Here is a 115343-nt window from a genome sequence, read left to right on the forward strand (position 1 = left end):
ACCGTCTCCTGCTCACCTTCCCAACCGGCGCTGATGGCATCGAACGCCTCAAGGCGCAGGGCACGCACCGGACTGGAGAGCAGATTGCTCGCCTCGGCCAGCCCCATCTCGCGGCCATCAATGGTCAAGCGGATCTTGCCCACCAGATCGTTGTAGAGGTTGCCCCAGGCGTGCAGGCCATCGGTACCCAGACCGATCACCAGTTGCTCCGCCTCCACCGGCAAGCGCTGATCCTGCAAACGACGCTCGTGGCGCAGGCGGTACGCCTCTTCACCGAGCATCGGATCCGCCATCAGCGCGGCGAATTCCTCCTCCGGCAACGCCAGCATCAGATCTTCCACCGGCGCGAGCGTCTTGAACAGATCGGCATTAAGGGCGCGGGCACGGGACGCCAGCTGTTTGGCCTGCGGATCCCGCGCATCCTGACTACCTCGGCACGCCGCCAGAATGGCGACGTTCCAGCCGACATGGCGGATATCGCGGGCGCGCAGCCGCACTTCCCGCAAGAAATCCTGCAGCGCTGCGTCATCGCCGCGCACCCCGTCCAGACCTGCCATATAGCTGGCCAGCTCTTCCAGCGCGTGGCGGGCAGCGTTCATGTCCGCTTCCAGCTCGGGGCTGTCGAGGCCCGAGTAGATATGGTCGTTATTCCACTGTTGTTGATACATAGCTTCTCGCAAAGGCCTTTATCGGGAGGCGCAACAGACCTGCGGGCAGCAAGTCCGAAACCGGGCAACCCGACGGCCAAAAAATGAAGGGAGGAAAAAAGAGAACATGGCCCGCAAGCTCGCTTATCCCTTGGCCGGGGCAAGACGGCTCACCAGCGTCATCACGGCAACCAGCAGCAGACCCGCCACCACACCGGCCACGGCGTTGAGCAGGGTCGGCGTCACCGCCGCCAGTACGGCCCCTACAGTGGGCAGGGTGGCAACGACAGCGGCTGCGCCTTCAATCAGGTGATGGGCAAAGGGCCAGCCATGCACCAGAATGCCGCCGCCCACCATAAACATGGCGATGGTGCCGACCAGTGCCAGCAGGTGCATCAGACGGGGCGCCGTCACCAACAGTCCCTGCCCCACCGCGCGGCGCAGGGCGCTGCCATCGGGCTTTTGCAGCAGATGCAGACCGATGTCATCGAGCTTGACGATCAGCCCCACCAACCCGTAGACCCCGATGGTCATCAGCAGGGCGATGCCCGCCACTACCGAGAGCTGCAGCGCGAGGCTTGCACCCTGTACCGTGCCAAGGGCGATGACGATGATCTCGGCAGAGAGAATAAAATCGGTGCGGATCGCTCCCTTCACCTTCTGCTGCTCGAAGGCCACCAGATCATCGGGAATAGGAGCAGTGTGTGCCTCACCCTCGCTCACTTCATGAGGCAGGAACTTGTGGGCCAGCTTCTCGGCCCCCTCAAAGCAGAGGTAGGCACCTCCCAACATCAAGAGCGGCGTGATAAGCCAGGGCACCAGCGCACTGATGGCGATGGCGGCGGGCACCAGAATCAGCTTGTTGCGAAATGAGCCCTTGGCCACCGCCCACACCACCGGCAACTCCCGCTCGGCGCGCACCCCGGAAACCTGCTCCGCGTTGAGGGCCAGATCATCCCCCAACACCCCGGCAGTCTTCTTCGCCGCCATCTTGGTCATCAGTGCCACGTCATCAAGCACGCTGGCGATATCATCGAGCAGGGCCAACAAACTGGTTCCAGCCATATCAAAGATCCCTTATATCAGTGAGAAACGTCTTCCCGAAAAATATCTCGCGCTTGTTCACCACGACCTTGGTCATCAGCGCCACGTCATCAAGCACGCTGACGATATCATCGAGCAGGGCCAACAAACTGGTTCCGGCCATATCAAAGATTCCTTATATCAATGAGAACAACCCCGGGAGGGTGGCGTACGTCCCGATAACCACCAGGGTCAACAGGACCACCTCATGGCGATCGCAGGCCATCATCGGCCGAGCCAAGAATTCGGCGCTCACCATCGGGGGGTTACGTCTTTCGGGCAAAAGATGGCACAGTGTAACGAGAAGCCGCCGTTTCGGCAGCACCCCTGAGCCATTTGTTCCTGGTTCCCTCTGAATCACCTCAAGGAGTTCCCATGCAACCCTGGCAACCTCTGCTCGATCTCTGGTTTGGCGACGAAGCCGATGACGTCCTGCGGGCCACACGGCAAGCCCCCCTCTGGTGGGGGAAAAGCAGCGAAACGGATGCCCTGCTGGCCAAGCAATTTGGCGCGCAAGCAGAGGCGGCCGCCAACGGGGAGCTGGCCGACTGGGCCGATCTACACCACGGCAGGCTGGCGCTGATCCTGCTGCTCGACCAGCTGCCCCGCAATATCCATCGCGGCACGCCTGCGGCCTTTGCCCAGGATCCGCAGGCAAGGGATCTCTGCCTGAAAGGGCTATCCATCGGGGCGGACAAATCCCTCTCGCCACTGGAGCGGGTCTTCTTCTATCTGCCGCTGGAGCATGCCGAATCCCGCGAACAACAGGCCAGAAGTGTGGCGCTGTTCGAGGCACTCGCTGCCGAGCAGGCTGGCACACCGGTGCAGGCGACCTTTGCCGGATTTGCCGACTTTGCCCGTCGTCATCAGGTGATCATCGAACGCTTTGGCCGCTTCCCCCACCGCAACGACATACTCGGTCGCACCAGCACACCGGAAGAGGCGGTATTTTTGCAGCAACCGGGCTCAGGCTTCTAAGCAAGCCATACAAAAAATCCCCGCCAGCTGGCGGGGATTGCGGATGGATAACAACTCTAGGCGTTACTGAATACGATAGCGGGATATCTGCTGGTGGATGCTCTCGGTGGTGACATTAAGCTCCTCGGCGGCGGCTGAGGTCTCTTCCGCTGTGCTGCTGGTTTGCTGCACGACCTGAGCAATCTGCTCTACCTGATGAGCGATCGACTCGGCGGCCGAACTCTGCTCGCGGATGGCATTGGTGATCTCGCCCACCTGATCCATCACCCGGTGCGACGCACTGCGGATCTCGGCAATAATGGCACCACTCTCTGTCGCCATGGTGACCCCCTGGCTCACCTTCTCCTCCACCAGATGCATGCGGGAGACCGTATTGTTCGACTCCTGCTGGATCGCCTCTACCGTGGCGGAGATCTCCTGGGTGGATTGGGCTGTGCGCTCAGCCAGTTTGCGCACTTCATCTGCCACCACCGCAAAGCCACGGCCGGACTCTCCGGCCCTCGCCGCCTCAATGGCCGCGTTCAAGGCCAGCAAGTTGGTCTGCCCCGCCACATCACGGATCACGTTGACCACACCGCCAATGCGCGAAATGCCCTCACCCAGCGCAATGACCTCGGCCGAGGCCTGCCGAATGGAGTCGGCGATCTCGTTGATGGCATGAACGGTGCGCTCGATGGTCCGGCCTCCCTCGGTCGCCAGCTGCCCCGACTCATTGGTGATGCGGCTCGTCTCCTGAGTACGCTGGGAGATATCGGTGATGCTGACCGTCATCTCTTCCACACCGGCGGCGATCAGACTGGTGGCATCATTGGCCTGATTAGCCGAGCTGGCCAGGTGCTGCGCTGCCTGAGAGAGGGATTCGGCGGTGCTCTTGATCTGCAAGCTGCCGACGGAAAATTCGGTAAATGTCTGTTGCAGCGTATCGAGCAGCCGGTTGACCGCATTGAGGGTCAGGCCAATCTCATCCTGCTGTTTCACATCAGCTCTCAGGGTAAAGTTGAGGTCACGCTGGATCCGGGTCAGGGTATCCATGGCGGTGCGAAGGGGATTGGCCACCTGATTGAACAACCAGACAAACAGCCCCATCGTCAGCACGGTGGCACCACCGGCGATCAACAACAGGGTTTGCAGGCTGTTGTCGTAGTTCTCCTGACCCTGCTTCTTGAGCGCCAGTCCCAAATCCATATTGAAGTTGACGTGAAGCTCGATTGCCTTGGCAAATTGCTTGAACAGTCCGTATGCCTCTCCCGCCAGCATGTCTCTGGCTTCATCATTCTTATTTTGGCGGGAGAGCTGCAGAACCTTGTCTATCTCCTGATAATATTGCGCGACAATGCGTTGATCATCGTCAGTCAGGCGCCGATCTTCATCATTGGAGAGCATCTCTGCCTTATATTTGTCGAGCAGCGAATTGATTTGTCCCCGTATCTCGGTGATACCCGTTTCAATCTGCTGCATCTTGCTTGAGTCGGTATTGAGCACATGTGTTTGTACCAGCGAGTGCAATTCATAGAAATCGGCCTGCACTTCCTTAATCAGCGAAATACTGGGCACCGTATTGTCCGTCACATAGCTCAAATCACGGTTGCCTGCCCCAAGGCGATTGATACTGAACCAGCTGAGAAAAATGAGCGTCAGCATCACCAACAGCGCTATCAGTTGCAGTCGACGAGCAATATTCATAACCGTACACTCCAGATGGAAACTATCTAGCAGTGTAGACGAGCCATAAACAACAACGGCCCGCATTGGCGGGCCGTTGTTGTTTATTTTTCATGGCGTTGTGATCAGGCCTTGGCTGGCTCACTCTCACCCAGCGCGACGGTTTCACCCAGACTGTCTTCGGTCTTGGCGACCACGCTGGCGGCGATGGCGTTACCCAGCACGTTGGTGGCAGAGCGCCCCATGTCGAGGAAGTGGTCGATCCCCAGCAGCAGCAGGATGCCCGCTTCCGGAATATGGAACTGGTTCAGGGTAGCGGCAATCACCACCAGAGAGGCGCGCGGCACACCGGCCATCCCCTTGGAGGTGACCATCAACAGCAGCAGCATGGTGATCTGCTGGGCCATGGAGAGCTCGATGCCATACGCCTGGGCGATGAACATCACCGCGAAGGTGCAGTACATCATGGAGCCGTCGAGGTTGAAGGAGTACCCCATCGGCAGCACGAAGCTGGCGATGCGCTTGTCACAACCGAACTTCTCCAGACGATCCAGGGTCTTCGGATAGGCCGCTTCGGAGCTGGCGGTCGAGAAAGCCAGCAGGATAGGCTCGCGGATCATCGCCAACAGCTTGATGACGCGACCACGCAGGAAGACGCTGCCCATGGCGATCAGCAGCAGCCAGAGACAGGCCAGCGCAATATAGAACTGGGCCATAAAGCTGCCGTAGGTAACCAGAATACCCAGCCCCTCTTTGGCCACCATGGCGGCGATGGCGCCAAACACCGCGAACGGCGCAAAGTTCATCACATAACCGGTCACTTTCAGCATGATCTCGGCAGCGCTGGCCATCAGCACCACTACCGGCTTGGCCAGATCGCCGAGCGCGGCGGCAGCCAGACCGAAGAAGAGGGAGAAGACCACGATCTGCAGGATCTCGTTGGTGGCCATCGCCTCGACCACGCTCTTGGGGATGGCGTGGGTCACAAAATCTTTCAGGGTAATGGCACCGGCAGCAATGCCCGAGCTGGCGGTGTCATTGGGCAGGGAGAGCGAGAGACCCACACCCGGCTGCATCAGGGTCACCATCACCAGACCCAGGCTCAGGGACATCAGGGAGGCCAGCATGAACCAGCCGAGGGTCTTGGCACCGATACGACCCACGGTGCGGGTGTCGCCCATCTTGGCGATACCGACCACCAGGGTGGTGAAGACCAGGGGAGCGATGATCATCTTGATCAGGCGCAGGAAGATATCGGTCAGGATCGTGATATTATTGGCGAAATCCGCAGCCTGATCTGCGGCAAACATCCGATAGCCCTGGCCGGTGAGGATGCCAAACATCATGGAGATGAGGATGGCGACCGTCAGTTTATTCATTTTCATGGGGGAGTCCCGGTTTTGATTGGTGCAAGCCGTAAACAGTGGCGTGGGAGCCACTACAGTCCGTTTTTGTGATCCGAGCCGTTGATTCCTGGCGGCTGGTATGCTGGGAGAATGCCTAAAAGCAGGGGGTAAATCTAGAGGCTTTCTCCAGAATTTTATCCTGCCATTAGGTGTATGTGATATAGATCTTGCAATCAACCAATATTAATCACTGTTTATTTTGATTTCGGCGAGATATTTCGCATCCAGAGTTCGCTCATCGAGTGCCCGTGGCAACAGGCGAAAAGTGAGCAGCGCCGAGATGGTATGCTGCACCTGCATCTGGGCCATAAAGAGATCCGGCTCATCCTCGTCAAAGCCGAAGATCGGCCGTGATGGGGTCACCCTGACGGCATCGCGGTTAATGGTCAGCTCATCGACCTTGAGCCAGGAGTAACCCTCTGCCAATGCCAGCTCCCCTGCCCGCTTGAGCACATATTTGCGGGCGGTCTCCCTGTCCACCAGATCGTTGCCGACAAACTCCAACTGCCACTTGTCCGGGCCAAGCCGGGTCTGGGAAAAACCGGTCTGGCCATTCCAGAACGACTTTTCACTCTCGTAAGGGGTGGCGCAGCCCACCAGCAGCAGGGTGAGCATCAGCAGACAACAGGGTTTAGATACGGATGCAGACACGAGAGGCCTCGCCAGGCAAATGAGCAACAGAGTCGTTACTACACCATAAAGCGCGGTGGCTCCACAATCTGCTCACGCAAGCCATCACCACAGGCTTCGCGCCTGTGCGGCAAATCGCAGGCAAAAGAAAAGGCCTTGTCGTTTGACAAGGCCTTTACCGGGGAATTTGGTCGGTGTGAGAGGATTCGAACCTCCGACCCTCTACACCCCATGCAGATGCGCTACCTGGCTGCGCTACACACCGACGGAGTCAGCTCGGCTGACGGGGGCAGAGTTTATGGAGATGACCCTGCCCTGTCAACAGGGAAACGCCGCCAATTCCTCGGCCACGGTGCGTTCGCCTGCTTTGCGAACAATCAGCGGTTAAAGGTCAGCCGCTTACCCAGGATCTGGTCAGTCACCTGCCCGTTTTGCCAGGCGATCTGGCCGTTCACCAGCGTCATCTCCACCGTGCTGTGGAAGCGGTAGCCGTTGAAGGGCGACCAGCCACAGTGGTAGAGGATGTTGTCATCGTTGACCACATAGGGCTTGCCCAGATCCAGCAGCACCAGATCGGCGAAGTAGCCCTCGCGGATATAACCGCGATCCTGCACCTGGAAGCGCTCGGCCACCGCATGGGAGGTCTTCTTGACGATAGTCTCCAGGGTAAACACGCCGTTGTGGTAGAGCTCCAGCAGCGCCTGCAAAGAGTGCTGCACCAACGGTACGCCAGACGGCGCCTTGAAGTAGCTGTTCTGCTTCTCTTCCCAGGTGTGGGGCGCGTGGTCGGTGGCGATGATGTCGAGTACATCGTTGCGTACCGCATCCAGCAGCGCCTGCTGGTCGGCGGCACTCTTCACCGCAGGGTTGCACTTGATCAGGCTGCCCTGGGTCTCGTAATCGGCATCATTGAAGAAGAGGTGGTGCACACACACCTCGGCGGTGATGTTCTTGTCCTTCAGCTCGCTCAGGTCATGGCTGGCGGTAAACAGCGACAGCTCCTTGGCCGAGGTCAGATGCAGCACGTGCAGCTTGGCACCGTATTTTTTCGCCAGCGCCACCGCCATGCTGGAGGATTTGTAGCACGCCTCGTCACTGCGAATGCGGCCGTGCTCGCCCATCGGCACATTCTCGCCCCACTTGGCCCGCGCCGCCTCTTCCGCCTTGGCGATGGTCGGGGTGTCTTCGCAGTGGGTCACGATCATCACCGGACTTTCGCGGAAGATGGCCGCCAGGGTCTCCTGATTGTCCACCAGCATGTTGCCGGTCGAGGAGCCCATAAACACCTTGACCCCGCAGGACTGCTTGGGGTCGAGACGCTTGATCTCTTCAAGGTTGTCGTTGGTGGCGCCGAGATAGAAGCTGTAGTTGGCGACGGAGGAGTTGGCGGCGATCTGGTATTTGGCTTCGAGGGCGTCGAGGGTGGTGGTCTGGGGATTGACGTTGGGCATTTCCATGAAACTGGTGGTGCCACCGGCGACGGCGGCGCGGGATTCGCTGGCGATAGTCCCCTTGTGGGTCAATCCCGGCTCCCGGAAGTGGACCTGATCATCGATCATTCCGGGGATGAGATGGCGACCTGCGGCATCGATCACCAGCGCATCGGGCGCCTCGATATCCGGGGCGATGCGGGCAATCCGTTCCCCCTCGATCAACACATCGGAGGCATAGATACGGCCTTCGTTGACCAGGGTGGCATTCTTGATAAGCAGTTTGTTCATGGGGGGTTCCAGTTCCTTTGCCGATAATCGCGGGTCATAATAGCGCAAAACTGCCCTTTCTCTGTAGCAAGGCCTGACTGATGAAGTTATTTGTAAGAGATTTGACCGTGATCGACTCCAGCTACCTGTGCGAACGCCGCGGCATGGTGGGTGAGAGCTGGCTGGTAGATATCGAAATGAGCGGTGAGCTCAACGAAATGAGCATGCTGCTGGACTTTGGCCGGGTAAAGAAGCTGATCAAATCGATCATCGATGAAGAGGTGGACCACAAGCTGCTGGTGCCGACCGAGTGCCCGCTGATCCACGTCGAGACACTGGATGGTGACGAAAGCACAGTGGATCTGCTGCGCCCGGGTCGCTCTATCCATCTGCGCTGCCCATCCCAGGGCTTCGCCTTTATCCCGGCCCCACAAGTTGATAAAGAGTCGGTGACCCGCTACCTGCTGGCGGTGCTGACCAAACGGCTGCCGGGCAATATCAAGGATCTCTCTCTGACTCTGCGTCAGGAGGCGATCACCGGCGCCTTCTACCACTACAGCCACGGTCTGAAAAAGCACGATGGCAACTGCCAGCGTATCGCCCACGGCCACCGCTCTCCCATCGAGATCCACGTCGATGGCGAGCGCGACCAGGAGCTTGAGCTCAACTGGGCCGAACGCTGGGGCGATATCTACCTCGGCACCGAGGAGGACAAGGTGGCGCTGACCGAGCTCGCTTTGAGCCCCCGCGCCAATGCCCAGCTTGGCGAGCATCACTGCGGCTTCAAATATGTGGCGCCGCAAGGGCTGTTCCAGCTGGCCATTCCCAGCGCCGAGGTGGAGATGATCGACACTGACACCACGGTTGAGCTGCTGGCCTGCTACATCGCTCGCGAAGTAAAGAAGATGGTGGGCGACAAGTTCGTCAAGATTGTCGCCTATGAAGGGGTCGGCAAGGGCGCGATTGCCTACGCCTGATCCCCTTGTCACTGCCGCAATAAAGAGAAGGCCCCGCATCTGCGGGGCCTTCTCTATTATTTTTACATACAACCATCAGGCACTGAGGCGGAAGCGCTTGACCAGGCTCTCCTGCTGCTCGGCAAGGGAGTCCAGCTGCTGGCTGGTCTCGGCTACCCGCTCGATCCCCTGATAGTTGAGATCCGAGATATCGGAGATGCGGTTGAGGTTGGTGGCGATATCGGCGCTGGTGGCTTGCTGCTGCTCGGCGGCAGAAGCGATCTGACTCGACATGTCGCTGATCAGCACCACAATTCCCTGCACCTCCTCCATGGCGTTGTTGGCGTGAGAGCTCTGATCCACGCAGCTGTCCATCTCGCGAGAGCACTCCTGCATCACGGTCACCGCCTTGGCGACCCCCTGCTGCAGGTTCTCGATCATGGTCTGGATCTCGCTGGTGGACTGGGCGGTACGGCCCGCCAGACTGCGCACCTCATCCGCCACCACCGCAAATCCGCGCCCCTGCTCGCCGGCCCGCGCCGCTTCGATGGCGGCGTTGAGGGCCAGCAGGTTGGTCTGCTCGGCAATGCCGCGAATGACATCGAGGATGTTGCCAATCTGGCTGCTCATGGCACTCACATCACCAATCACCTTGCCGGTCTGTTGCAGCTTGCCCGCCAGTTGATGAGTGGTGGTGATATTGCCTGCCATCACCTTGCGCCCCATCTCGGAGGCCTTCTCCACATCCTGCACCCGTTCCAGGGTCTGGTTGGCAGCCTGCGCCACCTCCCGCACCGAGGCCTCCATCTGGGTCATGGCAGCGGCGACCGAGGCGGTCTCCTGTCGCTGTTTTTCCAGATCCGCCCGCACCGATTCGGTGGTGTGGCGATTGCCGTGGGCAGCATCGTTAAGCTGGGCCGACGCTTGTGAAAGCTGCGCCAGCACCTCCCCCATCTGGGCAATCAGCAGGTTGATCTGGCTGCCCAGCAGACCAAATTCGTTCTTGCTCTGAAAACCGATGCGCTGAGTCATGTCGCCCTGGGTCACTTCGGTCAGCACCCGCAGCAACTCCCTGAGCGGACGGCGAATGGCCTTGCCCAGGGTATAAGCCACCAGCATGGCGATCAGGATGGCGACGACGATGCTGGTTCCCTGGGTCAGAGTGCTCTGGCTCTGAGTGGCTTTGGCGTGCGCAATGCTTTGACTCATCAGCTGCTGACTCTGGCCGGTGATCCGCTCAAGCCGGTTCTGGATCTCGACGATGAGAGCGCTAGCCTGCTTGCTCTTCTCCCGCATCTGTTCCTGCTGCTTCATCAGCGCCAGATACTGGGAGAGCACGCCTTCGCTTGCAGTGGTGTCGCGCACGAAGCCGTGAACATAGTGGCCCATGTCGTTCTCGAAGTTCTTCAGCTCCCCCTGCAGATCCTTGATGGTGCTGTTGAACCCCTCGATCTGCATCTTGTTGCGCTTGAGCGCCCCTTCGATGGGAGCCGGAATGGTCTGATTGAGGGCGTCCATGGTGGAGAGTTCGATGGCGGAGAGCTTGGTGGTCAGGGTCTCGGAGAGCATCTTGATAAAGCTGTCGTCGATGGTGACCATCATGTCACCCAGACTCTTCTTGAACTGGGGCAGACTGACCTGAAACTGCCCCTTGGCCAGATTGACCTTGTGCAGTCGGGTGAGCAGCGCCTCGTGTTCGCCGGGCAGGGTATCGGTCAGTTGCAGGTAGCTGTCGACCTGCTGGCTGAGGCTGCTCATCTCCCCTTGCAGTTCGGGGTGGTGGGCCACCTGCTGGCGCAAGACGTCGAGGCTCTTGCCCACCGCAGCCTTGGCCTGTTTCAGTTCGGCCACTTCGGCCGGCAGCTGTTTGGGATCCTGCTCGGTGAGCACATCCCCCAGCCACTTGTTGGCGCTGAGTAGGGTGATCTGGGTCTGACTGCTGGCAATCACCAGCGGCATAGACTGCTGGGTAACCTGCTCCAGTGCGTTCCCCAGGGTCTCCTGACTACGAAATGTGAGCAGTGAACTGGCCACCATCACGGCCACCAGGATCGCGAAGCCAAGGTAGACTCGCTGCAAGATGGAGAGATCCGACATTGTTTGTTTCATTATTGTCCCGCTGTATATGCAAAAGTCCCTTGCCTGAGTACCCCGTCCTTTTGATACCCTGCAGACCACCCTGAACAGGCGCTGCAGATGACGTCCCTCTGGCTATCGGTATTTTTAACAATAACTGAAGGGAATGGGACATCAGCTGTGTCAAATGTCGGCTTGTGTCACACTTGGCGTGCTGCTCGCCCCCCTTTCGGGAGCCGCTTGGGGTTCTAGTTCAATTTTCTGTTTCATATAAGGGAGTTAGCCATGGCGCAAGAAACCATTTTCAGCAAAATCATCCGTAAAGAGATCCCCGCCGACATCCTTTATCAAGACGATCTGGTCACCGCATTCCGGGATATCCAGCCCAAGGCCAAGACCCATATTCTGATCATCCCCAATGTGCTGATCCCCACCGTCAATGACGTGGAAGCCGAACATGAACTGGCCCTTGGCCGGATGTTCACCGTGGCCCGCAAGCTGGCCAGCGATGCGGGCATCGCCGAAGATGGCTACCGCCTCATCATGAACTGCAACCGCCACGGCGGGCAGGAGGTCTACCACATCCACATGCATCTGGTCGGTGGCCAGCCGCTGGGACCGCTGCTCAGCCTGTAATGAATCGCAACGCCTCAACCTGCCGCAGCGCCCTGCTGCTCTGCGGCGCCCTGCTGTTGCTGGGAGGCTGCGCCTCCCGCTGGCAGGATATGTTCGTCTCCTACTCCGATCAGATGGTGCCACTGCGCAACCAGCTGCTGCTGGGCCATGCCGCCGAGGCGCTGCCCGAGGTGCGCGACTCCACCCTTGGGGATGACACCTTTGTGCTGGATCGGCTCGAACAGGGGCGCATTGCCTGGCTCGCCGGTCAGGATGCGGGCAGCAAGCAGGCGTTCGCTGCCGCCGACAGCCGCCTTCAGTGGGAAGACAATCAGGCCGAATACCGGCTGAGCCACGGTCTGGATCAGGTGGGCAGTCTGCTCACCAACGATCAGTCGATGGCCTATCGTACTCCCGATTACGAACGCACCATGCTGCACCACTATCTGGCCCTCAACTATCTGCAACGGGGTGATGCCGATGGCGCCCTGGTGGAGGTGCGCCGGGCCAATCAGGTGCAGGAGCAGGCCCTGAAACGGCGAGCCGATGAGATGCGCAAGGCGAAGGATGAGAGCGAAGAGGCCGAAGCAGAAGACGAGATGCGCCAGCTGATGTCGCGCGGCGCACCGGATCTCGACCGGTTGATCGGCAAGGTCAAGAACGGTTTTCAGAACGCCTACACCTTCTATTTTTCCGCCGTGCTCTATGAGGCGGCCGGGGATCTCAACGACGCCTGGGTCGACTATCAGCGCGGCTACCAGATAGCGCCGGACAACCGCAGCCTGCAAGATGCCTTGCTGCGTCTGGCGCGGCTGCGTGGCTCGCCGGACGAGATCCGCGAGACCGAGAAAAAGATAGGCCGCAAAGCGCCGCCGCTTGCGAAAGATCAGGGCCAACTGGTGGTGCTGTTTGAAGATGGTTTGATCCCGGCACGGCGCGAACTCTTCCTGCCGCTGCCCATCTCCACCTCTCGCGGCGATTTTCGTACCTTTACCGTCGCCATCCCCTATTACGATAATCGGGCCAGCGATACGGGGCCGCTGACGGTGGAAGTCGGCAAACGGGTCGAGCAGACCAGCGAGCTGGTCAGGCTGGAAGCGCTGGCAGCCAAAGATCTGCAGGAGCGGCTGCCCGGCATGCTGACCCGCCAGGCGCTGCGACTGGTGGCCAAGGAGCAGATGCGCCGCACCGCCGCCAAAGAGGGAGGGGATGTGGGCAATATTTTGGTGGGGATCTTCAACACCCTCTCGGAGCGGGCCGATACCCGCAGCTGGCTGACGCTGCCAGCTCAGGCATCGAGCTGGCAGGGGATGGTGCCGGCAGGTGACATCAATCTCACCCTGGGCGCGGGGGCAGCGCAGCGGCAATTGCCGCTCACCATCCACAAGGGCCGCACCACCCTGGTCTGGGTACAGCGCCTCGGCGCCGGTCTGACCACCCGGGTGATGCCCCTTTGAACACACGGCCAATTCAGATGAACGAGACGATTAACGGGCAGGCTCACGCGCTGCCCCACTCACCCCGATTAAGGAGAGCAAGATGAAAGCATACGGGTTGGCCCTCGGGCTCGCGCTACTGCTCAACGGCTGCGCCACCAATACCTCCGGCATTGCGCTCTATGGCCCGGCGGGCGGTGCCCCCACGCTGGAGCAGCATCAAAACGTCAACGTCACCCTGACCGAGCTGAGCCGCCGCCAGCAAAACGGCCTGCTGCAGGTCAATGTGGCTGCCGCCAGCACCCAGCGCGGCGATAACAAGCTGCAATATATGTTCTATTGGTATGATGAGGCCGGTCAGGAGGTCGCCAGCGATGGCCGCGGCTGGACCCCCATCAAGCTGCATGGCTATCAGACCCGCACCCTCTCGGCCCTGGCGCCCAGCCCGGCGGCGCAGGGCTACCGGATTTACGTACGCGAAGTGATTGAGGAATCCAACTGATGAAAATGAATCATGCCCTGCTGATATTGACCTCTGCCTTGCTGCTGGGCGGCTGCTCCAGCACCACCGTCAGCTATGGCGATCCCACTGAAACCGAAACCGTCACAGTCGATTACGGCTCAAGCGATCTGCAGGCCATCGCCGACAAGATGGCGGACTCCATGCTCGCCTCCCCCGCCACCAGCGAGATCACCGCAGGCGGTCGTCCGGTGATGTTTATGGACTCCATCCGCAACAAAACCTCCGAGCACATCGATACCGAAGCCATCACCGATACCATCCGCACCAAGCTGCTGCGGGCCGGCAAATTCCGCTTCGTCGACATGAGCAAGGTCGCCGCCGTCAAACAGCAGCTCGAATACCAGCAGAGCAGCGGCATGGTAGACCCGGCCTCCATGGTCCGTCTGGGCAAGCAGACCGGCGCCCGCTACATGGTCTATGGCAACCTCAGCAGCATCGTCAAGGACAATGGCAAGGTGAAGGATGTCTATTACCAGATGACCATGAACCTGATGGATCTGCAAAACGGCGAACTGCTGTGGGCCGACCAAAAAGAGATCCGCAAACAGGCGAAGAAATCCACCTTTGGCTGGTAACCGGCTCTCGGTGGCGGGCAGCAGTGATGCGCTGCTGGCCAGACTGCCCGCACCCTGGCGGGAGGGGCAGCTGGAACCACTCGGGTTAGGTCTGACCAACTGCAACTATCGACTGCGCCTCCCCTCGGGGCGCAGTTACTTTTTGCGTCAGGGCCACCCCGACCCAGTGCGCTTGGGTATCGACCGTCCCACCGAGTGGCTGCTTTATCAGGGGGCGATGGCCGAAGGGCTGGCGCTGCCTTGCTACTATGGCGATCCCGCCAGCGGTCTGATGCTGCTCGAATGGTGCGATGAGCCAAACTGGGTGGTCGCGGCGCCACCGGAAGCCGAGCAGCCCCGTCTGCTGGCAGAGGTGCTGCGCAAGCTCCATCGCCTGCCGCTGCCTGCGGTGGTGATGGCGGTGCGGGCCCATGCGGCAGGCTATCGCGCCCGGCTGGCCCGCATTCCCTCCTGGCTGCCCGCACTGGAGCGGAGCTTGCTCGCCAGCAGTGAGCCAAATGATTGCTGGCGCCCTTGCCACCATGATCTCAATCCGGCTAACTTGTTGGGAAGCAAACCCTGGGTCATCGACTGGGAGTATGGCGCGGCAGGTCACCCCGGCTTTGAGCTCGCCAGCATCCAGCGCACCCATGAGTGGCCCGCCGAGCGGCGCGACGAGCTGGAAGCGCACTATCTGCAGGCCCTGCCGCGCCACCAGTGGCCCGATTTTCAGAGCGAGGCATTTTTACCCTGGGTCGACTATATCGGCCTGCTCTGGGCCCTGCTGATGGCAGAGCAACAGCCCTCACTCGACTATGACACCCTGATCGCCATCAACCGGCAACGACTGGAGTAACAGATGATAAACAAGGTGCGCTGGCACAAGCCGAAAACCTGGGGTCTGCTGCTGATCGGCCTGCTGCTGACCGGCTGCTCCACCCGGGTGATCTATTACTGGCTCGATACCGCCATCATCTGGCAGCTGGATGACTACTTTGCCCTCTCCTATTCGCAGAAGGATCTGCTCAGCCGCGAAGTGAAGGGGCTGATGGCCTGGCACCGCCAGCACGAGCTGCCTCGCTACGCCAGGGATCTCGATGCACTGGCCAAGGCGGTGGCCAGCCCCATGACACCGGAGCAGATCTCGACCAACCTAGATGCGGTGCAGCAGAGCCTGACCCGCACGCTGGAAAACACTATCCCCCGCGCGGTCAGGCTGGCGCGCACCCTGACCGATGAGCAGGTGGCCCGCTTTATGACCGATCGGGTCAAGCGGCAACAGGAGCGGCAAAAGGACTTTGCCACTGAGCCCAAAGAGCAGATGCTGGCGGAGTTTCGCGACAAGATGAACAAGCGGCTCGAGTTCTGGATTGGCGAGGTGAAACCGGCACAGGCGCCACTGGTGGCCCAGTGGGCCGAATGGCAATACGAGCTGATGCCCCCCTGGCTCGAGTTTCAGGAGTCCTGGACCCAGGAGCTGGACAGGCTGATGAAGCAGCGCCAGAGTCCCGACTTTACCCGCGAGCTGACTGACCTGCTGGCCGAGGGGGATGGGCTGATGGATGGCCGCTTTACCGGCTATACCGAACAGTCGCGCCAGCGTACCGTCAACTGGCTGAGCGCCATGAGCCAGTCGCTGGATATCTCCCAGCGGGCCCATCTCTACTCCCTGCTCAAGGGTTATGCCCGCGACTTCAAGCAGATGAGTGGCAGCTGACAAGCAGAACCGAATGGAGCCACTCACCCGGGACAACCTTGTTCAAACAGGGCGCTTATGGTAGTTTGCCCTTTCTATTTATCGGGAATTAACTTTTTGCGCCTTATCGACAAAGTAAAACTGGTGCTGGTAACTCTGGTTATCGCCCTCACCCTGCTTTGTTCCATCGCCCGAATGGAAGGCCCGCTGATACCCGCATCTCCCCAGAGTGAACAGCAGCAGACTCAGGTGTTCAATCAGCTTAGCGACAGCGATGATGGCATCATCAAGTTTGTCGGCAGCCATCAGAATCACCTGCTGCGTCTCGAACAATCCCTGCGCAGTGACAACCAGCCCAAGAGTGTGGTCTACGAGCTGATCCAGAGCTGGTCGGCCCAAGCCATCCTGCTGTTGCTGCTCGGCTGGCTGATGCTGGCACCCGAGCTCTATCACAAACAGAGTTTTCGCGATCGCTTCGGTGCGATCCATCGGCGCCATCTACAGCGCCAACATCTGCAATACCGCTTCACCCAGAGCTATCTGAGCGCCTGACCCCGGAGGGGCTGGCACATCCACTGTTTGCTCATCTCCTCTTCCTGACGGATCCGGCGGCTGCCTGATCCTCATCTGATGCATCCCATTTTTTGCGCCTTGCCGAGCCTTGTTGCTATCGGCCTAGGCACCATTCTCCTGACAGAGGCTTGTTTGCCATGAGAAAGAGCAATCGCACCGTTCTCAACCGCATGAGCAAGTGGCAGTACGCACTGCTGCTGTTGATGCTGTTGACCTTTACCTTTTACTCCCTGCCCACCTTTTTCGGTGAGCAGCCCTCCCTTGGTCTGCACGGACAGCAGCGCCTGACCACCCAGCAACAGATGCTGCTGAACGACAAACACCTGACCCCGATCAAGGTAATTGAGCAACCTGAGCGGGTCGAGCTGGTCTTTGCCAGCCAGGGCGAACAGCAGCGCGCCAAGCAGTTGCTGGAGCAGCAAGGGGTCGACAGTGCCGCCCTGACCCTGGAGTTTCACTCCAACGCGCCGGCCTGGATCACCCGCCTCGGCGCCGACCCCATCAGGCTGGGGCTCGATCTGCGTGGCGGCTCCCAACTGCTGATCGGGGTGGACGTAGACTTTGTCATCGACAATCAGACCAAGAATCTGGTGGATACCCTGCGCACCCGTTTCCGTGAAGCCAACCTGCGCGGCGCCAGCGTCGTGCGCACGGCACAGGGCGCCGTAGCCGTCACCCTGCCGGAGGTCGCCGAACAGGAGAGCTGGCTCTCTATCATCAAGGAGAGTGCCGGTACCCGTCAGGATCAGTGGAAGCTGACCCGCTCCGGCAATGATCTGAAACTGGTGCTGAGCGAGGCGGAGCGTACCCTGCTGGTCAACAACGCCGTGACCCAGAACCTGTCGATCCTGAAAAAACGGATCAACGAGCTCGGCATCGTCGAAGCCTCGGTGGTGCGTCAGGGGCAGGATGGCATCCGTATCGAACTGCCCGGGGTACACAACCCCAAGCAGGCGAAAGAGGTGATCGGGGCCACCGCCTCGCTGGCCTTCTACGAGGCCAAAGCCGACAGCCACTTCTATATCGCCGATCGCAACGGTCAGGCCGTCGGCATGGCACGCAAGCCGGTACTGACCGGCGAGCACATCGTCGATGCCCGCGCCAATATGGGCGAGATGGGTCAACCCCAGGTCAATATCGTGCTCGACACCCTGGGTGGCAGCAAGATGAACCAGTTCAGCCGCCAGCATGTGGGCAAGCCGATGGCGACCGTCTTCACCGAGTACAAGACCAACGCTCAGGGCAAACTGCGCGCCCAGAGCGAGGTGATCAACGTCGCCACCATCCAGACCGCCCTTGGCAACCAGTTCCGCATCACCGGTATTGGCAGTCTGCCGGAGGCGCAAGAGCTGGCCATGCTGTTGCGTGCCGGCGCCCTCACCGCCCCTCTCAAGATCCTGGAAGAACGCAGTATTGGCCCGACGCTGGGGATGCAGAATATCGAGGCGGGCTTCACCGCGCTGGCCTTCGGCATGGCAGGCATGATGCTGTTCATGATGGCCTGGTACCGCAAATTCGGCTGGGTTGCCATCACGGCGCTGGTCGCCAACCTGTTGATGCAGGTCGGCATGCTGGCAGTGCTGCCGGGCGCCGTGCTGACCCTGCCGGGGATCGCCGGTCTGGTGCTGACGGTGGGCATGGCTGTGGATACCCATGTGCTGATCTTCGAGCGGATCAGGGACCGGCTGCGAGAAGGGGGCTCACTGGCCAACGCCATCGACTTTGGCTATCGCTCGGCCTTCCACACCATTTTCGATGCCAACATCACTACGCTCATCTGCGCTGTGGTGCTCTACTCCATCGGCTCCGGGCCGCTGCAGGGCTTCTCCATCACCCTCATTCTGGGTCTGCTCTCCAGCATGATCACCGGGATCTGGGGGACGCGCGCCATCATCAACCCCCTCTGGGGACGCAGCAGCGAGCGCACGCTGAAGGTGTAACGAGACAGCAGTCCTTCTGATGAGCGGCTTTGGCTGCGCCATCGGCCATGGATATGGCCGGAGCGGCCAAAGCAGAACACTATTTCCCGGCGTGTCGCGACACGTCGTGATGGGCCAACAGCCTGGTGCTGGCTGGCCAAGGAGAGAATTATGTTGAGAATGATCGTTGCCATGGGGCTGACCCGTTGGCGTTATATTGGCCTGTGGGCTTCCATCCTGCTGACCGTGGCCAGCGTTGCCATCTTGCTGGTGAACGGCCTGACACTGGGGCTCGATTTTACCGGCGGGATCCTGCTGGAGTTTCATATCCAGACCCTGAAAGAGGCCCATGAGCTCAATGCCATGCTGGTCTCCCCGCTGGCGGGAGCCGTTGAGCTGAGCTCGGCCGGTATTCCCGGCGAGTGGCTGATCAAGCTGCCCCCCCACGAACTTCCCTGGCCCGCGGCAGATCTCGCCACCATGCTGACCCAACAGCTGGGGATGCCGGTCGAGTTGCTGCGCACCACCATCGTCGGCCCTCAGGTGGGTGCAGAACTGTTCCAGCAGGGGATGCTGGCGGTACTGGTCGCTTCGCTGGCGATGTCGGCCTATCTGGCGTTTCGTTTCGAGTGGCGTCAGGCCATCGGCATCCTGCTCTCGGTGGTCCATGACGCCATCGTGGCGCTGGGGCTGCTGTCACTCTTTCAGATTGAATTCGATCTGAACATCATCGCCGGTTTGATGGCGGTGATCGGCTACTCCCTCAACGACAGCATCGTCATCTCGGACAGGCTGCGGGATCTGCTGAGCTCGCGTACCCAGATGGGCATCCACGAGTGCTCCGATGTGGCCATCAAGGCGACCTTCAGTCGCACCATGATCACCTCGGGCACCACCCTGTTTACCGTGGGCGCTCTGTTGTTGTTTGGCGGTGACGCTCTCTACGGCTTCTCCTTCACCCTGTTTGCCGGGATCCTGGTGGGCACCGTCTCTTCCATTACCGTCGCCTCGACCGTGCAGGAGCTGCTTGGGCTCACCCCGCAGGCCTACCAGAAGAAGAGCGAGGAGCCACTGGCCAACGCAGCCTGAACCTTGTTAATCAGACCCGGCTCAGGGTCTCAACAAACCGGGCCCCTGCCAACCATTGGCAGGGGCTTTTTCATCCCTCCTCTCTCGCCGCCCATTTTGTCGTTCGGCTCGCCTCAATTGACAACTGACCATATTGAAAGCAATGACGGATCAACCCGTCATTTTTAATAACAAAAAGGTCATTTTATTACGTCAGAAACCATAAAATGTGACTGAAAGCACTTTCTTGAGGGCTCAAAGGAGGCAACATTGTAGTGATTTATCTACAAAGGGATATGAGATGTTGTTACAACCTGCCAATACAGCAAAATCCAGACAGTTGCTGAACGAGACCATGGCTTTGGTACTCGCAGGAGGGCGGGGTAGTCGCCTCAAACAGTTAACCGACAACCGTGCAAAACCTGCCGTTCATTTCGGCGGCAAATTCCGCATCATCGATTTCGTGCTCTCCAACTGCATCAACTCCGGCATCCGTCGGGTCGGTGTCGTGACCCAGTACAAATCCCACAGCCTGTTGCGCCATCTCCAATCGGGCTGGTCTTTCCTGCGCTACCAGATGAACGAGTTTATCGATCTGCTCCCTGCCCAGCAGCGGGTGGATGAGGTGAACTGGTATCGGGGTACCGCCGATGCGGTCTACCAGAATCTGGATATCATCCGCGATCACGCCCCCAAATATGTGGTGGTGCTGGCAGGCGACCACATCTACAAGATGGATTACGCCGCCATGCTGCTCGATCACGTCAATATGGGCGCCAAGGTGACCGTTGCCTGCATCGAGGTGCCACGCAGTGAAGCAAGCGCCTTCGGGGTAATGGCGGTGGATGATGATCGCAAGATCAATGCCTTCGTCGAAAAGCCCGCCAACCCGCCAGCCATGCCGGGCAAGGCCGACACCGCGCTGGCCTCCATGGGCGTCTATATCTTCGATGCGGAGTATCTCTATCAGCTGCTGGAAGAGGACATTGCCAACGAGCAGTCCCATCACGATTTCGGCATGGACGTGATCCCCCGCGTGGTGAAAGAGGGCACCGCATTCGCTCACCCGTTTGGCATGTCCTGTGTCGGCTGCTGTCCGGATCGCCGCCCCTACTGGCGCGATGTGGGCACCGTGGACTCCTTCTGGGAGGCCAATATGGATCTCGCTTCCGTCACGCCTGAGCTGGATATCTACGATCAGGACTGGCCCATCTGGACCAGTCAGAACATGACTCCTCCCGCCAAGTTCGTGCAGGACCGAAACGGCCAGCACGGCATGACCATCAACTCCATGTTTGCCGGGGGCACCATCGTCAGTGGCTCTTTCATCCTGAGTTCGGTGCTCTTTACCAATGTGCGGGTCGACTCCTTCTGCACCCTGGATCAGGCCGTTATCTTCCCGGGAGTGGAGATAGGTGCCGGTTGCCGACTGCGCCGGGTGGTGATCGACAAGGGGTGCAAACTGCCGGAAGGCACGGTGATCGGTGAAAACGCCGATGAAGATGCACGTCGCTTCCACCGCTCCGAGCAGGGCATAGTGCTGGTCACTCAGGGGATGCTCACTCGCCTGAACAAAGAGCTGCAGGGAAAACAGAAGTGCTGATCCGCAGCCAGACGGGATCCCCCTTCCTACCGCAAAGGGAGCCATAATGGCTCCCTCTTTCTATGGCTGACCTAGCCACCTCACACCATCATTGCCATCGCGTTGCAGTCTCCCAGAGATACCATTTACTGTGGGTAAACAGCTGGGCAACGCAGCCTTCACGCCCTCAAGTCGTAAACATTAAATTACACAAAAACCATTAACCCTCCGAAAAATCCTCTGTATTATTCCTGTTCGCGCTATATAGCAGCTCCTTTATCTGACTTTTTAGCGGTAAACCCACTAGTTTCACTTGATTGTTTGTTTTTCCTTGGTAAGGTGATGGCGGTTGCGTAACAAAGCAGGTACCAGTGTAAATATATAGGTACAACCGCTTTTGGCTTAATACAGTAGAGAGAATGAAATCATGCAAAGAGACCCCCTGAACAACATCCATATCCAGTCCGAACAAGTGATGATCACGCCTGCCCAGCTCAAGGAGAAGTTACCCATCTCCGACAAGGCGCTGGCATTCGTGCAAGGGGCCCGTAATACCATCGCCGATATCATTCACCGCCGCGATCACCGGCTGCTGGTGATCTGTGGTCCCTGCTCCATCCACGACATGGACGCCGCCAAAGAGTACGCAACCAGACTCAAAGCGCTGCATGATGCCTATCAGGACTCTCTCTACATTGTCATGCGGGTCTACTTTGAGAAGCCGCGCACCACGGTCGGCTGGAAAGGCTTTATCAACGACCCCAATCTGGATGGCACCTTCGATGTGGAGCTGGGGCTGCACCGTGCCCGCGAGCTGCTCTGCTGGCTGGCGGAGCTGGAGTTGCCGCTGGCCACCGAAGCGCTCGACCCCATCAGCCCGCAATACCTGGCCGAGCTCTTCTCCTGGTCAGCCATCGGCGCCCGCACAACCGAATCCCAGACCCACAGGGAGATGGCGTCCGGCCTCTCCATGCCGGTCGGCTTCAAGAACGGCACCGACGGCAACCTGGGGACCGCCATCAATGCGCTGCAGGCGGCCTCCTCCCCTCACGCCTTTATGGGGATCAACCAGCAGGGTCAGGTTGCGCTGCTGCAGACCCAGGGCAACCCGGATGGCCACGTGATCCTGCGCGGCGGCAAGCACCCGAACTACGACTCGGTCAATGTGTCGCTGGCGGAAGAGGCACTGGAAAAGGCGGGCCTGCTGCCCGGTCTGGTGGTAGATTGCAGCCACGGCAACTCCAGCAAGGATCACCGTTTGCAGCCCAAGGTGGCCGACAACGTCATCCACCAGATCCAGGAGGGCAACCGCTCCATCATCGGGGTGATGCTCGAATCCAACCTGTTCGAGGGAAACCAGTCCAGCGAGCAGCCCAAGGAGCAGATGCGCTACGGGGTCTCCATCACAGATGCCTGCATCGACTGGGACACCACCGCCACCCTGCTGGCCCGCTGCCACAACCAGCTGGCTGACCCCCTCAAGGGCAGAACTGCACGGTAAGCCGTGGTATCTTGTCGTAACCTATTGAACAATCTGGGTATCACCGCTGGTGGCATCAAACCGCTCATGCCGTGATACCTTGTTGCATCTTGATTTTCAGGGCGCCGCCGCTCGCGGCGCCAGCAGGGACTGGATATGGCTGAAGAGTTGAATGTACTCAGGGACAAGATAGATGCGGTGGACAAGCAGCTGATCGATCTGCTGGCCGCCCGTCTGGCCCTGGTGGGAGAAGTGGGTGAGGTAAAGAGCCGCCACGGCCTGCCCATCTATGCACCGGATCGGGAAGCGAGCATGCTGGCCCGCCGCCGCGCCGAGGCCGAGCAGTTGGGAGTGCCCGGCGATCTCATCGAAGACGTACTGCGCCGGGTGATGCGCGAATCTTACGCCAGCGAGAAAGATACCGGCTTCAAATGCATAAAGCCGGATCTTGGCAAAGTGGTCATCATCGGTGGTCAGGGCCAGCTTGGCCGCTTGTTCGGCCATATGTTCAGCCTCTCAGGCTATCGGGTCGAGACGCTGGAACAAGCCGACTGGCCGCGCGCTGACGAGATCCTCGCCGGAGCCGGTCTGGTGATGGTGGCGGTGCCCATCGATATCACCTGCCAGATCATCGACCGCCTCGGCAACCTGCCCGCCCACTGCCTGCTGGTCGATGTCACCAGCGTGAAAGCGGCGCCGCTCGAACATATGCTGACGGTGCACCAAGGGCCGGTACTGGGACTGCACCCCATGTTCGGGCCGGATGTGGCGAGTCTCGCCAAGCAGGTGATCGTCTGCTGTCAGGGTCGTGATCCCGCCGCCAGCCAATGGCTGCTGGATCAGATGACCATCTGGGGCGCCCGCTTGCAACAGGTAGAAGCCAAGGCCCACGATGAGGCGATGACCCTCATTCAGGCACTGCGTCACTTCGCCACCTTTGCCTATGGCTGGCACCTCTCCCGGGAGCAGGCCAATCTGGATCGCCTGCTGAGTTTGAGCTCCCCCATCTACCGGCTGGAGCTGGCCATGGTGGGGCGGCTGTTTGCCCAAGATCCCCACCTCTATGCCGACATCATTTTGTCGTCACCGCAGAATCTGGCGATGATCCGCCGCTACTACCAAAACTTCGGCGAAGCGCTGGGGCTGCTGGAGCGGGGGGACAGGGACGGTTTCATCGATGCCTTCTCGCAAGTCTCCGGTTTCTTCGGCGAGCATGCCGACCAGTTCCTGCGTGAAAGCCGCATGTTGCTCGCCCAGGCCAACGACCGCCGCCAACACGGCTGATCCTGCAAAAGTAGTAACAACTCATGCCACTCGGAAGGAGCCGCCACCGTTCATAACTGGATGCGAGCCAAAGATCTCCATTGGAAGGGGCGATTAAGCGTGCGGGTTGTCATTAACAATGGCAACCCGCTTTGCAACTAGTCTCGAAGCAAACCCAGTCCTACCTAATCGTCGCCATCTGCCGCACACATCGCTGTTCTCTGTCATCCACCCGCTTGGCAAACCAGGCGGTGGTGAGGTTGCGGGTAATTTTCGGGCTCTTTAGCTGAATGCCGGGCAGGATGGCGCGGGGCAGTCGCTTGCCCGCTTGCTTGTCGGCCAGGGTAAAGATGCGATGGTAGAGATCGGTCTCGGCAAATTCGGCGGTATCCCCTTTGCGAAGGCTCTGGTGAATAGCCTGCTTGCTCATATTGACCCGGTTGGCGAGGGTGTAGACGGCAAGCTCGGTATTGCCCGGCAGATCCGAGTCATAGCGGATCAGATCCCCGTCCAGCGCCAGAGTTTTGCCACTCAAACGGCTGACGGCTGCCTGAAAGGCGGCATTGCGACTGGCGTACCAGCCGGCGTTGAAATCGGCAAAGCGGTAGAGGGTATCCGGGTAGTCGGCGGGATAACCGAAGATATGTTTGGTGCCAAACCAGATGCCGCCGCGACGGGTAAAGACTTCGTGGCGGATGGAATCCTTGATTGGATAGGGGTAGCCACGGGCGTTGGCCTCGGCAAAGGCGATGCTCACCTGCATCGGGCCGCCGGTATGCACCGGGTTGAGGTTGCCAAACAGCGTCTTGCCCATCGGCAGCATGCTGATCATATCTTCGAAGATTTCACTCATCTCCCGTTCGGTACGCAACTTGTCGATGCGCTCGGCATAGCTCTTGCCGGTGGGCGAGTTGATGGAGAGCGCGGCCCGCACCATAAATTCGGGGATCAGCAGCTTGGCTGCCCGTGAGTTGATCTCTTTCCAGGCGATCTTGCCAAGGCCCGGCACCACGGGGTCGGCCTGATAAGTGGCTTCCTGCTCCGCCACCGCCAGCACGCTACAGACATTGTGATCATTCACCGTCACCCCCTGGGTGGTGAGCGCCGTCACCACGTCGTTGGCCCACCCTTGTTTGTCAGGCACCTGACGGGGCAAGAAGCGCACGATGCGGCTCTTCATATCCGCCGGTTTGCGCGGCTGCATGGCAGGCGGCGTTTTGGGGTTGCTCACGCTCACCTCTTTGGCAGGCGCGGAGGCGGGATCACTGGCACAACCAGCCAGCAGCAAGGCGGAGCAGAAGGCAAGAAGACGACAGGAAGGCAAAGCGGTCATAAGCATGTCCATTTTTTGTTGGCCAGACAGGCAGCGCCGCTGGCACTGCACTGACAAGCAAAGTGGGGCCATTGTAGAGGATTGCCTGCTGCAGTTGAAACCCGCGCTCGCAGCGTCCCCTCCCCTTGCCAGCTTTTGCCACCCCACGCGCCATCCGTTGTCTCCGATGCGTAACTCATGACCTTCCTCAATGACTCACCCGGCCCGAACCGAACGCTTAGCGACAGATAAAAAGAAACCCCCGCCATCGCTGGCGGGGGTTGGGCGTCTGGCAAGTCGGGCTGATGCCCGCTGCAAACTCTTAGCGGTTTTTCACCTTCTGGTGCAGCTCCTGCACCGAGTTGACATTGGCGGTGGCATCCACGCTGATGGCCATGCAGGTGGCAAATGCCTCATTCATGGTGGTGGTATACGCCACCTTGTTCTGCAAGGCTGCGCGACGCAGCTGCTTGGAGTCCTGGATCGCCACCCGCCCTTCGGCGGTGTTGACGATGTAGGTGTACTCGCCATTTTTGATGCGGTCGAGAATGTGCGGGCGACCTTCGTGCACCTTGTTGACCAGGCGCGGGTTGATGCTCGCTTCACCCAGCGCGACCGCGGTGCCGTGAGTGGCATCCAGCTCGTAGCCCAGCTCCAGCAGCTTGGCGGCCAAGTCGACCACCTGCGCCTTGTCGCTGTGACGCACTGACAAGAGGGCACGACCCTCTTTCGGTACGGCGTGGTTGGCACCCAGCTGCGCCTTGGCATAGGCCTCGGCAAAGCTGCTGCCCACACCCATTACCTCACCTGTGGAGCGCATCTCCGGCCCCAGCAGCGGGTCAACTCCCGGGAACTTGGCGAACGGCAGTACCACCTCTTTCACCGAGTAGTAGGGTGGGATGATCTCTTTGGTGAAGCCCTGTTCTTGCAGCGACTGACCGGCCATCACACGGGCGGCAATCTTGGCCAGCGGGGCGCCGGTCGCCTTGGAGACGAACGGCACGGTACGGGCGGCACGCGGGTTCACCTCGATGAGGTAGATGTCATCGCCCTTGACCGCGAACTGCACGTTCATCAGGCCGATAACGCCGAGCTCCAGCGCCAGCTTGCGCACCTGCTCGCGGATCTCGTCCTGAATCTTCTTGGACAAGGTATAGGGAGGCAGGGAGCAACCGGAGTCACCGGAGTGGATACCGGCCTGTTCGATGTGCTCCATGATGCCGCCGATGACCACATCGGTGCCGTCGCAGATGGCATCCACGTCCAGCTCGGTGGCATCGTCCAGGAAGCGGTCCAGCAGTACCGGCGATTCGTTGGAGACGCTCACCGCCTCGGCGAAGTAGCGACGCAGGTCGGTCTCGTCATAGACGATTTCCATGGCGCGGCCACCCAGCACGTAGGAGGGGCGAACCACCAGCGGGTAGGTGATCCGCTCTGCCAGCAGCACGGCCTGCTCCAGCGCGGTGACGGTGCCGTTTTCCGGCTGCTTGAGGCCGAGGCGCTCGACGGCAGACTGGAAGCGCTCGCGGTCTTCGGCGCGGTCGATGGCATCCGGGCTGGTACCGATAATCGGCACGCCGTTGGCTTCCAGTGCTCGGGCCAGTTTCAGCGGGGTCTGGCCACCGTACTGAACGATGACGCCCTTGGGTTTTTCGATGCGCACGATTTCCAGCACATCTTCCAGGGTCACCGGCTCGAAGTAGAGACGATCCGAGGTGTCGTAATCGGTAGAGACGGTCTCCGGGTTGCAGTTGACCATGATGGTCTCGTAACCGTCTTCGCGCAGGGCCAGCGCCGCGTGCACGCAGCAGTAGTCGAACTCGATACCCTGACCGATACGGTTCGGGCCGCCGCCGATGATCATGATCTTGTCGCGGTTGCTCGGGGCCGCTTCGCACTCCTCGTCATAGCTGGAGTACATGTAGGCGGTGTTGGTGGCGAACTCGGCGGCGCAGGTATCGACCCGCTTGTAGACTGGGAAGATGTTGTGGCGGGCACGCAGTTTGCGCACTTCCCCTTCGGCCACACCGAGGATCTTGGCCAGACGGGCATCGGCAAAGCCTTTGCGCTTGAGGGCACGCAGGAAGTCGGCATCGAGACCGGCCATGCCGCGCTCTTTCACCTCTTCTTCCAGTTTCACCAGGTCTTCAATCTGCACCAGGAACCAGGGGTCAATCTTGGTCAGCTTGAAGATGCCATCCATGGAGAGACCGGCGCGGAATGCATCGGCGATGTAAAAGATACGGTCGCTACCTGCATCCTGCAGCTCGTGACGGATGCGGGTCAGGGAGTCCGGGGCATTGAGGTCAACCATGGGGTCGAAGCCGGTTTTGCCGGTTTCGAGGCTGCGCAGCGCCTTGTGCAGGGACTCCTGGAAGTTGCGGCCGATGGCCATCACTTCGCCGACCGACTTCATCTGGGTCGTCAGACGGTCGTTGGCACCGGCGAATTTTTCGAAGTTGAAGCGCGGCACCTTGGTGACCACGTAGTCGATGGCCGGCTCGAAGGAGGCCGGAGTGCGACCACCGGTGATGTCGTTCATCAGCTCGTCGAGGGTGTAACCGATGGCGAGCTTGGCGGCGATCTTGGCGATGGGGAAACCGGTCGCCTTGGAGGCCAGCGCAGAGGAGCGCGACACCCGCGGGTTCATCTCGATGATGACCATGCGGCCATCTTTCGGGTTGATACCGAACTGGACGTTGGAGCCGCCGGTCTCGACGCCGATCTCGCGCAGCACCGCCATGGAGGCGTTGCGCATCAGCTGGTACTCCTTGTCGGTCAGCGTCTGGGCTGGCGCGACCGTGATGGAGTCACCGGTGTGGATACCCATGGGGTCGAAGTTTTCGATGGCGCAGACGATGATGCAGTTGTCGTTGCGATCCCGCACCACTTCCATCTCGTACTCTTTCCAGCCGATCAGCGACTCGTCGATGAGCAGCTCTTTGGTCGGGGAGAGATCCAGACCGCGCTCGCAGATCTCGACGAACTCTTCGGTGTTGTAGGCGATGCCGCCACCGGAGCCGCCCATGGTAAAGGAGGGACGGATGATGCAGGGGAAACCGACCATCTGCTGCACGCCCCACGCCTCTTCCATGTTGTGGGCGATGCCGGCACGCGGGCACTCGAGGCCAATGCTGCGCATCGCCTTGTCAAAGCGGGAGCGGTCTTCGGCCTTGTCGATGGCGTCGGCGGTGGCACCGATCATCTCGACACCGAACTCGGCCAGCACGCCATGCTTCTCCAGCGCCAGTGCGCAGTTAAGAGCAGTCTGGCCGCCCATGGTGGGCAGGATGGCGTCCGGGCGCTCTTTCTTGATGATTTCGCGCACCACTTCCCAGGTGATGGGCTCGATGTAGGTGGCGTCTGCCATCTCCGGGTCGGTCATGATGGTGGCTGGGTTGGAGTTGACCAGAATGACGCGGTAGCCCTCCTCGCGCAGGGCTTTGCACGCCTGGGCGCCGGAGTAGTCAAATTCGCAGGCCTGGCCGATGACGATGGGGCCGGCGCCGAGGATCAGGATGCTCTGAAGGTCGTTACGTTTTGGCATGAAACTCTTTCCTCTATTCCTTAGGCGCGATACTGCTTAATCAATTCAATAAAGTGGTCAAAGAGACCGGCACAATCGTGCGGGCCCGGGCTCGCTTCGGGGTGACCCTGGAAGCTGAAGGCCGGACGGTCGGTACGATGGATGCCTTGCAAGGAGCCATCGAACAGGGAGACGTGGGTGGCGCGCAGGCAATCCGGCAGACTGTTCTCATCTACTGCGAAACCGTGGTTCTGGGCGGTGATCATCACGGTGTTGTCATCGAGGCTCTTCACTGGGTGGTTGGCGCCGTGGTGGCCAAACTTCATCTTGACGGTCTTGGCGCCGGAGGCCAGACCCAGCAGCTGGTGTCCCAGACAGATGCCGAACACCGGCGTGTTGGTATTAAGGAAAGCCTTGATGGCTTCGATGGCGTAGTCGCACGGCTCGGGGTCGCCGGGGCCGTTGGAGAGGAAGATGCCATCCGGGTTCAGCGCCAGTACCTCGGCAGCCGGAGTCTTGGCCGGTACCACGGTCAGGCGGCAGCCACGGTCAACCAGCATCCGCAGGATGTTGCGCTTGACGCCAAAGTCATAGGCCACCACGTGGTATTTCAGCTGGTCGGCATCCGGGGTGACGTGCCCCTTGCCAAGCTGCCAGCTCCCTTCGGTCCAGTTGTACGCTTCACCAACCGTCACCTCTTTGGCCAAGTCCATCCCCTTCAGACCGGGGAAGGCGCGGGCCTGTTCGAGGGCATAGGCTTCATCGACCTGTTTCCCGGCCAGAATGCAGCCAGCCTGAGCGCCTTTCTCGCGCAGGATGCGGGTCAGTTTGCGGGTGTCGATGTCGGCGATGCCAACGATGTTGTGAGACTTGAGGTATTCGGAGAGGGATTGCTGATTGCGGAAATTGGAGGCAAGTATCGGAAGGTCCCGGATGATCAATCCCTGTGCGTGGATTTGACTGGACTCTTCATCTTCGCTGTTGGTGCCGGTGTTGCCTATATGGGGGTAAGTGAGGGTGACTATCTGACGGGAATAAGAGGGATCGGTGAGGATTTCCTGATAGCCCGTCATCGACGTATTGAAAACCACTTCACCAACGGAACATCCCTCGGCGCCTATCGACACGCCTTTGAACACAGTTCCATCTTCCAGCACTAGCAATGCAGTGTGATTCAAGACAACCTCCAGTTATTTAGCTTTAAATTCAGCAATTTACCTGGGTGTTGCGGGCTCGGTTCCGGCCTTGGACAGGACTCGAACCCGGCAGATTTCTGGCAAATTGGGCGCATTCTACTTAAAAACGATCGCATTTCAACGTCTTTTCTCATCTGAAATGCATCTAAATTCAATAAACAAGCAACATTACCCATTATCTATGCACTCAATCGCTTTGCAACCCCCACCCTGAAAAGAAAAGGTAAAAGTTGCTATCAATCCAGACCAAGAGGCCGGAATTGATACAAAAAACAATTTTTAATCCTTAAAAAACAATGAAATGAAGTTCCATATAAAAAATATCAACACCTTCAAACAGCTTTTTCAGAGAGGATGAGTGGCTCTGAAAAATAGAAAACGTTTTTCTGTGTTTGAATTTTTAGTCTATTTTGATGGATGTAAAAAAATGCCCTGATAGGGGCTATTGAGGCCCAATTTCGTTACCAGCCGATGACATTTGTGCAATGGCAGATCCGGCGCAGCAGCAGAGAGGAAGGGTTTATGCCACTTCGCATGAAAATCGCTGCGTAAGCGCCATTTATACAAAATAACCAATAAAAAACCCCACATGAGCGGGGTTTTAGCAGACGAACGGGCCGGGCAGCCCCTTCGTGCGCACCACGGGGCCCCTGGTGTCAGCTGATGTGATTACTTGAGGCCGAGCACGTCCTGCATGTCATAAAGACCGGCACCCTGCTGACCAAGCCACTTGCCCGCCCGCACAGCACCGTTGGCGAAGGTCAGGCGGCTGGAGGCCTTGTGGCTGATCTCCACCCGCTCGCCGATATCGGCAAACATGACGGTATGCTCCCCCACCAGATCGCCAGCGCGAATAGTGGCAAAGCCGATAGTGTTGCGATCCCGCTCGCCAGTGATCCCCTCGCGACCATAGACGGCGCACTCCTTGAGATCGCGACCCAGGGTTTTGGCGACCACTTCACCCATGGAGAGCGCAGTACCGGATGGCGCATCCACCTTGTGGCGATGGTGGCCTTCGATGATCTCGATGTCGGTATAATCCCCCATCACCTTGGCGGCCTGCTCCAGCAGCTTGAACACCAGGTTGACCCCGACCGAGTAGTTGGAGGCGAACACGATACCGATCTGCTTGCCAGCTTCTTTCAGAGCAGCCTTGCCTGCATCGTCAAAACCGGTGGTGCCGATCACCATCTGCTTGTGGTGGGCCAGCGCAAAAGCCAGATTGGCTAGGGTCACCTCCGGACGAGTGAAGTCGATGATGAGATCAAACTCGTCACGCACCTTGTCCAGACTGTCACTGATCGCCACACCCAGATGGCCCAGCCCATTGAGCTCACCGGCATCGAGGCCGATCACCGCCGAACCCGGCCGCTCCAGTGCAGCCCCGACCACTACGCCATCGGTGTTGGTGATGGCCTCCAGCAGCACCTTGCCCATACGACCATTACAGCCCATCACGGCCACACGGATCGGATTGTCCATCTCCACCCTCTCATCTCTTTTAATTATGGAAAGAGACCGTTTTACCAGCCCGCGCCGGGTTTGAAAAGCCATGATGCCACCACTCCTTGCTGCACTCGCCAACGGCAGCGCCCACTGGTTGGCCAAGAACTTCCTTTTGGTCACAGGCCGTTTTTCATCGTCTCACTCCATCATTTGGCAGACCGGGTGCCATCTGATAGGTTCGAACGAGTGAAATGCCAGCATAAGCAAAATCAGGGCAACGCCCGTGTCGATATCAAATGAGGTGCAAGGATGAGCGCAGGATTGCTGTTTGCTGTGGGGTTGATATCACTGACCCTGGTCATGCTGGCCGCGGCTCTGCTGTTTGGCGGGCCGAGCCCGGCACCGGCGATGGCCAGCATCAACGACCCTTTCAAGGGGAGTGACTGGAGCAACATGCCACCTCTCTCAAGATACCCGGCGCGTGACGGCACGCAGCTGGCCTATCGGCACTATGGCGCAAAGGAGCACGCAGAGAACAACAAGGTCAAGGGCAGCGTGGTACTGGTTCATGGCTCTTCTGCCAGCAGCCAGAGCATGCACAAGATGGCGAGCGCCTTTTCGCAAGCGGGATACGACGCCTACGCCCTCGATATTCGCGGCCATGGCGCATCGGGCAACAAAGGCACCATTGCCTACATCGGCCAGCTTGAAGACGATCTGGAAGATTTCATCAAGTCGGTAGCCCCCGACAAGCCTGCAACACTCGTCGGCTTCTCGTCAGGGGGTGGCTTTGTGCTGCGCGTTGCTGGCAGCACGCGACAAACCCTGTTCGAGAGCTATCTGCTGCTCTCCCCCTATCTTGGCCCCACCGCCGCCAACTACCGGCCCAACAGCGGTGGCTGGGTGCGTATCGGCTTGCCTCGCCTCATCGCCCTGAGCATCCTCAACGGTTTCCATATTTCCGCACTCAACCATCTGACCGTGCTGAACTTTGCCCTCAATGATGAGGCGAAATCCCTGCTGACCCCCTCCTACTCCTTCAACCTTGCTTCGAACTTTCAGCCAGAGCGCGACTATCAGCAGAATTTGCGCAATGTGCAACGCCCCTGTGCAGTGATCGCGGGCGCAAATGACGAAGCCTTTCAAACAGATCAACTTGAACCTGAGTTAAGACGTCTTGGCATCTCCTGGCCTGTCACCCTGCTGCCCGGAATTGGCCACATTCCGCTGACGCTGGAACAGGATGCTCTCGCGACAGCCGTTCAGGCGGTGGAGAAATTGACACAGTAACCACACAGCCCAGGTCTTGTGTCCACGCGTTCTGGAAATATCCGCACCATGCTCACGTAGAGATAGAGATAGAGATAGAGATAGAGATAGGTGCGGCTGACGTTTGGCAGCGGGAGAAATCCCCAAGATGGCATGCAGAGATCTTATCGTTTCCCTCTTTCCTTATTAAAGGCACGCGATACCCCCAGATACCCGCGGACTGCGCCAGAACAGCAACGAACAATAATCAGCGCCAACTTATTTTTCCGAATATTCTTTTGATATCTCAATAACACCAGAATCATCAAACAAAAACACCTATCCATCTGGACGTCTATCTTGACCAAGCGAGGTTGACTCACTACTGTGGGCACCCCGATGCGGCAGGATGCCCGCCCTGTTTTCCCCCTATCCCTATCCGATACAGGTACAAAGCAGTTTATGACAGGAGGTCATTGTTCAATTTCAGAGGAACACATGATCCAGATCCAACCCAGTGCCAGGGCCTTGTTGCCACTTCTGGTTTTTCTCGCACTCTTTATCGGTACCGGTACCTGGCTGACCCTGCAGGGGGTCGAATTCGCCTTCTATCAGCTGCCCGCTCCGGTTGCTGCCCTGCCTGCGGTGATGCTCGCCCTGCTGCTTGGCAAAGAGAGCTTCAACAGCAATCTGGAGACCTTCTTCAAGGGGGTCGGCCACAGCAATATCATGGCGATGTGCCTTATCTATCTGCTGGCGGGCGCCTTTGCCAGCGTGGCCAAGGCCACCGGCGGCGTTGATGCCACCGTGGCGCTGGGTCTCTCCCTCATTCCCGGCTGGGCGCTGTTGCCCGGGCTGTTCCTCATCTCTGCCTTTATTGCTACCGCCATGGGCACCTCCATGGGCACCATAGGTGCCGTGGCGCCGGTCGCGCTGGGCGTGGCGCAGGCGGCCGGTATCGATCCGGTGCTGATGGCAGGTACCATTCTCTCCGGCGCCATGTTTGGCGATAACCTCTCCATCATCTCCGACACCACCATTGCGGCCACCCGCAGCCAGGGGTGCGAGATGAAGGACAAGTTCCGCGAGAACTTCAAGATTGCCGCCCCTGCCGCCATCGCGGTGATCCTGCTCTATCTGACCCTGGGCTCAGTGGGTGAATCCCCGGCCAACGGCAGCGCCATCGAGCTGTTCAAGGTGATGCCTTATCTGCTGATCCTGGGGCTGGCGCTCGCCGGAGTGAATGTGTTTGTGGTGCTGGGGATCGGTATTCTGGCCGCCGGAGTGGTGGGCATGATCAACGGCTACGCCATCGGTCAGTTCAGCAAGGATATCTATCAGGGCTTTACCGGCATGCAGGAGATCTTCCTGCTCTCCATGCTGATCGGCGGCCTCGGCGCCCTGATGGAGCGTCAGGGTGGACTGGCATGGATCAGCGAGCGCATCAGCGCCCTGATTGCCCGTTTCACTCGCGAGCACAATGGTGAACAGAACGAGAAAGCCGCCGAGCTCGGCATCGCCGGGGTGGTGAGCCTCACCAACCTGTGCACCGCCAACAACACGGTGGCTATTATCGTCGCCAGCAAGGTAGCCCGGGATCTGGCCGAACACCACGGTGTCACCCCGCGCCGCGCCGCCTCCATGCTCGATATTTTCTCCTGCGTGGTACAGGGTCTGATCCCCTGGGGGGCCCAGGCGCTGCTGCTGGGATCCATCTTCGCCCTGTCGCCGTTGGCGGTGGTGAGCATGAGTTTCTACCCGATGGCACTCGCGGTAGCGGCACTCATTGCAGTATTTGTGAAGCACCAGATGCGCGGCAAAGCTGACAAGTAACAGACCAGACGCTGACGCGCCGACATGCCGTCAACAGGGGCCACCCCCTGGCCCTTGTTGACTCACTAACGGATCAGCCAGCATTTATCCCACCGTTCCGGGCATCAGCCGTCCGGGACGGGGTTTCCCTGCCCCCCTTAACGTCAAGAGTGAATGTGCTAAGGTAGAGCGCGTTCAAGCCATCGATGCGCAGCTATACCAGAGGTTCCCCATGCATGAGTCCCAACCCGAACGTCAATCCCTGCGCCAACTGGTTCGTCAACGCCGCAAAAATCTGAGTCCGGCCGAGCAGCAGGCGGCGGCCCAACAGCTGCTGGCCCAATTCAAGCAACACCCCGAGATCCTCGCCGCCAAGCGCATTGCCCTCTATCTGGCCAATGATGGAGAGATCAATCCCTTGCCCACCATCCATTGGCTGTGGGCCCAGCACAAAGAGGTCTACCTGCCGGTGCTCCACCCCTTTACCCCGGGTCACCTGCTCTTTTTGCGCTATACCGCCACCAGCCCCATGGTACGCAACCGCTACGGCATCGAAGAGCCGGAGCTGGATATCCTGCAGGTGGTGCCCCACAGCACGCTCGATCTTATCTGCACCCCGCTGGTCGCCTTCGATGCCCAGGGCAATCGTCTTGGCATGGGGGGCGGCTACTATGATCGCACTCTCGCCATCTGGCATGAGCACAAGCTGGGGCCCAAGCCGCTCGGCATTGCCCACGACTGCCAGCAGGTGGATGCGGTCCCGCAAGAGGAGTGGGATGTGCCACTGCCCCAGATCATCACCCCGAGCCACTGCTGGTGCTTTGAATAGGCTGTGTTTGGCCGGCAGCCCCTGCTTTGTGCGCGCAAACGCAGAATAAACAGGCAAACGATTTACAAAGTCCCTCTTTTTGCCCCGGAACGTGAGCAACAAGGTCGCGACGGGGTACCGGGTTGGATATAATGCGCCCGCTTTTTTCTTAAGGAACGATCATGACTCAAGATGAAATGAAGAAGGCGGCCGGTTGGGCTGCGCTCAAGTATGTGGTTCCCGGCACCATCGTCGGGGTGGGCACCGGCTCTACCGTCAACCACTTTATCGACGCGCTGGCGACCATGAAGGACGAGATCAAGGGGGCGGTATCCAGCTCCGTGGCCTCTACCGAGCGCCTCAAGGGCTTCGGCATCACCGTATATGATCTCAACGAGATCGACGCCCTCTCCGTCTATGTGGATGGCGCCGACGAGATCAACGCAACCCGCGACATGATCAAGGGCGGTGGCGCAGCCCTGACCCGCGAGAAGATCGTTGCCGCCGTCGCTGACAAGTTCATCTGCATCATCGACAACACCAAAACCGTCGACGTGCTGGGCAAGTTCCCGCTGCCGGTGGAAGTGATCCCGATGGCCCGCGAATACGTGGCCCGCGAAATTCGCAAACTGGGTGGCAACCCGGTGTGGCGTGAAGGGGTGGTCACCGACAACGGCAACCACATTCTGGATGTGAAAGGCATGGCCATTACCGACGCCAAGGCGTTGGAAGTACGACTGAACGCCATCGTTGGTGTGGTCACCAACGGCCTGTTCGCCGCCCGCGGCGCCGATGTTGTCCTGATCGGTACGCCGGACGGCGTGATTACCCAGTAATCCCGACACCGGCAGCACAGTGCAGCGGCATCCTCCCTCGCACGCCAGCGCCACTCTGCAACCTCTGATGCAGCAGCGGTGCTGATTGAGCCCCTGCATGGGATATGACCCAAACATTGCACTGTGAATTAATGACGGCGCCTGATGGCGCCGTTTTTATTTATCCCTCAACAAGTTGCATACGGATGTTTACAACATTCGTTGATAACTTCAAAGAATTTGACTTTCGTCACAAATATTCCCTCTCCCAAACGTTTTTGCTACTTTACGGTTTTCTTCGCACACCAAATCTGCACTTACGTTTGCACATACAGAGGGATCGTCATGACTGCCAAGTTTTCGTTGGACAAGGATAAAATCAAGGTTCTGCTGCTGGAGGGGGTTCACCCCAACACCGTAGAGACCTTTCGTGCCGCAGGTTACACCAGTGTGGAGTATCTCAAGACCTCGCTTTCCGAAGAGGAGCTGATCGAGCAGATCCGCGACGTCCATTTCATCGGGCTGCGCTCCCGCACCCAGATCACCGAGAAAGTCCTCGACGCAGCCAACAAGCTGGTCGCCATCGGCTGCTTCTGCATCGGTACCAACCAGGTCGAGCTGGAAGCGGCCCAGATCCGCGGTATTCCGGTCTTCAACGCCCCCTTCTCCAACACCCGTTCGGTCGCCGAGCTGGTACTGGGCGAGATCCTGCTGCTGCTGCGCGGCATCCCCGAGAAAAACGCCAAGTGCCATCGCGGCGTGTGGGAAAAACTGGCCAACCGCTCGGTGGAAGCGCGCGGCAAGAAGCTCGGCATCATCGGCTACGGCCACATCGGTACCCAGCTCGGCATCATCGCCGAGAGCATCGGCATGAAGGTTTATTACTACGATATCGAGAACAAGCTCTCGCTGGGTAACGCCATTCAAGTGCCGAGCATGGTCGAGCTGCTCAATATGTCTGACGTCATCAGCCTGCACGTGCCGGAGACCGCCTCCACCAAGAACATGATCGGAGCCGAGCAGCTGCGGATGATGAAACCGGGCGCCATCTTCATCAACGCCGCCCGCGGTACCGTGGTGGATATCGATGCGCTGGCTGACGTCATCAAGAGCGGCCATATCGCCGGCGCCGCCATCGACGTCTTCCCGGTCGAGCCCAAGTCCAATGACGAGGAGTTCCAAAGCCCGCTGCGGGGGCTGGAAAACGTGATCCTGACCCCGCACATCGGTGGCACCACCCATGAAGCGCAGGAGAACATCGGGCTGGAAGTGGCCAACAAGCTGGTCAAATACTCCGACAACGGCTCCACCCTCTCCGCCGTCAACTTCCCGGAAGTGTCGCTGCCGGGCCACAAGGGCTCCAGCCGCCTGCTGCATATTCACCGCAACCAGCCGGGCGTGATGAACCAGATCAACCAGATCTTCGCCGAAGAGGGGATCAACATCGCCGGTCAATACCTGCAGACCAGCAGCCATATCGGTTACGTGGTGATCGACGTGGAGACGGAGCACAGCGAGAAGGCGCTCGCCAAGCTCAAGGAGATCAACGGCACCATCCGTGCCCGCATCCTCCACTGATAGACCCTTATCTGTGTCTAGTCCTGAAATAGGTTTACACATTTTCAACTAGCATTTCTCTACTCAGAACCCCCGATGTACCGCATCGGGGGTTCTGTATTTCAACGCATGATGCGGCCGCTCCTCGTTGTAAATATCCACCGCTTCACGCACCATTTCCCGCGCTTGCGTCAAATCCTGCGGGCTTTGCAACAATAACTCTCCTTTCAAAATCCCGTTCACCCGCTCCGCCAACCCATTCTGGTAACAGTCATACCCATCCGTCATCGAGCATTTCACCCCGTACCGTTCATGTAGTGACTGATACAGCACCGAGCAATACTGCACGCCGCGGTCCGAGTGATGGATGAGTTCACCGCCGCCACGTCGTTGCTTCAGCGCTTTCTTGAACGCCATTGCCACCGATTCGGCATGCATTCCTTCGTGCACGTGATGGCCCACTATCTTGCGTGAGTACGCATCCGTCACCAGGCTCAGGTACAGCGGCCCGCTCCTGGCTGGCAGATAGGTGATATCTGCGACCCAGACCTGCTCCGGGGCCACCGGCGTGACCTGCTCTGGCCCCGCCTTGAGCAAGTTGGGATGACGGTAGAAACAGTGAAAACTGTGGGTGGTCTTGTGATACGCCCGTCTGGGCAGCACCAGCAAGCGGTGCTCGGCCAATATCCGAAACAGCCTGTCACGCCCGACTTTGAGCCCGCCATCATCCTGACCCAGCAGCAGATAATGCAGCTTGCGGGTACCGACCCGAGGTTGTCGCAGTCTAACCTGACGCACAAAGCGCACCACCTGCAATCCCTGGGCATGGCGCTCGTCGGCGACCCGATTGCGCTTGTAGTAAGCCTGCCGGCTTATCCCCAGAAACAGGCAAGCCCTGACAATAGTCAGCCTCTCGACTTGCCGCTGCGAGAGGACTTGCCGGGTCGCTTTTTTACGATAGAGACGCCGTAGTCATTCTTCAGTACATCGACGACGGCCTCAAAGAACTGGGCTTTCTGACTCATCAGCGCCAGCTGTTGCTCGAGTTCCTTGATGCGCTGTTCGGGCGTCTGGTTGTCGGGGTCAGGCATGGTGATGCTCCTGCCGGCGCGCACAGAAGCCCCTTGGCTCCAATCTTGCCGACCATGTTTACGCAACCATACCAGAACGGTGGAGCGGCCCTGAATGCCATAACGCACCTGAGCCTGTTTGTAGGTGAGATCGCCTTTTTCAATCTGCTCGACCAGTGCCAGTTTAAAAGTCAGCGAGTAATCGCGCTGTGTCCGTTTCACACCTTGTCCCATCGGATTCTCCATTTATTGGGGGGAAAGGTGTAAACCATATTCAGGACGGGACACTGCGCAGCAAAAAGCCCGTCGTGATGACGGGCTTTTTTATGAAGCAGAACCTAAAGGCAGCGTAGTGGCTTACCACCACCCCAACAGGTTGCGGCCCACCAGCGCCCCCCATACCAGGGCGTTCAGGGCCAGCGCGATAAAGACGGCGGCGGAGCCCAAATCCTTCGCGCGGCCGGAGAGCTCATGATGCTCGGAGCCAACCCTGTCTACCACAGCTTCAATGGCGGAGTTGAGGATCTCGACGATCACCACCAGCCAGCTGATGACAATAAGCAGCAGGATCTGGTTGAGGGAATCCCCCAGCCAGAAGGCCAGCGGCATCAGCAACAGGATCAGCATCAGCTCCTGCCGAAACGCCGCCTCGTTAATCCAGGCTGACTTGAGCCCCTTCATGCTGTAACCGGTTGCGTTGATGATGCGGGTGACCCCGGTTGCCCCTGGCTTTGCCACGCTATCTACCTCATTTGGAATCGATTTTGGCCTCACATCCTATCAGAGCCCCCCAAGGTTTCAATCGGTGGACTTTTGCTTTATTTTATCTCTTTGCTTTTTCGCCCCTTGCGGCTGACACCACCCACTCGAGACTTGAGTTGTATGTCCATTCACACAGATGAATTGCGCACCCGTCGCCTGGAGTCACTGATCACTCCGAGCGAGCTTGCACACGCGTTTCCGATCACCGATACCATTGCCCAGAATCTGCTGGATGCCCGTCGCGAAGTGGAAGCCATTCTGGCCGGAGACGATCAGCGCCTGCTGGTCATTGTCGGCCCCTGCTCTATCCATGATCCCGCTGCTGCTCGCGAGTATGCCCTGCGCCTCAACGCCCTGCGCGAGCAGTATAAAGAGAGTCTCTGCATCGTGATGCGCACCTACTTCGAGAAGCCGCGCACCATCGTCGGCTGGAAAGGGCTGATCAATGATCCGCGCCTCGATGGCAGTTTCGACGTCAACGAAGGGCTGAAACTGGCGCGCAAACTGCTGGTCGACATCAACGAGATCGGCATGCCCACCGCCACCGAATTCCTCGATATGGTGACCGGCCAGTATATTGCCGACCTCATCACCTGGGGCGCCATCGGCGCACGTACCACCGAATCCCAGGTACACCGCGAGATGGCTTCGGCCCTCTCCTGCCCGGTTGGCTTCAAGAACGGCACCGACGGCAATACCCGCATCGCCATCGATGCGGTGCGCGCCGCCCGTCACAGCCACATCTTCTATTCGCCGGACAAGGACGGCAAGATGACCATCTACCGCACCGCCGGTAACCCCTTTGGTCATGTGATCCTGCGTGGCGGCCACCGACCCAACTACGACACCGCCAGTGTCGATGAAGCGTGTGAAGCGTTGGCCGATGTGGGCCTGCCGGAGCGTCTGGTGGTCGATTTCAGCCACGGCAACAGCATGAAGGATCACCGCCGTCAGCTGCTGGTGGCGCAAGATATCTGCGATCAGCTGCGCCGCGGCCGGACCGGCATCGCCGGCATCATGGCCGAAAGCTTCCTGGTGGAAGGGCGTCAGGATGTGGAGAACGGCTGCGCCGCCACCTTTGGCCAGAGCATCACCGATGCCTGTCTGTCATGGAGCGACACCGAAACCCTGCTGGCAATGCTGGCCGAAGCCGCGCGGGTGCGCCTGAGCAAACAGGCTTGAACTGCGAATAAAACCAAAGAGGCCGGTATTTTTGATACCGGCCTCTTCTTCTTGCTGTCAGCCGATGACGCTTCGCTAATCGGCCCTACATGCGCCCTCTTTCCTGTACACCCTACTCACAAACTGGGCATAAACCACACGCGCCCTGCCGCTTCGATGCGGTCGGTGCGGATCTGGAATACCTGCGCCAGCAGCGCCTCATCCACCAGCTCGACACCCCCTTCGCGCACCACCGCGCCCCCTTGCAGGCAGAGAATGCGGTCGGCCCAGTCGATGGCCAGATTGATATCGTGGATGGCGAGCACCACCAGCAAGCCCTGCCCGGCCAGGGTTTTCAGCAACCGCAATAGCGCCAGCTGGTGATGCAGGTCGAGCCCCGCCAGCGGCTCGTCCAGCAGCAGCACCTTGCCGGTCGGATTGAGGCCCGGCCACACCTGCAGCAGGGTGCGGGCAATCAGCACCCGCTGCTGCTCGCCCCCCGACAACCTGCTGAAGTCACGAGCCAGCAAAGCTTCCAGCTCCAATGCCTCGCACAATGCATTTATCGCCTCGTTCTGTCTGGCAGGTGCAACCATCTCATCGAGCCCCAGGCTCAACACCTGAAACACCGGAATATGAAACAGCTGGGGCTGACGCTGGGGCAGCATGGCGCGCCGTTTGGCAAGCTCGGGCCAACTCATGTCAGTAAGCACTTCCCCCCCCAGCAGCACTGTGCCATCGGCGGATAAAATCCCCGCCAGCGCCCCGAGCAGGGTCGACTTGCCACTGCCATTGGGGCCAAGCAGCGCCACCAACTGGCCGCCATGCCAGCGGATATCTAGAGGAGAGAGCCGTCCGGCAATGGCGAGTGCGCGCGCCTCCAGCAGCGGCGCAGCAGCACGAGAAGAAACCGGCATGGGATCAGCGGGTGACATCGGCATCTTGCCTCAACAACGGGTAAATAAGGAGACTGCGCGCCCCGACCAAATCATGCAGATATTCATGCAGCACCATCGGCAGTTTGCCTCAATAGCAGGTAGATAAAGAGCGGCGCCCCCACCGAGGCGGTGATGACGCCGATAGGCAACTCCCCCGCGCTCAGGGTGGATCGAGCAACCAGATCGGCCGCCAGCAGCAGGGCCCCGCCGCCAAGCGCCGAGGCAGGCAGCAGAAAGCGCTGATCGCTGCCACCGCAGAGCCGCAGCAGATGGGGCACCACCAACCCGACAAAACCGATGACACCACACAACGACACCGCCACACCGGTCAGCAGACAGACCGCCAGCACCAGCCGCACCCGCAACTTGTCGACATCCATCCCCATCAGGCGGGCCTGGGTCTCCCCCAACAACAACTGTTGCAGCGCCTTGCCCTGCCAGCAGAGCCAGCCCAGGGTGAGCGGCAGCACCAGCCACCACCAAGCAAACTGCTGGCTGCCGTAAGAGAGGCTGCCCATCATCCAGAACATGAATTCACGCAAGGAGCCATCATCGGCAAAGTACATCAACCAGGTCATGGCGGCATTGGTGAGAATGCCGATGGCGACGCCAAACAATAGCAAGCGGGCATGGCCGAGACGCGCCCGACGAGCCAGCCGAATGAGCAGCATGGTCACCAGCAGGGCGCCACCGAAGGCCGCCAGCGACAGCCCCCAGCCAGGCAGATAGAGGCCGAGGGACTTGGCCACCGCCATCGCAACCATGGCAGCCAGTCCTGCTCCGCTTGAAACGCCAAGCAGCCCGGGTTCGGCTACCGGGTTGTGCAGCATCACCTGCAATACGGCGCCGCCACAAGCGAGCGCGGCGCCAGCCAATAGGGCCAGCAGGGCGCGCGGCAGGCGCAGCTCCAGCAGGATGCGCTGTTCGAGATCGCCAAGGGGCTGCCAGGGCAGCAGCACAAACTCGCCCCAGACGAGGGAGAAGAGAAACAGCAGCAGGGTCAGCAGCGTCAGGCCACAGAGCCAGCGCCGCTGCCAGCGCTGCTGGCGGGCGATAAGCGAGAGGTACAAGGAGGATCCCCGAATAACAAGGCTTCCCCCCAGCCCTGTCGCAGCGCCGGGGGAGAAGCAGGAAAATGGCATGATAACAGTGGCTTGCCACCCAAGGTCAAGGCTGGTAACGCTTGGCCATCACGCTTATCTCGCCGCTGGCCACCAGATTTTGCAGCGCCACCAGCAAGGGCTGGCGCAGCGACTGGTGAGGTGAGTGCTTGCTCATCCCCAGATAGAGGGTCACCGGCGTGGCGGGACGGTAGTCCGCCTTGCCTATCCGGCTGGCATTTCCCTGACTCAGGGCATAGTCCACCTGACAGTCGGTACCGATCATCAGCGGCAGGTGACCACGCTGCACCATGCGCAGCAGCTGATCTTCGGTAGGTACTCCATGCTTGTCGAGGCGGCTGTCACTGTTGAAGGGCTCAAAGTAGGCGGAGTTGAGCACATAGCCCACCTTCACCCCCTGCAGATCGCGGTATTGGTGGATCCGGGCCACATTGACCGGCTGACCATAAAACGCGGGCCAGCACTGGTAGTAGGCAGGCTGCAGATAGTCGATAAACTGCGCCCGCTCGGCGGTATAGGCGAGACCAATCATCAGATCGACCTGGCCGGTCTGCATCTGCTTGAGCGCCCTGCCCCACGGCATCCGCCGTACCTGCAACTCAATGCCGCTCGCCTGTTGCAACCGGCGCAGGATGTCCATGTCGAGCCCCTGCAACCGGCCATCCGCTTGCAGGATGCGAAATGGCGGCCACAGATCGGTGGCCACCGTCAGCGTCGGGGCCGCACGCAACGGCATGGCAAATAACAGTAACAACACAATCCCGCATAACTTGCCCATCCCGTCGCATACCTCGCACGGCTTATCCTGTTGGTTAAAAATACCCTCCCGCACCACGTATGAAAACCCGTGGTTCAGGGATAAAATGCGCCGGATTTTCAAGGAGAACCCTATGAACCCGATTTTCACCAGTATCGGTCTGCTGCTCTGCAGCAACGTCTTTATGACCTTCGCCTGGTACGCTCACCTCAAGAGCATGAACCATAAACCCTGGATCATTGCCGCCCTGGTGAGCTGGGGTATCGCCCTGTTCGAATACCTGCTGCAAGTGCCCGCCAACCGCATCGGCCATACGGTGATGAGCGTGGGCCAACTTAAAATCCTGCAAGAAGTGATCACACTCACCGTATTCGTCCCCTTCTCTATCTTCTATCTCAAGGAAGATCTGAAATGGGACTATCTCTGGGCAGGGCTCTGCATTCTCGGTGCGGTCTTTTTTGTCTTTCGCGAGAAACTGACCGGCGCCTGAGGCTGTACACTCAATATCATCCCGCTCATGGCATCTCATTGATCGACGAGGCAAAAAAATGGAATTGCGAGATATGTTACAGATCCTGGCCAAGCAGGATGGCTCAGACCTCTATCTGTCGACCGGCGCACCCCCCTGCGCCAAGTTTAACGGCGGCCTGCGCCCCCTCAACGAAACGCCGCTGGAGCCGGGTGAAGTAGCGCGGATCGCCGCCGAGATCATGGATGGCGAGCAGAAGCAGCAGTTCGAGAAGGATCTGGAGATGAACCTCGCCATCTCCCTGCCCCAGATCGGCCGCTTTCGGGTCAACATCTTCAAGCAGCGCAACGAAGTCTCTCTGGTGGCCCGCAACATCAAGACCGAAATCCCCCGCTTTGAAGATCTCAAACTCCCGCCAGTGCTGCTCGACACCATCATGGAGAAACGCGGTCTGGTACTGTTTGTCGGCGGTACCGGCTCGGGCAAATCCACTTCGCTGGCGGCGCTTATCGACCATCGCAACCGCAACAGCGGTGGCCACATCATCACCATCGAAGATCCGGTGGAGTTCGTTCATCGCCACCGCAAGAGCATCATCAACCAGCGGGAGGTTGGCGTGGATACCCGCAGCTTCCACGCAGCCCTGAAAAACACCCTGCGTCAGGCGCCGGACGTCATTCTTATCGGTGAGATCCGCGATCGCGAGACCATGGAACATGCGCTGGCCTTCTCCGAAACCGGCCACCTTGCCATCTCCACCCTGCACGCCAACAACGCCAACCAGGCGCTGGATCGCATTATCAACTTCTTCCCCGAGGAGCGCCGCCCGCAGCTGCTCAACGATCTGGGCAACAACCTCAAGGCCTTTGTCTCCCAGCGATTGGTGAAAACCACCGATGGCGGCCGCCGGGCCGCAGTGGAGATCATGCTCGGCACCCACACCATCCGCGACATGATCAAGCGCGGCGAATTTGGCGGCCTCAAAGAGGTGATGGAGAAATCCAAGGCCCTCGGTATGGTCACCTTCGACAGTGCCCTGTTTGATCTGGTAGTGGAAGGGGTAATTGAGGAAGAAGAGGCGGTAAAGAACGCCGACTCGGCCAACAACCTGCGCCTCAAGATCAAGCTGTGGAAGGAGAAGGGGCAGATTGCCAGCAGCAGCGATGCCACCGGCTGGAGCCTCGAACCCACCAAGGACGAGAAGGGCGATTTTTTCTAACTAGCCCCTCGAGAACCCCGAGCCCGCCCGGGGTTCTCTTTATCCCGCACGGCTGACCCGACTTATCCTTCAGCTCACGCAGCTCACAGCCAGTCAGCACCAACGGCGAACGCGCTGGCAATACGCCACATACTCGTCGCCGAAACGAGCATGCAACAGTCGCTCCTCCGGCATGATCTGGAAGCGGGTCAGCCAGGCCACCAGCACGATTGGCCCAACCCAGACCCAACTTCCACCGAGATAACAGCCCCAGGCGGCCAGCCAGCAGAGCAGCCCCAGATACATGGGATTGCGACTGACACGATAGACGCCACAGGTCACCAGACGACTGGTGTGCTGAGGTTTGGTGGGGCTGACCGTGGTCTGGTGGTGACGAAACCGTTGCAGGGCACCAAAGCCCATGATGGCCCCCGCAACGACCAGCACAGCCATCAGCGCCATTGCCCAGATGCCGGGCTGACTCTCCTCTCTTAGCCACCACATGGCCCCGGCACAGAGCAGAAAGATCAGCGGTGGTGGCAAACGTAACTCAAGATTAACCATTTTCTTCCCCTGACGAGTGTCGGCCGAACCCGTGTTACGGTAGACTCCCAACCAGTCAGCGCCTGTTGAGAGTGACAAAGATCATAATAATAACAACAAGTTGTGGTTAAACCACCACCAATGTGGCCGACCCCGTCCAAACTATCCAACGCGAACAACAAAAAGGAATCACCATGCACAAGAAAACTCTGCTGGCTACCCTGATCTTCGGCCTGCTCGCGGGCCAAGCCGTTGCGGCTCCATATCTGCCCCTTGCGACGGATCATCGCAACGGCCAGGAGCAAACCGCCAGCAACGCCTGGTTGGAAGTGGATCTGGGCGCCTTTGAACACAATATCCAGACCCTCAAGGATCGTCTCGGTGACAAGGGCCCGCAGATCTGCGCCATCATGAAGGCCGACGCTTACGGTCATGGCATCGACCTGCTGGTCCCCTCCGTGGTCAAGGCCAATATCCCCTGCATCGGCATCGCCAGCAACGAAGAAGCGCGCGTCGCCCGCGAGAAGGGATTTACCGGCCGTCTGATGCGGGTGCGTGCTGCCACCCCGGATGAAGTAGAGCAGGCCCTGCCCTACAAGATGGAGGAGCTGATCGGCAGTCTGGTGAGTGCCCAGGGTATCGCCGATATCGCCCAGCGCCACCACACCACCATTCCGGTGCATATCGCGCTCAACTCCGCCGGCATGAGCCGCAACGGCATCGACCTGCGTCTGGCCGATGCCAAACAGGATGCGCTGGCCATGCTCAAGCTAAAGGGGATCACCCCGGTCGGCATCATGACCCACTTCCCGGTGGAGGAGAAAGAGGACGTCAAGATGGGGCTGGCCCAGTTCAAACTGGACTCCCAGTGGCTGCTGGAAGCGGGCAAGCTGGATCGCAGCAAGATCACCATCCACGCCGCCAACTCCTTCGCCACCCTGGCCGTGCCGGACGCCTACTTCGACATGGTGCGCCCGGGCGGCCTGCTCTACGGTGACTCCATCCCCTCCCACACCGAATACAAGCGGGTGATGGCATTCAAGACCCAGGTAGCCTCTGTCAACCACTATGCGGCAGGTAACACCGTCGGTTATGACCGCACCTTTACCCTCAAGCGTGACTCCTGGCTCGCCAACCTGCCGCTGGGCTACTCCGACGGTTATCGCCGCTCCCTGAGCAACAAGGCCTATGTGCTGATCCAGGGTCAGAAGGTGCCGGTGGTCGGCAAGACTTCCATGAACACCATCATGGTGGATGTGACTGATCTGAAAGGGGTGAAACCCGGCGACGAGGTGGTGCTGTTTGGCCGTCAGAGTGAAGCCGAAGTGAAACAGGCGGATCTGGAGGAGTACAACGGCGCCCTGCTGGCGGACATGTACACCATCTGGGGCTACACTAACCCCAAGAAGATCAAACGCTGATCACGCGATATGAAAAAGGGCTCCCGCGGGAGCCCTTGTTGTTATTGCTTCATTGTCTGCCGCGCTCAAGCGGCCTTTTTACGGGTCACAAACAGACTCAGCCCCATGGATGCCAGCAGGATCAACGCAACGACACCAAGCGCAATGCCGGTCGGGATCTTGAAGATATCCAGCAGCAGCATCTTGACCCCGATAAACATCAGGATCAGCGCCAGACCGTATTTGAGCAGGGCGAAGCGATCAGCCACACCCGCCAGCAGGAAGTACATGGCACGCAGACCCATGATGGCGAAGATGTTGGAGGTCAGCACGATGAAGGGATCCGTGGTCACCGCGAAGATGGCCGGGATACTGTCCACCGCGAAGATGAGGTCGCTCACCTCCACCAGCACCAGAATGAGCAGCAGCGGAGTGGCATAGCGCACACCGTCACGCCAGACGAAGAACTTCTCCCCTTCCAGCGTCTCGGTCACCTTGAAGCGACGGCGCATCCAGCCCAGCAGCGGGTTGTTGGCGAGATCAGGCTCCTTGTCGGCCGCCCACAGCATCTTGGCACCGGTCAGCAGCAGGAAAGCGCCAAACAGATAGAGGATCCAGTGGAACTGCTCGATGAGCCAGCTGCCCGCGAACACCATACCAGCCCGCATCACGATGGCACCCAGTACCCCGTACAGCAGCACCCTGCGCTGCAGCTCGGCTGGAATGGCAAAGTAGCCGAACAGCATCAGCCAGACGAAGACGTTGTCCACTGCCAGCGCTTTCTCGATGAGGTAGCCGGTGAGGAACTCCAACCCCTTCTGGTTGGCGATTTCACGGCCCGCGCTGTGATCGAGCCAGAGCCAGATAGCCAGGTTGAAGAGCAGGGCAACACTGATCCAGATGAGGGACCAGACGCCCGCCTCTTTGAGAGATACCTTGTGTGACTTGCCGCCACCGACAAAGCGTATGTCTATCCATAACAGGACCAGCACTATGCTGAAGAAACCGGTCCACATCCACCATTCACCCATGTTCACTTCTCCCAAAAACGACAAAACCCACGACCGAGAGGCGTGGGTTTGCGTTTGGAGCAGATACACCTTGCCTCTCGGCAAGGTCTCACTTACAGCTGATTTGCATCGACTGCCCGGCTGCCGGGTGCACTGCAGGATATGGGTGCACCGTAATGACGACAAACCGGCGAGAAGTTACTCCCCTTGTTGCGCGGATAGTAGCAGCGGTAAAAGATAACGCCAAGAGGCATCTTCACTGCCGTCAAAAATAAATCGGGGCCCCATCAAGGAGCCCCGCAAGCAGGTTCAACACATCCCCATCAGAGCGGGTCGACCTTGAGGCAGGAGACCGCGTGATCGAAGTTCCCCTCCAGCACGGGGCGGGTCTTGGCGCACTCGGGGCCAGCCACCGGACAGCGGGTGCGGAACACGCAACCGGACGGCGGATTCATCGGTGAGGGCAAATCCCCCTCCAGGATCTGGATCACCTTGTTGCGCTCCAGCTCAGGGTCTGGGATCGGCACCGCTGACATCAGCGCCTTGGTGTAGGGGTGCAGCGGATTGGCGAAGATCTCCTTGCGGGTCCCCAGCTCAACGGCGTTGCCCAGATACATCACCAGCACCCGGTCGGAGATATGTTTGACCACCGACAGGTCGTGGGCGATGAAGATAAGCGACAGCCCCATCTCCTTTTGCAGGGATTTGAGCAAGTTGACCACCTGCGCCTGAATGGATACGTCAAGCGCCGAGACCGGCTCGTCACAGATAATCATCTTGGGCTCGAGGATCAGCGCCCGGGCGATACCGATCCGCTGGCACTGGCCGCCAGAAAACTCGTGCGGGTAGCGGTTGACCAGGTTGGGCAAGAGCCCCACCTTGCTCATCATGGCGCGCACCTTCTCCTTCACCTCTTCCCGCGGCAGGTTGGGATAGAAGGTGATGAGCGGCTCGGCAATGATATCGCCGATGGTCATGCGCGGGTTCAGAGAGGCCAGCGGATCCTGGAAAATCATCTGGATCTCTTTACGCTTCTCGCGCAGGGCATTCTGGTCGAGTTTGGTAAGATCATCACCCAGCCACACCACCTTGCCCGCCGTCGCCGGCACCAGACCGATGATGGCGCGGGCAAAGGTAGATTTGCCGCAACCGGACTCACCCACCACCCCGAGGGTTTCCCCTTCGTAGAGGCGCAGGGTAACACCATCGACCGCCTTCAAATCGGATGGCTTGGCCCATGGCCACGCCTTGCCACTCTTGATACTGAAGTGCACCTTGAGGTCAGACACTTCCAACAGCAATTTCTTCTCGGCACCCATTTAGTTGGCCCCCTTGTTCATGGCATCCGATACCCAGTGGCAGGCGCGCTCCCGGCCGTCATTGAACGGCGTCAGGATTGGCGACTGCTGGCCGCAAATCTCGCTCACCCGGTGGCAACGCTCCTGGAAGGGGCAGCCGGTGGGCAGACGCAGCAGGTTGGGCGGATTGCCCGGGATGGTGGGCAGCACTTCCCCTTCGGTATCGAGACGGGGAATAGCGCGCAGCAAACCTTCGGTATAGGGGTGACTCGGGCGATAGAAGATATCGTCTACCTTGCCGTACTCCATGGTACGACCGGCATACATCACCAGCACCTTGTTGCAGATACCGGCGACCACGCCAAGGTCATGGGTGATCATGATGATGGCGGTGTTGAACTCGCGCTTGAGCTCGTTCATTAGGGTCATGATCTGAGCCTGTACGGTCACGTCGAGCGCGGTGGTCGGCTCATCGGCGATCAGCAGTTGCGGCCGGCAGAGCAGTGCCATGGCGATCATCACCCGCTGGCGCATACCGCCGGAGAACTCGTGAGGATACATCCCCATCCGCTTGCGTGCTTCAGGAATTTTGACCGCATCGAGCATCCGTACCGACTCTTCGAACGCTTCCGCCTTGCTCACCCCTTTGTGCAGCATCAGCACTTCCATCAGCTGATCCTGCACCTTCATGTAGGGGTTGAGCGAGGTCATGGGGTCCTGGAAGATCATGGCGATCTTCTCGGAACGGATCTTGTTGAGCTTGGACTCCGGCAGGTTGAGGATCTCCTCACCCTGAAACTTGGCGGAACCGGTAATAATGCCGTTTTTGGCCAGCAGCCCCATGATGGCAAAGGCCGTCTGGGATTTGCCGGAGCCGGACTCGCCGACGATCCCCAGGGTTTCGCCCGCAGAGAGAGAAAAGTTGAGGTCGTTGACCGCCACCACATTGCCGTCCGGGGTCTTGAACTCGACCCGCAGATCTTTCACATCCAGTAACTTCATATAAAAACTCCTTATCGATCTTTCGTGATGCTTTCCTGTCGATCCGATGCTCGATTAACGATCTTTCGGATCGAGGGCGTCACGCAGACCATCCCCGAGGAAGTTGAAGCAAAACAGGGTCACCACCATAAAGCAGGCGGGGAACAGCAGTTGCCAGATGGCCACTTCCATCGACTTGGAGCCTTCATCCAGCAGGGCACCCCAGCTGGTCATCGGTTCCTGAACCCCAAGGCCCAGGAAACTCAGGAAGGATTCAAACATGATCATGCCCGGCACCAGCAAGGTGGCGTAAACGGCCACGATACCGAGTACGTTCGGTACGATGTGACGGGTGATTATCTTCCACTTGGAGACGCCACAGACGTGAGCCGCCTCGATAAACTCCTTGCTCTTGAGGCTGAGAGTCTGGCCCCGCACGATACGCGCCATGTCGAGCCAGCTCACCGCCCCGATGGCGATAAAGATCAGCGCCAGATTGCGGCCAAAGAAGGTGACCAGCATGATGACAAAGAACATGAACGGGAAAGCGTTGAGGATCTCCAGTACCCGCATCATCAGGCTGTCGACCCGCCCGCCGATAAAACCGGAGGCCGCGCCATACAAAGTACCGATGATGACCGCCACCATGGCGCCCATGATGCCGACCATCAGGGAGATGCGACCGCCCAGCAGGGTGCGCACGAACAGATCGCGCCCCAGACTATCTGTTCCGAAGTAGTGACCCGCTTCCATATCGGGCGGCGACTGCATGGCGCCCCAGTCCGGATCGTCAAAGGTGTATTGGGACAAATGGGGGCCAAAGATGACCGCCAGACCGATGATGGTCAGAATGATCAGGCTGGTCAGTGCCGCCTTGTTGCGCAGGAAACGGCGACGGGCATCCTTCCACAGGGAGCGCCCCTCCACCACTTCCACTTTTTGCGCGAACGCCTCGACGGCATCGCGTTTTTCAGTTGAAACAACCATGATGAACTCCCGAATTAGTAACGGATCTTGGGATCGATAAAGGCGTAGAGAATATCGACCACAGCGTTAAAGGTGATGGTGAGGGCGCCGACCAGAATGGTCAGACCGAGCACCATGGAGTAATCACGGTTAAGGGCACCGTTGACGAACAGCTGACCGATCCCCGGCAGGCCGAAGATGGTCTCGATCACCACGGAACCTGTGATGATGCCGACAAAGGCCGGGCCCAGATAGGAGACCACCGGCAGCATGGCCGGACGCAGCGCGTGTTTCAGGATGATGTGGCGCAGCGGCAAGCCCTTGGCACGGGCGGTACGGATGAAGTTGGAGTTCATGGTCTCGATCATACTGCCCCGCATGATCCGCGAGATGGCAGAGATGTAGTACATCATCATGCCGAACACCGGCAGCACCATAAACTGGATGCCACCACCCTGCCAGCCACCGGCAGGGAACCAGCCAAGATGAATACTGAAGAACAGCACCAGCAAGGGCGCCAGCACAAAGCCCGGGATCACCACCCCGGCCATGGCCGACGACATCAGCAGATAGTCGATGATGGTGTTCTGTTTCAGTGCCGCTATGGTGCCGAAGGTGACCCCCAGCAACACGGCGAAGAAGAAGGCCGTGGTCCCGATCTTGGCGGAAACAGGCAGCGCCTGACTCACCAGATCATTGACGGTGAAATCCTTGTATTTGAAAGAGGGGCCCAAATCCCCCTGCACCAGGTTGCCCAGGTAAGTGAGATATTGCATGCCAATGGGTTTGTCGAGCCCGTATTTGGCCTCGATATTGGCGATGACTTCGGGGGGCAGTGAACGCTCGCTGGTAAAGGGGTTACCGGGGGCGAAACGCATCATGAAGAAAGAGACGGTGATCAAGACCAGCAGAGTCGGGATCGCTTCCAATAGCCGTTTAAAAATGAATTTCAACATAGACATTTCCTGTCCTGTACTGCTTCCAAATGGTCGCGGTTGTAATAAAGGCCCGCCGTCCGGCGGGCCCTGCTTGTTATGCGACTTGTTGCTTTAAATCAGTGAGCAATGATGTACATATCTTTGCTGTAGAGGTTATCCAGCGGGTTGGCTGGGTAGCCACCCACATAGGATTTCACCATGCGCGGAGTAACGTATTGATAGATAGGGGCGATAGGCATGTCCTTGGCAAGGATGGCCTCAGCCTGGGCATAGATCTTGTTGCGGGCCACATCGTCAACCTGATCGCGAGACTCATCCATCAGCTTGTCATACTCCGGATTAGAGTACTTGCCGTCGTTGGTGCCGTGGGTGGTCTGCATCAGATCCAGCATGGAGGAGGCTTCGTTGTAGTCAGCGTTCCAGCCGGCACGAGCTACTTCAAACTGCCCCTGTTTCTTGGTTTCCAGGTAAGTTTTCCACTCCTGGTTGACCAGGCTCACCTGCACACCCAGCTTCTTCCACATGGAGGCCACGGCCACGGCCACTTTCTTGTGGTTGTCGTCGGTGTTGTAGAGCAGTTCGAGCTTGAGCGGCTTGCTGGCATCGAAACCGGCTTCTTTCAACATAGCTTTCGCTTTGGTATCACGCTCGGTCTGGGTCATCTTCGACCAATCGGCGACCACTGGCTTGAAACCATCCACATAGTCTGGGGTCAGACCGTAAGCCGGAGTCTGGCCCTGACCCATTACCTTGTCGGCGATCACATCACGATCGATGGCGTAGGAGAGCGCAGTACGGACACGCACATCGTCAAACGGTTTGTGCTTGAAGTTGAATTGGTAATAGTAAGTGGACACCAAGCCGGTCACCTTCAGCTCATTCGGGTAATCCTTCTTGAGCTGCTTGAAACGTTCGATAGGAGTGGTGTAAGTCAGATCCACCTCACCCGCCAGATAGCGGCTCAGATCGGCGTTGGTAGACTGGATCGGCAAATAGACCACTGTATTGATCACTGTCTTGCCGTCGTCCCAGTAATTCTTGTTGCGCTCAAGCTCTATCCGCTCGTTGACCACCCATTTCTTCAGCACATAGGCACCATTGGATACCATGTTCTCCGGCTGGGTCCACTTGTCACCAAACTGCTCGACTACCTTTTTCGGTACCGGATAGGTGGTGGTGTGGGAGAGCATGCTGACGAAGTAAGGGATCGCTTTCTCAAGCTGCACTTCGAAGGTGTAGTCATCAGCAGCCTTCACACCCAGCGTATCAGCGGGTTTCTTGCCAGCGATAATATCGGTGGCGTTGGCGATAGTCGGCATCTCCAGATACCAGGAGTAAGGAGAGGCTGTCTTCGGATCAACGGCACGCTGGAAAGCAAAAACGAAATCGTGGGCAGTGACCGGGTCACCGTTGGACCACTTGGCATCTTTGCGCAGATGGAAGACGTAGTGCTTGTTATCCTTGGTTTCCCAGGATTCTGCTACGCCAGGCAGTACTTCACCCTTGGGACCAGAAAGTACCAGACCCTCGAACAGGTCACGAAGAATATTGGATTCGACCGTTCCTTCGGTCTTGTGCGGGTCAAGGGTCGCAGGCTCGGAGCCGTTGCCTTTTACCAGTTGCTGGACTTCAGCCAGCTTGGTTCCCGCCGGGACATCGGCAGCCTGAGCCACATTGACGCCACCAAACAGTGCAGCCACCAGCAATGTGTTAATCATTGTTTTTTTATGAGTCATTTCCCTACTCCAACAAGAACATTCCATGCATTTTTTAAAGTGACGGGGTTAAAACCCGCTCCCAGCATAATTCCCTGCCAATTCCGATAATGCAACAGATATTGTCAGGGTAATCGTCATTTTCTGGTCAAAAAATCAGCTGGCACGCGCTTTTTCAGTATTAAAACACCAACAAAACGCTCATTTTTCATACAAACGACCGATTCTAGAAAAGACCGGGCAAAAAGCAACCAATAAAAAGCCGGTCACGAGGACCGGCTTTCATAAAGCGGAGCTGGCTCACATCAGGCTGGGGAAAACCCCCTTGATACCGGCCACCATGATCTCGATACCCAGCGACATCATGATAAGACCCATGATACGGGTCACCACGTTGATGCCGGTGTTGCCCATGATCTTGAACAGCAGCGGCGCGGCGCGGAAGATGAGCCAGGAGCAGAAAGAGAAGACAACGACAACCACTGACATGCCGAGCAGCTGCTGCCAGTGGCTCTGGCTGGCATAGACAATTACCGAGGAGATGGCACCGGGGCCCGCCATCAGCGGCAGCGCCAGCGGTACCACGGCGATAGACTCGCGCACCGCCAGTTCGCCCTTTTCCTGTTTGTTGTGCTTCACCTCGCCCAGCTTGCCCTGCAGCATCGACCAGGCAATCAGGGTAATCAGCGACCCACCGGCAATACGGAACGATGCCAGCGAGATACCAAACCCATCGAGGATCAGCTGCCCCATATACATGGAGACCAGCAGGATCACCATCACCGCGATATTGGCGGTGGTATTGGTTTTCATCCGCTCGGCCTGGGTATGGTGGCTGGTCAGGCTGACAAACACCGGCAACAAACCAAGCGGGTTGATAATTGCGAACAAACCGACAAAAAACTTCAGATACAACGAGACGTCAATTGCTGCCATAGGCGCCTTCCAATAGAGTTTCGGGCCCAGCGGGCCAGTCCATTAATTTCGTGCGTAAATTTACATCATAGCCAGAGCGGGCACCAATCAAATAATCTCACCATTTTGAGGGTTTTTTAGTTAGTTCATCTAATGCATCCGCGCTAACTGGCATAAACCGATGCCAAAAGCCCTTTCTACCGCCCGACACGCGCCAGAAAAGTGAGCGCAAGCCTGCTTAATCATGACCAGAGAGTAAGACGGTGACTGACCGAATGACCAAGCGACTCGAGAGGATCCAGGCTTTGCCTTCCCACTATTTCAGGCCAGACATCACTTCATTGACTCGGCAAGAGAGCCACAATGCAAAAACCGGGAAAGGGGACAGAAATGGCCCCCTTGGGGAATAAAGCGGATTAGTCATGGATTAAAACAACAATCATTTTTGCAACAAACGCTGGAATAAAGCGCGTTTGTCGGTGGTTTTGAAACCGATTCACTCATATTTGCTAACCTGCACAGCCAAAACGGCCCTACTATCTGATGGCGAAGTGCAATTAACCACTTGATAAGTGTGGTTTATTACCCTGCGTTAACAAGTCTCTCGCCTTTCCCTTTGATGCACATTCCGATAACATCAGTCAAACAAGGATTGTGAAATAAAATTTCTTTTGTTCTTTTGTTACACATGATCCAGATCAAGTTTTTCTGAGTCAGCCCCGCTCTATAATCGACTCAGAAAGCGATTTAGTAAGGCATGTGAAAAAGCTGTTGCAACGATACCGTCTTGACAGGGCGACTATAATTGCCGGGCATTGCCAACGTCTTACTAAACAGTTTTCAAATAATCAGGAGATAAACATGGCAGTAACCAATTTGGCTGAACTGGATGCACTGGTCGCCCGCGTTAAGGAAGCCCAGCGTGAATTCGCCAGCTTCTCTCAAGAGCAGGTAGACAAGATCTTCCGTGCCGCCGCCCTGGCCGCCAACAACGCCCGTATCCCCCTGGCCCAGATGGCCGTGGAAGAATCCGGTATGGGTATCATCGAAGACAAGGTTATCAAGAACCACTTCGCCTCCGAATACATCTACAACAAGTACAAAGACGAGAAGACCTGCGGCATTCTGAGCGAAGATGATCAGATGGGTACCATCACCATCGCCGAGCCGGTAGGTATCATCTGTGGTATCGTTCCGACCACCAACCCGACCTCCACTGCGATCTTCAAATCCATGATCGCGCTCAAGACCCGCAACGCCATCATCTTCTCCCCGCACCCCCGTGCCAAGAACTCCACCAATACCGCAGCCAAGCTGGTACTGGATGCCGCTGTTGCCGCCGGTGCGCCGAAAGACATCATCGGCTGGATCGACCAACCGTCTGTTGAGCTCTCCAACGCCCTGATGAAGCACGAAGACATCAACCTGATCCTGGCCACCGGTGGCCCGGGCATGGTGAAAGCAGCCTACTCCTCTGGTAAGCCTGCTATCGGTGTGGGTGCCGGTAACGTACCTATCGTTATCGACGAAACTGCCGACGTAAAGCGCGCCGTTGCCTCCATCCTGATGTCCAAGACTTTCGATAACGGCGTGGTCTGTGCTTCCGAGCAGGCAGTCATCGTTGTTGATGCCATCTACGACCAGGTTAAAGAGCGCTTTGCATCCCACAAGGGCCACGTGCTCTCCAAAGAAGATGCTGACAAGGTACGTAAAGTCATCCTGATCAACGGTGCCCTGAACGCCAACATCGTTGGCCAGCCAGCCACCAAGATTGCCGAGATGGCAGGCGTGACTGTACCGGCTGATACCAAGATCCTGATCGGTGAAGGCGTCAAGCTGTGTGCAGAAGACGAGTTTGCTCACGAGAAATTGTCCCCGCTGCTCGGTATGTTCCGTGCAAGCAGCTTCGAAAACGCCGTTGATATGGCCTGTGACATGGTCAACATCGGTGGTATCGGCCACACCTCAGGTCTGTACACCGACCAGGACCGCAACGCTGACCGCATCAAGTACTTCGGCGACAAGATGAAGACCGCGCGTATCCTGATCAACACTCCGTCTACCCAAGGCGGTATCGGTGACCTGTACAACTTCGCAATGGCACCGTCCCTGACCCTGGGTTGCGGCTCCTGGAGCGGTAACTCCATCTCCGAAAACGTGGGTCCGAAGCACCTGATCAACAAGAAGACAGTCGCAAAACGGGCAGAAAACATGCTGTGGCACAAACTTCCGAAATCCATCTACTTCCGTCGTGGTTCCCTGCCGATCGCTCTGAGCGACCTGGAAGGTAAAAAGCGTGCCATGGTCGTAACTGACCGCTTCCTGTTCAACAACGGCTACGCCGATGAACTGGTCAGCCTGCTGAAAGCACAGAATATGGAAGTGGAAGTGTTCTACGAAGTAGAAGCTGACCCGACTCTGGCTGTGGTTCGCAAGGGTGCCGAGATGGCCAACTCCTTCAAACCGGACGTTATCCTGGCGCTGGGCGGTGGTTCACCGATGGATGCTGCCAAGATCATGTGGGTGATGTACGAGCACCCGAACACTGCGTTCGAAGACCTGGCCATGCGCTTCATGGACATCCGCAAGCGTATCTACAAGTTCCCGAAAATGGGCGTGAAGGCCGAACTGGTCTGTATCACCACCACTTCCGGTACCGGCTCTGAAGTCACTCCGTTTGCAGTAGTAACCGATGAAGTGTCTGGTCAGAAGTATCCGCTGGCTGACTACGAGCTGACCCCGAACATGGCCATCGTTGATGCCAACCTGGTCATGGGTATGCCGAAGTCCCTGTGTGCCTTCGGCGGTATCGATGCCGTGACTCACGCCATGGAAGCCTATGTTTCCGTACTGGCCAACGAGTACTCCGACGGCCAGGCGCTGCAAGCCCTGAAAATGCTGAAAGAGTACCTGCCGTCCAGCTACCAGAACGGTGCCAACGACCCGATCGCTCGCGAGAAGGTGCACAATGCTGCCACCATCGCCGGTATCGCGTTCGCCAACGCCTTCCTGGGTGTGTGCCACTCCATGGCTCACAAACTGGGTGCCGAGTTCCACATTCCGCACGGTCTGGCTAACGCCCTGCTGATCAGCAACGTCATCCGCTACAACGCGAACGACAACCCGACCAAGCAGACTGCGTTCTCCCAGTACGACCGTCCGCAGGCTCGTCGTCGTTACGCCGAAGTCGCTGACCACCTGGGTCTGACTGCTGCCGGTGACCGCACTGCTGCCAAGATCGAGAAGCTGCTGACCTGGCTGGACGAGCTGAAGGCTACCCTGGGTATCCCGGCCTCTATCCGCGAAGCTGGCGTGACTGAAGCTGACTTCCTGGCCAAGGTTGACCAGCTGGCTATCGAAGCTTTCGATGACCAGTGCACCGGCGCCAACCCGCGCTACCCGCTGATCAGCGAGCTGAAGCAGGTTCTGCTGGACTCCTACTACGGTCGTCCGTTCACCGAAGCCGCTCCGGTAACTGCTGCCCCGGTTGAAGCCAAGGTTGAAGGCAAGAAGAAATCCAAGGCCTGATAACCAGTCCTGAGATAACAAGCCCGCGCACTGCGCGGGCTTTTTTTATCTGCCACTTATCACAGAGCTCCTCACTCCAGCCGATTGCGGTAGTGCAGCGCCTAACTTCCCAACCAACCAACCAACCAACCAACCAACCAACCAACCAACCAACCAACCAACCAACTCGCCCCAGCCAATCCGTTATCGACATCCCAACCTGTGACTCTGTATTGATGGGCCCCTGTGATAACAAGAGCACGCTCCATCACCTCCCCGCAACGAATTACCCTGACGGGCAGATGTGAGCAGTCAACGCCATCTCAAGAGCTAAAGGTGTGATAAACAGGATAAGCGGAGCCTCGCTAACGCAATGCAGCAGAACTGCGACTGGCATACGTACAGGGCCAACCGACTGGCAGAGACAGAGCAATGATAATTCGCAGAGAAAGCGGGAAAGATTGTCAGTGAAGAGAATTGTTGCGCCGATTGCTCAACCGACACATCAGCAGTTGCCACGATGCAAAGATAAAAAAATGGCAGCCATCAGGCTGCCATCGGGAGAGCACGATTCAGCGATCAGAGGGTCGCAGCGACTTCATCGGAGATGGAGCCGTTGTGGTAAACCTCTTGCACGTCGTCCAGATCTTCCAGCATGTCGATCAGACGCATCAGCTTGGGGGCAGTTTCTGCATCCAGCTCCGCTTCGGTGGAGGGGATCATGGTCACTTCGGCGCTCTGGGCCTTGAAGCCGGCAGCTTCCAGACCGTCCAGCACGGTACCGAAGTCGTTCGGGGTGGTGTACACCTCGATGGTGCCATCCTCTTCGGTGACCACGTCATCGGCGCCCGCTTCCAGCGCGGCATCCATCAGGGCATCTTCGTCTACGCCCACGAAAGTCAGCAGACCTTTCTTGCTGAACAGATAGGCAACGGAGCCGTCGGTGCCCAGGTTGCCACCGCACTTGCTGAAGGCGTGACGCACTTCGGCTACGGTACGGTTACGATTGTCGGTCAGGCACTCTACCATCACCGCAGAGCCAGCCGGGCCGTAACCTTCGTACACGATGGTCTCGAGCTGTTCGCCATCGCCACCACCGGCGCCACGCTGAATGGCACGGTTGATGGTGTCGCGGGTCATGTTGTTGGTCAGGGCGGCAGTCACCGCAGCACGCAGACGCGGGTTGTTGGCCGGATCGGCATCACCCAGACGCGCGGAGGTAGTGATTTCGCGGATCAGTTTGGTGAAGATCTTGCCACGCTTGGCGTCCTGAGCGGCCTTGCGGTGTTTGATGTTGGCCCATTTACTGTGACCTGCCATAGAGACTCTCCGTTATTTTTTAAATGTCAGTAACACTGATCATGACTAACCCAAGGGAAACACAGAGGCCGCACGGCGGCGGCCTCCGGTGCCGGTATCGGCTTACTCGTCGCCCTTGAAGGTGGTTGCAATCGCCAGCTCACCCAGTTGGGCGGCATTGGCAAGGCTGGGGGCGTCTGTCATCAGACAGGCGGCCGCGGTCGTTTTCGGGAAGGCGATGACGTCCCGAATGTTTTCGGTGCCGGTCAGCAGCATGCTGAGACGGTCCAGACCGAAGGCCAGACCGGCGTGCGGCGGGGTACCGTACTTCAGGGCATCCAGCAGGAAGCCGAACTTCAGGCGCTGCTCGGCCGGGGTGATACCCAGGATGTCGAACACGGTGGACTGCATCTCGCTGTTGTGGATACGGACAGAGCCGCCACCCACTTCGTAGCCGTTGATCACCATGTCGTAGGCGTTGGCGTAAGCACCCACCGGGTTGGCTTTCAGCTCGGCCGGGCTCATGTTGCTCGGCGCGGTGAACGGGTGGTGCATGGCGGCCAGACCACCTTCACCATCTTCCTCGAACATCGGGAAGTCGATGACCCACAGCGGTTTCCAGCTGTTCTCCAGCAGGCCCAGATCGCGACCCACTTTCAGACGCAGGGCGCCCATGGCATCGCAGACCACTTTCTTGCTGTCAGCGCCAAAGAAGATGATGTCGCCGTCGGCAGCGCCGGTACGAGCCAGGATCTCACGCACGATGGCGTCAGAGAGGAACTTGGCAACCGGAGACTGCACGCCTTCGATACCATTGGCCGCTTCGTTGACCTTCATCCAGGCCAGGCCCTTGGCACCGTAGATGCCGACAAACTTGGTGTATTCGTCGATCTGCTTGCGAGAGAGTTCAGCACCGCCCGGGACTTTCAGGGCAGCCACACGGCCTTTCGGATCGTTGGCGGGGCCCGCGAACACGGCGAACTCGACAGCAGTCAGCAGATCAGCCACATCGACCAGCTCCATTGGCAGACGCAGGTCCGGCTTGTCGGAGCCGTAGCGACGCATGGCTTCGTCGAAGGTCATGATCGGGAAGTCGCCCAGATCCACGTTCAGGATGTGCAGCCACAGTTTGCGGATCATCTCTTCCATCACTTCACGCACTTGCGGCGCGGTCATGAAGGAGGTCTCCACGTCGATCTGGGTGAATTCCGGCTGGCGGTCAGCACGCAGGTCTTCGTCACGGAAGCACTTGACGATCTGGTAGTAGCGATCGAAGCCGGACATCATCAGCAACTGCTTGAACAGCTGGGGTGATTGCGGCAGAGCGTAGAACTTGCCCTTGTGCACGCGGCTCGGCACCAGATAGTCACGGGCACCTTCCGGGGTGGCCTTGGTCAGCATCGGGGTCTCGATATCGAGGAAGCCGTGCTCGTCCATGAAGCGGCGTACGAAGGCGCTGGCCTTGGCACGGGTCTTCAGGTACTTGGCCATCTCGGGACGACGCAGATCCAGGTAGCGATACTTGAGGCTGATCTCTTCGCTGTTGACCTGATTGAAGTCCAGCGGCAGCGGCTCGGCACGGTTGATGATGTTGAGTTCGTGAGCGAACACTTCGATGGCGCCAGTGGCCATGTCGCTGTTGCGCTGGGACTCGGGACGGGTGCGCACCACGCCGGTCACCTGGATGCAGAACTCGCCGCGCAGCTCGGAGGCCAGGGCAAACGCGTCCGGCTTGTCCGGATCGAAGAACACCTGAACGATCCCTTCCCGGTCGCGCATATCGATAAAGATCAGACCGCCGAGATCACGACGACGATGAACCCAACCGCACAATGTAATGGTCTGCCCTGCATGGGCCTCATTGACCTGTCCGCAATAGATAGAGCGCATGGACTTCTTCCTTCGAAATTGTAGAGAGACGGTTAACCTTGGGCCGCCGGGCACGACTGGCAAGCACCGTCTGTCTCACAGCTGGCCAGATTCTTTTTCTTACCCGGTTTGAAATCAGTCTCGTACCATCCGGTTCCCTTGAGCCGGAAGCCTGCCGCCGATATCAGCTTGACCAGATTCGGCTTGCTACAGGCCGGACAGTCGGTCAGGGGGGCATCGGAAAGCTTTTGCAGTTTTGCCAATTCATGGCCACAGACGTCGCAACGATATTCGTAGATAGGCATGGGTCACAAGAAATTGAAAAACAAAAGGGCTGGCATTATAGAGGAAAACCCCCTTTTGGGTAAAATGGCCAGCAGCCTCCTTTCGCCAGTTTTTTGCACTCGATGGCAAAAAGCGGGCAAAAAATCGGCACGAATGCACCAAGAGCGAAGAGAATAGCCATCATGAGCCTCTATTTGGGCCTGCCACAGTGGTCCCACCCCAGCTGGCCCGGCCAGTTGCTGGGCCTTGGCGCCAAGCCTGCCGAACACCTCGCCCACTACGCCACCGTGTTCAATTCGGTGGAGGGCAATACCACCTTCTACGCCCTGCCGACACCGGATACTGTGCAGCGCTGGGCCGATGCGGTACCCGATCACTTTCGTTTCAACTTCAAATTTCCGCAAACCATCAGCCACCAGAGCGATCTGGTGAGCGCAGACAAGCAAGTCGCCGACTTTATTCGCCTGCTCGCCCCGCTGCACGACAAGCTGGGGCTGCTCACCCTGCAGTTGCCCGCCCGTTTTGGGCCAGAGGGGCTGGCCAGACTGGCGGCCTTCATCGATCGGCTGCCGCGGGCGTTTCGCTACGCCCTCGAGGTGCGCCACCCTGAGTTCTTCGCCAAGGGGGAGGCCGAGCGGGCATTGAACCGGCTGCTGATGGAACAGGGTGTGAACCGGGTGATGCTCGACAGCCGGCCACTCTTCTCGGTGCAAGCAACCACGCCAGCCCTCGTCGATGCCCAGGGCAAGAAACCGCGCCTACCGGTGCATCTGCTGGCCACCGCCAACGCCCCCATGGTGCGCTTTATCGGCCTGCCGGATCCGGCGGCCAATCACCCCTTCCTGCCCAGCTGGCTCCCCCACTGGCGCCAGTGGCTTTCCGAGGGCAAGGACCTCTACCTCTATATACATACTGCCGACAACGCCCAGGCCCCCGAGCTGGCCCGTCAGATCACCCGCTTGCTGGAGCAGGAGATGGCCCCCTGGCCGGGGGAAAACGATCGCGCACGGCAGGGAGTGCTGCGCTTTTAGCCAACCCATTCTGCGGCCATCGTTTCGCTGCAAAAAAAGTGCTTTTTTGTGGCGTGGCAAGCCCTGGCGTCAAGACAAACGGCCATCAATCCTCTACACTACCGCCCCAAGTAAGGGTCCGGAACATGGCCCGTACGAACAGGACAGGTCCAAAGGATTTCACGACCAGCCACCCCGTTCGTAAACAGGTGATAAATCTACTCTGATGGGTGTCACCCAACGACTCAATTGAACAATACAGCCGGGTGATGTCCCGACTGTCAGGTTGCGCCAGCATGCATACCAAAGATCAAATTTTTGCCGCCCCGATCGCCCGATTGGGTGACTTCTGTTTTGACGAACAGGTCGTCGACGTGTTTCCCGATATGATCCAGCGCTCGGTGCCGGGTTACAGCAACATCATCTCCGCCATCGGCATGATGGCCGCCCGCTACGCCCAACCCGAGAGCCGACTCTATGATCTCGGCTGCTCACTGGGCGCCGCGACCCAGGCGATGCGTCGCCATGTCAGCCAGTCCGGCTGCCGCATCACCGCGGTGGATCTCTCCCACCCGATGATCGAGCGCGCCCGCGCCCACCTCTCCGGTTTCAAATCCGAGGTGCCGGTGGAGCTGGTGGAGGCGGATATCTGCGACATCGAGATCGAGAACGCCTCCGTGGTGGTACTCAACTTCACTCTGCAGTTTGTCGAGCCAGAGAAACGGGCCGCCCTGATCCAGCGCATTCACGATGGGCTGCGCCCGGGCGGGATCCTGATCCTGAGCGAAAAGTTCCGCTTCGAAGATGAACCGGTCAACGAGCTGCTCATCGATCTGCATCTCGACTTCAAGCGGGCCAATGGCTACAGCGAGCTGGAGATCAGCCAGAAACGCACCGCCCTTGAGAACGTGATGCGCACCGACAGCCTGCCGGTGCATCAGGCACGCCTGCGGGATGCCGGTTTCGTCCATCAGGATCTCTGGTTCCAGTGCTTCAACTTCGGCTCCATGATTGCCATCAAATCCAGCGACGCCCAGCCATGATCGACTTTGCCAATTTCTATCAACTGATTGCCAAAAACCGGCTGAGCCACTGGCTGCATACCCTGCCCGCCCAGCTGCACGCCTGGCAACATGACAACCAGCATGGCGACCTGCCGCGCTGGAATCGTGCCCTCAACAAGCTGCCGGTGCTCTCCCCCGGCAACGTCGAGCTGAAAAGCCGGGTCGAGATTGGCTCGGCCGAGAGCCTTGGCGAAGGGGAGCGCAAGAAGGTCGAGAGCCTGCTGCGCCACTTCATGCCCTGGCGCAAAGGGCCGTTCATCGTGCACGGCATCCACATCGATACCGAGTGGCGCTCTGACTGGAAGTGGGATCGGGTGCTGCCCCATATCAGCCCGCTCGAAGGGCGTTACGTGCTGGATGTGGGCTGCGGCAGCGGTTACCACCTCTGGCGCATGGTGGGTGAAGGGGCTCGGCTTGCAGTCGGCATCGACCCGAGCCCGCTGTTCCTCTGCCAGTTCGAGGCCATTCGCCACTTCGCGGGCAATGATCAGCGCGCCCACCTGCTGCCGCTCGGTATTCAGGAGCTGCCGGAGCTGCGTGCCTTTGACACCGTCTTCTCCATGGGGGTGCTCTATCACCGCAAATCCCCCATCGAGCACATCGAGCAGCTGCGCAATCAATTGAAAGATGATGGCGAGCTGGTGCTGGAGACGCTAGTGATTGACGGCGGGGTCAACGACGTGCTGATGCCCACCGATCGTTACGGCAAGATGCGCAACGTCTGGTTTATTCCCTCAAGCCGCGCCCTCAAGCTGTGGGTCGAGCGCTGCGGCTTCACCGACGTGCGGATAGTAGACGAGAATATGACCAGCACCGACGAACAGCGTCGTACCGACTGGATGATTAATGAATCCCTGAGTGACTATCTGGATCCAGACAATCCGGCACTCACGGTAGAAGGACACCCGGCGCCGAAACGTGCCGTACTGATTGCCCGCAAGGCCAAAGACTAGCCGATGGCGATTCAGGAAGTTACACTGACCCAATTCCAGGAAGCACAGTTAAATGAATGACATGAAAAGCAAATTAAAAGGAATGACCCTGCTCTCCCTGCTTAGTCTCGGCGGGTGTGTCAATATGGAAAAAGCGCCTCAGGTTCCTGCTCTGACGCTGGCCGAGCTTCGTAGCGAGCTGAGCCAGAGCGAGCTGCGCCTGCAAACATCCATGGAACAGCAACAGAAGCAGTATGTGCAGCAACAGCACCTGCTGGTTCAGCTCAACACAGATGTCACCAATATGAAAGAGTCCGTCAAGCAAGTAGACCACAAGCTCGCCACCCTCCCCTCCGAGCCGCCCAAGCCGATGGCCATCCCCACCGAGAAGTGCCCGGCCCCCAATCAGGGTCACACCATCGATGGCAAGCTGATGGTCGGTGAAGCCGAGTGGATCTGGGTTGATGCTGCCAACGACGCCTTCCAGGCGCGGGTCGATACCGGTGCGACCACCTCCTCCATCAGTGCGCAGGAGATCACCATTTTCGAGCGCAACGGCAAAAACTGGGTGCGCTTCTTCCTGAGCCATCAGGAAGTGGACGACAAGATCCAGATCGAAGCGCCGCTGGTACGCCATGTGCGGGTGCGTCAGGCCTCTGCCGACGATCTGGACCGCCGTCCGGTAGTGCGTCTGGCCGTGCGCATTGGCGACATGACCGAGAAAGCCGAATTTACCCTGAAAGACCGTAGCGACATGACCTTCCCTGTGCTGCTGGGTCGCGAATTTTTGAAAGACATCGCCGTGGTTGATGTGGCCCGCGAATATATCCAACCCAAACCAAAGCTCAAGGATGTGAAATAATCCATGGTTTCCCGTAAGCCGTTCTATTTGCTGGTAGCCCTGCTGTACATTGTCGGCCTGGGGATGACGATCTATCACCATATCGCGTTGGATGTACCGCTGACGCCCGGTGAAAAGCGCCAGATCTGGTCCATCGAAGCCAAGCTGGAGTTCGAGGCGACCGGTGAGCCGGTGATCGCCTCCCTGGCCATTCCGGGCACCCAGCCCGGTTTCACCCTGATGAACGAGAACGCCGCCAGCCCGGGCTACGGCCTCTCCTTTGTCGAGAAAGATGGCGATGCCCGCGCCGAGTGGTCCATCCGCACCGCCTCTGGCCGTCAGGAGCTCTACTACCGCGTCGACATGATGGCGGATGCCCATGCCAAACCGGCCGCCAATCCGCAGCCGCCTGCCATCGAGAAGCAGATCGAGAGTGAGCCTTACGCCACCGCGATGAAGCAGATCCTCGAGCGGGCCCAGGAGCGCTCTGCCGACGGCTACACCCTGACTCGCGAGATCATCAAGGAGATCGAGAAGCAGGAGCAGAACGCCGAGCTACTGAAAAAGCACAAGAGCCGCGCCAACCTGATCGCCGAACTGCTCAACAATGCTGACGTCCCCACCCGCGTGGTGCATGCCCTGAATCTGGAAGATGGCCGCCGTCGTCAGGAGCTGGTGGATTACCTGCAGGTATTCAACAGCCCGACCGACTACAAGCTGTTCAACCCGCAAACCGGTGAACAGGGTCGTCCGGCCAACCTGCTGCTGTGGGAATACAACTCCGGCGCCCTGCTGGACGTGACCGGTGGTCACAACTCCCGTGTCAGCTTCTCGATGATCGAGCAGGAGCAGCCAGTCAGCGTGGCACTGGCGCAGAAGTTCGAAAAATCAGAGATGATGAACTTCTCCATCCACAGCCTGCCACTGGAAGAGCAGACCCTGTTCAAGGGCTTGCTGCTGATCCCGATCGGCGTGCTGATGGTGGTGTTCCTGCGGGTTCTGGTGGGGATCAAAACCTCCGGTACCTTCATGCCGGTGCTGATCGCGGTCGCCTTTATCCAGACCTCGCTGGTCACCGGCCTCATCGGCTTCCTGCTGATCGTCGGCACCGGTCTCATCATCCGATCCTATCTGTCGCGGCTTAACCTGCTGCTGGTCGCCCGAATATCGGCCATCATCATCATGGTTATCTCGATGATCGGTATCTTCTCCGCGTTCGCCTTCAAGCTGGGGCTGACCGACGGCATGAAGATCACCTTCTTCCCGATGATCATCCTCTCCTGGACCATCGAACGGATGTCCATCCTGTGGGAAGAAGAGGGCCCGAAAGAGGTGTTCCGCCAGGGCGGCGGCTCTCTGCTGGTTGCAGTCATCGCCTATCTGGCCATGGATAACGAGCTTATTCGTCACCTCACCTTCAACTTCCTCGGCCTGCAGCTGGTGCTGATGGCGACCGTGCTGTTGATGGGTAACTACACCGGCTACAAGCTGAGCGAACTGAAGCGCTTCAAACCGCTGGTGGACGAGATGAAATCTGGCGTCACCCCGGGTAAGGACAAGTAACCGATGTGGTTCTGGGAAAAATACACAACCCCGTGGAGCCTGTCCCAATCAGGCATCCTCGGCATGAACAAGCGCAACCACTCCTACATCAGCCGCTACAATCCGCGCAGCCTCTATCCGCTGGTGGATGACAAGCTGCAGACCAAGCAAATTGCGCTGGATGCAGGCGTTACCGTGCCTGAGCTGATCGGTACCATCCGTGCCCAGCACGATGTGGGTCGCATCACCGAACTGGTAAAAGATTGGCCGGGCTTCTGCATCAAGCCGGCCCGTGGCTCGGGCGGCAAGGGGATCCTGGTGATCCTGCGTCAGGAAGATGGCCTCTTCTACAAGCCCAACGGCAGCGCCTCTACCGGTCAGGATCTGGAGCGCCATGTCTCCAACATTCTGGCAGGGCTCTATTCGCTTGGCGGCAAGCCTGACGTGGCACTGGTGGAAGGCCTCATCAACTTTGATGATGTGTTCGATGGCTACTCCTTCGAAGGGGTACCCGATGCCCGGGTCATCATCTTCAAAGGGTTCCCGGTGATGGCGATGATGCGCCTCTCCACCGCCGCCTCCGATGGCAAGGCGAACCTGCACCAGGGCGCCGTGGGGGTGGGTCTGTGCTTGCGTACCGGTCGTGCCCTGCGGGCGGTGCAGTTTGGCAATCCGCTGCGCCACCATCCGGATACCGGCCTCGACCTCTATGAGCTCAAGGTCCCACACTGGGATACCCTGCTCACCCTGGCCGCCTCCTGCTACGAGATGTCGGGTCTGGGTTATATCGGTACCGATATGGTGCTGGACAAGTTCCGCGGCCCCATGCTGCTGGAGCTCAATGCCCGTCCTGGTCTTGCCATCCAGATCGCCAACGGTCGCGGCCTGGTGCCCAACCTCAAGACCATCGAGAAACTGGGACAGGTTAAGATGAACGTGGAGCAGCGGGTCAACTTCGCCAAAGACCACTTCGGGATCTTTGAGGAATAGCCCCTCCGCTTGTGAACTGAGCGCGCCTATGGCGCGCTTTTTTTATGGCTCATGTTTGTCTGTCGGCATATCCCCCATCCAGCCATAGGGGCAGCACCTCATTTCGAAACGACGAGTACGCCAGCGAACGGCAGCTTGGAATAGCGATGGAGTTAGAAGAGTGTGACCGCAATGTCAGGGGATGGATAAATCTCAGGTATAAAAAAACCGGCGCCAAGACGCCGGTTCTTCAAGGAGAATGAAGCCCGATTACAGGGAGTCAGCATTCTCGGACAGGTACTTGGCAACGCCGTCCGGAGAGGCTTGCATACCTTTTTTGCCTTTTTCCCACTGCGCCGGGCACACTTCGCCGTGCTCTTCGTGGAATTGCAGGGCATCGACCATGCGCAGCATCTCGTCGATGTTGCGGCCCAGCGGCAGATCGTTGACAACCTGGTGACGAACGACACCGTTCTTGTCGATCAGGAAGGAGCCACGGAACGCCACACCAGCTTCCGGATGTTCAACGTCATAGGCTTTGCAGATTTCGTGTTTCACGTCGGCGATCAGCGGGTATTTGACCTGACCGATACCGCCATCTTCCACTTTGGTGTTGCGCCATGCATTGTGGGAGAACTGGGAATCGATGGAAACACCGATCACTTCCACGCCACGCTTCTGGAACTCTTCATAGCGGTGATCAAAGGCAATCAGCTCGGACGGGCAGACGAAGGTGAAATCGAGCGGATAGAAGAAGACGACGGCAGCTTTGCCTTTGATGTGGGATGACAGGTTGAATGAATCAACGATCTCGCCATTACCCAGAACAGCAGCGGCGGTAAAATCGGGTGCGGGACGGCCTACCAATACCATATTCAATTCCTCTTTATGTGAAGTGAACAATCCGGTGAGGATTGGGCTACCTAGAGCCAAGTCCATCTAATTCAAGCGACAAACTATAGACCCGGTGGTAGATTAGTTAAATCAAATTAAATAGATAGCATCAATCGGGTTTTTCTATGCAACGTTGGCCCAGCCTCAAACAGCTGCAATATCTGGTCGCTCTCGATGAGCACAAGAACTTCAACCGCGCCGCCAAGGCCTGTCATGTCAGCCAGTCGACCCTGAGTACCGGGATCCAGACGCTGGAGGACATGATGAACCTGCAACTGGTGGAGCGGGACCACAAGAGCTTCATTATGACCCCGGTCGGCATGGAAATCGTCGAGCGCGCTCGCAATTTGCTCTCCGATGCACGGGATCTGATGGAGCTCGGTCAACATCAGGGTGGCGTGATGCAGGGGACAGTGCGTCTGGGCTGCATTCCCACCATTGCCCCCTTCCTGCTCAGCAAGCTGCTCAAAGAGTGCAGCAAAACCTATCCTGACCTCGAATTGTTGCTGCGTGAAGACACTACCAGCAATCTGCTCAAGCAGCTGGAACAGGGTCAGCTCGATCTGCTGATCCTCGCCCTGCCCATCGAGATCGGTGGATTTCACTGCAAGACGGTCGGTCAGGATCCGTTCCATATGGTGATGCCCGCTAGCATGGCAGCCGGTCTGCATACCCCGTTCGACTACAAGGAGCTGCCCAACCAGAGCATCTTCCTGCTGGAACGGGAGCACTGCCTCACCGAACACGCAGTGAGCGCCTGCCGCCTGCGGGACAAGAGCAAGATCAACCCGTTCGCCGCCACCAGCCTGCACACCCTGGTACAGATGGTGGAAGCGGGTCTCGGGACCACCTTCCTGCCGCAGATGGCCATCGATGCCGGCATTCTCGCCAACTCCGATCTGGTGGCCATTCCGCTGCCGGGAGAGACCCCCTATCGCGAGATCGGGCTGGTCTGGCGCCCCAGTACCACCCGGGTGCAGACCTTCTACAAGCTGGCCGAGCTGCTGACCCCGCTGGTCAGCCACTGCGAGTGACAGCAAACGCCAGCCCCCGGGCTGGCGTTTTTCAACCCCCCACCACATTTTTCCCTCCAGAGACTAGGTATGAAGCCAGATCCCTGTTTATGATGGAAAAGTTGTCGCGCCAGCGCCTGTAGCCAAAATGGTGGGGCAGAAACTGGCGCGCGATGAATGTCTCGTTTGGTAGATCCGTCCGTGGAGAGAGCCCCGATGTATCGCACGCTGCTGCTATCCCTGCTGACTCTGTTGCTGGCCGCCTGCTCCAGCACGCCGGAGCCGCCTCCGGCCCCCCGGCAGAGCAGTGCCTTTGATGGCTTCTACCAACAGTGGCGCGGTGTTCCCTACCGCATGGGCGGCGCCAGCCGCGCCGGGCTAGACTGCTCCGCCTTCACCCAGCTCGCCTACAGTCAGGTGCTGGGCTTCAATCTGCCAAGAACCACCGAATCTCAGGCCAGCATTGGCAAACCGGTGGATCGCTACCGGCTGCAACACGGGGATCTGGTCTTCTTCAAAACCGGCTGGCAACAGTACCATGTGGGGGTCTACACAGGTGCCGGCGAGTTTATTCACGCCTCCACCAGTAAGGGAGTGATCCGCTCCCGCCTCGACAATGTCTACTGGAACAGTCGCTACTGGCAGGCACGTCGGGTGACCCAGTAACCACTCAAACGCCTGCTTGCGGCACAAGTTGCGTGCCGATACTCTCCGTCAATTCCTGTCGCTTTGTCGGGACACACAACCCGCGCTTATAACTCAATTGGCCCCAAAGCCTGCATATCACACCATTTTGTGATAAGGTGGTGGCCAATTTTTAACACTTTCGCTTTTTTCTCATACGCTCTCTGTCCTGATTGACAACAAGCGAGGCGATAACAAGCAGCGCGCGGCGAAAGTGGAGTGTGGCGCAACACTGCCGGACGGGTGTCCCACAGCTGCAGTATCAAGGGTTAAATAGATAAGGAGATCGTGCAATGAAACAGTATCAAAGCTGGCTGGGGCAATACCTGATGAGTCGCCGTGACGGTGACCACGCCATGGCATGCGAGATGGCGAGTTCCATCTGCGAGTTCTGGCAGCAGCAGGGTGATGAAAACGAACTGGACAAGTGGCAGCAGATTTACCAGAACCATCTGGAAAAGACCACCTGACCCTGACCGCTCCCTTGCTGCCAGCCACTCGGTGTTGGCAGCAAGGCCACTCGCGACCAACCACTATCAGCCAACCCCTCTCCCCCTATTTTCCCGCTACGTTAAACCGCTACCTTCGTTCACTCGCGCTTTACCATCTTCATTTTGCTCTTGCGCACCGGCCTCTGTTCATTCCATCTCGGCAGCCATTTCCTGCGCCCAGTCGATAAAGGCCTGGATCTTGGGACACGCCCGATTGGGCAGGGTCGCCATGTAATAACGCTGCTCGCACTTGATCTCCAGCCCGGCAAAAGGGGCCACCAGCTCGTTGCGTGCCAGTCGCTTGCTCACCAGATTCTTGCGCCCCATGGCGATCCCGGCGTGATTCATGGCGGCGATGATGGCGAGATCCGAGCGATCAAAACCCATGCTCAGCTGGCATGCCTCGAGGCTGACCCCGGCGTGGCGAGCCCAGCTGCTCCATTCGTCGGTATCCGAGTCAAATCCCCATGCCTGCCGATCATGAAGCAGACGGCACAAGGACAAGTTGGCGGGATTACCGACAAGCCTGTGCTGCTCGGCATATGCCGGGCTGCAGACCGGCAGCATGTACTCATCCATCAGCGGGTGGATGGCAAGCCGCTCCGGGCTCTTCTCATCGAAATAGAGGGTCAAATCGATGCCATAACCATGCAGGTTGATGTTCTCGTTGCCGGTGATGATATTGAGCTCGATCTGCGGATGCAGGCGGGAGAAATCCGCCAACCTGGGCACCAGCCAGCACTGGGCGATGGAGGGACGCGAATAGATGGTCAGGGTACCGGAGAGCTCCTGATTCTTGATCTCCAGGATCTCCTGATTGATGAACTCCAGCGAGGATTTGAGCGCCCAGAACACCCGCTGCCCATCCGCCGTCAGTACTACCTTGCGGTGAAAACGCTCAAAGAGCTTGAACCCCAGCTCCTCTTCCAACGCGCTGATCCGGTGACTCACGGCACTGGGACTCAGCGACAATTCATCAGCTGCCATGGCAAAGGATCCGTGGCGGGCGGCCGCCTCGAAGGTGTGCAACTTGGCCAACTGGTAGCCGCTCAACAGCTTGTTGCGCGATATGTAATTATCCCCGTTATACATTCATCCCCCTCTTCGCAATGGCCGCCGATGATACACCCACAGGCCACTTTCAGGATGAAACCAAAAGACCCAAAGAGTGTGATTTCGATAAATTGTGACCAATGTAGCGCTCTTGCATCACCTCGGCTCACCCAAGTGGTCGATTTCATCATTTGTCAGCCCCGCCTCATTTTCATTCAATAAGCGCATAAACAATCACACACAACAGATGTCGAGGCGCAGTATGAGTTCAGAGGTATGGGTCATCGCTACCTTGCTAAGTAGCATCGTTCTTATCGTGGTCACCATAGTGAAGGGCAAGGTGCATCCTTTCCTTGCCCTGCTGCTGGCTAGCTTCTATGTCGGCACCCTGATGGGGATGGAGCCCCTCAAGATGGTCAGCGCCATGGAAGATGGCATTGGCGGCACGCTAGGCTTTCTCGCCGCCGTCATCGGTCTTGGCACCATACTCGGCAAGATGATGGAGGTGTCAGGGGCGGCGGAGCGCATCGGCCTCGCCCTGCAGAAATGCCGCTGGCTCTCGCCACAGGTCATCATGGTGCTGGTGGGTCTGGTGTGCGGCATCACCCTGTTTGTCGAAGTCGGGGTGGTGCTGCTGATCCCGCTCGCCTTCTCTATCGCCCGCAAGACCAGAACCTCGCTGCTGACCCTGGCCATTCCGCTCTGCACCGCCCTGATGGCCGTGCACTGCATAGTGCCGCCGCACCCTGCTGCCCTCTATGTCACCAATCAGCTGGGCGCCGATGTGGGTTCCGTCATCGTCGATGGTCTGGCGGTCGGCCTGTTTGCCTCGCTTATCGGCGGCCCCCTGTTCCTCAAGCTGCTGGGTAACCGGCTCCCGTTCAAGGAGGTGCCAGCCGCCTTTGCCAACATCAAGGCCCGCGATGAAGCAACTCTCCCAACGTTGGGAGCCTCGCTCTTCACCGTGCTGCTGCCCATCCTGCTGATGCTTGCCAAGACGGTCGCCGAGCTCAATATGGAGCACGCCAGCCACCTCTACACCCTGCTGGAGTGTATCGGCAACCCCATCACCGCCATGTTTATCGCAGCCTTCACCGCCTACTACGTGCTGGGGATCCGCCAGCAAATGAAGATGGAGGGACTGCTTAACAAGACCGAGGAGTGCTTCTCCTCCATCGCCAACATTCTGCTCATCATCGGTGCGGGTGGCGCCTTCAATGGGGTGCTCAAGGCAAGCGGCCTAGGCGATAGCCTGGCCACCATCCTCTCACAGCTGGATATGCACCCCATTCTGCTCGCCTGGCTGGTTGCCATCGTGCTGCACGCCGCTGTGGGCTCCGCCACCGTCGCCATGATGGGCGCCACCGCCATCGTCTCCCCCATCATGGTGCACTACCCGAACATCAGCCCGGAGATCATGACCCTGGCCATCGGCTCCGGTGCCATTGGCTGCACCATGGTGACTGACTCTCTGTTCTGGCTGGTCAAGCAGTATTGCGGCGCCACCCTGAACGAAACGCTCAAGTACTACACCACCGCCACCTTGGTCGCCTCCCTGATGGCGCTGGCCGGTACTTTCCTGCTCTCCTTTATCGTGTAACAAGACCGAGAACACTATGAAAAACATCGACGTCCAACAGCTCACAGCGCAATTTCCATTAGTGCAATCCCTGATCGAGCTTGAGCCAGTCACCTGGTTCAACCCCAACACCACCACTCTGGCTGCCGGTCTGCCCTATGTGGGGCTCGATAACAACAATGTGGCGGACGCTTCCGCCCGCTTGGCCCGCTTTGCCCCCTACATGTACGAGGCCTTCCCCGAGACCCGTGCCAACAACGGCATTCTGGAGTCCGACATCGCCGCCATTCCGGCGATGCAGGCTACGCTCAACCAGCGTTACGGCGTTGAAGTCACCGGTAGACTGCTGCTGAAAAAAGATAGCCACCTGCCCATCTCCGGCTCCATCAAGGCCCGTGGCGGTATCTACGAGGTGTTGGCCCATGCCGAGCAGCTGGCCATCAAAGCCGGTCTGCTGCGAGAAGAAGATGACTATCGCAAACTGTTCACGGACGAGTTCCGCCAGTTCTTCAGCCAGTACAGCATTGCGGTAGGCTCTACCGGCAACCTTGGCATGTCCATCGGCATCATGAGCGCCAAGCTCGGCTTTACCGTCACCGTCCACATGTCGGCCGATGCGCGGGAGTGGAAGAAACGCAAACTGCGTGAACACGGCGTCATCGTGGTCGAATATGCCGAAGATTACGGAGTGGCGGTGGAACAAGGGCGCAAAGAGGCCGATCGCGATCCCAACTGCTTCTTTATCGACGATGAGAACTCCCGCACCCTGTTCCTCGGCTACTCGGTGGCGGGCGAGCGGGTGAAAAAGCAGTTCGACCAGATGGGTATCAAGGTGGATGCCGAGCACCCGCTGTTTGTCTATTTGCCCTGTGGCGTCGGCGGCGGCCCGGGCGGCGTGGCCTTTGGTCTCAAGCTGGCGTTCGGGGATAACGTTCACTGCTTCTTCGCCGAGCCCACTCACTCCCCCTGCATGTTGCTGGGGGTCCACACCGGATTGCACGATGCCATTGCGGTGCAGGATCTGGGCATCGATAACCTCACCGCAGCCGATGGCCTCGCGGTAGGTCGCGCCTCCGGCTTCGTCGGCCGCGCTATGGAGCGGCTGCTTGATGGCTTCTACACCCTGAGCGATCAGGAGATGTATGACCTGCTGGGACTGCTGGCGCGCGATGAGCAGATCACACTCGAACCTTCTGCTCTGGCGGGTATGGCCGGCCCGTGGCGGGTGGCTGCCAATCCCGAGTGGCTCACCGGGCGCGGTTTCGATGCCGCAACCATTGCACAGGCCACCCATCTGGTGTGGGCCACCGGCGGTGGCATGGTGCCCGCCGAAGAGATGGCAAAGTACCTGGCCAGCGCCAAGATCTAGGCTGTTTTGCCACTTTTATCTGCAAATCAACCCGCCATCACGGCGGGTTTTCTGTTTTGGGAACAAGGGGATGGAGCAGTTCTGTCGCAATCCATGGCGACAATTTCCCCAAGTTGGTCAGTTTGTGCTAAAATAGCGCTCATTTTTTGACATCTCGCGTCACGTTCGCCGCCAGATTGCCCATCGGGCTCTCTGCCCGGGTCGTGACTTTGCACCATCATGCCTGATGATGTTCCCCCCAGGATGAGCCGACAGGCTCCCGTCAAGGTGGGCACCCTCAAGGGCACATGAGATAAGGAGATCGGGTAATGAAACAATATCAAAGCTGGCTGGGAGATTATCTGATGAGTCGACGTGACGGAGATCACGCGATGGCTTCGGAACTTGCCAACACCATCTGCGCCTTCTGGAAGGCCCAGGGTGATGAAGCAGAAACCAGCAAATGGCAGCAACGCTATCAGCAACACGTAGAGCAGGCGCAATAAGCCCCTTCACTCTTTCGCGATAAAAAAACCGGCGCACATGGCGCCGGTTTTGCGTTTCTGGCAAGCAGCAGATTACATCTGGTCGATCATGTCCTGAGCAAACTGGGAGCAGGAACGCAGAGTCGCCCCTTCCATCAGACGCTCGAAGTCATAGGTGACGGTCTTGTTTCGGATCGCCGCTTCCATGCCCTTGATGATGAGATCGGCCGCTTCGACCCAACCCATGTGGCGCAGCATCATCTCGGCGGAGAGGATCAGGGAGCCCGGATTGACCTTGTCCTGACCGGCATACTTAGGTGCAGTACCGTGGGTCGCTTCGAACAGGGCCACGCCGTCACCGATGTTGGCACCCGGCGCGATACCGATACCGCCTACCTGAGCGGCCAGCGCGTCGGAGATGTAGTCGCCGTTGAGGTTCATACAGGCGATGACGTCATACTCGGCCGGACGCAGCAAGATCTGCTGCAAGAAGGCATCGGCGATGACATCCTTGATGACGATGGTCTTGCCGGTTTTCGGGTTCTTGAAGGAGCACCAGGGGCCGCCGTCAATCAGCTGGGCACCGTACTCGTTCTGAGCCAGAGCATAACCCCAATCCTTGAAGGCACCTTCGGTGAACTTCATGATGTTGCCCTTGTGCACCAGGGTCACGGAGTCACGATCATTGTCGATGGCATACTCGATGGCGGCACGAACCAGACGCTCGGTACCGGCCTTGGACATCGGCTTGATGCCGATCCCGCAGGATTCGGGGAAACGAATTTTCTTCACGCCCATCTCGTTTTGCAGGAAGGCGATCACCTTCTTGGCTTCATCGCTGTCCGCCTTCCACTCGATACCGGCGTAGATGTCTTCGGCGTTTTCGCGGAAGATCACCATGTCGGTCAGATCAGGACGTTTCACCGGGCTCGGGGTGCCGTCGTAGTAACGCACCGGGCGCAGGCAGATGTAGAGATCCAGCTCCTGACGCAGGGCTACGTTGAGGGAGCGAATACCGCCACCGACCGGAGTAGTCAGCGGGCCCTTGATGGCCACGCAATATTCACGAATGAAATCCAGGGTTTCGGCCGGCAGCCAGGCACCTTCGCCATAGACATGAGTCGATTTCTCGCCGGTATAGATCTCCATCCAGGCGATCTTGCGCTCGCCCTTGTAGGCTTTCTCGACCGCAGCATTCACCACATTCAACATGGCCGGGGTTACGTCAACACCGATGCCATCCCCTTCAATAAACGGAATGATCGGATGGTTGGGAACCTGCAGCTTGCCGTTAGCATCGACTGTGATTTTCTGACCTTGGGTCGGGATTACTACTTTGCTTTCCATCGGCATCTCCTAACTTCCGTTTGTTATCAACTTGTTTGTTGCGCGCGGCCATCTTAGCCCATTCATTTTCATAATAAAACGACAAGAAAGCATGTCAGACCAAAGAGGTAGCCACCCGCTAGTGCGCCGTCACCACGCCTCTCCGACCCCTCCCAGCTATCCCTCCAGCTCGCTGGCCACCGCCTGCGGCTGACTCAGGGAACGGTACTGGGAAGGGGTCAAGCCGGTCTTCTGTTTGAACACCCGGCAGAAGTAGTTCACGTCACTGTAACCGCAGCGACTGGCCACCTCTTCAAGACGAAAGCGGTACTTTTTCAGCATGAATTTGGCCCGATCGATCCGCACCCAGCTGATGTAATCGGCAAGGCGCATATGACCCTGCTCGCGGAACAGGTGGGAGAGATGGCTGGCTGAAATGTTGAAGCGGTGGGCAATGGAATCCCGGGTGATGGGACGGTGAAAGTTCTCCTGGATATAGATGCAGATCCCGTGAAAGAGCTCTGCCCCCCGTGGCCGATCCGTGGCGGACTCCAGCAACAGCTGACGGGCACTCGCCAGCAGAGCCTGCAGCAAGTGATCATCGGTGGGAGAGCGACCGGGATCCTCGGTCAGCACATTGAGAGCAGCCAGAATGTGTTCGATCACATGGCCCGCCCGCGCCATGATGCTGTGCTTTTGCACATCGAAAAAGTCCGGATCTTCACGGCGCTTGCTCACCAAACTGAACCCCAGCTGGCGTTTGCCAAACAGCAGGCTCAGCACCGAGCAGTCGGTGGTCCAGAGCGGCTTGTTCCAGCCGTTGGGAGGGATATAGAGCGCCTGTCCCGGCAATACACTGATCTCTCTGGCCCCCTCCTCCCTGTCCCAGATCTGGTTGAGATACTCGCCGCTAAAGACCAGCTCGAGGCGGGGAAAGTTGACCTGATAGCTGAAACTGGGTGGCACCCCCTGTTCACTGGCAAACCAGATTTGGTCAAATGGAACCTGTTCGCTCAGGGCTCCGTCGAGCAGTTGGCTGAAGATGAGAGACATGGTGATCCTGATCAAGAGAGAGGCAAGCGGTTGCGGCGCGCACGACCGCCCATGTTATAGTCCGGTCCACAGCAGTAATGCCACCCTTTTCTGCACCCGATTTTCTTCAAACTAGACGAGGCGTCCCTTATGAGCAGTAGCGATCTGCCCTCCTTTCTGTTGATGCAAAACCCGATTCAAGGCTATGACTGGGGCAGTCATGACTCCCTCACCACCCTGTTTGGCATTCCCAACCCGCAAGGCAAACCCCAGGCCGAGCTGTGGATGGGGGCTCACCCCAACGGCTGCTCCGAGGTGACGCTGGCGGGCAGTGTGCAAAAGCTCTCTAAGGTGATCGACAGTGCTCCGGCCGCCGCGCTGGGTGAGGCCACCTTCGCCCGTTTTGGCAGCCTGCCGTTCCTGTTCAAGGTGTTGTGTGCCGAGAAGGCTCTCTCCATTCAGGTGCACCCGAGCAAGGCTCAGGCTGAAGCGGGCTTTGCCAAAGAGGAGGCCGCAGGCATCGATATCAAGGCGAGCAATCGCAACTACAAGGACCCGAACCATAAGCCGGAGCTGGTTTTTGCCCTCACCCCCTATCAGGCGATGAACGGTTTTCGCGCTATCCCCGCCATTCTGGCACTGTTCGAGCGGGTCAATCTGGCGGCCATCGCCGATCTGACCGCAGCCCTTGCCGCCAGCCAGAATGAAGCAGGCCTGCAGCACTTCTTCCACCAGCTGCTGGTACTGGAAGGGGCGTGCAAGGAGGAGGCGCTGGAAGGGCTGCTAACCTATGCCGCCGCCCATCAGGATGAGGAGACGTTTGCCCTCATCACCATTCTGGCGGCCCAGTACCCGGGAGATGTGGGCCTATTCTCGCCGCTGCTGCTCAACGTGGTGACGCTTGAGCCCGGTCAGGCGATGTTCCTCGATGCCTGTACCCCGCACGCCTATGTGCGCGGCACGGGTCTCGAGATCATGGCCAACTCCGACAACGTACTGCGCGCCGGCCTCACCCCCAAATACATCGACGTGGCAGAGCTCTTGGACTGCACGCGCTGCTTGCCCAAGCCGGACGACCAGATCCTGCTGGCCCCCCGCTGTGATGGTGCGGTACAGCACTTCGACGTGCCGGTACCTGACTTCACTTTCAGCGTCTACCCGGCTGGCGAGCATCAGCTCACCACTGCCAGCGCCGAGATCCTCTTTGCCATCGATGACACAGTGACCCTCAAGCAGGGCGAACAGTCACTGCGTTTGGAAAAGGGGCAATCAGCCTTTATTCCTGCAGCGACTGGCAATTATCAACTGCTGGCCGAAGGACGGGTCGCCCGCGCCGGCAACCGCTGCTAATCAACATAAGAGCCGACTCTCGTTGGAGGGGGAATATGCCTCCCCCTCCCAACAGAGCAATATGGCCTACCAGTCAAGTCCGTCTGTATCTCTACTGCTCTCTTATGCCTACCTTCCTTCAGGCATCTCGCTCTGAAGTCCATCCCTGACTGCATCCTGCCCACAACCAGCTCCACAGGTTTGTCGCCCAAGCTTGGCGCTACCCTGATGCAGATGACTGGGTTTGCTGATACGAAGAAAATTCCAGCCTGCACAAGCAACGGCGACACTCTGAGTATCCGAAAAAATGGAGGCAATAAAAATAACAACTCTACTCTCTACTATTTTCACCCCCTGATGAAAGCTAAAACAGCACATAGATGCATCGCCATTAAACCTTTCCCAGGCCATCATCATTCGGTCTGTAAACATTTAGCAGCCGTAGTCATACAGAACCATTAATAATGCAAACGAAAGGGATCTCTTTTGAATTTTCGAGATGCGGCCCTATTTTTTAGTCGTTCTATAATTTAATTCCAAGCAAACCATTCGAACTTTGTCGAAAAAAACAACTTAAGAAAAACCATAAGATTATGATATATAGCGCTTTTCTTTTACATCACACCTTAAAGCTGACGTAATCCGTAAAAAAGCCAGGCCGCATTAACTGACAATCCAATCAATTTAAAGGCAGGATAATGAGAGATTTGATATTTATTTTTTGATATGCCAGCCAAACCTCATCGCAGTAAAGAAATAGACCTTAAATACCCTCTGTGATTAAGTTCTCTTTTATTTGATTTATTTTTAAGGTATCACATCTATTCGCCGATATAAATTTCACACAAAGATCCGCAGACAAAAATAGATAAAAGAGGATATATGCTGACAAAAATGACAATTGGGCAAAAGCTGACCATGGCGTTTACCACTCTCGCTTTGTTGATGCTGGGTTTTGCCTGGTTTGCCACTTTACAACTCTCCAATATTTACCGTGACGCCAGTGAGGTCAGCGACAATATCGTTCCCTCCATCCGGGCATCCAGCCAGATGCATGTGTCCTTGCTGGACGCTCGCCGTGCCGAACTGAACATGGTGATAGATGCACTGGGCAAGGATCCCGACTCCCTCAACAGCAGCACACAGTCTTTCGAAGCGGCAAAGAGTCAGTACATGGCCGCCGAGCAACGGTATGGCTCTATGCCTTTTGTGTCGGAGCGAGATCGCAACATGTTTGCAGAGCTGAAAACTGCAGCAGCCAAATATTTTTCAGCCCATGGTGACTTGGAAACAGCCATACGGCAGGGAGATATTGCCAAGGTGCAGTCGCTGATCAAAAACGAATCTCGCGCAGCCCTTGAGCAGGCCGGACAGGATGGTCTGGAGCTTCGCAAGGAGAACGATCGGGTTGCCAACCTGCTGACCAAGCAGAGTGAAGCTTCCTATGAACGGGCAAAACTGCTGAGCACTACAGTTGGTGCGCTAACCTTGCTGTTCGTCGTTATTGTGGCCTGGCTGCTGATCCGGCAGATCCGCAATCCTGTGATGACCCTGCTGGAGCAGACCCGCCAGGTGGCGGCAGGCAACCTCACCAGCCAACTCGACATGAAGCAATTCTCCCATGACGAACTGGGTAAGCTGGCTCAAGGGTTCAACGAGATGCAATCCAATCTGCGCATGCTGGTAAACGAGGTCTCCGGCTCGGTGGTGCAGTTGGGTGCGGCCGCCGAAGAGATCAGCGCGGTGGCACAGCAATCGGCCAACAACATGGGCGCCCAGCAACATGAGCTCAATCAGCTGGCCACAGCCATGAACGAGATGCAAGCCACGGTACAGGAGGTGGCCCGCAACACCAACGACGCCGCCAGCGCAGCAACGTCGGCCAGCGACACAGCCGCACAAGGCAGCGAGACCGTCAATGACTCAATCGGCAGGATTGAAAAGGTGGCTACCGCCATCGAAGAGACTGCTCTGGTGATCCGCCAGCTGGGTGATGACAGCCGAAATATCGGCATGGTGCTTGAAGTCATTCAGGGAATTGCCGAGCAAACCAACCTGCTGGCACTGAATGCGGCAATCGAGGCAGCCCGAGCCGGTGAACAAGGTCGTGGTTTCGCCGTGGTAGCAGATGAAGTCCGCACTCTGGCCAAACGAACCCAAGACTCCACTTCCCAGATCAACCACATCATCTCCGAACTGCAGCTGCGTGCTAACGAAGCGGGCGTCACCATGCAACAGAGTCAGGATATGATGTCCGAGACGGTCCACACAGCTCGTGAAGCGGGAGCCTCTATTGCCGAAATAAGCAGCTCGGTTAACAGTATCTCCCACATGAATATTCAGATTGCCACCGCAACCGAAGAGCAAGGCGCGGTAAGCGAGGAGCTCAATCGCAATGTAGTCAACATCAGCAATGCCTCGGAAGAAGTGGCGACCGGAGCCAAACAAATGGCTCAGGCTTGCAACGACCTCAACCTGTTGGCAACACAACTGCAGGAGGTTGTACGCAAGTTTCGGACATAACGCCCGATTCTCCTCCCCTCATTAATCAGCTCAATAAGGCTGAAGCACTAAACAGCCCGCCATCCATAAAAGTGGCGGGCTTTGTTAAATAAGGGCTCATGCAAAACCCAAGGACACCGATGATGAACATAACAAGTGATCAGTAGATGGATTAACTCACATCAAGAGCTGCTCTCCCTCTTTCTGATTGTTCTCTCAACGCGTTTTGCCAGCACCTTCACATTTTCCGCCCTCAAAGCAGCACACAAATCTCCATACCTCCGAAGGCGAAACCTTTTCGTTGCACTCATGCAAGTAGCAAGACGCACTCGCAGCTCATTGTTTTTATTTAAAAAAATAAAAATATCGGTATGAATTGGCTTTCATGATGATATGCGAGCTGGGTCACATGACGACTTGCGCAGCACAAAAATCCAGTAAACGGCATATTTGTCCGATTTCGGCACCGCGCTAACGGGAGAACAATATCCAGGTCAATTGTTCCCCCCATCATGCGGCTCGGCAACGGAGCCAGGAGAGTAATATGTTACCCACCATGACCAACGGCAGACTCATCTGCCTGGAGTTGAAGGCCACCAGCAAGGAGGCTCTATTCGACGAGATGGCACAGATGCTGGCGCGCGATGGCGCCGTGTCTGATCAACAGCAATTCGTCAAGGATATCTGGGCCCGCGAGCAGCTGGACTGCACCGGCTTCGAGCAGGGTGTCGCCCTGCCCCACGCCAAGAGCAAGGCGGTCAGCCGTCCGGCCATTGCCATCGGTGTCAGCCGTCAGGGTATCGAGTACGGCGCCGAAGATGGCAAGCCAACTCAACTGATCTTCATGATCGCCTCCCCGGATGGCGGCGCCAACCACCACATCGAAGTGCTGGCCGAGCTCTCTACCCGTCTGCTGGAGCCGGGCTTTATCGAGCAGATGAAGGCGGCCACTACCGTTGAGCAAGCGCTGACCCTGCTCAAACAGGGCCCGAAAATGGAAAAAACGGCGCCAGCCGCCAAACCGGCAGCCACTGCCCCGGCGGCCCCCGAAGAGCGCACCTTCAAGGATCGCCTCAACACCATGAAGCAGCACCTGCTGTTTGGTACTTCCCACATGATCCCCTTCATCGTGGCGGGCGGTGTGCTGCTCTCCCTGTCGGTGATGATGAGCGGCAAGGGCGCCGTACCAGAAGCGGGCTTCCTCAAAGACATGGCGACTATGGGTATCGCCGGTCTGACTCTGTTTACTGCCGTACTGGGTGGCTACATCGCCTACTCGCTGGCTGACAAGCCGGGCCTGGCTCCGGGCATGATCGGCTCCTGGATTGCCGTTCAGCACTATCAAACCGGTTTCCTCGGCGCCATTCTGGTGGGCTTTATCGCAGGTTTCGTGGTCAATCAGCTCAAACGGATCAAGCTGCCTGACTCAATGACCTCCCTTGGTTCTATCTTCATCTATCCGCTGATCGGTACCTTCCTGGTGTGTGGCATCGTGATGTGGGGGATCGGTGCCCCGATCGCCGCCATGATGGAAGGGATGAACCACTGGCTCTCCAGCATGGCGGGCTCAGGTAAAGTGATGCTGGGTGCCATTCTGGGTGGTATGACCGCCTTCGATATGGGCGGCCCGGTCAACAAGGTTGCGACCCTGTTTGCCCAGACTCAGGTCAACACCCAGCCTTGGCTGATGGGTGGTGTCGGTATCGCCATCTGTGTACCGCCACTGGGTATGGCACTGGCGACCTTCATGTCTCCGAAGCGTTACAAGAAAGAAGAGCGTGAATCCGGCAAAGCGGCCGCCATCATGGGCATGATCGGTATCAGTGAAGGTGCTATCCCGTTTGCTGCCGCTGACCCCATGCGTGTTATCCCAGCCATCGTCGCAGGCGGCATCGTCGGCAACATCACCGGCTTCATGATGCACAGTATCAACCACGCCCCCTGGGGTGGCTGGATTGTCCTGCCGGTTGTTGAAGGCAAGATGGGCTACATCCTGGGTACCATCCTCGGCGCCCTGACCACAGCCATCATCGTCAACCTGCTGAAGAAGCCGGTGAGCGAAGAAGATGACGTGACCGCCCCCCAAACCAGCTTCGAAGTCATTGAAGCGGAAGGAGAAGCAGACGTACTGGCCATCACTGCCTGCCCGTCTGGCGTGGCCCACACCTTCCTCGCCGCCAAGAGCCTGCAGAAGGCTGCCGCCAAGCAGGGGATCAAGATCAAGGTCGAGACCCAGGGCGCCAACGGCATCATCAACCGCATTACCGCCAAGGATGTCGCCAACGCCCGCTGCGTCATCTTCGCCCACGACGTGGCGATCAAGAACCGCGAGCGCTTCACCGATATCGAGGTCATCGACGTGAAGACCAAGGAGGCGATCCACAATCCGGAAGCACTGTTGGCCCGCACGCTGGGCAACAAGGCAAACGCCGCCTGATAGCAGTCAGACCGCTCATCACAAGGGGCCCATCGCGGGCCCCTTTTCGTTGTCTGCCGAGCAACCGCACATCATCCCACCGACCAAGCTACTGATTTAAAACATATTAACCAGTCACATCACGGATCTTGGCGAGCCGTCACAGAACGGTGACGTGTAAAAAAACAGCAATTGAAGCGCTGGTCAGATCTCATGTCAAATGGCTCTGCCTACTAAACTGGAGCATCACAAAAATGATAAAAATCAATAAATTGGTTCTGGCTGTTACCCTCACCCTCACTGCCACCCCCTTGCTGGCAGCCCACTGGACGTGTGGCGACCACGTGCGCTTTGGTCTGCCCTCCGAATCGGATCAGAAGCTCTGCCGTGAAGGGTATGCGGTCGGCTACAACTACGACTACAAGGTGGCGGACTGGGTCTCCTACCGGATGACAGCCCAGAGCGCACAGGGCACAGTGCCCCGCAAGGATGCCTTCGCCGAGGACAGGGAGATCCCGGTTGCCTACCGCGCCACCCTCTCCGACTACAAGGGCTCGGGCTACGACCGTGGCCATCAGGCCCCGGCGGGGGACATGAAATCGAACAAGAACACCATGAAAGAGAGCTTCCTGCTGAGCAATATGACGCCGCAGATCGGGGTGCTCAACCAGAAGGCGTGGCGCGTGCTGGAGGACAAGGTGAACAAGTGGGCGGTCTCCCGCAAGGATGTGCAGGTGATCACCGGCCCCATCTTTACCGGCTCTGAAGAGTCCATCGGTCAGGGTGTGGCGATCCCGAGTGCCTACTACAAGATCGTGATGGACCCGGCCAGACTGCAGGCCATCGCCTTTATCATGCCGCAGGAAGAGGTGCCCATCAGCCAGATCGCCGACTACCGGGTCTCGGTACGCGAGGTGGAAGAGCAGACCCAGCTCAACTTCTTCAGCGATATGCCCGAAGAGCAGCAAGAGACGCTGGAAGCCCGCGTCTCCCAGATGTGGAACTGACCGCGAATACTCATCAGCAGATAGATTGACACCCCATCTATCTTGAATCGCGAGAGATAGAGGGAGGGGCCAGCGCCCCTCCCAGCAGGGGGAGTCACGCTCCCCCTGCCCTTTTCAGATGGCTGATGACCCGTTGCGACCACTTTTGCGGCAACTGGTGTGGCATCACCCGACGACCCGCCCCGACTCACAGTTTGCCGCACCGTTAACTGATATATTGCCCTCTCTTTGGCACTAACAGACTGAATTGACGCACATTTGCCTTATCCCATCGGCCCACAAGCCGCTGCGCCACGGCGCGATTCAGCCCGACAGAGGACCTTTTGATGAAACAGACCCTTCTTGCCCTCACCCTCGGCGGCCTGCTGGCGCTCTCGCCCCTCGCCCTGCAAGCGGCCGAGAGCTCGATGCAGATGGAGCACGACTTCAATACCCTGGTCAGCAAACGCCAGGCGGTGGACATGTTGCTCGGCGAAGCGCTGCAGATCTACAAGTCGCCAGCCAAAATCTCCCACGCCGGTTTTACCGCCAAGATGCCAAGCAATATGGAGCTGGTGACCGAGCGGCTGCTGGCCGCCTACCAGCTGGAACCCTACCGCACCGACCTGCTCATCTCGGCTGCCAACGCCCAGATCTACAACGGCAACCTGAGCCGCGCCATCATCTTGCTGGAGCAGGCGCAGGCCGTCGCCCCCGATGATCTCGACATCAACAGCTATCTCGCCATCTGGCAGCTGGTGAAGGGTAACAAGGAGGCTTCCCGCAGCTATCTGGCGAAAGTGGCGGATCGCAACAGTGGCCGGGCTGCCGATCTGGAGGAGATCATCGCCCGGGTGCAGCGGATCACCGCCGCCCCGCTGCAGACCGAACTAACCGAGGATCAGGTCAAGGCCAGCAGGGAGGGCAAACGCGCCATCGTCACCCTGGGCTACGCCCTCAATCCCGACGGCAGCATGGACAAGATCCTGCTGGGCCGTCTGCAAACCACCCTTGAGCTGGCCAAGGCCGACCCGGAGGCGCTGATCATCCTGACCGGCGGCGTGCCGCAGAATCGCCAGACCGAGGGCAAGCTGATGGCCGACTGGCTGGCCAACCACGGCATCGATCGCAGCCGCCTGATTGAAGAGAACTACGCCACCAGCACGGTGGATAACGCCCTCTACAGCGCCTATGCCCTCGCCCGCCACCAGATTGACTATGCGGTGCTGGTGAGCTCCGCCAGCCATGTGCGCCGCGGCCAGACGGTGCTGGAAATAGCCTGCGACCAGATTGGCCCGGCCAACATCAAGGTGGCGAGCGTCAGCTACCCCGACAAACCCCTCGAGGAGCTGGCCACCCCGAGCGAGAGCGAGCTGCTCGGCATCTACCGCGACGCCCTGCGCACCTACGGCATGTGGAGCTACCGCTCCGCCCCGCTGATCGAGCGTTGATCGGCCATCAAAACGAAAAAAATAGGGAGGCGTGATGCCTCCCTCTCTTTTTATTGACCGATGATTGGCCAAGCCGCGCCCGTTAGCTGACGATAAAGCCCTGTGAGGGGGCCGCTTTGGGATCGTCACCGAAGCGGTTTGGCCCCTGCTGACCGTTGCAGACCATAAAGTAGATAAGCACCAGGGTGCCGATAATGGGGATAAGCCCGAGCAGCAGCCACCAAGCGCTGCGGTCGGTGTCGTGCAGGCGACGGGCCGCCACCGCCAGCGATGGCAGCAGCACCGCCAGCGAATAGATGGAGCTTATCAGCTCATTGTCGCCGCCAATCAGCTTGTCCACCATGCCGAGCAGCAGCATGACGATGACGTTGCACAGCACGAACATCCAGTATTCGGTGCGACGGGCCCGCCCGCTGAATACCGCATATTGCTTGAGGACCGAGATGTACCAGTTCATTGCGCCTCCTGAGTGGCCTTTATGCCTATGAATAAAAAGAGAGTCGATAAAACAAGTAGTTAAGAGCTTAGCGCGATCATCCCCCCGAGTCGACAATGATGCCCGAACGTCTCCCGAACTAATCAGCTGCGGCAATCATTGACCGACCGAGCCGGAAAATAATTAGCCCTGTAACAGGGCAAATCACCCCCATCAGCGCATCACTCTCGTCACAAGCAGGAAAATGGTGCTTAATAATCCATTAGCAATCGTATGGACTCAGCGTGAGGATAGCGGTAGATTCGGCGCCCAATCCTGAACAGGATCTGTGTCTCCCTCCCATAATGAATCCACTTATTCATTACTTCTCCTAACACAGGGATAGCCATGAGTATTACACGCAGAGATTTTCTCAACGGCGTTGCCATCACCATTGCGGCAGGCGTCGCCCCCATCAATCTGCTCAAGGCTGCCGAAGGCGGCAGCACGCTGGCGGATAAAACCCTGGCCTACCCGCCCGCCCTCACCGGCCTGCGCGGTAACCACCCGGGCTCCTTCGAACCGGCCCACAGTATCGCCCGTGACGGTAAGCAGTATGACTTTGCCAATATTCCCCTTGAGGGAGAATACGATCTGGTGATCGTCGGCGCCGGGATCAGCGGTCTGGCCGCCGCCTGCTTCTATCAGCAACTGCTCGGCGCGGATAAAAAGATCCTGCTACTCGACAACCACGACGACTTCGGCGGCCACGCCAAGCGCAACGAGTTCACCACCCACGATGGCCTGCGTCTGGGTTACGGCGGCAGTGAATCCCTGCAATCGCCACGTTCGGTCTACAGCCCGGTGGCGCTCGGGCTGCTCAAGGCGCTGGAGGTCAACATCGACGAGCTGGCCGCCGGTTTCCAGCAGACCTTCTATCCGGATCTGGGGCTCAGCCGCGGCGTCTATTTCGACGAGAAGCACTTTGGCGTCAACAAGATAGTAAACGGCGATCCGGGCCATAACGTGGCGGATGACATCCCGCGCGATCGCCTGAATGGCCGTCCGCTGGCGGAGTTTATCGGTGACTTCCCGCTCGATGATGCCGACAAGGCTGCCCTGCTGGCCCTGCACGAGGAGAAGACCGACTACCTGAGCGGCATGACCCGCGAGCAGCAGGATGAGTGGATCACCCGCAACAGCTACACCACTTTCCTGCGCGACAAGGTGGGCCTGAGCGAACGTGCCATCACCTACTTCCAGCAACGTACCAACGATTTTCAGGCCGTCGGCATCGACGCCACCGCCTGCGCCGATGCGCGCCTCTGCGCCTTGCCGGGGTTCGACGGCCTCAATCTGACGCCGCTTGATGCCGAGGAGCAGGCGGAGCTGGACGACCCCTACATCTTCCACTTCCCCGATGGCAACGCCGGTCTCACCCGCCTGATGGTACGCAAGCTCATTCCGCAGGTGGCGCCGGGTCACACCATGCAGGATGTGGTGCTGGCCAAGTTTGACTACAGCAAGCTCGACCTGCCTGAGCACAAGGTGCAACTGCGCCTTGGCAGCACGGCGTTGCAGGCCAAAAACGTGCACCTCGCCGATGGCAAGCTGGCGGTGGATGTCACCTACATCAAGGAGGGGAAACTGCACCGGGTGCGGGCCAAGCAGTCGATCATGGCGGGCTACAACATGATGATCCCCTACATGGTGCCCGAGATGCCGGAGCCCCAGAAGGAGGCGCTGCGCCAGAATGCCAAGGCGCCGCTGGTCTACACCAAGGTGGTGATCAAGAACTGGCAAGCCTTCGTCAAGCTGGGGGTACACGAGGTCTACTCCCCGGCAGCACCCTATAGCCGGGTCAAGCTCGACTATCCGGTCAGCATGGGTGGCTACGAGCATCCCAAGAGCCCGGATCAGCCGATGTGCCTGCACATGGTCTATGTGCCGACCCTGCCGGGCAGCGGCCTCTCGGCACGCGAACAGTCCCGCAAGGGGCGCGCCATGATCCTCGGCATGCCGTTCGAGCAGCATGAGCAGATGATCCGCGAGCAGTTGCAAGGGATGCTCGGCAGCGCCGGTTTCAACCATGAGCAGGATATCCTCGCCATCACGGTCAACCGCTGGTCTCACGGTTACTCCTATGTCACCAACACCCTGTTTGATGACGAAGCGCAGTGCGAAAAATGGATTGAACTGGGTCGCCAGCCGATCGGCAACATCACCATCGCCAACTCGGATGCAGGCTGGAGCCCCTACGCCCACGCCGCCATCGACGAAGCGTGGCGCGCCGTCAACGAGCTGGTAGCCATGAGCAAGGGAGGTGCCCAATGAGCCGCGCCCTGTCACTGACCGCCAGCGCCCTGCTGCTGGCCCTGCCCGCCCTTGCCGCCAACGCGGCCCCCGCCATGTCGGCAGGCGAATACGTGGCCAAGCTCGGCGATTGCGCTGCCTGCCACACCAGCGAAACCAGCAAGCCGCTGGCGGGCGGCAAAGGGTTCCCGACCCCCATCGGCACCGTATTTGCCACCAACATCACCCCCGACAAGACCCACGGTATCGGCAACTACAGCCTGCCGGAGTTCATCAAGGTGATGCGTGAAGGGGTGGCCCGCGATGGGCATCGCCTCTATCCGGCCATGCCCTACACCGCCTACGCCAAGATGAGCGATAAGGATCTCGAAGATCTCTATCACTACCTGATGAAGGAGGTGCAACCGCTGGCCATCGCCAACAAGGAAAGTGACATCCCCTGGCCCCTCAACATGCGCTGGCCGCTGATGGGCTGGAACTGGATCTACCACGATGACAGCCGCTTCACCCCGGTGGCGGGCAAGAGCGAAGAGTGGAACCGCGGCGCCTATCTGGTGCAGGGTGCCGGCCACTGCGGCAGCTGCCACACTCCGCGCGGGCTTGGCATGCAGGAGAAAGCGCTGACCGAGGCGGATCCTGTCTACCTGAGCGGTGCGGCGCTGGATGGCTGGTATGCCCCCGACATTCGCGGCAGCCGTTACAGCAAGCAGGCGCTGATCGATCTGCTGAAAACCGGCCGCAGCCAGCATGAAGCTGTCGCGGGCCCCATGGGGGAAGTGATCACTCACAGCAGCCAGTATTTCAGCGACGCCGATCTGGCCAGCATCGCCACCTATCTCACCGATCTGAAAGATGAGCCGGTCGCAGAGAAAGGGGCCCGTGCCTATGCCAGTGCCAGCGGCAAGGCGGACTACGCCATGTACTGCTCCACCTGTCACGGGGTCAACGGCCAGGGCAATGACCACGTCATCCCCTCGCTGGTCAACAACCGCACCGTGCTGGCGAGCGATCCGTCGAGCCTGATCAACGTGCTGCTGCACGGTGCCGAAACACCGGTCACCCACGACCATCTGGGTTACCACATGCCGGGCTATGGCTGGACCATGGATGACGAGCGGCTCGCCGAGCTGGTCAACACCCTGCGCGCCTCCTGGGGCAATGAAGGCACCGCCGTCAAGGCGGCGGCGGTCAAGGCCCAGCGCGAGCTGCACGGCAAGGAGTAAGGGCTGTCAGCTCTCTCTTGGCCAAGTGCCATAAAAAACGGGCCTCCACTGGAGGCCCGTTTGCTATTGATGAACCAGGTTCCGGTGCTTATCCCTTGCGGGATTTGGGCCCCGGCAGCGGCGCCGTTGGCTGGCGGTAATCGCCATAGGGGAAGATATTGCGAAAGCGCTGGGCCACCGGTTCGGGGATGGAGCGGGAGAAGATCAGCTTGACGCCATCGCCATCGCGCTGCCCCACAATGCGACCGCGCACCGTGTCGTGGCGCAGGATCTGCTTGGCATGCTCAATAAAGGCGGGTGACACCTTGCCCTGCTTGACCACTACCTTGCCGGGGGCAAGGCGGATTTCGAACAGGGCACCACGCCCCAGCTTCATCAACCACCAGATCAGGGCTATCGCCACTATCAAGGAAATCCAGGCCATCTTCATCCCTCCCAAGCTCTTGATATAAGGCAGTATAAGCGGCCGAGCGTTCCGATTGTTTGGCGCCGATCACAGCCCCCGCCTCAACGTAATAGCGCCTCTTTGCTCAGCAATCCTTGCCCCAGCCCACCAGCGTCTCGCGATAGAGCGCCAGCAAGGCTTCATCGCGCACCGCCACCCCGACCTGCTGCGGGCGATAGGCTGCCCAATCATCGTGGGAGTGACGTTTGCCATCGAACTTTTGCAGGGTGTGGCCGATGGCCGGGCCGCTGGTAATCACCCGCACCGGCCCCTCGCGCAGGGTAAAGAGGGTCGAGTCAATGACATAGGCGATGGCGGACGGATCGTGAACGTGGCAACCAGAGAGCCCCAGCTTCTCGGAGTAGAAGCGCAGGTAGAAGCGGCTCACATCCCACAGGAAGCGGCCCGGCTCCCCCGCCTTGTCCCTGAGCTCATCCAGATAGGCGCTGCTGAAGAAGCTCTGCTGGGTCACATCCAGCCCGATGATCACCACCGGCCAATCGGCGGTAAAGACCCGGTCGGCGGCATCGGGATCGTCGTGGATATTGGCTTCGGCATAGGGGGTGACGTTGCCACGATGGCCGTTGACGCCAAAGGCGCCGCCCATCACTACCACCTGTTTCACCAGCGAGACAATCTCGGGCGCCTGTTGTAGCGCCAGCGCCAGATTGGTCAGCGGGCCGATAGTGACGAGGGTGATCTCCCCTGGCGCGGCTTTCACCGCCTCGACTATGTACTGCCAGGCAGGACGGGGATCCGGGGTTATGGTCACCTCCCCCGCCTCCATGTCGCCAAAGCCGCTCGGGCCGTGGACTATGGTGGTGGGGCCGACCGGCTCGCGCAGCAGCGGGGCGGCAGCGCCTTTGGCCACATCCGCCTTCATGCCGTACTTCTGCTTGAGCCAGAGGGCGTTGCGGGTGCCATTGTCGATGGTGGCGTTACCAAAAACTGTGGTGATGGCGAGCAGCTCGATGGCGGGGTGGGCCTCGGCAAACAGGATGGCCATGGCATCGTCGATACCCGGATCGGTATCCAGAATGATTTTATGGGTCATGATAAATTCCTACGGTGACAAACCCTGCGACAAAAGGGAGAGTCTACCCGGCTGACACCCCCATATCCCGGCATGGGATCACAGAGCGGGCCTTTGCTCCCGACAACGACACGCTGCTGACGACAATCTGCATAAAAAAACGCGGCCCTGTTGCCAGCACCGCGCCCTTTATCGTTGTTCGTTATCTGCTATCTGGCAGTGATCTGCCTGACCGGATCCTCAGTGTTTACGGTGCCAGCGTGGTGAGGTGGATTTCTCTCCCCAGGGGGTCACACAGGGGAGCAGCGCCCCTTCAATCACCATCTCGCTACCCGCCAGCGCCTCGGCGATCTTCTGGTGCAGCACCCGCAGTACTTTGCCCTCGTGCTCGACCAGAGAGTGGCCCGCGGCAAAGAATTCCGGCTGATATTGCAGTGCCAGCTTCTGGGCGAATTCGTAGGTGTTGAAGCAATCCGGCATCCGCTCAACCACATCTTCAAGCCGGGCCAACAAGCTGTTCAGTTCCCTGGTCATAGTGCTCTCTCCGTGTAGGTTAATAGCCAAAAACTACCCCTTATTGGATAAGTCACCAACGAGCAAACCACAAAAGTGTGGGGAGACACACAGTTCTCTCTTGCGTCCAGCTCGTGGTGAACGGCAGACAGCTTGCCAGCTTTACATTCCGGTAACAAACAGCTAGATTTAGACCGACTAATCAGTCGGTCATTTTTCATGCGGAGAACAACATGGGTGCGGCGCAGCTTCAACACACTCCTGAGGATATCCTCGCCATCAAATTGTCCCTGCCGGATCAGCTGGCACGGCTCAAGCGGGCGAGTCTGGCTCATCCCATGCCTACCCTGGCCGAGCGCCGGGCGCAGCTGACCAAACTCAAACAGGCGTTGCTCGCCCACAAGGGGCAGCTGTGCAAGGCGCTGGCAGCAGATTATGGCCAGCGCAGCCACTACGACAGCCTGATCGCCGATGTGCTGCCCTGCATCATGCAGATCAACTACACCCAGAAGCGGCTCAAGCGCTGGATGCAGCCCCACCGCCGCCACACCGGCCTGCTGCTGGCCCCCGCCAAAGTGGAGGTGCACTTCCAGCCGCTCGGGGTGGTCGGCATTATCGTGCCGTGGAACTTTCCGGTGATGCTGAGCCTTGGCCCCCTCATCACCGCCATCGCGGCGGGCAACCGGGCGATGCTGAAACTCTCCGAGTTCACCCCTCATACCAACGCCGTGCTGCGCACCATGCTCACCAGCGTATTTGACGAAAACGAGATCGCCATCATCGAGGGAGATGCCCAGATGGCGGCGGCGTTCAGCTCACTGCCGTTCGATCACCTGCTCTTTACCGGCTCCACCATGGTGGGCAAGCTGGTGATGGCCGCCGCCGCGCCCCAGCTCACCCCCCTCACCCTTGAGCTGGGTGGCAAGAGCCCCTGTCTCATCGCCCCCGACATGCCGGTCGCCACCGCGGTCGAGCGGATGATCTTCGGCAAGAGCCTCAACGCTGGGCAGATCTGCGTCGCCCCCGACTATGTGCTGCTGCCCCGCAGCGAGGTGGATAACTTTATCGCCGCCTATCGCCGCCACTTCAGCAAGCTCTACCCGCAGGGGCTGAATAGTGCCGACTACGGCGCCATCATCAATGACCGCCAGTATCAGCGCCTTGTCAGCTGGCTGGATGAAGCCGAGCAGGCGGGAGCCCAGCTCCACCCCTGTGGCAGCCCGGCCCGCGACGACCAGCGCCGCCTGCTGGTGCCCCACCTGCTGACCGGGGTACCAAGTCAGTGTCAGGTGATGCAGCAGGAGATCTTCGGGCCGCTGCTACCGCTTATCCCCTACGACACTCTGGAGGAAGCGCTCGCCTATGTTGCTGAGCGGCCCCGCCCGCTGGCCCTCTATCTGATGAGCTTCGATCCCGAGTTGCAGGCACGGGTGACCCGGGAGACCCACTCCGGCGGCATGGCGATCAACGAGAGCCTGTTTCAGGTGGCGGCCGACGATGTGCCGTTTGGCGGCATCGGCGCCTCCGGCATGGGCCACTACCACGGCCACGAGGGGTTTCTTACCTTCTCCAAGGCGAAAACCGTGCTGACCCGCGGCAAGTTCACCACCGGGTCCCTGATCCATCCGCCCTACCACAGCTGGATCCAGAAGCTGATGATGGCCTTCTTCCTGCGCTGATGGAGATGACCATGAACCAGGCTATCCCGCAGCCACAAACCATGACCGACAAGCGCCGCCAGATCCTGGATGCCGCCCTCGCCCTCTGCGCCGAAGATGGCCTGCAGGGGGCTGCCACCGCCCGTATCGCCAAGGCGGCCGGGGTGGCCAACGGTACTCTGTTCCACCACTTTCCGAGCAAGGAGGCGCTGATCCTCGCCCTCTATCAGGATGTAAAGACCCGGATGGGGGGCGCCATCCATGAAGCGGCTCCCACCCTGTCGCTGTACGACCAGACCCGCCACTACTGGCAGCTGGCGATGGGGTGGATGCTCGCGCATCCCAATGAGCTCAAATTCGTGCTGGGCTTCTTTCACTCTCCGCTGCTGGCCAGACCGGCCCGCAGCCAGATCCTGAACGATGCCCTGCGCTTTCTGCCTGCTCTGCTGGCAAAGGGGCAGGCCAGCGGCGAGCTGATGCAGGCCCCCGCGCCACTGTTGCTGGAGGTGTGTCAGGGCCAGTTCCTCGCCTGCGCATCACTGTTTGTCGATCAACCGGAGCTGGGAGAGGACGACTACTGGCAAGCCAGTGCGTTCGCCCTCTTCTGGTCCGCCATCTCAGGAGCCAATCCTCATGCAAACACGGATGTTTGAACCTGCGGCAGCCCTTGGCCGCCGCCTCTGGATCACCACACTGCTCTGGGTTGTGGGTCGTACCCTCTGCCGCGCCGCCCGCACCGATGAGGCGGTACGCCGCGAATTGGCGCCGTTGCCGGACGGGCTGGCAATCCGCCTCGAAGTAGGCGGCATCGGCTACGCCATGAACATGCACAAGCAGGGTGGGCGCTGGTATCCCGGCGCGCCAGTCGCCCCTCATGCCACCATCCATCCGCTACGGGTGCGCTTCAAGCATCCCAATATCGCCTTTCGCGCCCTGAGTTTTCGGCTCGGGGTCAATCAGGCATTTGGCGAAAACCGGCTGCTGGTGGAGGGAGACCTGACCGTTGCCATGCATCTGGTGCGGGGGCTTGAGCAGTTGCAGTCCCTGATCCTGCCCGCTTTTATCGCGCGGCCGCTGCTGCGCCACTATCCCGCCCCGACCAACAAGATCGGCCGGGCCTGCAACATCTATCTGGGTCTGGTGACCGGCTAACGCGCAAGGAGCCTTGAAATGAGCCGCTATTACGATTTCTTCTGCCCGGTCAAACTGCTGGCCGGTGAACAGGCGCTGGAGCAACTGGCCAGCGAGCTGGCCAGTCTGGGGGCCCGTCGCCCGCTGCTGCTGACCGACAAGGGGGTCAATGCCACCGGCCTTGCCACCCTGCTGGCCAATGTGCTGGCCGAAGGGGAGCTGCCGGTCGCCGCCATCTGGGACGAGATCCCGGCCGACTCTTCCACCGCCGTGGTGGAGCGGATCGCCAAACGCTATCGCGAGCTCGACTGCGACAGTCTGGTGGCGCTGGGGGGCGGCTCGGTCATCGACACCGCCAAAGCGGTCAACATTCTCACTTCCATGGGGGGTGAACACCTGCTCGACTACTCGGGCGCCGGCTGCCTGACCCGTCCCCTCAAGCCGCTGGCGGTGGTGCCCACCACGGCGGGCACAGGATCAGAAGTGACATTGGTTGCAGTGATCAAGGATGAGGCGAGCGGGCGCAAGGTGCCCTTCACCTCCCCCTTCCTGCTGCCCCAGCTGGCGGTGCTCGACCCGCGCCTGACCCAGGGACTGCCCCTCAATATCACCGCCGCTACCGCCATGGACGCCATGACCCACGCCATCGAGGCCTTTATCGGTACCGCCAAGAACCCGGTGAGCGATGCGCTGGCCCTGATGGCAGTGGAGAAGATCGCCAGCGCCCTGCCGCAAATCATCCACGACCCGCAAAACAAGCAGCTGCGGCTGCAACTGGCGGAAGGCTCCACGCTGGCTGGCATGGCTTTTTCCAACTCCATGGTGGGGCTGGTGCACGCCCTCGGCCACAGTCTGGGAGCCCGCTGCCATCTGCCCCACGGGCTGTGCATGAACCTCTTTTTGCCGACCGTGCTCGACTACAACCGCCCCGAGGTGGATAGCGAGCTGGCCCGGCTGCTGTTGCCGCTGGTGGGGGCAGAGCGCTTTGCCGCCACCCCGGCCCATCAGCGGGCGGAGGCGACCATCACAGCCATTAGCTCCCTGCGCGACACCTTGTGGCAAGCGGTCAAGCTGCCGCGCACCATGAGCGAGGCAGGGGTAAGCGATCGCTCGCTACTGACCGAGATCCGCGATCTGGCGGTCAACGACGGTGCCCTGCTGTTCAATCGCAAGGATGCCGACCGTGAGCAGTTACTCACCCTGCTGGAGCGAGCCTGGGTCTAGTGGCTAATCGGCTACAACCTCACAAATAAACTGGAATGGCGCATCAGGATGGTGCGCCAACAATGAAAAGAGTTGATCAAAATCATCTTGGTTCTTTTTGCTCGCTCGGTTGTGGCTATACCAAATAGCCCCCGTATCCCCCATCCACAATGAGATTCTCCTGGCCAACAACAGCCGAATTTTTCTATTTTTACCTGCTGTTTCAAACTGAGCCTTGAGTTCAGGGTTGGATGCATCAGAAATCGCAATCTGCCGCTGATCCGGGCTGTTCTGACTTTGAGCCAACACCTTCCGGGTAACTTTCAGCATTACCGTGTCCATTTTTACCTCTTCCGAACTTGCTGATTATCGCCACATCGATTCGTGCCAAGATAAAAGTCAGAGAGCAAGAGCTGGCTCAATAATCCTGATAACAATCGATACATCATCCACTATCTGTTCTATACCTTGGCTAACAGTTATGTTGTGCCGAGAGACCCAACTTTATGCCAGAGGTGCCCACCATGAGCGACATCATCCATCAGGCCAACCAGCAGCAGTTCATCTGTATGGTGGAGGGGAAAGAGTCGAGACTGCGCTACCGGCGGCTCGATGCCAAGACCATCGACGCCTACAGCACCTTCGTGCCCCCCGAGCTGCGGGTGCAGGGGATTGCCGATCAGCTGGCACGCGCCTTCTTCAACTGGACTCAGGCGGAGGGGCTCACTATAGTGCCGAGCTGCCGCTACATTGATGTCTGGTTACGCCGCAATGCCAACAACTGAACCTCTGAACTCCGCCCTCGAACAGCAATTCCAAGCCAAAACAGAAGCCCTGCTGCGGGCCGATCCGCAGCGGATGGCCTGCCTGCAAGCCGCGGCCGAGCTCAATCTGCCCGACTGGGCGCTGGGGGCCGGTTTTATCCGCAACCTCATCTGGGATCACCTTCACCACAAGGCGGTGCCCACCCCGCTCAACGATATCGACCTTATCTATCTCGATAAAACCGATCCGCAAGGGCTGGCCGAAGCGGAGCACGAAGCTTGGCTCGCCAAACGCCTGCCCGGCCAGCAGTGGGAAGTGCGCAATCAGGCTCGCATGCACACTCGCCAGCTGGTAGCGCCGTTTGCCAGCAGCCTTGAGGCGCTCAGCCACTGGGTCGAGGTGCCCACCTGCATCGGCGTACGCCTCACCCGAGATGGCGAGTTCGAGTGGCTCGCCCCCTACGGCTTTACCATCAACTGGTCGCTGCAAGTGAGTGCCAACCCCAGATGTCGTCAGGACAAACAGATTTTTACCCAGCGCATCAAGGAGAAACGCTGGCAGGCTATCTGGCCTGACCTTCAGGTAAACTGGCCATAACCTGATTGCAATCTTTCGATAACCTTGGGCACACTAGGGGAAAAGCTGGTTGTAACTCAATGGGTTAAATAATGCGCGACTTCTTCTCTCTCGAACGCTGGCTACCGGGCCTCGCCGCCCTGCTGCATTACCAGCGCGCCTGGTTGATGCCAGATCTTCGCGCCGGACTCTCGGTGGCGGCAGTGGCGCTGCCCGTCGCCATCGCCTATGCCGAGCTTGCCGGGGTGGGTGCCATCGTCGGCCTCTACTCCTGCATCCTGCCCATGCTGGTCTATGCCCTGTTTGGCACCTCCCGACAGCTGATTGTCGGCCCCGATGCCGCCACCTGTGCGGTCATCGCCGCCGTGGTAACGCCGCTGGCCGCAGGCGACCCCACCCGTCACTGGCAACTGGTGATGACCATGACCGCCATGACCGGCTTCTGGTGCCTGATTGCCAGCCGCTTCAAGCTGGGAGTGCTGGCGGACTTTCTCTCCCGCCCCATCCTGATGGGGCTGCTCAATGGTGTGGCTATCACCATCATGGTGGGCCAGCTCTCCAAGATCTTCGGCTTCACCTTCAGCGAACGTTACCTCATCGAGCGGATCGCCAGCGGGGCCACCTATATCACCCAGACCCATCTGCCGACCCTGGCCATGAGTCTGGTAGCCCTGCTCACCCTGCTGCTGGCCAAGCGCTACAAACCGGCATGGCCCTCCTCCATGGTGGCCATGGTGGTGACCGCTGCGCTGGTGTGGGGCTTTAATCTCGGCCAGTTTGATATCGCTACCCTGGGGACGGTGGGCTCCGGCCTGCCCGCCTTCCAGATGCCGGAATTTCCCCCCGGTCTGATGCGGGAGCTGGTGCTGCCTGCCCTTAACCTCGCCATGGTGAGCTTCGTCTCCATGATGCTGACTGCCCGCAGCTTTGCCGCCAAAAACGGTTATGAGATAGACGCGGACAAGGAGTTTCGGGCCCTCGGCATGGCCAACCTCGCCTCGGCGGTCTCGCAAGGTTTTGCCATCAGCGGCGCGGATTCGCGCACCGCGGTCAACGATGCCAACGGCGGCAAGAGCCAGCTGGTCTCCATCATCGCAGCGGCGGTGATCGCCCTCATCACCTTCTATCTGACGGCGCCGCTCAAATACATTCCCACCGCCGCCCTCGGGGTGGTGCTGGTGATGGCCTCACTCTCGCTCACCGACTTTCGCGGACTGTGGGCGCTACGTCACTCCGATCGTTCCGCTTTCTGGCTGGCACTGGTCACCTTTATCAGCGTGCTCACCATGGGGGTGATCCCGGGGATCACCCTCGCGGTTTTGCTCGGCTTGTTCCAGTTCCTGCGCAATGTGATGCGCCCCACCGACCAGCTGCTTGGCATGGATGACGAGGGGGTGGTGCGCACCCTGGGGGATAACGAACAGGCCAAGGCGATCCCGGGTATTCTGGTCTATCGCTTCAACTCGCCGCTCACCTACTTCAATGCCCCCTATTTCAAGCGGCGGGTGCTGGCCCTGCTGGTGCAGGATCCCCGAGCCCCCAAGTGTCTGGTGATCGATGCGGTCGCCTGCTTCACCCATCAGGACATCAGCGTGATGAGCATGGTGGGAGAGCTGCACAAAGAGCTGAAACGGCGCGGCATCCATATGGTGATGGCGGGTCGCCACGGTCAGATGACTCACTGGTTAAAGCAGGCGGGCGTGCGGGTAGGCGATGAGGGGATCATCCTCTGCCCCGACATGTATCAGGCGCTGCGCCTGACCCGCTGCTATCGCGAGCCGGTGTTCAAGGATGATGCGGTGGTGGAGAGCACCACAGATGCCATCCGCTCCAACTGGCCGCAGGATGATGCCCTGCCCGACTCGGCGCGCCTCACCCTGCCAAGCGAACAGGAGGCGGGCGCCACGCCAGCCTGATCCCCTGGCCGATGCAATCCTGCACAAGGATTGCACCGGCCTTGGCCTTGGTGTTAAATGCGCCCCCAGAGGGCACTCCCCCGTGCTCTCCCAGCTGTTGGACATGCCATGCAATCTCAATCCCATGCAGGCCCGGGCACCCTCTTTGCGCTGACCTGGCCGCTCTTTATCGATCTCGCCCTGCACTTTCTGACCGGTGCCCTCAACACCTTCATGGTGGGTCACGTCTCCTATCAGGGAGTGGCCGCGCTGGCGGTCGGCAATCAGGTGTTCGATCTCGCCATCACATTGTTCAGCTTCGTCAGTATCGGTACCAGCGTGGTGATCACCCAGTATCTGGGGGCAGGCGATCGGGAGAAGAGTCGGGTGGTGATCCACACCGCCATCGGCTTCAACCTGCTGATCGGTCTGGTAGCGGCCATTGGCGTGATGGCGGGGGCCAGCACCATGCTGGCGCTGATGAACCTGCCTGCCAACCTGATGAGCGACGGGACGCTTTACTTGCAGATCATCGGTCTCTGCCTGTTGCCGGAAGCGGCAGCCCTCTGTCTGGCAGCCACCCTGCGCGCCCACGGCCACACCCGTCAGGCGATGTATGTGACCCTCATCGTCAACCTCATCACCTTCGTCGGTAACCTGCTGCTGCTCTACGGCTGGTTCGGCCTGCCCCAGCTTGGCGTCGCCGGTGTCGCCATCAGCACGGTCGCGGGCCGCCTGATCGGCGTGGTGCTGCTGGTTTGGCTGGTCGCCCGCAAGACCGGCATTCGACTGGTGGTGCGCGATATCGTCCACCCCAGCCGGGAGATGCTGGGCAAGGTGCTCCATATCGGCCTGCCGGCGGCAGGAGAGAACCTCTCCTGGATGCTGCAGTTTATGGTGGTGACAGCCTTTGTCGGACTGCTGGGCGACAAGGCGCTGGCGACCCAATCCTACTTCTTCCAGATCTGCCTGTTTATCCTGCTGTTTGGCCTCTCCATCGGCCTTGGCAACGAGATCATCATCGGTCATCTGGCAGGTGCCAGGCAGTTCGATCGCGCCTATCAACAGCTGCTCAAGAGCCTCAAGCTGGGGCTGGCAGTCACCTGCGTCATCGCCGTGGCGGCTGCCCTCAATGGCCGTACCATCATCAGCCTCTTTACCGATGATGCCGACATCATCACTCAGGTGGCACAACTGTTTCTTATCAGCCTTATCCTCGAACCCGGCCGCACCTTCAATCTGGTGGTGATCAACGCCCTGCGGGCCACCGGGGATGCCCGTTTCCCCCTCTACATGGCGTTGCTCTCCATGTGGGGAATTGCCGTGCCACTCTCGTATTTCCTCGGTATCATGCAGGGTTATGGACTGGTCGGTATCTGGCTGGCGCTGGCCTGCGACGAGTGGGTGCGCGGTCTGGCCATGTTCTGGCGCTGGCGCAGTCGTCGCTGGCAAAACAAAATTCTTGTTGAAACAAAAGCGGAATCACAATGAAGAAGATAGGACTCTTGCTGGCTGCCATCCTGCTCAGCCCCCTGGCCATGGCACAAACTGCCCCTGCCGCCCCCAAGGCACAGGCGGCCCAGACCTGGTACGTGGCCCCCATCGCCATCGATGAAACCAGTGAAGCGCAAAAAGCGCTGACCAAGGACTTCATGGCCCAGATGATCAAGACCATCAAGATCAACGAGTACCAGACCGGCAAGGCGGTGGGCAACACCAAGAAGCCCAAGTGGCTGATCCGCACCAAGCTGATCCCCGCCAGCAACGAGCCGCTGGTCGGCAAGAAGCACCCGCAGGGTCTCACCTACGGCAAGGGCAATCCGACCCAGGAGATCGTCGGCGAGCTGTTGATGAACGGCACCCTGGTGGCCCACATCGGCCAGGGCTGGCGCGAGCCTATCGTCCCGGGCACGCCGGTGGCTGACAAACTCTCCATCGCCAACTATCGCTACGCCATCGGGGATCAGGCCAAGTCGGCGGATCTGGAGGAGCTGGCGGCCCAGATTGGCTTTGAAGCAGGCAAGGTGATCCACCGCGACGGCAAGCCGCTGCCCGAGAAGAAAAAGAAAAAAGAGCAGGCGGACGAAGAGAAAGAGTAACGTTGCCTGCATCCATAAAAAGGGGCCACTCGGCCCCTTTTTTGATCCTGCACCCTCACGCCAACCCTGCCCCTGTTGTGACTTGTCGCACAGTTTGGCTCACCATTCAGATTGACAAATCACTTATCTTGTTTTGATTCAACAAGTTATAAATATCCCGCCGAATACCCCAAATCATTGCCCCCAAATCCGATCAGGATCACATTTATCCCCGGCACTAAGGGGTAGCTTTGGTCTTACAGGCACAATCAAACGAAACCAAGGAGGCTCCATTACATGTTCCCAGAGTACAGAGAACTTATCTCGAAACTGAAGAGCAGTGATGTCCATTTCCAGAAGAAGTTTGACTTGCACAACGACCTGGATGCGGAGATTAGAAAGTTGGAAAAGCATCACGCCAGCGACTATAGCGCCGAGGTGAGAGATCTGAAAAAACAGAAACTCAAACTGAAAGAGGAGATATACGACATCCTCAAACAACATCCACAATAGATGCCTCGAAGAATATGCGGATAAGCAATTTATCCCCCAGCCCGGCCCACGCGCCGGGCTTTTTGTTGTTTCAGTCAATTAGTTGACACCCGAGCCTACCGATCTTGCCGGTAGTTTGTTACATTTTTCCCTTGGAATTCAGGGAATAACGGTGATGATAACATGAGCAGAAAACGATCTTTTTATCATCTCTTGCTGCTTTGCCTGTTCGCATTGAGCCACCCCCTGCAGGCTCAGGAGCCTGAACTGGAGCTGTGGCACTCCCAGCAAGCCGGTTACGTGATCGACGACGTGATCGCCCGCTTCAATCAGGAGGGGAACCACAGAGTACGGGTCACCCAGATTGAGCCGGGCAAGATCAAGGCGGATCTCCTGCTGGCAGCTCAGGCCAGGGGGCTGCCCGATCTGATGCTGATCCCCTCCGATTTTATCGGCCTCTATCGCCAGATGACCCTCGCCCCACTCCCGACCGAGTGGTTTTCCCCCGCGCTGATGGCCAGCGCCTTGCGTTATGTCACCCTGGATCGGCAACGCTGGGGCATGCCCATGATGCAGGGCAACCATCTGATGCTGTTTTACAACAAGGCGCTGGTCTCGACTCCGGTGACACAATGGCAGCAACTGACTGCTATCACCCCGGCCCTCAAGGCCAAGGGGGTCTACCCCGTCAGCTGGCCCTATCACGACATGTACTACTTCGCCGCCTTTTTACACACCTTTGGCGGCTCGCCGGTGACCGAAGGGCGCATAACCCTCGACAACCCGGCCATGGTGCAGGCACTGGAGGCCTACCGCACCGTCGCCAGCGAACAGTGGGTCGATCCCGAGTGCGACTATGACACCGCCCTCGCCCGCTTCAATGAGGGCAAGAGCGCCTACCTCATCAATGGGGACTGGGCCTTCAACGATCTGGTGAAGAACATGGGGGATAAGCTGGGCGTTGCCCTGCTGCCTCGCTGGCAAAGCCATCCCATGCACTCCATGAGCGGCGCCTACGTGATGGGAGCCTCCCGCTGGGCGATGGATGATGAGGATCGGCAACCCGTCATCAAAGCACTGATGGCCTTTATCCAGCGTCAGGATATTCAGCAGTTCATCTATCATCAGGGGGCGCTGCTGCCGGTCAATCAGCAGGCTTTTACCGCCATCAGCCGCCGTCCCACGCCTCAGGAAAAAGTGCTGCTGGAGCAGTTCACCCTCAGTACCCCCATGCCCTCCGACAGCGCCATGTCCATCGCCTGGCAAGCGATGGAGAAAGGGTTCGAGCGCTTTAAAGAGGGGATCAGTGCCGCCGACACCGCCCGCTATATGCAGCTGTTGGCCGATCAGCAGTACCGGCAGGTCAAAGCACCATGAAACATCGCACCTTTCGGCTTGGACCGACCCTGATCATCATCCTGTTCACCGTCGCCCTGCTGCCGGCGCTGCTGGCTAGCACTGTGCTGCTGATCCGCCAGCACCAGATCATCGCCCAGAGCGAGCAGTCGCAGCTGGAGCGAGCCCTCACCAGCATGACCCGCGAGGCCCGCTTTCGCAGCGAGCTGATCGGCACCCAGCTCAATCAGCTCAGCCAGGATCGGGTACTCCATCAGGCCCTCGACAACTTCCTCTTCTCCAGCCATGCCCGGCTGGCGCTGGCCACCTTTGTCAAATCCAACAGCCTGATCACCTCGGCCTACCTCATCGATGACAAGGGGTTGGTGGTGGAGTACATCAATGGCCAGGCCTCCCACCTCGAGTCGGGCAACCTGATGCCGCAGCTGATGGCCTGGGGCAAGACCCGCGAGGCAAAACAGGGCAAGCATCTGCTGCTCCCCGTCGATGATCCCGTGCTGGTCGACGACATGGAGCAAAACCGCAGCGGCGGGCTGGCGCTGGTAGCCCCCATCTATCGCAACCACCAGCGAGCAGGGGTGATGCAGACCCCTTCCGGCTTCGTGATGGCCATTCTCCCCTGGCGGCAGATGGCCCAGTTGCTGGAACCCTATCTCAAGGGGAGCGAATATCTGGTGATCTCCCAGGGCGAGAACCGTCTTTACGAAGGGGCTCACCAGAGCGCCAACGCCATGGATGACAGGGAGCCAAGCAAGATGGCGCAGCCCCTGGCCATTGGCTGGCCCCAGCTGGAGCAGGAGATCACCCCCACCATCACCCTCTACAGCTACAGCAATGACAGGGTCAGCGAGCTCAATAAATCCCAGCAGTTGCTGACCGTCAGCATCGCCGTCATGTTGCTGCTGGTGGCCATCGGCTGCGTCTGGCTCACCCGCTGGCTCACCCGACCGCTGCGCTCGCTGGCCGCGCTGGTGCGCAGCTATGGCAAGGGCAACTACCAGCAACGGCAGGCGCCGCTACGCTTTGTGGAGTACGACGAGGTGCGCCAGTTGCTACAGGAGATGGCCAGCACCATCTCGGATCAGGTGCGGGCGCTCTATCAGCAAAATGAACAGCTGCAGCAGGCCAATAGCGAGAAAGAGGCCTTCAACCAGCGGTTGCTCGGCTTCAACGACGAACTGGAGCAAGAGGTTGCCTCGCAAACGACCGCCCTGCGCTCGGCCCTGAACCGGGAGGAGCGCAGCCGCCATATCCTGCAATCCTGGTTGCAGTTCGGTCTGCACCAGCAGCTGGATATCGATATTGCCGAGCTGGCCAGCTCCGCCCTGCTGCAACTCTCGCAGCTCTATCCTGGCCACCGCTGGGGACTGGTGATCCGCCGAGACGGGCAGCCCCACTACTCCCTGACCCAGGGGGTCGATGCCCCCTTGCGGGATGCCTTGCAGGAGAAACTGGCTCAACTGATGGATGAGGAGGTCAAACACTCCGAATGCCAGTGGGATGACGCTCTCTGGAAGATCATGACCCTGCCCGGTAGCCAGAGCGGCGTGCTGTTTGGTTATCTGATGGTGAGCGCAGAAGGGCTGGAGTCCGAAGACAGGGCCATCTTGCGGCTGTTTGCCAAGCAGTTGGCGGTGGGCATCGAGGGGCGCCTCTTCACCGACGAGCTGGCGCGGGTCGCCCGCACCGACAATCTCACCGGGCTGCCCAACCGGCAGGCGTTCGAAGAGGCCTTCCATCACTATCAGGCGGTGCTGGCACGCCATCCCGAGCGTCACCTCGCCCTCTTCATGCTCGATCTCAACGGCCTCAAGCGTACCAACGACCAATATGGGCACGAAGCAGGCGATGCCCTGCTGATCCAGATGGCTCGCCAACTGCGCACCCTCTGCCGTCAGGATGAGAAGATTTTCCGTATCGGCGGCGACGAGTTCGTGCTGCTGGCGGAGGCGGATCACCTCGCCAGCCAGCAGCTGGCAGGCAGGTTGGAAGCAAGCCAGCAGCACGCCATTGTGCAGCATGGGGAGCACAGCTTCCCGCTGCGTTTTGCCATCGGCTGGAGCAGCAGCGACCAGACCCCGCTGGCGGAGCTGAGCCGGGTGGCGGACGACGCCATGTATGCCAATAAGGCGCGCTTCTATCAGGGGCAGCGATAAAAAGCGGAGGTCTGCGGCGTTGGCGAGCCTTTCGCCAACGCCCTGATCAGCTCGCAAAAATGGCGCGCAACGCTAGACGCGGCGCGGACCATGACTAAGATAGGGGCTCTTGATGTCTCGATTTGGAAGGGAGTAGGAAATGGAGTTAGTACTTGGCCCGCTGGAAGCCCGCGTCATCGGCTGTCTGATTGAAAAAGAGATCTGCACCCCGGATCAATATCCCCTCTCCCTTAATGCACTGGTCAACGCCTGCAACCAGAAGAGCAACCGCGAGCCGGTGCTGGAGCTCTCCGAGCTCGATATCCGCGCCGTGGTAGACGAGCTGATCCGCAAGCGGCTGGTGGTCAACACCGCCGGCTTCAACGCCCGGGTTCCCCGCTACCAGCACAGATTCTGCAACACCGAATTTGGCGAGCTGAAATTCAGTGCCCAGGAGCTTGGCATCGTCTGTGAACTGCTGCTGCGCGGCCCGCAAACCCCGGGAGAGCTGCGCTCGCGCACCAACCGCCTCTGCAGCTTCGATGATGTCACCGAGGTGGATGCGGTGCTGACCCAGCTTATCGAGCGTGGCCCCTACGTGGTCAAACTACCGCGCGAGCCAGGCAAACGCGAATCCCGCTACGCCCACCTGTTTAGCGGCGAAGTGGATATTCAGGCGATGATGGATGCCGCTCCCGCCGCGGCCTATGCCTCCCCTGCCGCCGATCGCCTGAGCGAGCTGGAGCTGGAAGTGAGCGAGCTCAAGAGCCGTCTCGCCGCCATGGAAGCGCGGCTGGCAGCACTGGATGGTCAGGGCTGATCGCCTTTACCATCGCCACTATCTATCAGGGAGCCGGGGCTGATGTCCCCGGCTCCCTGCGTTTTTTCATCGTGAGGAAGTGCCCGTGATCTCCCTGATAAAAGAGTCAGACCACCAGAAGATGCCCTGGAAAAACCAGCAGGGCACCACCAGCCAGATCCTCATCTCCCCCAAGGGGAGCAGCCTTGCCAAACTCGATTTTGACTATCGACTGAGCTCGGCCCCCATCAAGAGCACGGGTCCCTTCTCCCCCTTTCCCGGCTATCAGCGCATTTTGCTGCCGGTGAGCGGGGCTGGCTTTGTGCTCAACGGTCACCCCTACGCCACCTTCGAGGCAGCGCACTTTAGCGGCGATGAGGAGACCCACTGCGAGTTGCTGAAAAAAGAGGTGACCGATCTGGGGCTTATCTACCATCCGGATCGCATCAGCGCCAACGTGCGGGTGCTGAACCTCCCCTTCCCGCTGACCCTTACCCTCGAGCCAGAGAAGACCTACCTCTGTCACCTGCTGAGCGGCCAGCTGGCCGTGCAGGGCAAAGAGGTGGCCATCAACGAGACGCTGGTGGTGACCGGTGAAGAGAGCATTCACTTTGAATGCCAGAAGAAGACCGCCATCGCCTTCTTTACCCTGCAGGCCAAATAGCGCAAAAGTCGGCGGTGTGCAGTCATGTCATGCCACGCCACACACAAACAGCAGAGATGAAAAAGCCGGGAAATCCCGGCTTTTGCTATTGAGGCAACCGGCTCGTGCCGGTCAGCACCTTAGTTGACCTTGAAGGAGCCCTTCATCATGGCGAAGTGGCCGGGGAAGGAGCAGAAGAAGGTGAGATCCTTGCCCGCCAGACCGTCGGTCTTGAAAGTGACGCTGCTGCTCTCGCCGCCGCCGATCAGCTTGGTGTGAGCCAGCACACGGGGATCATCCTTGGGCAGATAGCCGTTCTCGGCCCCGGCGCTCATCCCGGCAGTCGCCACGGTCTGATAGTCGGCGGTGCTGGCCAGCACCCAGTTGTGACCCATGGCGGTCACAGGCAGCTTGCCGGTGTGGTTCAGGGTGACCGTCACCTCCTTGCAGGTGGCCGGCACGCTCATCTCTTTGAGGTTGTACTGCATGGCATCATTGCCTTCGATGACCAGTGCACACTCATCCGCCAGCACGGGGGCAGCCAGGGTACTCAGAAACAGCAGGGTAATCGCCTTTTTCATCATCTTCTCCTTTGATTGGCAATGGATGGCAACGACTTGGCGGATGCGGTGAACGCTTCGCAAAGATGCCGTCTAAATCGACCTTCATTTTACTCAATTGTCTTCAATCGGCTATGGCTTTTGGCCAAAGCTGCGGGCCAGGTCACCAGACGGTGCTCTACTCGCCACTCTCTCCCTCACGGATGGACGATACGACCCGCTCCCGACACAGGTTCAAAACTGTTTAATTTTTTCTGCCCTTTCCCCTCCGATTACCCCCATCAGGGCTCGCCCGGCGGGCGCCCCTTGGCTAAGCTAGCGCCCCGATATGAACCTTCTCCAGATGAGAGCGCCGGATGATTGCGATAACCCCCGTGGCGGCCCTGCGCTGCCTGCTGCTAACCCTGCTGCTGGCGCTGGCCGGCTGCCAGCCAACCCCGCCTGCCCAGACCCGAATTCAGGGCAAGACCATGGGCACCTACTATGTGGTGACCCTGAGCGATAGCTACCCCGGTGGGGAGCCCGCCCTCAAAAGCGACGTAGAGAGCCTGCTGGCCCGGATGAACAAGGAGATCTCCACCTACGATCCGGGTTCGCTCATCTCCCGTTTCAATCAAGGGCCCGCCAACACCCCGTTTGCCATCCCGCCCGCCATGGCCATCATAGTCCAGCAGGGGATTGATGCCGGTAAACTGACCGACGGCAAGCTGGATGTGACCGTGGGGCCTCTGGTCAATCTGTGGGGCTTTGGCCCGGACAAACGGCCGGTCAAGCGGCCCGATGAGGCGGCCATCGCCGGCGCCCGCCACAAGGTGGGGATCGACAAGCTGACCCTGACCCCGCAGGGGGATCACTTCCTGCTCGAAAAAACGATCCCGGATCTCTATCTCGACCTCTCCACTCTCGGCGAGGGGGCGGCATCGGATGAAATCGCCACCCTGCTCGAGGGCAAGGGGGTACACAACTATCTGATCGAAGTGGCCGGTGCGGTGCGCAGCAAGGGCAACAACAGCAAGGGTTCGCCATGGAAAGTGGCCATCGTCGAACCCTCCGATCAGCCGGGGGCCTTCTCCGATATCGTCATCCCCAACGGCATGGCGCTCAGCACAGCGGGCAGCTATCGCAACTACTACGAGCTGGATGGCCAGCGTTACTCCCATATCATCGACCCCGCCACCGGCCAGCCGGTCACCCACAAGCTGGTCTCCGCCAGCGTCATCACCCCGACCGCGCTGGAGGCCGATGCCCTCGATACCGCGCTGATGGTGATGGGGCCTGAAGCGGGGTTGGCATTTGCCAAGCAGCACAAGCTGGCGGTCTATCTCATCATCAAGACCGAACAGGGGTTCAAGGCCGAGTACACGCCGCAATTTGCTCCCTATCTGGCAGAGAAAAAACGGTGAGTTCAAGGCCCTGGCAACAGGGCCTTTTTCTTTCACTCATCGCGGGCAAAAGGCGGACAAACGGAGACGGTTCGCAATCGACAACTTGGCCAATTGCCTCTTCGGGCGCTTTGGTGGCACACTTTCTCCCATCAGCCCGTAGCGCCTCGACCCAGACAGATGCAGACACCTGAACAAGAGCCAGAAAAAAAGAGCCCAGCCAAGCCACAACGCATTCTGATGGTCAATGAGCAGCGCTCGTTTCAGGTGATGATGAAGGCGATGCTGCTCAATCTGGGTATCAGCAACATCACCTACTCCAATACCGCCGAGGATGCGCGGCGCCGCTGCCAGAAGGGCAGTTTCGACATCTATCTCATCGATTACGATCTGGGGGTTGGTGAAAATGGTCGTCAGTTGCTCGAAAGCCTGCGCGACAAAGACCTGATCCCGCCCCAGAGCGTGGTGATCATGGTGAGTGGCGACAGCTCCCGCGCCATGGTACTGAGTGCGCTGGAAGCCGAGCCCGACGAATACCTGATGAAGCCCTTCTCTCAGGAGCAGTTCTCGTTTCGCTTGAAGCGTGCCCTCGCCCGGCGCAACGCCCTGGCCAGCGTCTTTACCGCGCTGGCCGATGACAATCTGGCAGCCCTCATTACCGCCTGTGCCGAGCGGGCCGATGCGGTGCCCCGTTTTGCCAACTACTGCCGCTGCCTGCAGGCCGATACCCACCTCAAGCTGGGTCAGGCGCAGGAGGCGCGCGCCCTGATGCGCCAGCTGCTGGCCGGGCAGGAGAACAGCTGGGCCCGCCTGACACTGGGCAAGGCCTGCAACACCCTGGGGCTCCACGAAGAGGCGGTCAGCCATCTGCAGGCGACCCTCAAAAATACCCCGCTGATGGTGGAGGCTCACCTCTGGCTGGCGGAATCCCTGCTGGCCCTTGGCAATGACGAGCAGGCGCAGCAGGAGCTCAGACGGGCGGTGGATATCTCCCCCCAGTCTGTGCAACTCTCCCGTCGGCTGGCGGAGGTGTGCCTGCAGCGCCACGACTACGCCCAGGCCAAGGATGTGCTGATGTCGCTGATCGACCTGTCGCGCAACTCCATCCACCGCACGCCCCATTATCTGGGGGCCTATATCCAGACCCTGACCCTCTACGCCCTCAACAGCAACGACAGCTACCACATCGCCAACCTGCAAAAGCAGGTCAATTCTGCCCTGTCGCGCATCCGTGATTCGCTGATGATGTCGGAGTTCAACTACCCGGTGTTCGAGCAGATCTGTCAGGCCCGGGTGCAGATTGCGCTGGGGGAGCTGCTCAAGGGCAAGAAGATGCTCTATCGCGCCAATCAGAACTGGCTCGATGAACCGGCCACCATGCCCCCCGCCCTGCTTGGCGAGACCATCCTCGCCCTCTATCAGCTCGGCGAGTTTGAATATGCAGAGAGCCTGCAGGGGCTGCTGGCAGAGGACGAAGATCGGCTGCTCACCACCTGCATTCAGGCAACCCGCGATGACAAGACGGTGCTGGAGCGGCGTCAGCGCTACCAGCAGCTCAACGATCTGGGGATCAAGGCCTATCAGAGCGGCGAGCTGGAGCAGGCCCTCGGCCATTTTCGCGAGGCCCTGCGCCGCGCCCCCGCCAATACCGGTGCGGCTCTCAACAAGATCCAGGTGCTGCTGCAACTGATGCAGAAAAACCGCAAGAGTCCGGAATTTGGTGCCGAGTGCAAAGACACCCTGGACGTGCTCGACGGCATCCCCCTCAACCCGGCCCAGCAGGAGCGTTTTCGCAAGCTGCGTCAGGAGTTCAACCAGTTCAGCTAAGACGCCGCCACGCCCCCTTTTCCCCGCCTATGCTGAAACCAGTTCGGCAATGCGAGGGAAACGAAGATGGCGATGTGTCGTTATCTGGTGGCCGATGGCCGCCACTGCAGTGAAGAGGCTGGCGAGCACGATCTCTGCCACTGGCATGATCCCCACCATACCCATCAGGAAGCCCGCAGCGCCGAGGCGCTTGAACAGTACGTTCGCGCTGGCGGACTCTGCCACGGCCTGCAGCTGTCACGGGCCAATCTGGCGGGTCTCAATCTGGTCAACAAGGAGTCCGATCAGGGATTTTTGCTGGAGCAGTGCAACCTCTATCGCGCCAACCTGCGCGGTGGTCACCTCTACGGCCTGCGCATGAAGGGCGGCAGCCTGATGAAAGCCGATCTCAGTGATGCCAACCTCCAGTGCGCTACCCTCGATGACGTCAACCTGCTCGGCATCCGCTGGCACAACACCCGGCTCGACAACATGCAGACCGGCAAACGGGTGATGCAGGATCGCAAGGGGCGCCGCGAACGGGATCCCAAACAGGCGCGCATCTGGTTCAAGGAGGCGGAAGAGACCTACCGGGATCTGCGCAAAGCCTCCGAGGCACAGGGGATCTTCACCATGTCCGGCAACTATATCCAGCAGGAGCTCACCATGCGCCGCCTGCAACTGCCGTTCTGGTCGACCCAGCGCTTCACCTCCTGGGTGGTCGATCTCTTCTGCGGCTATGGCGAGGCCCCGATGCGGGTGGTGCTCTTCTCGTTGCTGCTCATCTTTATCTGCAGCATTTTTTACTTCTTCTGCGGACTGCATTTTCAGGGCGAGCACCTCATCTACCAACCCGGTGCCCCGCTCGAGCAAAATGCCATCTTCCTGCTCGAATGCCTCTACTACAGCGTGGTCACCTTCACCACGTTGGGGTACGGCGACTTCACTCCAGTCGGCCTCTCCAGGATCTTCGCCGCCTTTGAAGCCTTCACCGGCAGCTTTACGCTGGCGCTGTTTGTGGTGGTATTCGTCAAAAAGATGACCCGCTGACACCTCTGCCCACCCCGCGGTGCCTGCCACTGATGCAGGCCCGCGGCCACACTTGCATCCACCGCCGATTCCTAGTCCAATAGCCACTTATAAAAATGACATGAGCATCCCGGACATGAAGATCATCTCTTTCAATATCAACGGCCTGCGCGCCCGTCTGCACCAGCTGCAAGCCATCATCGACAAGCACCAGCCCGATGTAATCGGCCTGCAGGAGATCAAGGTGCACGATGAAGCCTTCCCGCTGGCCGATGTGGAGGCCATGGGCTATCACGTGGAGTTTCACGGCCAGAAGGCCCACTACGGGGTCGCCATCATGAGCAAGCAGAAGCCGGTCAAGGTGGAGAAAGGCTTCCCCACCGACGATGAAGAGGCCCAGCGCCGGATGATCATGGCCACCTTCGAGCGCGAAGACGGTTCCCTCATCAAGGTGATGAACGGCTACTTCCCGCAGGGTGAAAGCCTGGATCACGAGACCAAGTTCCCGGCCAAGCAGAAGTTCTACGAGGATCTGCAGCACTACCTCGAGACCAACCACACCCCGGACGACCAGCTGGTGCTGATCGGGGATATGAATATCTCCCCCACCGATCTCGACATCGGCATCGGCGAGGCAAACCGCAAACGCTGGCTGCGGGATGGCAAATGCTCCTTCCTGCCCATCGAGCGCGAATGGATGGAGCGACTGAAAGGGTTCGGTCTCACCGACACCTTCCGCGCCGCCAACCCCACCGAGTGCGAGCGTTTCTCCTGGTTTGACTACCGCTCCAAGGGATTTGACGAGAACCGTGGCCTGCGCATCGACCTCATCATGGCCTCCGATGCTCTCAAGGACAAGGTGACCGAGACCGGCATCGACTACGAGCTGCGCGGTATCGAGAAACCCTCCGACCACGCCCCCATCTGGGCCTGCTTCGCCTGATGTAGCGCCGGATGCCGCAATGATATCGCCAATCTGTGAAGTGGCTCGCGGTTGCCTGCGATAAAAGGGCGTAAACAGCCTATCCAGACAAGGTGCCTCAGGGCACCTTCTTTTTGCAGCAAGGAGTGCCAGCAGTGACCCCAACTCACCTTCCTCTCTCCCCCGCCCGTTTTCTGGCCCTGCGCCTGCTGCCGGGGGAGGATCTTATCGCCGGATTGCGCACCCAAATGGCCCGACACGGCCTGCAGGCGGCCTGGATCACCGGAGCGGTCGGCAGCCTGACCCACGCCAACCTGCGCTATGCCGCCCAGCCCGATGGCACCCTGCTGGAGGGGGCCTTCGAGGTGATCGCCCTTGGCGGCACCCTGGATCCGGAGTGCGAACACCTGCATCTCTCCATCTCTGACGAACAGGGATTGATGCGCGGCGGCCACGTGCTACCTGGTTGCCGGGTGCGCACCACCCTCGAACTGGTAGTCGGAGAGCTGGAGGCGTACCGTTTTGGCCGTGCCCCCTGCCCCCAATCCGGTTATGAAGAGCTGCTCATTACCCCCAGAACCTTGTGAGGATCACTATGTCCGTCAGTAAACTCTCCAGCTACAACCTAGCTTTTATGGTCATCTGCATCGCCATCAACATGGTGGCGGGACAGGCCGTCTCCATGCTCAAGCTGCCCATCTTCCTCGACTCCATCGGGACTGTGCTCTGCGCCATTCTGGCGGGCCCCTGGATGGCAGTCGCCACCGGTCTGCTCACCAACCTGCTGTGGGGACTGCTCACCGGCCCCATCGCCGCGGCCTTTGCCCCGGTCGCCATGATGATTGGCCTCAGTGCCGGTCTGCTGGCACGGGCCGGCTGGTTCAACAATCTGCCCAAGGTGGTAGTGAGCAGCGTGGTGATCACCCTGGCGCTCACCCTGGTGGCCATTCCCATCCGCTCCTACCTGTTTGGCGGCGCCACCGGCAGCGGTGCTGATTTCGTGGTGGCCTACCTGCACGCCATGGGGAGCGATCTGCAGGAGTCGGTCGCCGTCACCGTGCTGGGTACCAACCTGCTGGATAAACTGCTGACCGTGCTGATCGCCTGGGGGCTGGTACGCCGCCTGCCGCAGCGCACCCTGCGCCACTTCCCGCAGATGGCCGCCGTGCGCTGATGCACCCGTTTACCTCCCTCGCACTCTGGCTCTGGTTTTCGGTCACGGCCAGCGTGCTGCCGCCCCCCTGGCTCTGGGGCTGGAGCCTGCTGCCGCTACTTGCTCTGGTGCTGCTGCCGGGGGCCCGCTCCCGGCTCAAGCTGGTGCTGGCGGTAATGCTGCCGCTGGGACTGGGGCTCTATCTGGTGCACGGTCCCTGGTTGCGGATCCTGCTCGGCATGCCAGCGGTTCCAGCCAGCGAAGCGTTTCCCATTCTGCCCCTCTGGTGCAGGCTGCTCGCCTGTCTGGCCAGCGCCCAGCTCTGGCTCTGGGCGGTCTCGACCGAGCGGTTTGTTCATGCACTGTTTGCCAGCCGGCTGCCCATCGCCCTCTCCTACCTCTGCTGCGGCCCGCTGCTGCTCAAAGAGCAGCTTGGCCACCAGCTGCGCGCTATCAGGGAGGCCCAGCTAGCCCGCGGCGTGCCCTTTGACGGCAATCCGCTGGCCCGGCTAAAGGCCACGCTTCCGCTGCTCTCGCCGCTGGTCGGGCAGGCATTGAGCGAGCTGGCCACCCGCAGCATGGCGCTGGATCTGCGCGGCTTTCGCAGCCAGCCAACTCGCACCCGCATGACGGAGATCCCGCAGCAACGTTACGAGCCGCTACTGCGCTATCTGCTGCTGTTGCTGGTAGTGCTGGAGATTGTCTGGAGGTGGTGGCCATGATCTCGCTGCAAGGGGTGACCATCGGCCATGCGGCCCACCCTGACCACTTTCAACTGGGCCCACTCGATATCGAGCTAAAAGAGGGCGAATGGCTGGCCATCCTGGGTGGCAACGGGGCAGGCAAATCCCTGCTGGCCCAGCTGCTGGCGGGAGGCTGGTCCCAGCTGCACCTCGACACGCTGACGGGAGAGGGCGTCATTCTCGGGCAGCCCCATGATAGCGGCCAGCTCAATCACCATGCGGCTGTGCGCCAGTGGGTACAGCAATCCCCTTATCTGCAATTTTCCGGCTGCTGCTTTTCGGTCGTCGACGAGGTGGCGTTTGGCCCGGCCAATCTCGGGTTGCCGCCCGATGAGGTCAACCGGCGGGTATCCGATGCC

The 115343-nt window shown here is 59.1% G+C and carries 103 protein-coding genes, 1 tRNA gene and 2 pseudogenes (2 of these 106 cut by a window edge); 67 read left to right on the forward strand and 39 right to left on the reverse strand.

The window, feature by feature from the left end:
* The 3 genes from AB5Y99_RS03190 to AB5Y99_RS03200 form a co-directional block, all read right to left on the reverse strand.
* Positions 1–668, reverse strand: partial view of a M3 family oligoendopeptidase gene (locus tag AB5Y99_RS03190; protein ID WP_368208687.1) — the 5' end (the start) only. The gene continues 1129 nt to the left of window position 1, outside the view; the window shows 668 of its 1797 coding nt (coding positions 1–668); it begins with the start codon at positions 666–668; its stop codon lies beyond the left edge, outside the window.
* Positions 669–791: 123 nt separating this feature from the next.
* Entirely contained in the window at positions 792–1712 is a 921-nt protein-coding gene (locus AB5Y99_RS03195; RefSeq protein ID WP_042053196.1) for a DUF808 domain-containing protein, read from the reverse strand.
* A gap of 1 nt (position 1713) precedes the next feature.
* A complete protein-coding gene (locus AB5Y99_RS03200; protein WP_193558150.1) occupies positions 1714–1854 on the reverse strand; it encodes a hypothetical protein in 141 nt (46 codons plus the stop codon).
* A gap of 251 nt (positions 1855–2105) precedes the next feature.
* On the opposite strand from AB5Y99_RS03200, the gene AB5Y99_RS03205 reads away from it, so the two are divergent.
* Positions 2106–2708 (forward strand): DUF924 family protein, encoded by a 603-nt coding sequence (locus AB5Y99_RS03205; RefSeq protein ID WP_368208689.1) that lies wholly within the window; start codon positions 2106–2108, stop codon positions 2706–2708.
* 63 nt (positions 2709–2771) lie between these two features.
* Here the strand turns inward: AB5Y99_RS03205 and AB5Y99_RS03210 are convergent, their stop codons facing one another.
* The 5 genes from AB5Y99_RS03210 to AB5Y99_RS03230 all read right to left on the reverse strand — a co-directional run bounded on the left by AB5Y99_RS03210 (position 2772) and on the right by AB5Y99_RS03230 (position 8127).
* Positions 2772–4391 (reverse strand): methyl-accepting chemotaxis protein, encoded by a 1620-nt coding sequence (locus AB5Y99_RS03210; protein ID WP_043819406.1) that lies wholly within the window; start codon positions 4389–4391, stop codon positions 2772–2774.
* Between the two features lie 104 nt (positions 4392–4495).
* Complete coding sequence (locus AB5Y99_RS03215; protein WP_005334018.1) at positions 4496–5755, reverse strand: dicarboxylate/amino acid:cation symporter; 1260 nt, start codon at positions 5753–5755, stop codon at positions 4496–4498.
* A gap of 204 nt (positions 5756–5959) precedes the next feature.
* The gene (locus AB5Y99_RS03220) at positions 5960–6391 is read right to left on the reverse strand and encodes a hypothetical protein (RefSeq protein ID WP_076492150.1); all 432 of its coding nucleotides are present in this window, start codon (positions 6389–6391) and stop codon (positions 5960–5962) included.
* A 203-nt stretch (positions 6392–6594) separates the two neighbouring features.
* Positions 6595–6671 (reverse strand) — tRNA-Pro (locus AB5Y99_RS03225).
* 112 nt (positions 6672–6783) lie between these two features.
* Positions 6784–8127: a dihydroorotase gene (locus AB5Y99_RS03230; RefSeq protein ID WP_042053202.1), complete on the reverse strand. Its 1344-nt coding sequence runs from the start codon at positions 8125–8127 to the stop codon at positions 6784–6786.
* 80 nt (positions 8128–8207) lie between these two features.
* Between AB5Y99_RS03230 and AB5Y99_RS03235 the strand changes: the two genes are divergently transcribed.
* Complete coding sequence (locus tag AB5Y99_RS03235; RefSeq protein ID WP_368208691.1) at positions 8208–9083, forward strand: 6-pyruvoyl tetrahydropterin synthase family protein; 876 nt, start codon at positions 8208–8210, stop codon at positions 9081–9083.
* A gap of 75 nt (positions 9084–9158) precedes the next feature.
* On the opposite strand, the gene AB5Y99_RS03240 is transcribed toward AB5Y99_RS03235, so the two are convergent.
* Positions 9159–11171, reverse strand: coding sequence for a methyl-accepting chemotaxis protein (locus AB5Y99_RS03240; RefSeq protein WP_368208692.1), 2013 nt, complete (start codon positions 11169–11171; stop codon positions 9159–9161).
* Positions 11172–11423: 252 nt separating this feature from the next.
* Here AB5Y99_RS03240 and hinT point away from each other — a divergent pair, with 252 nt between their 5' ends.
* The 12 genes from hinT (at position 11424) to tyrA (ending at position 23868) form a co-directional block, all read left to right on the forward strand.
* Positions 11424–11774: a purine nucleoside phosphoramidase gene (gene hinT / locus AB5Y99_RS03245; RefSeq protein WP_033135280.1), complete on the forward strand. Its 351-nt coding sequence runs from the start codon at positions 11424–11426 to the stop codon at positions 11772–11774.
* Entirely contained in the window at positions 11774–13210 is a 1437-nt protein-coding gene (locus tag AB5Y99_RS03250) for a COG3014 family protein (RefSeq protein WP_368208693.1), read from the forward strand. The genes hinT and AB5Y99_RS03250 overlap by 1 nt, the downstream gene beginning before the upstream one ends.
* 82 nt (positions 13211–13292) lie before the next feature.
* The gene (locus AB5Y99_RS03255; RefSeq protein WP_368208694.1) at positions 13293–13691 is read left to right on the forward strand and encodes a YcfL family protein; all 399 of its coding nucleotides are present in this window, start codon (positions 13293–13295) and stop codon (positions 13689–13691) included.
* Entirely contained in the window at positions 13691–14287 is a 597-nt protein-coding gene (gene lpoB / locus AB5Y99_RS03260) for a penicillin-binding protein activator LpoB (RefSeq protein WP_005344633.1), read from the forward strand. The genes AB5Y99_RS03255 and lpoB overlap by 1 nt, the downstream gene beginning before the upstream one ends.
* 10 nt (positions 14288–14297) lie before the next feature.
* Positions 14298–15122: a phosphotransferase gene (locus AB5Y99_RS03265; RefSeq protein WP_368208871.1), complete on the forward strand. Its 825-nt coding sequence runs from the start codon at positions 14298–14300 to the stop codon at positions 15120–15122.
* Positions 15123–15125: 3 nt separating this feature from the next.
* Positions 15126–15983, forward strand: coding sequence for a DUF6279 family lipoprotein (locus AB5Y99_RS03270; protein ID WP_005361577.1), 858 nt, complete (start codon positions 15126–15128; stop codon positions 15981–15983).
* A gap of 96 nt (positions 15984–16079) precedes the next feature.
* Positions 16080–16514, forward strand: a complete 435-nt coding sequence (locus tag AB5Y99_RS03275; RefSeq protein WP_081042810.1) for a hypothetical protein — start codon at positions 16080–16082, stop codon at positions 16512–16514.
* 158 nt (positions 16515–16672) lie between these two features.
* The gene (secD, locus tag AB5Y99_RS03280; RefSeq protein WP_058056080.1) at positions 16673–18475 is read left to right on the forward strand and encodes a protein translocase subunit SecD; all 1803 of its coding nucleotides are present in this window, start codon (positions 16673–16675) and stop codon (positions 18473–18475) included.
* Positions 18476–18625: 150 nt separating this feature from the next.
* Entirely contained in the window at positions 18626–19543 is a 918-nt protein-coding gene (secF, locus tag AB5Y99_RS03285; protein ID WP_005334046.1) for a protein translocase subunit SecF, read from the forward strand.
* A gap of 280 nt (positions 19544–19823) precedes the next feature.
* Positions 19824–21125, forward strand: coding sequence for a glucose-1-phosphate adenylyltransferase (glgC, locus tag AB5Y99_RS03290; protein WP_019445281.1), 1302 nt, complete (start codon positions 19824–19826; stop codon positions 21123–21125).
* Positions 21126–21531: 406 nt separating this feature from the next.
* Complete coding sequence (locus AB5Y99_RS03295) at positions 21532–22605, forward strand: 3-deoxy-7-phosphoheptulonate synthase (RefSeq protein WP_139407255.1); 1074 nt, start codon at positions 21532–21534, stop codon at positions 22603–22605.
* Between the two features lie 135 nt (positions 22606–22740).
* Positions 22741–23868 (forward strand): bifunctional chorismate mutase/prephenate dehydrogenase, encoded by a 1128-nt coding sequence (gene tyrA, locus AB5Y99_RS03300; protein WP_368208696.1) that lies wholly within the window; start codon positions 22741–22743, stop codon positions 23866–23868.
* Between the two features lie 160 nt (positions 23869–24028).
* Here the strand turns inward: tyrA and AB5Y99_RS03305 are convergent, their stop codons facing one another.
* From AB5Y99_RS03305 to dapB, 4 genes are all read right to left on the reverse strand, one after another.
* Entirely contained in the window at positions 24029–25180 is a 1152-nt protein-coding gene (locus tag AB5Y99_RS03305) for a DUF1615 domain-containing protein (protein ID WP_042056536.1), read from the reverse strand.
* 301 nt (positions 25181–25481) lie between these two features.
* The gene (carB, locus tag AB5Y99_RS03310; RefSeq protein WP_368208697.1) at positions 25482–28706 is read right to left on the reverse strand and encodes a carbamoyl-phosphate synthase large subunit; all 3225 of its coding nucleotides are present in this window, start codon (positions 28704–28706) and stop codon (positions 25482–25484) included.
* 20 nt (positions 28707–28726) lie between these two features.
* A complete protein-coding gene (gene carA / locus AB5Y99_RS03315; protein ID WP_163129928.1) occupies positions 28727–29863 on the reverse strand; it encodes a glutamine-hydrolyzing carbamoyl-phosphate synthase small subunit in 1137 nt (378 codons plus the stop codon).
* A 687-nt stretch (positions 29864–30550) separates the two neighbouring features.
* Complete coding sequence (gene dapB, locus AB5Y99_RS03320) at positions 30551–31363, reverse strand: 4-hydroxy-tetrahydrodipicolinate reductase (RefSeq protein WP_368208699.1); 813 nt, start codon at positions 31361–31363, stop codon at positions 30551–30553.
* Between the two features lie 273 nt (positions 31364–31636).
* On the opposite strand from dapB, the gene AB5Y99_RS03325 reads away from it, so the two are divergent.
* The 5 genes from AB5Y99_RS03325 to serA all read left to right on the forward strand — a co-directional run bounded on the left by AB5Y99_RS03325 (position 31637) and on the right by serA (position 37588).
* On the forward strand, positions 31637–32617 hold the full coding sequence (locus tag AB5Y99_RS03325) for an alpha/beta hydrolase (RefSeq protein ID WP_368208700.1): 981 nt from the start codon (positions 31637–31639) through the stop codon (positions 32615–32617).
* 456 nt (positions 32618–33073) lie between these two features.
* Complete coding sequence (locus AB5Y99_RS03330; protein WP_005337634.1) at positions 33074–34408, forward strand: Na+/H+ antiporter NhaC family protein; 1335 nt, start codon at positions 33074–33076, stop codon at positions 34406–34408.
* 211 nt (positions 34409–34619) lie between these two features.
* Positions 34620–35216: a 5-formyltetrahydrofolate cyclo-ligase gene (locus AB5Y99_RS03335; RefSeq protein ID WP_159143962.1), complete on the forward strand. Its 597-nt coding sequence runs from the start codon at positions 34620–34622 to the stop codon at positions 35214–35216.
* A 161-nt stretch (positions 35217–35377) separates the two neighbouring features.
* On the forward strand, positions 35378–36031 hold the full coding sequence (gene rpiA / locus AB5Y99_RS03340) for a ribose-5-phosphate isomerase RpiA (RefSeq protein ID WP_042083875.1): 654 nt from the start codon (positions 35378–35380) through the stop codon (positions 36029–36031).
* Between the two features lie 324 nt (positions 36032–36355).
* Positions 36356–37588: a phosphoglycerate dehydrogenase gene (serA, locus tag AB5Y99_RS03345; protein WP_005337639.1), complete on the forward strand. Its 1233-nt coding sequence runs from the start codon at positions 36356–36358 to the stop codon at positions 37586–37588.
* A gap of 63 nt (positions 37589–37651) precedes the next feature.
* Here serA and AB5Y99_RS03350 read toward each other — a convergent pair.
* Both AB5Y99_RS03350 and AB5Y99_RS03355 read right to left on the reverse strand, forming a co-directional pair.
* Positions 37652–38871 (reverse strand): IS3 family transposase gene (locus AB5Y99_RS03350; protein ID WP_368208701.1). Its coding sequence is split into 2 segments (ribosomal slippage): positions 37652–38523 and positions 38523–38871, totalling 1221 coding nucleotides; the frame shifts between segments, so codons are not numbered across the junction.
* Positions 38872–38994: 123 nt separating this feature from the next.
* Positions 38995–39375 carry a diacylglycerol kinase gene (locus tag AB5Y99_RS03355; RefSeq protein WP_005337641.1) on the reverse strand — a complete coding sequence of 127 codons (381 nt, stop codon included), beginning with the start codon at positions 39373–39375 and terminating at the stop codon, positions 38995–38997.
* A 144-nt stretch (positions 39376–39519) separates the two neighbouring features.
* Here AB5Y99_RS03355 and AB5Y99_RS03360 point away from each other — a divergent pair, with 144 nt between their 5' ends.
* The gene (locus AB5Y99_RS03360) at positions 39520–40581 is read left to right on the forward strand and encodes a 3-deoxy-7-phosphoheptulonate synthase (protein ID WP_019446658.1); all 1062 of its coding nucleotides are present in this window, start codon (positions 39520–39522) and stop codon (positions 40579–40581) included.
* Positions 40582–40697: 116 nt separating this feature from the next.
* Here the strand turns inward: AB5Y99_RS03360 and AB5Y99_RS03365 are convergent, their stop codons facing one another.
* From AB5Y99_RS03365 to AB5Y99_RS03375, 3 genes are all read right to left on the reverse strand, one after another.
* Positions 40698–41495 (reverse strand): ATP-binding cassette domain-containing protein, encoded by a 798-nt coding sequence (locus tag AB5Y99_RS03365; protein ID WP_019446657.1) that lies wholly within the window; start codon positions 41493–41495, stop codon positions 40698–40700.
* A 65-nt stretch (positions 41496–41560) separates the two neighbouring features.
* Positions 41561–42568, reverse strand: a complete 1008-nt coding sequence (btuC, locus tag AB5Y99_RS03370; RefSeq protein ID WP_019446656.1) for a vitamin B12 ABC transporter permease BtuC — start codon at positions 42566–42568, stop codon at positions 41561–41563.
* Positions 42569–42665: 97 nt separating this feature from the next.
* A complete protein-coding gene (locus tag AB5Y99_RS03375; RefSeq protein ID WP_019446655.1) occupies positions 42666–43397 on the reverse strand; it encodes an ABC transporter substrate-binding protein in 732 nt (243 codons plus the stop codon).
* Between the two features lie 112 nt (positions 43398–43509).
* Between AB5Y99_RS03375 and AB5Y99_RS03380 the strand changes: the two genes are divergently transcribed.
* Together AB5Y99_RS03380 and tapW are read left to right on the forward strand one after the other, a co-directional pair.
* The gene (locus tag AB5Y99_RS03380) at positions 43510–43866 is read left to right on the forward strand and encodes a DMT family protein (protein WP_005337656.1); all 357 of its coding nucleotides are present in this window, start codon (positions 43510–43512) and stop codon (positions 43864–43866) included.
* A 58-nt stretch (positions 43867–43924) separates the two neighbouring features.
* Positions 43925–45064: a type IVa pilus ATPase TapW gene (gene tapW / locus AB5Y99_RS03385; RefSeq protein WP_005353124.1), complete on the forward strand. Its 1140-nt coding sequence runs from the start codon at positions 43925–43927 to the stop codon at positions 45062–45064.
* A 93-nt stretch (positions 45065–45157) separates the two neighbouring features.
* On the opposite strand, the gene AB5Y99_RS03390 is transcribed toward tapW, so the two are convergent.
* Complete coding sequence (locus tag AB5Y99_RS03390; RefSeq protein WP_201902170.1) at positions 45158–45607, reverse strand: isoprenylcysteine carboxylmethyltransferase family protein; 450 nt, start codon at positions 45605–45607, stop codon at positions 45158–45160.
* 173 nt (positions 45608–45780) lie between these two features.
* Here AB5Y99_RS03390 and alr point away from each other — a divergent pair, with 173 nt between their 5' ends.
* Positions 45781–47007 (forward strand): alanine racemase, encoded by a 1227-nt coding sequence (gene alr / locus AB5Y99_RS03395; protein ID WP_201902172.1) that lies wholly within the window; start codon positions 45781–45783, stop codon positions 47005–47007.
* Positions 47008–47072: 65 nt separating this feature from the next.
* On the opposite strand, the gene AB5Y99_RS03400 is transcribed toward alr, so the two are convergent.
* From AB5Y99_RS03400 to AB5Y99_RS03430, 7 genes are all read right to left on the reverse strand, one after another.
* Positions 47073–48017: a TerC family protein gene (locus tag AB5Y99_RS03400; protein ID WP_005353134.1), complete on the reverse strand. Its 945-nt coding sequence runs from the start codon at positions 48015–48017 to the stop codon at positions 47073–47075.
* 302 nt (positions 48018–48319) lie between these two features.
* A complete protein-coding gene (gene oppF, locus AB5Y99_RS03405) occupies positions 48320–49315 on the reverse strand; it encodes a murein tripeptide/oligopeptide ABC transporter ATP binding protein OppF (protein ID WP_033114332.1) in 996 nt (331 codons plus the stop codon).
* Positions 49316–50296, reverse strand: coding sequence for an ABC transporter ATP-binding protein (locus AB5Y99_RS03410; protein WP_005337668.1), 981 nt, complete (start codon positions 50294–50296; stop codon positions 49316–49318). It lies immediately after the preceding gene.
* A 54-nt stretch (positions 50297–50350) separates the two neighbouring features.
* Positions 50351–51262, reverse strand: a complete 912-nt coding sequence (gene oppC, locus AB5Y99_RS03415; RefSeq protein WP_005337670.1) for an oligopeptide ABC transporter permease OppC — start codon at positions 51260–51262, stop codon at positions 50351–50353.
* Positions 51263–51276: 14 nt separating this feature from the next.
* The gene (gene oppB, locus AB5Y99_RS03420) at positions 51277–52197 is read right to left on the reverse strand and encodes an oligopeptide ABC transporter permease OppB (protein WP_005337672.1); all 921 of its coding nucleotides are present in this window, start codon (positions 52195–52197) and stop codon (positions 51277–51279) included.
* Positions 52198–52295: 98 nt separating this feature from the next.
* On the reverse strand, positions 52296–53915 hold the full coding sequence (locus AB5Y99_RS03425; protein WP_043825621.1) for an ABC transporter substrate-binding protein: 1620 nt from the start codon (positions 53913–53915) through the stop codon (positions 52296–52298).
* 279 nt (positions 53916–54194) lie between these two features.
* Complete coding sequence (locus tag AB5Y99_RS03430) at positions 54195–54830, reverse strand: YchE family NAAT transporter (protein WP_005337678.1); 636 nt, start codon at positions 54828–54830, stop codon at positions 54195–54197.
* 840 nt (positions 54831–55670) lie between these two features.
* Here AB5Y99_RS03430 and adhE point away from each other — a divergent pair.
* From adhE to AB5Y99_RS03445, 3 genes and pseudogenes are all read left to right on the forward strand, one after another.
* The gene (gene adhE, locus AB5Y99_RS03435; protein WP_019446648.1) at positions 55671–58337 is read left to right on the forward strand and encodes a bifunctional acetaldehyde-CoA/alcohol dehydrogenase; all 2667 of its coding nucleotides are present in this window, start codon (positions 55671–55673) and stop codon (positions 58335–58337) included.
* Positions 58338–58386: 49 nt separating this feature from the next.
* Positions 58387–58497: pseudogene (locus AB5Y99_RS03440) on the forward strand (PT domain-containing protein); the annotation flags it as partial.
* Positions 58445–58624, forward strand: a pseudogene (locus tag AB5Y99_RS03445) (PT domain-containing protein); the annotation flags it as partial. The pseudogenes AB5Y99_RS03440 and AB5Y99_RS03445, both read left to right, overlap by 53 nt.
* A 271-nt stretch (positions 58625–58895) precedes the next feature.
* Here the strand turns inward: AB5Y99_RS03445 and AB5Y99_RS03450 are convergent.
* The 3 genes from AB5Y99_RS03450 to AB5Y99_RS03460 form a co-directional block, all read right to left on the reverse strand.
* Positions 58896–59636 (reverse strand): YebC/PmpR family DNA-binding transcriptional regulator, encoded by a 741-nt coding sequence (locus AB5Y99_RS03450; protein ID WP_005337681.1) that lies wholly within the window; start codon positions 59634–59636, stop codon positions 58896–58898.
* A 102-nt stretch (positions 59637–59738) separates the two neighbouring features.
* Positions 59739–61505: an aspartate--tRNA ligase gene (aspS, locus tag AB5Y99_RS03455; protein ID WP_201902174.1), complete on the reverse strand. Its 1767-nt coding sequence runs from the start codon at positions 61503–61505 to the stop codon at positions 59739–59741.
* A 32-nt stretch (positions 61506–61537) separates the two neighbouring features.
* Entirely contained in the window at positions 61538–61789 is a 252-nt protein-coding gene (locus AB5Y99_RS03460) for an FmdB family zinc ribbon protein (protein ID WP_005337686.1), read from the reverse strand.
* Positions 61790–61951: 162 nt separating this feature from the next.
* Here AB5Y99_RS03460 and AB5Y99_RS03465 point away from each other — a divergent pair, with 162 nt between their 5' ends.
* The 6 genes from AB5Y99_RS03465 (at position 61952) to AB5Y99_RS03490 (ending at position 68148) form a co-directional block, all read left to right on the forward strand.
* Positions 61952–62800: a DUF72 domain-containing protein gene (locus AB5Y99_RS03465; RefSeq protein ID WP_201902176.1), complete on the forward strand. Its 849-nt coding sequence runs from the start codon at positions 61952–61954 to the stop codon at positions 62798–62800.
* 275 nt (positions 62801–63075) lie between these two features.
* On the forward strand, positions 63076–63822 hold the full coding sequence (gene cmoA / locus AB5Y99_RS03470) for a carboxy-S-adenosyl-L-methionine synthase CmoA (protein WP_069529805.1): 747 nt from the start codon (positions 63076–63078) through the stop codon (positions 63820–63822).
* Entirely contained in the window at positions 63819–64796 is a 978-nt protein-coding gene (gene cmoB, locus AB5Y99_RS03475; RefSeq protein WP_201902178.1) for a tRNA 5-methoxyuridine(34)/uridine 5-oxyacetic acid(34) synthase CmoB, read from the forward strand. Before cmoA ends, cmoB begins: the two co-directional genes overlap by 4 nt.
* 52 nt (positions 64797–64848) lie before the next feature.
* Positions 64849–65637 (forward strand): ATP-dependent zinc protease, encoded by a 789-nt coding sequence (locus tag AB5Y99_RS03480; RefSeq protein WP_252655571.1) that lies wholly within the window; start codon positions 64849–64851, stop codon positions 65635–65637.
* A gap of 3 nt (positions 65638–65640) precedes the next feature.
* Positions 65641–67179 carry an inactive transglutaminase family protein gene (locus AB5Y99_RS03485; protein WP_005337699.1) on the forward strand — a complete coding sequence of 513 codons (1539 nt, stop codon included), beginning with the start codon at positions 65641–65643 and terminating at the stop codon, positions 67177–67179.
* A gap of 3 nt (positions 67180–67182) precedes the next feature.
* Positions 67183–68148 carry an alpha-L-glutamate ligase-like protein gene (locus AB5Y99_RS03490; RefSeq protein WP_005353164.1) on the forward strand — a complete coding sequence of 322 codons (966 nt, stop codon included), beginning with the start codon at positions 67183–67185 and terminating at the stop codon, positions 68146–68148.
* 249 nt (positions 68149–68397) lie between these two features.
* Here AB5Y99_RS03490 and AB5Y99_RS03495 read toward each other — a convergent pair whose 3' ends face one another.
* A complete protein-coding gene (locus AB5Y99_RS03495) occupies positions 68398–69000 on the reverse strand; it encodes a peroxiredoxin C (protein ID WP_005337701.1) in 603 nt (200 codons plus the stop codon).
* Positions 69001–69146: 146 nt separating this feature from the next.
* Here AB5Y99_RS03495 and AB5Y99_RS03500 point away from each other — a divergent pair, with 146 nt between their 5' ends.
* The 3 genes from AB5Y99_RS03500 (at position 69147) to AB5Y99_RS03510 (ending at position 71188) form a co-directional block, all read left to right on the forward strand.
* The gene (locus tag AB5Y99_RS03500; RefSeq protein ID WP_042057802.1) at positions 69147–70055 is read left to right on the forward strand and encodes a hydrogen peroxide-inducible genes activator; all 909 of its coding nucleotides are present in this window, start codon (positions 69147–69149) and stop codon (positions 70053–70055) included.
* Between the two features lie 195 nt (positions 70056–70250).
* On the forward strand, positions 70251–70700 hold the full coding sequence (locus tag AB5Y99_RS03505) for a C40 family peptidase (protein ID WP_042656036.1): 450 nt from the start codon (positions 70251–70253) through the stop codon (positions 70698–70700).
* Positions 70701–71011: 311 nt separating this feature from the next.
* Positions 71012–71188, forward strand: coding sequence for a hypothetical protein (locus AB5Y99_RS03510; RefSeq protein WP_005337704.1), 177 nt, complete (start codon positions 71012–71014; stop codon positions 71186–71188).
* Positions 71189–71356: 168 nt separating this feature from the next.
* On the opposite strand, the gene dsdC is transcribed toward AB5Y99_RS03510, so the two are convergent.
* Positions 71357–72301, reverse strand: coding sequence for a DNA-binding transcriptional regulator DsdC (gene dsdC / locus AB5Y99_RS03515; protein WP_236367363.1), 945 nt, complete (start codon positions 72299–72301; stop codon positions 71357–71359).
* Positions 72302–72524: 223 nt separating this feature from the next.
* Here dsdC and dsdX point away from each other — a divergent pair, with 223 nt between their 5' ends.
* The 3 genes from dsdX (at position 72525) to AB5Y99_RS03530 (ending at position 75695) form a co-directional block, all read left to right on the forward strand.
* Complete coding sequence (gene dsdX / locus AB5Y99_RS03520) at positions 72525–73862, forward strand: D-serine transporter DsdX (RefSeq protein ID WP_368208705.1); 1338 nt, start codon at positions 72525–72527, stop codon at positions 73860–73862.
* Positions 73863–73878: 16 nt separating this feature from the next.
* Positions 73879–75210 carry a D-serine ammonia-lyase gene (locus tag AB5Y99_RS03525; protein WP_368208706.1) on the forward strand — a complete coding sequence of 444 codons (1332 nt, stop codon included), beginning with the start codon at positions 73879–73881 and terminating at the stop codon, positions 75208–75210.
* Positions 75211–75518: 308 nt separating this feature from the next.
* Entirely contained in the window at positions 75519–75695 is a 177-nt protein-coding gene (locus tag AB5Y99_RS03530) for a hypothetical protein (protein ID WP_005337712.1), read from the forward strand.
* Between the two features lie 72 nt (positions 75696–75767).
* Here AB5Y99_RS03530 and icd read toward each other — a convergent pair whose 3' ends face one another.
* Together icd and AB5Y99_RS03540 are read right to left on the reverse strand one after the other, a co-directional pair.
* Positions 75768–77021, reverse strand: coding sequence for an NADP-dependent isocitrate dehydrogenase (gene icd, locus AB5Y99_RS03535; protein ID WP_216955585.1), 1254 nt, complete (start codon positions 77019–77021; stop codon positions 75768–75770).
* Positions 77022–77177: 156 nt separating this feature from the next.
* Positions 77178–78053, reverse strand: coding sequence for an AraC family transcriptional regulator (locus AB5Y99_RS03540; protein ID WP_216955586.1), 876 nt, complete (start codon positions 78051–78053; stop codon positions 77178–77180).
* A gap of 129 nt (positions 78054–78182) precedes the next feature.
* On the opposite strand from AB5Y99_RS03540, the gene manA reads away from it, so the two are divergent.
* The 5 genes from manA to AB5Y99_RS03565 all read left to right on the forward strand — a co-directional run bounded on the left by manA (position 78183) and on the right by AB5Y99_RS03565 (position 86716).
* Positions 78183–79382: a mannose-6-phosphate isomerase, class I gene (manA, locus tag AB5Y99_RS03545; RefSeq protein WP_368208709.1), complete on the forward strand. Its 1200-nt coding sequence runs from the start codon at positions 78183–78185 to the stop codon at positions 79380–79382.
* An 861-nt stretch (positions 79383–80243) separates the two neighbouring features.
* Positions 80244–81884: a methyl-accepting chemotaxis protein gene (locus tag AB5Y99_RS03550; protein WP_216955590.1), complete on the forward strand. Its 1641-nt coding sequence runs from the start codon at positions 80244–80246 to the stop codon at positions 81882–81884.
* Positions 81885–82407: 523 nt separating this feature from the next.
* Positions 82408–84300, forward strand: coding sequence for a PTS fructose transporter subunit EIIC (locus AB5Y99_RS03555; RefSeq protein ID WP_368208711.1), 1893 nt, complete (start codon positions 82408–82410; stop codon positions 84298–84300).
* A 233-nt stretch (positions 84301–84533) separates the two neighbouring features.
* Positions 84534–85286: a DNA/RNA non-specific endonuclease gene (locus AB5Y99_RS03560; RefSeq protein ID WP_368208712.1), complete on the forward strand. Its 753-nt coding sequence runs from the start codon at positions 84534–84536 to the stop codon at positions 85284–85286.
* Between the two features lie 326 nt (positions 85287–85612).
* Positions 85613–86716 (forward strand): ElyC/SanA/YdcF family protein, encoded by a 1104-nt coding sequence (locus AB5Y99_RS03565; RefSeq protein ID WP_368208714.1) that lies wholly within the window; start codon positions 85613–85615, stop codon positions 86714–86716.
* A gap of 82 nt (positions 86717–86798) precedes the next feature.
* On the opposite strand, the gene AB5Y99_RS03570 is transcribed toward AB5Y99_RS03565, so the two are convergent.
* Positions 86799–87173: a DUF805 domain-containing protein gene (locus AB5Y99_RS03570; protein ID WP_005337730.1), complete on the reverse strand. Its 375-nt coding sequence runs from the start codon at positions 87171–87173 to the stop codon at positions 86799–86801.
* Between the two features lie 366 nt (positions 87174–87539).
* On the opposite strand from AB5Y99_RS03570, the gene AB5Y99_RS03575 reads away from it, so the two are divergent.
* Positions 87540–89465, forward strand: a complete 1926-nt coding sequence (locus AB5Y99_RS03575; protein WP_368208715.1) for an NAD(P)-binding protein — start codon at positions 87540–87542, stop codon at positions 89463–89465.
* Positions 89462–90667 carry a cytochrome c gene (locus AB5Y99_RS03580; RefSeq protein WP_236321944.1) on the forward strand — a complete coding sequence of 402 codons (1206 nt, stop codon included), beginning with the start codon at positions 89462–89464 and terminating at the stop codon, positions 90665–90667. The genes AB5Y99_RS03575 and AB5Y99_RS03580 overlap by 4 nt, the downstream gene beginning before the upstream one ends.
* 88 nt (positions 90668–90755) lie before the next feature.
* Here AB5Y99_RS03580 and AB5Y99_RS03585 read toward each other — a convergent pair whose 3' ends face one another.
* From AB5Y99_RS03585 to AB5Y99_RS03595, 3 genes are all read right to left on the reverse strand, one after another.
* Complete coding sequence (locus AB5Y99_RS03585) at positions 90756–91091, reverse strand: DUF3634 family protein (RefSeq protein WP_005353195.1); 336 nt, start codon at positions 91089–91091, stop codon at positions 90756–90758.
* A 106-nt stretch (positions 91092–91197) separates the two neighbouring features.
* On the reverse strand, positions 91198–92166 hold the full coding sequence (locus AB5Y99_RS03590; protein ID WP_139464076.1) for a nucleoside hydrolase: 969 nt from the start codon (positions 92164–92166) through the stop codon (positions 91198–91200).
* Positions 92167–92385: 219 nt separating this feature from the next.
* On the reverse strand, positions 92386–92679 hold the full coding sequence (locus AB5Y99_RS03595; RefSeq protein ID WP_368208717.1) for a hypothetical protein: 294 nt from the start codon (positions 92677–92679) through the stop codon (positions 92386–92388).
* Between the two features lie 212 nt (positions 92680–92891).
* Between AB5Y99_RS03595 and AB5Y99_RS03600 the strand changes: the two genes are divergently transcribed.
* Genes AB5Y99_RS03600 through AB5Y99_RS03615 form a run of 4 tightly spaced genes read left to right on the forward strand, consistent with a single transcriptional unit; the run spans position 92892 to position 96671 of the window.
* The gene (locus tag AB5Y99_RS03600) at positions 92892–94337 is read left to right on the forward strand and encodes a coniferyl aldehyde dehydrogenase (protein ID WP_042056461.1); all 1446 of its coding nucleotides are present in this window, start codon (positions 92892–92894) and stop codon (positions 94335–94337) included.
* Positions 94338–94348: 11 nt separating this feature from the next.
* Positions 94349–94969, forward strand: a complete 621-nt coding sequence (locus tag AB5Y99_RS03605; protein WP_368208719.1) for a TetR/AcrR family transcriptional regulator — start codon at positions 94349–94351, stop codon at positions 94967–94969.
* The gene (locus AB5Y99_RS03610) at positions 94950–95468 is read left to right on the forward strand and encodes a hypothetical protein (RefSeq protein ID WP_005361659.1); all 519 of its coding nucleotides are present in this window, start codon (positions 94950–94952) and stop codon (positions 95466–95468) included. Before AB5Y99_RS03605 ends, AB5Y99_RS03610 begins: the two co-directional genes overlap by 20 nt.
* Before the next feature lie 18 nt (positions 95469–95486).
* Entirely contained in the window at positions 95487–96671 is a 1185-nt protein-coding gene (locus tag AB5Y99_RS03615) for an iron-containing alcohol dehydrogenase (protein WP_368208720.1), read from the forward strand.
* 3 nt (positions 96672–96674) lie between these two features.
* On the opposite strand, the gene AB5Y99_RS03620 is transcribed toward AB5Y99_RS03615, so the two are convergent.
* A complete protein-coding gene (locus AB5Y99_RS03620; RefSeq protein WP_139428389.1) occupies positions 96675–96980 on the reverse strand; it encodes a hypothetical protein in 306 nt (101 codons plus the stop codon).
* A gap of 194 nt (positions 96981–97174) precedes the next feature.
* Between AB5Y99_RS03620 and AB5Y99_RS03625 the strand changes: the two genes are divergently transcribed.
* From AB5Y99_RS03625 to AB5Y99_RS03670, 10 genes are all read left to right on the forward strand, one after another.
* On the forward strand, positions 97175–97435 hold the full coding sequence (locus tag AB5Y99_RS03625) for a GNAT family N-acetyltransferase (protein ID WP_005337747.1): 261 nt from the start codon (positions 97175–97177) through the stop codon (positions 97433–97435).
* Positions 97422–98012: a nucleotidyltransferase family protein gene (locus tag AB5Y99_RS03630; protein ID WP_368208721.1), complete on the forward strand. Its 591-nt coding sequence runs from the start codon at positions 97422–97424 to the stop codon at positions 98010–98012. The genes AB5Y99_RS03625 and AB5Y99_RS03630 overlap by 14 nt, the downstream gene beginning before the upstream one ends.
* A 71-nt stretch (positions 98013–98083) precedes the next feature.
* Entirely contained in the window at positions 98084–99907 is a 1824-nt protein-coding gene (locus tag AB5Y99_RS03635; RefSeq protein WP_021230679.1) for a SulP family inorganic anion transporter, read from the forward strand.
* Between the two features lie 108 nt (positions 99908–100015).
* A complete protein-coding gene (locus AB5Y99_RS03640; protein WP_013723595.1) occupies positions 100016–101377 on the forward strand; it encodes an MATE family efflux transporter in 1362 nt (453 codons plus the stop codon).
* Positions 101374–101985 carry a hypothetical protein gene (locus AB5Y99_RS03645; protein WP_368208722.1) on the forward strand — a complete coding sequence of 204 codons (612 nt, stop codon included), beginning with the start codon at positions 101374–101376 and terminating at the stop codon, positions 101983–101985. Before AB5Y99_RS03640 ends, AB5Y99_RS03645 begins: the two co-directional genes overlap by 4 nt.
* Before the next feature lie 276 nt (positions 101986–102261).
* Positions 102262–102477 carry a YdcH family protein gene (locus AB5Y99_RS03650; protein WP_005337763.1) on the forward strand — a complete coding sequence of 72 codons (216 nt, stop codon included), beginning with the start codon at positions 102262–102264 and terminating at the stop codon, positions 102475–102477.
* Positions 102478–102639: 162 nt separating this feature from the next.
* Positions 102640–103833 carry an extracellular solute-binding protein gene (locus AB5Y99_RS03655; protein ID WP_236316060.1) on the forward strand — a complete coding sequence of 398 codons (1194 nt, stop codon included), beginning with the start codon at positions 102640–102642 and terminating at the stop codon, positions 103831–103833.
* On the forward strand, positions 103830–105968 hold the full coding sequence (locus AB5Y99_RS03660; RefSeq protein WP_320545928.1) for a diguanylate cyclase: 2139 nt from the start codon (positions 103830–103832) through the stop codon (positions 105966–105968). Before AB5Y99_RS03655 ends, AB5Y99_RS03660 begins: the two co-directional genes overlap by 4 nt.
* Before the next feature lie 139 nt (positions 105969–106107).
* Positions 106108–106767 (forward strand): YceH family protein, encoded by a 660-nt coding sequence (locus AB5Y99_RS03665; protein ID WP_005337766.1) that lies wholly within the window; start codon positions 106108–106110, stop codon positions 106765–106767.
* Positions 106768–106852: 85 nt separating this feature from the next.
* Entirely contained in the window at positions 106853–107410 is a 558-nt protein-coding gene (locus AB5Y99_RS03670) for a HutD family protein (RefSeq protein ID WP_005337767.1), read from the forward strand.
* 119 nt (positions 107411–107529) lie between these two features.
* Here the strand turns inward: AB5Y99_RS03670 and azu are convergent, their stop codons facing one another.
* Positions 107530–107970, reverse strand: a complete 441-nt coding sequence (gene azu, locus AB5Y99_RS03675) for an azurin (RefSeq protein WP_005337768.1) — start codon at positions 107968–107970, stop codon at positions 107530–107532.
* A gap of 335 nt (positions 107971–108305) precedes the next feature.
* Here azu and AB5Y99_RS03680 point away from each other — a divergent pair, with 335 nt between their 5' ends.
* The 8 genes from AB5Y99_RS03680 to AB5Y99_RS03715 form a co-directional block, all read left to right on the forward strand.
* Complete coding sequence (locus AB5Y99_RS03680; protein ID WP_368208725.1) at positions 108306–109352, forward strand: FAD:protein FMN transferase; 1047 nt, start codon at positions 108306–108308, stop codon at positions 109350–109352.
* 159 nt (positions 109353–109511) lie between these two features.
* Positions 109512–111158: a tetratricopeptide repeat-containing response regulator gene (locus AB5Y99_RS03685; RefSeq protein WP_005361691.1), complete on the forward strand. Its 1647-nt coding sequence runs from the start codon at positions 109512–109514 to the stop codon at positions 111156–111158.
* A gap of 66 nt (positions 111159–111224) precedes the next feature.
* Positions 111225–112187, forward strand: coding sequence for an ion channel (locus AB5Y99_RS03690; RefSeq protein ID WP_069555464.1), 963 nt, complete (start codon positions 111225–111227; stop codon positions 112185–112187).
* A gap of 115 nt (positions 112188–112302) precedes the next feature.
* Positions 112303–113109: an exodeoxyribonuclease III gene (gene xthA / locus AB5Y99_RS03695; RefSeq protein ID WP_118854029.1), complete on the forward strand. Its 807-nt coding sequence runs from the start codon at positions 112303–112305 to the stop codon at positions 113107–113109.
* Positions 113110–113243: 134 nt separating this feature from the next.
* Positions 113244–113675, forward strand: a complete 432-nt coding sequence (locus AB5Y99_RS03700) for a PPC domain-containing DNA-binding protein (RefSeq protein WP_159163837.1) — start codon at positions 113244–113246, stop codon at positions 113673–113675.
* Between the two features lie 8 nt (positions 113676–113683).
* Positions 113684–114262: an ECF transporter S component gene (locus AB5Y99_RS03705; RefSeq protein WP_104014385.1), complete on the forward strand. Its 579-nt coding sequence runs from the start codon at positions 113684–113686 to the stop codon at positions 114260–114262.
* Positions 114262–114963, forward strand: a complete 702-nt coding sequence (locus AB5Y99_RS03710; protein WP_159163839.1) for an energy-coupling factor transporter transmembrane component T — start codon at positions 114262–114264, stop codon at positions 114961–114963. Before AB5Y99_RS03705 ends, AB5Y99_RS03710 begins: the two co-directional genes overlap by 1 nt.
* On the forward strand, positions 114960–115343 hold the beginning of the coding sequence (locus tag AB5Y99_RS03715; protein WP_159163840.1) for an energy-coupling factor ABC transporter ATP-binding protein. It continues 435 nt past the right edge of the window; the window shows 384 of its 819 coding nt (coding positions 1–384); the start codon lies at positions 114960–114962; its stop codon lies beyond the right edge, outside the window. The genes AB5Y99_RS03710 and AB5Y99_RS03715 overlap by 4 nt, the downstream gene beginning before the upstream one ends.

The sequence above is a fragment of the Aeromonas sp. R4-2 genome (assembly GCF_040908295.1).
GTDB classification, from domain to species: domain Bacteria; phylum Pseudomonadota; class Gammaproteobacteria; order Enterobacterales; family Aeromonadaceae; genus Aeromonas; species Aeromonas veronii.

Coding starts and splice junctions, on each gene's coding strand:
- AB5Y99_RS03195 (WP_042053196.1), bottom strand. CDS start 1,712: ATGGCTGGAACCAGTTTGTTGGCCCTGCTCGATGATATCGCCAGCGTG.
- AB5Y99_RS03200 (WP_193558150.1), bottom strand. CDS start 1,854: ATGGCCGGAACCAGTTTGTTGGCCCTGCTCGATGATATCGTCAGCGTG.
- AB5Y99_RS03205 (WP_368208689.1), top strand. CDS start 2,106: ATGCAACCCTGGCAACCTCTGCTCGATCTCTGGTTTGGCGACGAAGCC.
- AB5Y99_RS03210 (WP_043819406.1), bottom strand. CDS start 4,391: ATGAATATTGCTCGTCGACTGCAACTGATAGCGCTGTTGGTGATGCTG.
- AB5Y99_RS03215 (WP_005334018.1), bottom strand. CDS start 5,755: ATGAAAATGAATAAACTGACGGTCGCCATCCTCATCTCCATGATGTTT.
- AB5Y99_RS03220 (WP_076492150.1), bottom strand. CDS start 6,391: ATGCTCACCCTGCTGCTGGTGGGCTGCGCCACCCCTTACGAGAGTGAA.
- AB5Y99_RS03230 (WP_042053202.1), bottom strand. CDS start 8,127: ATGAACAAACTGCTTATCAAGAATGCCACCCTGGTCAACGAAGGCCGT.
- AB5Y99_RS03235 (WP_368208691.1), top strand. CDS start 8,208: ATGAAGTTATTTGTAAGAGATTTGACCGTGATCGACTCCAGCTACCTG.
- AB5Y99_RS03240 (WP_368208692.1), bottom strand. CDS start 11,171: ATGAAACAAACAATGTCGGATCTCTCCATCTTGCAGCGAGTCTACCTT.
- hinT (WP_033135280.1), top strand. CDS start 11,424: ATGGCGCAAGAAACCATTTTCAGCAAAATCATCCGTAAAGAGATCCCC.
- AB5Y99_RS03250 (WP_368208693.1), top strand. CDS start 11,774: ATGAATCGCAACGCCTCAACCTGCCGCAGCGCCCTGCTGCTCTGCGGC.
- AB5Y99_RS03255 (WP_368208694.1), top strand. CDS start 13,293: ATGAAAGCATACGGGTTGGCCCTCGGGCTCGCGCTACTGCTCAACGGC.
- lpoB (WP_005344633.1), top strand. CDS start 13,691: ATGAAAATGAATCATGCCCTGCTGATATTGACCTCTGCCTTGCTGCTG.
- AB5Y99_RS03270 (WP_005361577.1), top strand. CDS start 15,126: ATGATAAACAAGGTGCGCTGGCACAAGCCGAAAACCTGGGGTCTGCTG.
- secD (WP_058056080.1), top strand. CDS start 16,673: ATGAGAAAGAGCAATCGCACCGTTCTCAACCGCATGAGCAAGTGGCAG.
- secF (WP_005334046.1), top strand. CDS start 18,626: ATGTTGAGAATGATCGTTGCCATGGGGCTGACCCGTTGGCGTTATATT.
- glgC (WP_019445281.1), top strand. CDS start 19,824: ATGTTGTTACAACCTGCCAATACAGCAAAATCCAGACAGTTGCTGAAC.
- AB5Y99_RS03295 (WP_139407255.1), top strand. CDS start 21,532: ATGCAAAGAGACCCCCTGAACAACATCCATATCCAGTCCGAACAAGTG.
- tyrA (WP_368208696.1), top strand. CDS start 22,741: ATGGCTGAAGAGTTGAATGTACTCAGGGACAAGATAGATGCGGTGGAC.
- AB5Y99_RS03305 (WP_042056536.1), bottom strand. CDS start 25,180: ATGACCGCTTTGCCTTCCTGTCGTCTTCTTGCCTTCTGCTCCGCCTTG.
- carB (WP_368208697.1), bottom strand. CDS start 28,706: ATGCCAAAACGTAACGACCTTCAGAGCATCCTGATCCTCGGCGCCGGC.
- dapB (WP_368208699.1), bottom strand. CDS start 31,363: ATGGACAATCCGATCCGTGTGGCCGTGATGGGCTGTAATGGTCGTATG.
- AB5Y99_RS03325 (WP_368208700.1), top strand. CDS start 31,637: ATGAGCGCAGGATTGCTGTTTGCTGTGGGGTTGATATCACTGACCCTG.
- AB5Y99_RS03330 (WP_005337634.1), top strand. CDS start 33,074: ATGATCCAGATCCAACCCAGTGCCAGGGCCTTGTTGCCACTTCTGGTT.
- AB5Y99_RS03335 (WP_159143962.1), top strand. CDS start 34,620: ATGCATGAGTCCCAACCCGAACGTCAATCCCTGCGCCAACTGGTTCGT.
- rpiA (WP_042083875.1), top strand. CDS start 35,378: ATGACTCAAGATGAAATGAAGAAGGCGGCCGGTTGGGCTGCGCTCAAG.
- serA (WP_005337639.1), top strand. CDS start 36,356: ATGACTGCCAAGTTTTCGTTGGACAAGGATAAAATCAAGGTTCTGCTG.
- AB5Y99_RS03360 (WP_019446658.1), top strand. CDS start 39,520: ATGTCCATTCACACAGATGAATTGCGCACCCGTCGCCTGGAGTCACTG.
- AB5Y99_RS03365 (WP_019446657.1), bottom strand. CDS start 41,495: ATGTCACCCGCTGATCCCATGCCGGTTTCTTCTCGTGCTGCTGCGCCG.
- AB5Y99_RS03375 (WP_019446655.1), bottom strand. CDS start 43,397: ATGGGCAAGTTATGCGGGATTGTGTTGTTACTGTTATTTGCCATGCCG.
- AB5Y99_RS03380 (WP_005337656.1), top strand. CDS start 43,510: ATGAACCCGATTTTCACCAGTATCGGTCTGCTGCTCTGCAGCAACGTC.
- tapW (WP_005353124.1), top strand. CDS start 43,925: ATGGAATTGCGAGATATGTTACAGATCCTGGCCAAGCAGGATGGCTCA.
- AB5Y99_RS03390 (WP_201902170.1), bottom strand. CDS start 45,607: ATGGTTAATCTTGAGTTACGTTTGCCACCACCGCTGATCTTTCTGCTC.
- alr (WP_201902172.1), top strand. CDS start 45,781: ATGCACAAGAAAACTCTGCTGGCTACCCTGATCTTCGGCCTGCTCGCG.
- AB5Y99_RS03400 (WP_005353134.1), bottom strand. CDS start 48,017: ATGGGTGAATGGTGGATGTGGACCGGTTTCTTCAGCATAGTGCTGGTC.
- oppF (WP_033114332.1), bottom strand. CDS start 49,315: ATGGGTGCCGAGAAGAAATTGCTGTTGGAAGTGTCTGACCTCAAGGTG.
- AB5Y99_RS03410 (WP_005337668.1), bottom strand. CDS start 50,296: ATGAAGTTACTGGATGTGAAAGATCTGCGGGTCGAGTTCAAGACCCCG.
- oppC (WP_005337670.1), bottom strand. CDS start 51,262: ATGGTTGTTTCAACTGAAAAACGCGATGCCGTCGAGGCGTTCGCGCAA.
- oppB (WP_005337672.1), bottom strand. CDS start 52,197: ATGTTGAAATTCATTTTTAAACGGCTATTGGAAGCGATCCCGACTCTG.
- AB5Y99_RS03425 (WP_043825621.1), bottom strand. CDS start 53,915: ATGACTCATAAAAAAACAATGATTAACACATTGCTGGTGGCTGCACTG.
- AB5Y99_RS03430 (WP_005337678.1), bottom strand. CDS start 54,830: ATGGCAGCAATTGACGTCTCGTTGTATCTGAAGTTTTTTGTCGGTTTG.
- adhE (WP_019446648.1), top strand. CDS start 55,671: ATGGCAGTAACCAATTTGGCTGAACTGGATGCACTGGTCGCCCGCGTT.
- AB5Y99_RS03450 (WP_005337681.1), bottom strand. CDS start 59,636: ATGGCAGGTCACAGTAAATGGGCCAACATCAAACACCGCAAGGCCGCT.
- aspS (WP_201902174.1), bottom strand. CDS start 61,505: ATGCGCTCTATCTATTGCGGACAGGTCAATGAGGCCCATGCAGGGCAG.
- AB5Y99_RS03460 (WP_005337686.1), bottom strand. CDS start 61,789: ATGCCTATCTACGAATATCGTTGCGACGTCTGTGGCCATGAATTGGCA.
- AB5Y99_RS03465 (WP_201902176.1), top strand. CDS start 61,952: ATGAGCCTCTATTTGGGCCTGCCACAGTGGTCCCACCCCAGCTGGCCC.
- cmoA (WP_069529805.1), top strand. CDS start 63,076: ATGCATACCAAAGATCAAATTTTTGCCGCCCCGATCGCCCGATTGGGT.
- cmoB (WP_201902178.1), top strand. CDS start 63,819: ATGATCGACTTTGCCAATTTCTATCAACTGATTGCCAAAAACCGGCTG.
- AB5Y99_RS03480 (WP_252655571.1), top strand. CDS start 64,849: ATGAATGACATGAAAAGCAAATTAAAAGGAATGACCCTGCTCTCCCTG.
- AB5Y99_RS03485 (WP_005337699.1), top strand. CDS start 65,641: ATGGTTTCCCGTAAGCCGTTCTATTTGCTGGTAGCCCTGCTGTACATT.
- AB5Y99_RS03490 (WP_005353164.1), top strand. CDS start 67,183: ATGTGGTTCTGGGAAAAATACACAACCCCGTGGAGCCTGTCCCAATCA.
- AB5Y99_RS03495 (WP_005337701.1), bottom strand. CDS start 69,000: ATGGTATTGGTAGGCCGTCCCGCACCCGATTTTACCGCCGCTGCTGTT.
- AB5Y99_RS03500 (WP_042057802.1), top strand. CDS start 69,147: ATGCAACGTTGGCCCAGCCTCAAACAGCTGCAATATCTGGTCGCTCTC.
- AB5Y99_RS03505 (WP_042656036.1), top strand. CDS start 70,251: ATGTATCGCACGCTGCTGCTATCCCTGCTGACTCTGTTGCTGGCCGCC.
- AB5Y99_RS03510 (WP_005337704.1), top strand. CDS start 71,012: ATGAAACAGTATCAAAGCTGGCTGGGGCAATACCTGATGAGTCGCCGT.
- dsdC (WP_236367363.1), bottom strand. CDS start 72,301: ATGTATAACGGGGATAATTACATATCGCGCAACAAGCTGTTGAGCGGC.
- dsdX (WP_368208705.1), top strand. CDS start 72,525: ATGAGTTCAGAGGTATGGGTCATCGCTACCTTGCTAAGTAGCATCGTT.
- AB5Y99_RS03525 (WP_368208706.1), top strand. CDS start 73,879: ATGAAAAACATCGACGTCCAACAGCTCACAGCGCAATTTCCATTAGTG.
- AB5Y99_RS03530 (WP_005337712.1), top strand. CDS start 75,519: ATGAAACAATATCAAAGCTGGCTGGGAGATTATCTGATGAGTCGACGT.
- icd (WP_216955585.1), bottom strand. CDS start 77,021: ATGGAAAGCAAAGTAGTAATCCCGACCCAAGGTCAGAAAATCACAGTC.
- AB5Y99_RS03540 (WP_216955586.1), bottom strand. CDS start 78,053: ATGTCTCTCATCTTCAGCCAACTGCTCGACGGAGCCCTGAGCGAACAG.
- manA (WP_368208709.1), top strand. CDS start 78,183: ATGAGCAGTAGCGATCTGCCCTCCTTTCTGTTGATGCAAAACCCGATT.
- AB5Y99_RS03550 (WP_216955590.1), top strand. CDS start 80,244: ATGCTGACAAAAATGACAATTGGGCAAAAGCTGACCATGGCGTTTACC.
- AB5Y99_RS03555 (WP_368208711.1), top strand. CDS start 82,408: ATGTTACCCACCATGACCAACGGCAGACTCATCTGCCTGGAGTTGAAG.
- AB5Y99_RS03560 (WP_368208712.1), top strand. CDS start 84,534: ATGATAAAAATCAATAAATTGGTTCTGGCTGTTACCCTCACCCTCACT.
- AB5Y99_RS03565 (WP_368208714.1), top strand. CDS start 85,613: ATGAAACAGACCCTTCTTGCCCTCACCCTCGGCGGCCTGCTGGCGCTC.
- AB5Y99_RS03570 (WP_005337730.1), bottom strand. CDS start 87,173: ATGAACTGGTACATCTCGGTCCTCAAGCAATATGCGGTATTCAGCGGG.
- AB5Y99_RS03575 (WP_368208715.1), top strand. CDS start 87,540: ATGAGTATTACACGCAGAGATTTTCTCAACGGCGTTGCCATCACCATT.
- AB5Y99_RS03580 (WP_236321944.1), top strand. CDS start 89,462: ATGAGCCGCGCCCTGTCACTGACCGCCAGCGCCCTGCTGCTGGCCCTG.
- AB5Y99_RS03585 (WP_005353195.1), bottom strand. CDS start 91,091: ATGGCCTGGATTTCCTTGATAGTGGCGATAGCCCTGATCTGGTGGTTG.
- AB5Y99_RS03590 (WP_139464076.1), bottom strand. CDS start 92,166: ATGACCCATAAAATCATTCTGGATACCGATCCGGGTATCGACGATGCC.
- AB5Y99_RS03595 (WP_368208717.1), bottom strand. CDS start 92,679: ATGACCAGGGAACTGAACAGCTTGTTGGCCCGGCTTGAAGATGTGGTT.
- AB5Y99_RS03600 (WP_042056461.1), top strand. CDS start 92,892: ATGGGTGCGGCGCAGCTTCAACACACTCCTGAGGATATCCTCGCCATC.
- AB5Y99_RS03605 (WP_368208719.1), top strand. CDS start 94,349: ATGAACCAGGCTATCCCGCAGCCACAAACCATGACCGACAAGCGCCGC.
- AB5Y99_RS03610 (WP_005361659.1), top strand. CDS start 94,950: ATGCAAACACGGATGTTTGAACCTGCGGCAGCCCTTGGCCGCCGCCTC.
- AB5Y99_RS03615 (WP_368208720.1), top strand. CDS start 95,487: ATGAGCCGCTATTACGATTTCTTCTGCCCGGTCAAACTGCTGGCCGGT.
- AB5Y99_RS03620 (WP_139428389.1), bottom strand. CDS start 96,980: ATGCTGAAAGTTACCCGGAAGGTGTTGGCTCAAAGTCAGAACAGCCCG.
- AB5Y99_RS03625 (WP_005337747.1), top strand. CDS start 97,175: ATGAGCGACATCATCCATCAGGCCAACCAGCAGCAGTTCATCTGTATG.
- AB5Y99_RS03630 (WP_368208721.1), top strand. CDS start 97,422: ATGCCAACAACTGAACCTCTGAACTCCGCCCTCGAACAGCAATTCCAA.
- AB5Y99_RS03635 (WP_021230679.1), top strand. CDS start 98,084: ATGCGCGACTTCTTCTCTCTCGAACGCTGGCTACCGGGCCTCGCCGCC.
- AB5Y99_RS03640 (WP_013723595.1), top strand. CDS start 100,016: ATGCAATCTCAATCCCATGCAGGCCCGGGCACCCTCTTTGCGCTGACC.
- AB5Y99_RS03645 (WP_368208722.1), top strand. CDS start 101,374: ATGAAGAAGATAGGACTCTTGCTGGCTGCCATCCTGCTCAGCCCCCTG.
- AB5Y99_RS03650 (WP_005337763.1), top strand. CDS start 102,262: ATGTTCCCAGAGTACAGAGAACTTATCTCGAAACTGAAGAGCAGTGAT.
- AB5Y99_RS03655 (WP_236316060.1), top strand. CDS start 102,640: ATGAGCAGAAAACGATCTTTTTATCATCTCTTGCTGCTTTGCCTGTTC.
- AB5Y99_RS03660 (WP_320545928.1), top strand. CDS start 103,830: ATGAAACATCGCACCTTTCGGCTTGGACCGACCCTGATCATCATCCTG.
- AB5Y99_RS03665 (WP_005337766.1), top strand. CDS start 106,108: ATGGAGTTAGTACTTGGCCCGCTGGAAGCCCGCGTCATCGGCTGTCTG.
- azu (WP_005337768.1), bottom strand. CDS start 107,970: ATGAAAAAGGCGATTACCCTGCTGTTTCTGAGTACCCTGGCTGCCCCC.
- AB5Y99_RS03680 (WP_368208725.1), top strand. CDS start 108,306: ATGATTGCGATAACCCCCGTGGCGGCCCTGCGCTGCCTGCTGCTAACC.
- AB5Y99_RS03685 (WP_005361691.1), top strand. CDS start 109,512: ATGCAGACACCTGAACAAGAGCCAGAAAAAAAGAGCCCAGCCAAGCCA.
- AB5Y99_RS03690 (WP_069555464.1), top strand. CDS start 111,225: ATGGCGATGTGTCGTTATCTGGTGGCCGATGGCCGCCACTGCAGTGAA.
- xthA (WP_118854029.1), top strand. CDS start 112,303: ATGAAGATCATCTCTTTCAATATCAACGGCCTGCGCGCCCGTCTGCAC.
- AB5Y99_RS03705 (WP_104014385.1), top strand. CDS start 113,684: ATGTCCGTCAGTAAACTCTCCAGCTACAACCTAGCTTTTATGGTCATC.
- AB5Y99_RS03710 (WP_159163839.1), top strand. CDS start 114,262: ATGCACCCGTTTACCTCCCTCGCACTCTGGCTCTGGTTTTCGGTCACG.